Consider the following 115,343-nt stretch of genomic DNA (forward strand, 5'->3'; position numbering starts at 1 on the left):
GCTTTTGCAACCATTACCGAGTTTATCGATTTCGCCAAAGAGGCTTCCGATGCTGAAGTTATCATCGGTGGCGGTTACGACGACAGCCAAGGTTACTTCATTGAGCCGACCGTGATCCTGACCAGTAACCCGCATTTCCGCACCATGGAAGAAGAGATCTTCGGCCCGGTTATGACGATCTATGTCTATGAAGATGATAAGTATGAAGAAGCTCTTGAACTCTGCGACAAAACCTCGATCTACGCTCTGACCGGCGCGGTGTTTGCCACCCAGCGTGAAGCTGTGAGTCTCGCTATGACCAAGCTGGAAAATGCCGCAGGAAACTTCTACATTAACGACAAGCCGACCGGTGCTGTGGTCGGTCAACAACCTTTCGGTGGGGCACGGGCTTCCGGTACCAACGATAAGGCCGGTTCTTACCTGAACCTGGTTCGCTGGGTGTCGCCGCGCACCATCAAGGAAACCTTTGAGGCGCCGACTCACTTCGCCTACCCATTCATGGACGCTGAATAATATCAATCGGGGGCAGCTGAACTGCCCCCAATAACCAGTCATTGAGTTGGAGGACGCTATGTCCCTGTTTAACTTCCTTGTTTCAAAAACCATCATGCACGTGCCGGGGCCGATCGTTGGCTTTTTTGCCAGGGGTTATATTGCCGGAGATGATCTTTCTGCGGCAGTCAGAACCACGAAAGAGTTGAATGGCAAAGGCATGGTCGCAACCATCGATATCCTCGGCGAGTTCATCAAGACCAAAGAAGAAGCCAATTTCTTCAAGCAGCAGTGTCTGGATATTCTCAATGGAATCGACAAGGAAGACCTCGATGCCAACCTGTCGCTCAAACCGACCCAGCTGGGGCTGGAACTCGACAAAACTTTCGCCTTTGAAAATATTCGCGAGATCGTCGCCCTCGCAGCGAGCCTGAACAATTTTGTTCGTATCGACATGGAAGACCACTCATGCACTGACGATACCCTTGAGTTCTTCCGGACTCTCCGGGAGGAGTTCCCGGGACATGTTGGCGTAGTCGTTCAGTCTTACCTGCGCCGTACGATTGATGACATCGAGGATTTGAGTGACGGCCTGCTTAACTTCAGGCTCTGTAAGGGGATTTATAACGAGCCACGTGAGGTCGCTTACAAGGATATGGCGATCATCAATCGCAGCTTTGTGAAATGCCTTGAAAAAATGTTTGAGAAAAAGGCCTACGTTGGTATCGCCACTCATGATGAAAAGCTGGTTTTCGAATCGGAGCAACTGATCAGGGAGTTTGGGCTGACACGTGAGGAATACGAGTTCCAGATGCTGCTTGGCGTTGACCCCGAGTTGCGGGACCTTCTGGTTAAACGGGGGCATAAACTGCGGATATATGTTCCATACGGAAAATCATGGCTGCCCTATTCCAGACGCCGTCTCAAGGAGAATCCGAGCATCGCTCAGCATGCTTTGAGACAGATGCTCGGCATGAAGTCAAAATCTGTCTGAAGGCTGGAATGATTAGTATGATTCGAAGGAGGATGCCACTTGTTGGCATCCTCCTTTTCGTATAACCTCTTCATAGGGACTGTTCCCAAACGGGGGCTGTCCCTTATCGCGTGACGCTGTAATTTAAAAGCCGGGGACAGCCCCGTGAAAAACTGGGACAGTTCCCTGATATGACTCAACAAGCAACACTTAAAACCATATACCGCCTCTGGTGGCCGCTTGCCGTGACCTGGTTGATGATGGCGATCGAAGGGCCTTACCTGGCGGCGATTATCGCCCGCATGGGGGAGAGTGCCACGAACCTGGCGGCCTACGGGGTTGCTTATGCCTTCGGCTTGATCACGGAAGCACCGGTGATTATGCTTTTGAGTGCCTCAACGCGGTTGGCCAGAGGTCGCAGCGATTACCTGCGCTTGCGTTCATTCTCTGTGGCATTGTGTAGCCTGGTTACGTTGTTTCTACTGCTGTTGCTTGTCCCTTCTGTTTTTAACCCTTTAACGACCACTCTTCTTGGTTTGTCCACCGCTATAGCCACTCATGTGAATCAGGCTTTATGGTTACTTCTGCCGTGGCCGGCGGCGATCGGTATGCGTCGATTTTACCAGGGTGTACTGATCGCCCACCACCAACCGGGGAGGGTCGCTGTCGGCACTGCCGTCAGACTTATTAGTATGTCTTTAACGGCATACCTTCTCTGGTCTCTAAGTTTTTTGCCTGGTGCCAGCTTGGGCGCTTGTTCGTTAAGTGCCGGCGTGGTCGCCGAAGCCTTGGCGACCCGTTGGCTGGCCCGTCGTGCGATTACAACATCACTGAAGGAAACAGGTGATGCGGTTGTCATGTCATCCTACGCCGCCTTGAGTCGTTTCTATCTGCCCCTGGCCATGACCCCGTTGATCGGCCTGAGCGTTCATCCTGTGGTGACTTTTTTTCTCGGTCACAGTTATAAGCCGCTTGAGTCATTGGCGATCATGCCGGTGCTTTATGCTCTGACATTCCTGTTTCGTGCGCTCGGATTATCTTATCCAGAGGTGGCTATCGCCACTTTGAAGGATGGTCAGCAGAATCGCTTGGTGGTCAGAAAGTTTGCCATCTATCTCGCAATAGCTCTAGGCGGAGGGTTGTCCTTGATCGCCTTTACTCCACTGAATGTGGTCTGGTTTGCAACTCTTTCCGGGCTCTCCGCGGAGTTGGTGTCGTTGGCAATACCGCCGTTACAGATCATGGCGCTCTTCCCGGCCTTGACTGTTGCTATCGGTTATCAGCGCGCTATTTTGATTGATGCCGGAAGAACGCTTCCTGTGACATTGGCAACGGCTCTTGAGGCTGTGGGAATTTTTTCAATTCTGGCAGCGCTTGTACTATACTCAGCGCTGCCTGGAGTGACGTCTGCTGCACTTGCTTACCTGCTTGGTCGCCTTCTGGCTCTTCTTTACCTGTGCTGGCCCTGCGCCGGTGTCCAGGGGCGAAACGAACAAGTGATCACCTGATATTTTCTCACAGGGAGTTCTGATGTCTCAAGATAGTTCACGCTCCGGGGTCTGGCTGGTTCTGATGGCCGCCATGCTCTGGGGAACCACAGGAACCTCGCAGGCTTTCGCTCCTGCCGGTTTCGATCCGATGGTTATTGGAACCTTGCGTCTGGCGATCGGTGGCGCCTCGATGCTGTTGATTGTGCTACTGACCAGTGGCATGCCACAGCTGAAAAGCTGGCCCCTCAAGGCAACGCTTTCCGCGGCCCTGTTTACTGCGCTTTATCAAGCCTTCTTTTTTGCCGGTGTCGCTAAAACCGGAGTTGCCGTTGGGACTATTGTAGGTATCGGTAGTGCACCGGTTGCTGGTGGTATGCTTGGTTATTTCTTCAGGGGGGAGCGACCTGGAAGGAGTTGGTTTGTCGCAACGACTCTCGCGATTATCGGTTGCGTCGTTTTAACCCTTAGCAGCGGTGGTGATGTTGTTATTGATCTGATGGGTGTCGCCCTCGCTATCGGTGCCGGTGTTGCCTATGCAGCCTATACTCTGGTGATCAAGGGTTTGTTAGAAAAACACGACGCGAATGCTGTTATCGCGGTTGTCTTCTGTATTGGTGCCCTGTTCCTTGCTCCTCTGCTAATCGGCCGTGAAATGGCCTGGTTGGCGGCCCCTCGTAGTATTGCTGTCATTCTTCACCTTGGCCTGGTAACGGCCGCTCTGGCCTATTGGCTGTTTGCCCGTGGCTTGCAGCGAGTTCCGGTTGCGACTGCGGTGACCTTGACCCTGGCAGAGCCCTTGACCGCAGGTCTTTTGGGCCTGTTGGTCCTGGGCGAACAACTGAACCCGGTTTCCTTTGTTGGGATATCCCTGATTTTCTCCGGTTTGGCGGTCCTCACTCTGGGGGGACGCGCGACCCCGGAAGTCCCGGCGGAATTTGGAGGTTGACCGCATGGTCAATCAACGCAAGGCCTATCTCTACGCAATCATCACGGTTTTAATCTGGTCAACGGTCGCTTCAGCGTTCAAGATTTCCCTGCGGACATTGTCGCCTGCACACCTGTTGTTATACGCCAACCTGACTTCTGTCTTGCTGCTTGGAGTTATCTTGCTGTGCCGCCGCGAGCTGGGGATGGCCTTGCCGAAGAACCGTCAGGAGCTACTGCGTTCAGCGGCTTTGGGAATACTAAACCCCTTCCTTTATTACCTGATTCTGTTAAAAGCCTACGATCTGATCCCCGCCCAGGAAGCTCAACCACTTAACAGCATCTGGGCGATCACGCTCTCAATTCTCGCCGTACCATTACTCAAACAGAAGCTTTCTTTCCGTGAGATGCTTGCGATTCTGGTCAGCTTTTGTGGTGTTGTGGTGATTTCAACCCACGGCGATCCGTTTGGGATGAATTTTTCCGATCCCCTTGGGGTGGCTCTGGCCTTGGGGAGCACGATTGTCTGGGCGCTCTACTGGATTTTCAATGTCAGGGACAGTAGACCACCTCTGGCAGGCCTCTTTATGAACTTCCTCTGTGCACTGCCACTGACCCTGGTTTATTGCCTAGTTTTTACCGAAATGCAGAGGCCCGATCTGACAGGCTTCCTCGGGGCGGTCTATGTCGGCTGTTTCGAGATGGGAATATCTTTTGTGCTCTGGTTGCAGGCGCTTAAATACAGTGCCAGTACAGCGAAGATCAGTAGTATCGTTTTCATGTTACCTTTTTTCTCTCTACTCATGATTCATTTTCTTGTTGGCGAAGAGATTTTGCCGTCGACTTTTTATGGGTTAGTTTTGATTGTGGCGGGATTGGTTTTGCAGCAGATCGTAAAGAACAAAGCCGTTGATATTGAATAATACGGAGGAGGAATTTTTCTAGCGATGCAGTATACTTATCATTTTGTCGGTCATTCATGAGTTAAGAAAATGAAAATCACCGTTAAGCTCGTTGGCGCATTTTGTGTCGGAAGATTCAAAAAAAATGTTCAGGAATACCCTTCCGGTATTAAGGTTGTGGAGGTTATTGACCATCTCCAGTTACCTAAAAATGTTCTTGGCATTATTCTCATCAATGGTCTCCATGCCGGGGAGCAGGATGTCCTCGAGGATGGTGATACTCTGTCGCTACTTCCGTTGCTGGATGGTGGTTAAGAAGTCCTGTTCCTACGGCTTTTTTGCAATCACCTCCGGCTTTGTCCAATGTACTAAGGAGAGAGCCTGATGAAGCTTTTGACAACAGACCCTTCGGCAGAACCGTCCGGTGTCCTGTATCAGCGTTGTACCATAGACTTGAGGACAGGGTGTCAGCAGATGGAAGAGCTCCCCTGCCGCAACCTGGAAGATGTGCTCGGCGGCTTTGGCCGTTCCTTTCAAGACCTTGCTGAACGAAAGATTGAGACTGCTTACTGCGACGAGAACCCTTTAATCGTCAATACCGGTCTGCTGACCGGCAGTAGTGCCATGACCGGTTTGCGTACTTACTTCTCCGGTTACAGTCCGATCAAAGGCTCTAAGGTGGGGCTTCCTGCTGCAATTTGGTCGACCGGTAGCGGTAAGTTCGGCGCAAAGTTCAAATGGACCGGTCTCGATGAACTGATTTTCGAAAACCGTTCGGAACAGCCGGTCTATGTTGTGATTAAGGAGACCGAAGCTGGGCCGTCTGTTGAATTGAAGCCTGCCGGACATTTAATTGGTCTTTCAACCCATGACAAAATCATGGCTCTGCAGAAAGATTATCCTGACGCCCACTTTGCTGCTATTGGCCAAGCTGGGGAAAACTGGCAGAACAACTATATGGGCGCTATCGCTCTTTCCACAGAGAACCAGCTCAAAGAGCAGGAGGACAAGTGTCGATTCGCCGGGCGCGGTGGCATGGGCAGCCTGATGGGTTATAAGAACATCCTGGCCCTGGTGGCTCAAAGCAACGATAAGCTGAAACCCTTAACCGATGCGGTTAAAAAAGTTAATGTCAACGTTGTTAAGGGGGGAGGGTCGGCCCGGATTCAGCCGATAAGTCGTGGCGGCGGCGGCGGGACCTGGGCTGCCTACGATGTTCTGCAGGAATTCCACGCGGTGCCGGTCAATAATTTCCGTCCACAAGGAAATGCGCTTCCGGAGAAGTTGTTCCGTGAAAATGTTGAAAAAGAGTACGACATCAAGTCGCAGGCCTGCTATCGCTGTGGCATAACCTGTCACAACAATGTTTCCGAGAAGAATGCCGATGGCAGCAAGGGCGGGTTTTTGGCCAAGTTTGACTATGAGCCGCTCAACCTGCTCAGTACCAATGTCGGTGTTCACGATGCCGGTCAGGCTGCTCGACTGATCCAGCTAGGTGACAATTACGGCATGGATGCCATTTCTCTTGGCGTGACCATCTCTTACGTATTGTCCTACAACGAAAGGCATCCGCAGGCAACGATTCTCAACGGCGCGACCTTTGGTGATTATGAAAAGATTCGCGAGTTGATCATTCAGGCCGGAGAGGGGGCGCTGCCGGAGATCGGCCAGGGTTCCATGCGCCTGTCGCAAAGTCTCAACGAAACCAGCTACGCTTATCATGTTAAAGGCCTGGAGATCGCAGCGTACCAACCCGAAACCAATCCCGGTTACGCCTGGGCGATCGCCGGAGGGCACATGTCGATGGGGACCTACGGTCTGCTGACCCGTGAGGGCAAGTCGGATCTTGACTCCTGGGTGAAAGGGATCACCGAAGATAAACTGCACATTGTCGGCTTTGATATGATCGGCCTGTGTAAATTCTTCGACATTGCCAAGGGCATCGGTACACAGATGGTGGTCGATTGTCTGAAGAGTGAATTTGATCTGGACGTCAGTGTCGATAATATCCGTGCTGCAGTTCGTCGCGCTTTTCTGCGCGGCCTGGCTCTTGAGTTACGTCAGGGGTACACCAAAGCCGAGTTCTGCCTGCCGGCCGAGGTGTTTGAGAATCCGAACCAGAACATAAAGTTGCCTAACATCACCAGCCCTGAATTTATTGAAAAGCTTGAGAAACGGGTCTGGGAGATCTTTGAGCCGGAGCTTGAAGGGTTGCTGAACGCATAACCTGATAGATTGAGAGAAAACATCCTATGTGCCTGACTGGAAAGCAGCTGATTGGTTCAAGCTACGCGTCCCCGGGAGATCAGACCTTCCAGGCGGTTAACCCTGAAACGGGAGCGGCTCTGGAGCCACTCTTTTATGAAGGAACCTCTCAAGATGTGGATCGAGCGGCGGCTTTGGCTGAAAAAGATTTTGACACTTACAGGGCCACAGACAATAGAAAGCGCGGAGAATTTCTCGAGACCATCGCGACAGAGCTGTTGACCATTGAAAGAGTCCTGGTCGATCGCGCCATGCAGGAAACCGGTCTCCCTGAGGAACGCCTTGTCGGTGAACTTGGCCGGACTGTCAATCAGTTGAAACTTTTTGCCCAGTTGGTCAAAGAGGGCTCTTATGTGGAGGCGCGTATCGATCGTGCCTTCCCCGATCGATTACCTGTTCCCAAACCAGACATTCGTCAGATTCTTATCGCCTTGGGCCCGGTAGCGGTCTTCGGTGCCAGCAACTTCCCGCTTGCCTTTTCCGTCGCCGGTGGTGATACGGCCGCAGCGTTGGCCGCCGGGTGTCCGGTTGTGGTTAAAGGCCATCCTGCTCACCCGGGCACCTCCGAATTAGCCGGGCGGGCTATCAGGAGTGCTGTCATGAAGTGTGCGATGCCGGAAGGGACTTTCAGCCTGATTCAGGGCCGTAGCCTCGATCTCGGAGCAGTACTGGTCCAGCATTCTCATGTCAAGGCTGTGGCCTTTACCGGCTCACTTGCCGGCGGTCGAGCCCTTTTCGATCTGGCTGCATCGCGTCCGGAGCCGATTCCTGTTTATGCTGAGATGGGCAGTGTTAACCCCGTTTTTCTGTTGCCTCAGGCATTGCAGAAGCATAGTGACAGTTTGGTCAAGGATTTTGTGGAGTCGGTGACCCTCGGTGCCGGACAATTCTGCACCTCTCCGGGGCTCTTGTTTGCTATTAAGGGACCCGCTCTGGAGAACTTTGTCCAGAAAGCAGCAGAACTGCTGGCGAAAAAGCCTCCAGGTCTTATGTTGCATAGGGGGATCAAGGACAAATTTGAGCAGGGTATCGAACGATTGAAGGACATTCATGGCGTCGTAAGAGAAGGAGACACTTCTCAGGAGACAGGTTGTTTCGTCAGTGCTGTCCTGCTGCAAACCGATGCCAAGGTTTTCTTTGAAAACACGGGGATCGGTGAAGAGGTGTTTGGCCCCTCTGCCGTGGTCGTCGGGTGTGATTCAAAAGAAGAGATGATGACTGCCGCTCAAAATCTTCAGGGCCAATTGACTGCGACCGTTCACGGCCGGGATCTAGAGTTGGAAGATTACGCAGAGCTCTTTAGGGTGCTCGAGCGCAGGGTCGGCAGGGTTCTTGTGGGTGGCTTCCCGACCGGCGTTGAAGTATGTGATTCAATGAACCACGGAGGACCTTATCCGGCAACAACGGACAGTCGCTCCACCTCAGTCGGTACGGCTGCGATCAAGCGTTTTTTGCGCCCGGTCTGTTATCAGAATTTTCCCCAGGCAATGCTTCCTGAACCACTGAAGAACAAAAACGAGCATAATCTTTGGAGGTTGGTTGACGGCAGTTTAACCCGCGATGATGTCTAGTTACGGCAAGGGCAGTCTGACCAGCAGAAGCATGCGTTTCTACTCAGGGTTTTGATCCGCCTGCCCGGGTACAGGAGTGACTGTTTTTTTGTGGGTCAAAACCTTAAACAGACCGAGTAAACCAATCACCGTAAAGAACAAGCCGCGCCACTTGTCTGGTTCCTTGCCCTCACTTAACAAAATCACATCGTCGGCAATGTTCAGGTCGGTCTCTTTTGCCAGATCGATCAGTTTCTGTCGATTTCCCCGGGCAATCAGGCCCGCGACCAGCATACCGGTAATGTCCCTTTGGCCTTTAAATTCAGCGCCGTGTACGCGGCGGAATTCTCTCTTCTCAGGAAGCGTATCAGTAAAGAAGTGATAGTCCTGAAAGAGCTTCAATTGGTGCGGGTTTCGAGTTTCAACCATGACATGAATCTGCTCCTGGTCGGGATGAGCAACAAGCGGCACCAGCAGCGCTTCCATCTCCAGAGAGCCGGAAGTAGAGATCGCGCGGTCAAGATCCTGATAGCCCGCTTTAACATCCAGCCATTCACCCGGTGCGCCGATCTGTTCCAGTGTTTCAATACTGACCGGTTGCGGGTCTTGATTGTTAAACCAGAGGTTCAGGTCAGTTACGCCCAGAAATAATAAGACCAGGCAGACGGCAATCAAAGTGTAGCGAAAACGACGCATGAAGATATCCGTTGAGAAAGTAAAAGATTTAAAAAAAGAAAAGAGAGGGGCTGCCGGGGCAGCCCCTCTCTCTATTTAGCAGGTTGAAGCTTTTCTTGCAAGGATCAGGCTTCAGCCCCTTCCTCGACCATGGCGCCCTTCTTTTGAGTCATCAGGGAAACGATGATCAGAGTAAGAACACTGGCCGGGATGGAGATGGCTGCCGGGCTGTTGAAAGCAACGGGAGCATCTTGAGGCAACAGACCGTAACGGACCCACATGTCAGGAGAAACCAGGATCAGACCGAGAGAAGAAGTCAGACCGATAAAGATCGATGCTGCAACACCCTGGGCGGTCGCCTTCTTCCAGAACAGAATCATCAGGATCGCAGGCAGGTTAGCCGAAGCCGCAACGGCGAAGGCCCAACCGACCAGGAAGGAGACGTTCATGCCTTCGAAAATGATGCCGAGGTAGATGGCGATGCCACCAATGACCATCGCAGAGATCTTGCCTGCTTTGACCTTGCCCGCATCCGTCATGTTCATGCCGAGGAAGTTATCCATCAAGTCGTGGGCAACGGCTCCGGCTGAGGCGACGATCAGACCCGAAACTGTCCCGAGTACTGTTGCGAAGGCCAGTGATGAGATGACCGAGAAGAGTATGACTCCGAAGGAAAGGGCCAGCAGCGGTGCCGACATGTTGTTGTCGGTGATGTTGATGACGCCGTTGGTCATAGCACCCAGACCAAGATAGAGAGTCAATACGTAGAAGAAGCCGATCGCTGCGATAGCGACGATCGTCGACTTACGGGCTGCCGCCTGGCTCGGTACAGTGTAGTAACGAATCAGGATGTGTGGCAGGGCCGCGGTACCGCAGAAGAGCGCGATCATCAGTGAGATGAAGTTGAATTTGTCGAGGCCGCTGGCATTGTCAACTTTGAACTTCAGTCCTGGACGCAGGATACGGCTGCCTGGAGTCGGCTTCTGGTAGTAGATGGTGGTCGTGGTGTCGCCAACTTTGACGTACTTCTTGCCCCAGAGGACGACAGTGCTGTCTTTGAAGCGGTTCAGGAACTCAAGAGGACCAACGGCTCCAGTCTGAGCAATCTCTTTGCCGTCGACGGTGATTTCCTTGATGTGACCGACAGCGAAGAACTTGCCGTCTTCCTTAGGTGCACCATTGAACAGCTTGGTACCATCAGCCATTTTTGTAACGAAGAGGGCTTCAACCAGCTCATAGCCAGTGGCGGCTTCTTTGAGATGCCATACTGTTTCTGATCCGTCCTGAGAGAGCTTGACGAAACCTGCCTGGCCGAACTCAGAATCAAGGCCGGCAACGACATCGTAGCCAGCAACCTGGAGGCTACCGTCAGTAACAACGGCATTGAGCGTTTGGAACTTGTGGTATTCCTTGGTGTCGCCCTGGTTAGGGTCCGTACCAAGGCCACGGGTCAGGACGCTGATAACAACGATAGTGGAGCAGATCAGGAGCAGCGCGCCTTTGAAGAACTGAACGTAAGTGGTCGAAGCCATACCGGCGGTTGCGACGATGATGGTAACAACCACACCAACGATGCAGACACCAACCCAGTGCGGCATGCCGAGCAGAGGCTGAACCAGAACGCCGGCACCAACCATCTGTGGGATCAGGTAGAAGACAGAAACAGCCAGAGTCGAAATGGCCGCCATCAGCTGAATCGACTTGGAGTTGAACTTGGAGTCGAGAGCGTCGGTGAAGGTGTACTTGCCGAGGCGTTTCATTGGCTCTGCGACCAGGAAGAGAGCAACCATCCAGCCTGCGAGGTAACCGATGGAGTACATCCAGCCGTCGAAACCGGCAGTTGCGATCATGCCGCAAATGCCGAGAAAGGATGCTGCCGAGAGGTAGTCGCCGGCAAAAGCGATACCGTTGGTGAACCAGTGAATGTTGCCGCCTGCTGCGTAGTAGCCGTCAGCAGAAGAGGTGCGGCGGGCCAGGTAGAAAGAGAGCCCGAGAACAAAAAGAACAAAAAAGACAAACAGGCCGATGGCCAGAGGTGATTGTGTATATATCATGGTCTGAGTTCTCCCCTATTAATTCAGGCGCGCTTCAGCGGCTGTACAGAAGTGGTTGTAGATGACAGCGAGCACCAAAGCGAAGATGATCAGGAAGAAGCCGTAGAGTACCGCCAGAGTCTGACCAAAGTAGACTTTTTCCATCAGACCCGGGTTAACCGCGTTGATGACAACAAAGCCGAAGTAGGTCAGGGTGTAGACGATGAACATCGAGATGCCGATCTTGCTCTTGTACGCGGCAGCGTTGTCCTTGCCGAGTTTTACTGCTGGTCCGTGTCCCATAGATGTGACTCCTTTTCTCTCAGTGTTTTTTTTACGCCAGAAATGTTATGTGATAAATGTGAAACAATAAATTGCGGAAACACCTGTCGTGATGGCCCGCATATTAAATAAAATCCGTTATAACGCACGGAATTGATAGCTCAAAAGGGCCTTAAAACTGGGCGATCCCTGTTTTGTGAGCACTTTTTAAGGTACTTATTCGTGAAAAACAACCACATCATGGGGTGGTAAATTTTGCGACATGATACGTCGTTCTAAAAAGAAGTCAACAGAAAATTTTCAGTAAATCAGCTAATTAAAGGGCTTATAAGCATAAAGTATACGGAATAGCAGGAGATTTAACTTTTGTGAAAAAATAACCGATCGTGGGGATAGAAAGATGTTTTAACTGATAGGTTAAAAGGTCATCTATATGGTCGCGGACGTATTGAAGAGAGTTCTTTACCCTGCCGCCGGGGCGCGTTATAACGTCGATGAAAAGGGGCTTTAAATGAGGAGTCAGGTTAAAGGCAAATGGATCCAGGTATGATCGAATATAAAGTTGTAGAGTTAGCCGTGGTAACGGATGAATCGATTGAAGAAGTACTGAACGAACGCACAGCTGAGGGCTGGCAGTTTGACGGCATTCAGTTCGTCATTCGTGAAGCCAGCAAGAGGCCTTCGATGGCTTTTGTTCTCTTTACCCGTGAGTTGACCCGTTAGACTCGTTCAGTCATCCCAGGTTTCAACGTCCTTGTAAGAGATGGTGTGTTTTGGGTCCGATGAGGGGGAGGCTCCGCAACGTTGGCAAATCGCTTCCACCGGCTCATCTTCGAGCGTTTCCACTGTGCTGAGCTCCAACGGTTTGCCTCTGCAACTGCAGTACCACTTCCGGTAGTTGGTCATCACGACCTCCCTGGTTGGCTTTGTCAACATTAGACCTCCAGTATGGCAGGGAATCAGTGAGATGCAACAGAGCTTCAGGCCACATTCTCTTCAGAGCTTTTCTCCTTATCATTTTCAGCAATCGGCAGTAAGGAATCTAATGGTCTTGCGCCAGCAAGCCGAGAGAGCTATATTCCGAGATTCTCAACACATTATTTTTCAGGAGTTTTGTCATGATTACAGCGATCAGCCCGATTGATGGGCGGTATGCTTCAAAAGTAGAAGAATTGAGCGACTGTTTTTCCGAGTACGCGTTGGTTCGTAACAGAGTGAAGGTTGAGGTTCTGTGGTTGCTGGCGCTCTGTGCCGAGCCGAAAATCGCCGAGTGTCGTGCACTGACGATTGAGGAAGAGCAGTTTCTGCGCTCTATCATGACCAGGTTTAACCCTGAGGAAGCCGAGAAGGTCAAAGCGATCGAGAAGGTGACCAATCATGATGTCAAGGCGGTCGAGTATTACCTCAAGGAGCAGATCACGGGAACGTCTTTGGAAGGACTGTCAGAGTTCCTGCACTTCGCCTGTACCTCGGAGGATATCAACAACCTGTCGCACGCCATGATGCTTAAGGACGGTCTTCAGGTTCTTGAGCCGTTACAGGAACGCATCACCAGTGTACTGATCTCTCTGGCCAAGGACTTCAAGGCAGTGCCAATGCTGGCCCGTACCCATGGGCAGACCGCTTCGCCGACCACTATCGGTAAGGAGTTGGCAGTCTTTGTCGCTCGCCTGCGCAAGCAGGGTGCAAGCATTGCCGTCGTGGAGATCCTCGGCAAGCTCAACGGAGCGGTTGGAAATTTTAATGCTCATCTTTCTGCTTACCCGGATGTCGATTGGGTCGCTTTAAGTAAAAAGGTGATCGAAGGTGAACTTGGCCTGACTCAGAACCTCTTTACGACCCAGATCGAGCCTCACGACTACATGGCTGAACTTTTTGATGCCCTGTCTCGGTGGAATACCATTCTCGTCGACCTGAATCGTGATATCTGGACCTATATCTCCATGGCCTACTTCGGTCAGAAAACCATCGCCGGTGAAGTCGGTTCCTCGACCATGCCGCACAAGGTCAATCCGATTGATTTCGAAAACTCTGAAGGCAATTGCGGATTGGCTAACGCCATATTCGGTCATCTCTCGGCTAAACTGCCAATTTCTCGCCTGCAGCGTGACCTGACCGACTCGACGGTGATTCGCAACATGGGCGTCGGTTTTGGCTACAGCATGATTGCCTACCACTCGACCATCAAGGGTTTGAGCAAACTCAAGCTCAATGAACAGAATTTGGCGATTGACCTGGATAATGCCTGGGAAGTGATGGCTGAACCGATTCAGACGGTGATGCGTAAGGCTGGAATTGAGAAGCCCTATGAAAAACTCAAGGAGCTGACTCGTGGGCAGAAGATTACTGCTGAAACGATTCGTGTCTTTATCGAAGGGTTGGAGTTGGCTGAAGATGACAAGCAACGTCTGCTTGAGATGACTCCAGGAAGTTATGTGGGTATGGCGCCGGAAATTGTTGATCTGCTTGATTAACTGTTTCAGCTGTTCAGAAAACATAAAAGCGCAACAGCGGGTTAATCTGTTGCGCTTTTTCGTTGCTTTTGTAGCGCTTTAGAAACAAAGCAAAACCGACGGGTCGCGTCCCGTCCGACGCCATACTCTTTTGAAGCCCCAAAAGAGTATGCAGAAAATGGCTGCGCTGCGCTGGGCATGTTTTACTCGATGGATGCTGGCGGCAAAAATCAGAGGTGTTAATTTGTAGTTTTTTACACTTCCCCCGATCGCCCCGAGGCCCTTGTGGACCTCTATGACAGCGACAAGACGAAGACCATCTGTTGCTTATGCCAACCCCAGCTAGAAACACGACTGTTAGGCCCCCTGAAACGGGCCGGAATGAAACAACTTCTGTAAGTAGAAAGTTCAGGAACCTGGCAAAAGAATATGCCCTCCGCTAGGAGACGGCACTTTTGCTTACTTTTGTTGCCGGACAAAAGTATGGCGTTCGGCGGTACGCGAACCGCCGGTTTTGACTTTCTTTTTGCATAAGAAAAAAGCACAACACATTAACCCTCTGATGCGCTTTAATGTTCTGGATATTTGCTTTTTTAGTAGATCAAACCAGTTTTCTTCCTAACCTTCCGCAACGTCCTGCTCGCCGCATATCTCGCCTTATCCGCACCTTTAGCAAGAATCTCACGAACCCCGTCCGGGTTGGCCAGCAACTCCTTGCGATACTCAGTCTGAGGGGCAAAATAGTCTCGCACTGTTTCAAAGAGCTCTTGCTTTACGTCGCCGAAGCCGAGATTCCCAGCCTGGTAGCGCTGGCGCAATGCCTCGTCTTGCTCCTTGTCGAGGAAAAGACGGAAGATTTTATAGACGTTACAGGCATCAGGATCTTTTGGGTCTTCGACCGGGATGGGAGCTGTGACGATGCGCATGATCTGTTTGCGCAGCGCTTTATCTTCTGCAAAGAGATCGATGGTGTTGCCGTAACTCTTACTCATTTTCTGTCCATCAAGACCAGGTACGGTGGCGACATCATCGTCAATCTCAGGTTGTGGCAGGGTGAAGATCTCACCGTACTCGTTGTTGAACTTGATGGCGATGTCGCGGGCCACTTCAACATGCTGCTTCTGGTCTTTTCCGACTGGGACCGTCTCGCTCTGAAAGAGCAAGATGTCGGCAGTCATTAAGACTGGGTAGGCAAAGAGGCCATGGTTGGCCGCGATTCCCTTGACGATTTTATCCTTGTAGCTGTGGCAGCGTTCCAAAAGCCCCATAGGAGTGAAGTTGGAAAGAATCCATGCCAGTTCCTGAACCTCCGGAACATCAGACTGCACCCAGAAGGTGCTCTTTTCCGGATCCATGCCGAGAGCGAGAAAGTTGGCGGCCGCTTCGAGAGTGCCCTTGGCAAGTTGTTTGCCGTCACTGACCGAAGTCTGGGCATGGTAGTTGGCGATAAAACAGAAAAGTTCAGCCTCTTCCTGGTGGGCGATCATTTTCGACATCATGCCGAAATAATTGCCGAGGTGAAGGGAGCCGGAAGGCTGGATGCCGGATAGTACGCGCATTATCATTCTCCTTAGAGCGTGTCGGGACGGACGAAGTCACGTTCCTTGATTTTACATGGGCGCGAACTTACCAGAAAAGACCGCCGATTTCAATCTGTGAGGTTCCTGCATCGCAAGTCCGTTCACTTCCAGTTTCACTCTGGTGAGTCGGTCTTGTAGACAGCTTCAGGGCGAGTTCCAGGTTTACCCTCAGACATATTGGTGTAGAAGCGCTGGGTGGGATAGGCAAAGTCGATGTCGTCGTGCACGGCAAAAGCATCAAGGATGTTCTCCCAAAGCTCTTCTTCTGAGCCTCGACGTTTACGGGGGTCGCAGAGATAGCGGATCGTCAGCATGACACCGCAGTCCTTCACTGTTGTGTAAACCACCGGCGTCAGCTTTTTATAGAAAATCATGAACTTTTTTGCGGCTTCTCTTAGTCTGCGTGCGGCAGAGTCGCTGAGTGAATCGCCATGTTGATGGGCTATCTCATCAAGGATCTGCTTTGCCTTGCGCCAGTCACTTTCAAAAGTGACCAGAACCGGTATTTCATTCCAGATGTACTGGAACCCTTGGCTGTAATTGGCCAGAACTTCATTGAAAATCTTGCCATTTGGGATGTGGATAACGCGTCCGGTGCTCTGGTCGGAGTCAACCCAGTTGCCAATCTCCATCAGGCTGAACATAAAGATACGTTGGTCAATGACATCTCCACGATGGTCGCCAAGCTGGACTCGGTCGCCAACCTTGAAAGGCTGTCGCCAGAGGATGAAGGCCCACCCGGCGAGATTGACCAATGGAGTCTGCAGGGCAATGGCCAAACCTGCGGAGAGCAAGCCAAGATAAGTTGACACTGCCTGAAAGCCGGCAAACCAGATGCGGCCAATCACCAGAAAGGCAAGGGGGTAGGTGATGTAAGCGACACTTTTCCGGATGCGGTACTGTACCTGAACGTCGCGGCCACGCAGCAAAACAATGAGGCTGATACGACGGAACAGCCAGAAAACCACAAGGGCCAGAATCGTGTAAAAGATTTTGCTTTCAAGAAAATCGCCACTAAAAAGGCCATCGCTAAATGAAATGAGAGACTCCATGAATTGATACTCCCTAATTAAGGATTAAATTAATAATAACGGAAAGTTAACATCATGCAATGCGATGTATGTTTATAGGGTTTTAATCAAGTGGAAGGTAACAACAAGTTGCTAAGTCGAGTGGAACACGTGACCCTGATAAAACCAAAAGGGGCACCCTTGATCAGGGCGCCCCTTTTTAGCTGTCTCTTCACTCTGCTGAAAATTAAAAAACAATTTTGTAGACGTCATTGAAAGTTTTGACAAAGTGGACTTCTAGCCCCTCTTTGAGGTAATCGGGTAAATCTTCAAAGTCGTTGCGGTTGCCTTCCGGAAAGATCAGGACCTTCAGCCCGGCGCGTCTTGCGGCGATGGCTTTTTCCTTGAGCCCGCCGATGGGCAGAACGCGACCGGTGAGGGTAAGTTCTCCAGTCATGCCGAGTTTCTTTTTAACCCTTTTGCCCGTGATCATCGACACCAGCGCTGTGGCCATGGTAACGCCGGCCGATGGGCCGTCTTTCGGCGTGGCACCGGCCGGGACGTGAAGGTGGATGAAGTGCTGATCGAAGAAATCCGCATCACAACAATAATCATCCATGTGAGCCATAACATAGGAGTAGGCGATCTCTGAGCTCTCCACCATGACCTCGCCGAGTTGGCCGGTCTGTTTGAAGCCCTTGGCCTTGGCGCGCATCGCCGTGGCTTCGATCTGCAGGGTTGCGCCACCGAGGCTGGTCCAGGCCAGCCCGGTGACGACGCCGGGGATGCCTTCAAAGATTTCATCGGCGGTAAAGACCGGCTTCTCGAGATAGCTTTCAAGGTCTTGTCTGGTGATAGACACTTTTTCCAGTGACTCGTCTTCTGCGAAAGCCATGGCTGAGCGGCGCATGATCTTCTTGATTTGTTTCTCGAGGTTACGGACCCCCGATTCACGGGCGTAGCCATCGATAATCTGTCTGAGCGCGGTCTTCTGGATCGTCACCTGGCCCTTTTTCAGACCGTGGCTTTTCAGTGCTTTGGGTATCAGGTAGCGTTTGGCGATCTGGAGCTTCTCCTCGAGGATGTAGCCGGAGAGCCGAATCATTTCCATACGGTCGAGCAAAGGCCGCGGGATAGTGTCGAGTTGATTGGCCGTTGCGATGAATAGCACGTTGGAGAGATCAAAGGGGACGTCCATATAGTGATCGCGGAACGATCCGTTCTGCTCCGGATCAAGGACTTCGAGTAGGGCCGAGGCCGGGTCGCCCTGAAATGAAGCTCCGATTTTGTCGATCTCATCAAGCATGATGACCGGGTTGGAGGTGCCGACTGTCTTCATCGCCTGAATGAATTTTCCTGGCATGGCGCCGATGTAGGTTCTGCGATGACCTTTGATCTCAGCCTCATCACGCATGCCGCCCAATGAGAAGCGAAAAAACTCGCGCCCCAGGGCACCGGCAATGCTATGACCAATGGAGGTTTTTCCGACTCCGGGAGGCCCCACCAGGCAGAGGATGGAGCCGGCGATGTCGCCTTTCATCTTGCCAACGGCAATGAACTCCAGAATTCGTTCCTTGACATCTTCAAGGCCGTAATGATCACGGGCAAGAACTTTTCTGGCCTTGTCAATATTGTAAGAGTCCTTGCTGTAGACGCCCCAGGGGAGGATCGTTAACCAGTCAAGATAGTTTCGACTGACGTTATATTCGGGAGAGGAGGGTTCGATCAGTTGAAGCTTCTCCATCTCATCTTCAACAGCGCGCTCTGCTTCCTCGTTCAGCGTCAGCTTTTTGAGGCGTTCCTGGAATTTTTCAATTTCCGTGTCCTTGCCTTCTTTTTCCAGCCCCAGCTCATTCTTGATCGCCTTAAGCTGTTCGCGCAGGAAGAACTCACGTTGCTGGGCAGACACTTTATCTTCGATCTGCTTGGAGATCTTGGTCTGCAGCCGGGAGACTTCGAGCTCTTTCTTCAAAAGCACCAGGACCTTATCGATACGTTTGCGGACATCGATGGTGGCCAGAATCTCCTGCAGCTCCTGCCCATCGGCGCTGGTCAGGTTGGCTGCGAAGTCTGCCAGCCGGCCCGGATCGTCCATGCTTGAACGGTTGAGAAAGAGCTTGATCTCTTCGCTGTATAGTGGGTTGATCTGGACGAGTTCCTTTAAGGTGGAGAGGATCGCCATCGAGTATGCCCGCAGCTCAGCATTCCCGGACAGTTCCGTAGCAAAGTGATAGCGAACCCGGGCGAAGAGAGCGATGCCCTTTTCGTGAATATCTTCTATTTCGAATCTCTCGAGGCTGTTGACCAGGATATGAGCCGAGTTCTTTTCGCTGTGCAAGACCTTGACGATCTTGGCGGCAACACCGACCTTATGGAGGTTCTCGATGTCGTCCTCTTTATCTAGATCTCGGACCATGACCAGGCCAATGGTCTGTACCTGGTGCTCCATCGCCTGGTGCATAGCCGCCACCTGGGCCTGCCCGTTGAGAACCAGCGGAATCATGATGCCGGGAAACGCCGGGCGTGGGCGCAGTGGAATAATCGGCAGGGCGGTGGGCAAGATTTCTGACGCAACGACCAGCTCTCCTTCTTTGACGTGTTCTTCGATAAGCTCGGTCATCTGGTCGTGATCGATTTCGAAATCGGATACGGGATCGTCAAATTGGTCATTTTCGGGCATTCAGGAAACTCCTATGTGAAAGATTCTTCTGATAATCAAAATCTTGAGCAGTAATAACCACGGAGCACACGAAGAACTCGAAGGAAATAATCGAGATGCGAGGGGGGCCTCTGTGCTCTTCGTGTGCTCCGTGGTCACCGTTTTCTACTAATCTCTTCTCTGGAAAGCTAATCATTCCAGAGAGTATTGTCAACCTCGGGCCAGGGAGAAAGTGCTGGTTTGATTCGTTTGTTTGTGAACGGTCATTGCTGCTGTCATTTCTTCTTCTTTGTCTCCATGCAATCTTGTGAAATAATGGCCGACACTTTTAACTCTATGGAGACCGACCTCATGCCAAAACAGCCCAAGCGGCTTTTTCTGATTGATGGCTCAAGTTATATCTACCGCGCCTATTACGCGATTCGTCACCTCTCCAATTCACAGGGGATGGCGACCAACGCTATCTACGGTTTCACCAATATGCTGCTCAAGGTGATTCGAGAATCACAACCTGATCAGCTGGCTGTGATCTATGACAGCAAGGGGCCGACCTTCCGCAAGGATCTTTACCCGGAATACAAGGCGAACCGCTCGGCGATGCCGGAAGACCTGGTGCCGCAGATTCCGTATATCAAGCGGGTGGTTGAGGCCTTTAATATACCTGGAATCGAAAAGGCCGGCTACGAGGCAGACGATATCATCGCGACTCTGGCTAGCAAGTTCGCTGCCAAGGGAATAGAGGTGACCGTTGTAACCGGTGATAAGGACTTGATGCAGATCGTCAGTGATCATGTCTGTCTGCTCGATACCATGAAGGACCAGGTCTCCGGTCCGGCAGAAGTCTTTGAGCGCTTCGGTGGTGCCGATAAGGTTGTGGAAGTGCAGGCTCTGGCGGGAGACAGTTCTGATAATGTTCCCGGCGTTCCAGGGATCGGTGAGAAAACGGCGAAAGCTCTGATCGATGAATTCGGCGATGTCGAGACACTCTTGGCCAGTCTTGATCAGCTGAAAGGCAAGCGTCGGGAAAACCTGGAGAATTTTTCCGACCAGGCCCGTCTGTCGAAGCAGTTGGTGACTCTGATTACTGATCTCGATCTGGATGTCGATGATGACGCCTTTGTCATGGCAGAACCAAACCGGAAGGCCTTGACCGAACTCTTTAAAGAGTGTGAATTCAGCAAGTTATTGCAGGAATTCTCTGATGACTCACGTGCCAGTGCCAAGGAGGCTAGCTACCGGGCCGTTTTAAATGAAGGGGCTCTGGCGGAGATGGTTGCTGCTCTGGAGGCGTCGGAGCGTTTTGCGTTTGATACCGAGACCACCGGTTTGGATCCGTTGCGAGTCGATCTGGTCGGGCTCTCTTTCGCAGTGACTGCGGGGGAGGCGTGGTATGTGCCGGTCAGTCACCGTTATCTTGGCGTGCCGGAGCAGCTGCCTCTCGATAAGGTGCTTGCGGCCGTTGGCCCGCTGCTGGGCTCTGCCGAGCATTTAAAGATCGGCCAGAATCTGAAGTACGATATCCTGGTGATGGGGCGTGTAGGGGTCGCAGTGACGGAACCCCTCTTCGACACCATGCTGGCCAGCTACCTAGCCAATCCAGCGGCTCAGTCCCATGGCATGGACAGCCTTGCTACTGAGCTGCTTGATTATCGCACCATCCCTTACAGCGAAGTTGCCGGTAGCGGCAAGAAGAAGATCTGTTTCGATGAAGTAGAGGTCGAAAAGGCAACGGTCTACGCTGCAGAAGATGCCGACATCACTTTACGGCTCTACGAAAAACTTCTGCCGATGATTGCCGAGAAGGGGCAGCAGGAGCTTTTTGATGATGTTGAGATGGCACTGCTGCCGATCCTGGTCAAGATGGAGCAGACTGGGATTCGTATTGATGCTGAACTGTTGAATGGGCTTTCGGCAGACATGGAGAAGAAGCTTGCTGCACTCGAAATCGAGATTCATGGCTTGGCGGGGACTACTTTTAACATCGGCTCACCAAAACAGCTTGGTGAAGTTCTTTTTGAACGCCTCGGCTTGGCAAAGGGCAAGAAAACCAAGACCGGCTGGTCGACCGATGTCGAGGTGTTAAGCAAGCTGGCCGAGGAACATGAGATCGCCGCGAAAATCCTTGATTATCGTTCCCTGTCCAAGTTGAAGGGGACCTATACCGATGCCTTGCCAAAGCTGATTCATCCAGACACCGGGCGTATTCACAGTAGCTTCAACCAGGCGGTGACTGCCACGGGCAGGCTCTCTTCAAGTGACCCCAACTTGCAGAATATCCCGATTCGGACAGAAGAAGGCCGGCGTATCCGGGAAGGTTTTATCCCTTCTGAAGATTGCCTTTTGCTCGCTGCCGACTATTCACAGGTCGAGCTGCGAATCCTGGCCCACATGGCTGATGAGCCGGCACTCAAAGAGGCCTTTGCCCGCGGCGAAGATATCCACCGTCGTACAGCCAGCGAGGTTCTCGGCCTCTTCCCGGAAATGGTCACCGACGAGCAACGCCGTCAAGCCAAGGCGATCAACTTCGGCGTAATCTACGGGATGAGCGCCTTCGGTCTCGCCAAGCAGCTCGGTATCAGTCGCCGCGAAGCTCAGACCTTTATCGACACTTATTTTGAACGTTATCCCGGTATCAGAACGTTCATGGACTCCTGCATCGCGCAAGCACGCGAAAAGATGTACGTGACAACTTTGCTAGGACGGCGCTGTGCAATTCCGGAGATCAACAGCAAGAATGGTGCAGTACGCGGCTATGCCGAGCGTAACGCGATCAACTACCCGGTGCAGGGCTCAGCCGCCGACATCATCAAGGTTGCTATGGTGCGTATCGCTCATCGCATTGCCGAAGAAGGCTACAAAACGCGTATGCTGCTCCAGGTTCACGATGAACTGGTTTTTGATGTGCCCGTCGGTGAGCTGGAAAAGATTACGGCTCTCGTCACCGAAGAAATGGAAGGCGCGGTTGATGTCAGCGTGCCTCTTCTGGTAGAGGTCGGGCACGGGCACAACTGGCGCGAAGCTCACTAAACTTTAGTTGCGTACTTGACAAATATATGAATAAAAGTGATGCTTTCTGGCTTCTTGCATATTGATAATTGTGATTTATCACACATAAATAGGGAGGATGGATGATGAAGAACCTGTGTATTGTATTGAGTGCCTTGATAGCACTCACACTCTTTTCCGGGACGGCTTTTGGTCTAGGCCAGCCGAATGTAAATCTCGGCTTTACGAGTTTTCTCGATGGTGCTCCGCCAGCAGGTCCCGGGTTGTACCTGTCAGAATACCTGCAGTATTATACGGCAGATCATTTAAACAATGAAAAGGGCTCCAAGGCTCTTGATGTCGATATTGATGTCTGGGTTCTGATGAACCAGCTTATCTACCAGTCTGATAAAGAACTCATTTTTGGTGGTAAATGGGGGCTCAATGTCATGTTGCCCGTTGTTGGCCTTGATGTGGGGAGCAATCCCGCAGGTCTTGAAGACAATGGTACGGGTCTTGGTGACCTGCTCGTTGGTCCTTACCTTCAATGGGATCCGATCATGGGGGCTAGTGGTCCCTTAATGGTTAACCGCATTGAATTGCAAACTATTTTCCCGACAGGCAAGTATGATAATGATAAGGCACTCAACCCGGGCAGCAACCACTTTTCATTCAACCCTTACTGGGCTGCGACGGTTTTTCTCGGTCCCAAAGCGACTGTTTCCTGGCGACTACACTACCTCTGGAATGACGAAAACGATGATTTCGGACCTAACAGTGTTGATCTTGAACCGGGTGAAGCTGTTCACGCGAATTTCACTGCCGCCTATGAGGTGTTGCCGAAGCAACTTCGGCTTGGTATTAACGGTTATTGGTTCGACCAGATCAGCGATACCAAGGTGGGTGGCAATAAAGACAAGTCTCTAGAAGAAAAGGTTTTTGCCATCGGTCCCGGTGCTGTTTGGCATTTCTCCCAGGATACACATCTGTTTGTGAATGCATACTTTGAAACAGATGCAGAAAGTCGCCCGGAAGGTGAGCGTTACAATTTGCGCTTTGTTCACCATTTCTAGGCCCAGAACACTTCTGTTAATTATGAAAGGCCACCCTGAACCGGGTGGCCTTTTCTCTTGAGGGCAGTGTCACAAAGCGTTTTGTCGCTGTAGCCTTGCTATAAGGTTTTAAACGTGGCATGATGCCCGCCCTCTTGGAGAGTTACGGGACATTATTGATGGTAAAAGAGAACGATTACGTCGCCATATTCCACTCGATTCATCGGGTTCTCAAGGCTGAGAAAACCCTCAAGCAGGAGAAACAGGATTTTTTGCTGATTCCTGTGCCTCGACAGCTGACTTCTGATTGCGGGTTGGCTCTGCGCTTTTCGCCCGAGGTTAGAGATGGTCTGTTGTCAATCCTTGAAGAGTCAGACCTGTCTCCAGCGGAAATGTATCAACGCAGCGACGGTGCGTATTTAGACGTTTCCAGCCTGCTGTGACCCTCTGCAAACGAGACTTGCTCTGACCTGATTTCGCTTGACAAAGTCCGCGCAGTTTAACTAAAGTGCTCCCTTTGCTTTCCGGCAATAAACTGATAACTGTATGTTTGATAACCTGACAGAAAAATTTGATGCTGTATTCAAGCAGCTTCGCGGACGCGGTCGTCTGACTGAAGATAATATTCAGCAGGCAATGCGTGAGGTTCGCCTGGCCCTGTTGGAAGCAGACGTTAACTTCAAGGTGGTCAAAGACTTCGTGGCTGCTGTGCGTGAGCGTGCAGTTGGTCATGATGTTTTGCAAAGTTTGACCCCGGGTCAGCAGGTGGTCCAGATCGTTCGTGATGAACTGGGCTTGCTGATGGGTGGCAGTGAGGACAACCAGCTGGATCTGGCTTCCCGCCCGCCCGTTCCGATTATGCTTTGCGGTTTGCAGGGGGCGGGTAAAACCACCACCTGTGGCAAGTTGGCGCTCAAATTGCGCCAGGAAAAGCGTAACCCCTTGATGGTTCCTGCCGACGTTTATCGTCCGGCAGCGATTGAACAGCTTAAAACCCTCGGCCGCCAGATCGATATTCCGGTTTTCGACAGCAGTGCTGATCAGGATCCGGTTGAAATCTGCCGGTTGGCACGTGAGTTTGCCGACCGTCAGGGTTACGATACACTGATACTTGATACCGCCGGTCGTTTGCACGTTGACGACACCCTGATGCAGGAATTGGAGCGGATTCGCGACGACCTGCAACCGCAGGAGATCCTGCTCGTAGCGGACGCCATGACAGGGCAGGATGCGGTCAATGTGGCCAGCTCTTTTAATGAGCGCCTCGACCTGACCGGTGTTATCCTGACCAAGCTCGATGGCGATGCCCGCGGTGGTGCTGCGCTGTCGATTCGTGCCGTCACCGGTAAGCCGATCAAGTTTGTCGGTATGGGCGAAAAGCTCGATGCTCTGGAAACATTTCATCCCGAAAGGATGGCGCAACGGATTCTCGGTATGGGGGATGTGCTCTCCCTGATCGAAAAAGCCGAAGCGGCCATCGATAAGGATGACGCTGCCAATATGGAAAAACGTCTCCGTGAGGATGGGTTTACCCTGGAGACTTTCAAGGAACAGCTGCAGTCAATTAAAAAAATGGGCTCGATGGAATCAATGCTTTCTATGATTCCCGGAGCCGGCAAAGCTCTCAAGAAAATGAAGGGCATGCAGCTTCCTGATGACGAGATGAAAAAGATCGAGGCGATCATCGATTCGATGACTCGCAAGGAACGACAAAACCATAAGATCATCAATGGTTCCAGACGTTTGCGCATTGCTAATGGTAGCGGTACCCGCGTGCAGGATGTTAATCAACTGCTCAAGCGTTTTACCGAGGCCCAGAAGATGATGAAGAAGATGCAGAAGATGGGTCCCAAGGGCCTGCGCGGTATGATGGGTCCTGGTGGCATGCCCATGTAGAGTTTTACCCGGCCCGTATCGGGTTGCATGATAGCCAGACAGAGATATAACTAGGGGATACCCCCGATAATAAAGATGAGCGACAAGCTCAGGAGGAAAGAAGTCGATGGCAGTAAAAATCAGACTGGCCCGTGGCGGCGCCAAGAAGAAACCTTTTTATCAGATTGTTGTAGCAGACGAGCGGTTTCCCCGCGACGGTCGCTTTATCGAAAAGTTGGGGCAGTACGATCCGAAGCAGGATCCCCCAATGGTTAATATCGTTGAAGACAAAACCCTTGAGTGGTTGAACAAAGGTGCTCAGCCTACTGATACGGTTCGTCAACTGCTGCGTAAGCAGGGAATCTGGGCCAAGTACAAGCAGGCTTAAGATCCTGAGCTTTTGCGGCACCCGCAACAGGACTTCCCTGTTGTCTAAAGGATGGACGCCATGAAAGAGCTCATCGAATTCATCGCCAAAGCTCTGGTGGATAACCCTGAAGCGATCTCCATCAGTGAAGATGAAGACGTCGATGGAACAATTCTTGTGAAGTTGGCTGCGGCCCAGGAAGATATGGGACGCATCATTGGCAAGCAGGGGCGCACGGCTAAAGCCATGCGCACCCTCCTCAATGCCAAGGCCACTCGCGAGAACAAAAGGGCTGTTCTACAGATTCTCGAGTAAGGATGGCTTTGCCATCTCCTGGTGTTCTTTTGAGAGTGTATAGTGGATGATGGATGTCAAGCCTGAGGATCTCCTCGAAGTGGGAGTCGTAATCGGCATTCACGGCTTACGCGGGGATGTTAAGATTCGACCATTGCCGACCGGAGATCTGGCTTTGCCAGGTGCCCGTGAAGTTTATCTAAAGGACAGTCGCGACTTCCTTGTTGCTTACAAAACTGTCCGTTCTTCCAAACATAAACAGAATGTTCTGCTACGCCTTGCCGGGATGGAAAATCTGGCCGCAGCAGAATCTTTGGTTGGTGCCTCGATCTGGATGGCCAAGACAGACCTTCCTGAACTGGATGATGAGCAATACTATTGGTCCGATCTCGAGGGTCTGGAAGTGGTTGATCAGCAACAGGGCGTGCTCGGCCGCGTGGTTGGAATGTTTGCGACCGCGGCCCACGACATCCTCGAGGTTGATGGCCCTGCTGGTGAAATTCTGATTCCGGCGGTTGAGTCTTTTCTGGTGCGGGTCGACCGGGACGCCGAACAACTGCACGTTAACCTCCCCGAAGGGCTTGTCCCGGAGGCGGACCAATAAACTCCCCATGAAATTTGATATCCTGACGATCTTTCCCGACATGCTCGAAGGCCCGTTAACCGCGAGTATTCTTGGCAAGGCTGCTGATAAAGGCCTGATCGAGATCAATCTGCACAACTTGCGTGACTGGGCGGAAGGTAAGCACAAGGTGACCGACGACACCCCTTATGGAGGTGGTGACGGCATGGTTATGAAGGTTGAGCCGGTTGCTGCGGCGCTCTCTGAACTCAGAGAGAAGAGACCGGTCTCGAGGATTCTGCTCATGTCGCCTCAGGGGAAAACCTTTCAGCAGGCTGACGCGGAACGGTTCAGCCAGGAAGCTGGACTGGTTTTTGTTTGCGGTCGCTACGAAGGGTTTGATGAACGTATAAGGTCACTGGTTGACGAAGAAATCTCTCTGGGTGATTTCGTTCTGACCGGTGGAGAGCTGGCTGCTGCGACCATCCTTGATGCCACAGCGCGCCTGCTACCCGGTGTCCTTGGTGCTGCCGGTAGCGCCCAGGGAGACAGTTTCAGTGATGGACTTCTGGAGTATCCCCAATACACGCGGCCGGCTGAGTTCAAGGGTGTGCGCGTGCCGGAGGTTCTTGCCTCGGGCAATCATCAGTTGATTGCCAACTGGCGTCGACGTGAGCAATTACGACGCACCCTGGAGCGCCGGCCGGAACTTCTCGAATCAGCCCCTCTGAGCAAAGAGGACCTCCTGTACCTTGATGAGCTGCGTGCTGCATTGGAGCAGGAGCAGTGATCTTCAAGCCGATGGCCATCGCCCTAGTCCATCACCCTGTTCTCGATCGACGAGGGGATGTGGTCACCTCGGCCGTTACCAACCTCGATATCCATGATCTGGCCCGCCTGGCAACAACTTACAACCTTTCACGTTATTACCTGGTCACCCCGGCGGCAGAACAACAGTTGCTCGCCTCACGTATTATTGGCCACTGGCAGAAAGGTTCCGGCGCCAGCTATAACCCGGATCGCTGCCAGGCTCTCGACTGCCTGCAGGTCGTGAACAGCTTTGATGACGCTCTCGCAGACTGGCGTTCTCTGGTCGGCTCAGAAGGACTTGCGATGCTGACTGGCGCCAGACACCAGGAGGGCGTTGATTACCCCCAGGCTCAAAACCTTGCAGTAGAGAGGCCGTTGCTGCTGGTCTTTGGTACCGGGCACGGTCTGGCTCCAGAGCTCTATGCGCCGGAGCGTCCTTGCCTTGCACCGGTGCGGGCCGGGCAATACAATCACCTCTCGGTACGAACCGCTGCCGCCATCATGCTTGATCGATTGATCGGAGAGCAGGGGGCGGTCCTGCCGCTTGTTTAGAGTTCCTCGATACTTTCTCAAATATGCATTTTGGGCCCGATTAGATACACTGATATTGTTGAGAAGGGGAGGTTGCCATGATTCGATTTGTTTTTCTTTTTGCCCTTGCCATGAGCGTGTTGCTTTTACCCGCCACCGCGGCCGAGCTAGTGATCTCTGAAGATCTGCTTGTTGAGATACCTCTCAGCGAAGGTTGGGCTTTGCATCTGGAGCCGCCCGATGCTCTGGTTAAAGAGATGGCTGGTCATGTGGCCCACGAGCCTGCAGCGGCCAATGCTTCTGCCGCACAGATTGAGAAGGTGACTCGCAAGCGCATGGCGGCCAATGAAGCGTTCGTCTATCATGCGGCAAGCGGGGCTCACCTTGAGATAGATTTCAGCCCTCTCGAACAGGGTGCGTCGGCTCCGAGCACGAAGACCCTGCGGACCTCGGCGGAGTATGCTGCGCAGAGCCTTGAAGGTGAGGAAGATGTCAGCAATGTTGTCTGGGAGGTCCTGCCGGTCAAGATTCAAGGGGCGAGAGAAGCCTTCCAGCTTGTGGCAGATTACCAGCAGCATGATCTCCCTGTGAAGTTCGTCGGCACGATTGGTTATGTGGAGGGTTCTTGGTTTTTCCTTTATTTTACGGACCCTGGGCAGAGGCCTGAAGTCTTTGAACAGATGCAGGAAATGTTGGGAAAACTGGTCGTTCGCCATTCTGATCATTGAGTATTTCTGCCGTTCCACAGGCCGTGACTAGAAGATGTTTCTTATGACGTATTGGGCAGATTTGAAAAGATGACAATTGTTGCAGAAAATAATGACTTTTTGACTTGACTCTCTCACACCTCTTACGGTAAATATCCTGTTCGCTTTACATCAGGAGGCTAAAAACGATGAACGTTATTAATTACATCGGCATGGAAAATATGAGAAAAGATGTCCCTCAGTTCAAGGCGGGGGATACACTGCGTGTGCATGTTAAGATCACTGAAGGTGACAAACAGCGCATCCAGGTTTTTCAAGGTGTCTGCATCAAGCGTCACAACAATGGTGTCGGTTCTTCCTTCACCGTACGCAAAGTGTCCAACGGCATGGGTGTTGAGAGAGTCTTCCCTCTGCACGGACCTTGCGTTGACAGGGTTGAAGTGATGATGGTTGGCCGTGTACGTCGCGCCAAGCTCTACTACCTGCGCAATCTGCAGGGTAAAGCTGCACGTATCAAGGAAATCCGTCAGCGCTAAACTGCAAGACAAAGAGATTTGCAAGCCCCGGTTTTTAAAGCCGGGGCTTTCTTTTTGTCTTCTTCAACAACGGCCATGTTTAGTGGAAAGTTCTGTTAGCGTTGAGTGTTGATGAACTGCCTGAAGCAGCATTATATAGGTGAGTGTGGCAGCGGCAGGTTGCTTAGAACAGAAAAATAGCCACCAGGCATAATTGGTGGCCTTACGATTTGGTTATTGGCAAACCCCAATTTGCCCCTGTTTATACTCGGCATAGAGTCTGTAAACGGAAGATCTGCTGATATCGAAGATTTCACAAATGTCACGTTTGCTAAGCTCGTCAGTTTCAAAAAGCCTAACCATCTCAGAAATTTCATAAGCACTTAGCTTGGCTTTTATCCCGAACTTCACTCCCCGCGCAATCGCTTTCTCGCGACCCTCTTTTGACCGTTCTCTGATTATGCCCCTTTCAAATTCACCAATGGAAGCCAAAAGGTTGAATTGAAGTCTCCCATAAATTGTTGTTGTGTCGATTCCCTGGTCAAGAACAACAAGATCAACGTCCTTCTGCTCAAGCAATTGCACGATGTTAGAGAGATCAACAACTGACCGGGGCATGTCAGCGACGAGGTGGGTAGGACAGCTTTTCATAAGGGATAGAGCAAATGAAACTATCGTTTTCTACAAGAATTGTATTTTTTATAGTTGTTCTTTTCGTCACAGCATGTGGACCAACTCAGCAGCAGCAAACAGTAAAGATGGCTTCAGTAAAATGTCCTGAGTTACGACCTGAAATGTGTACCATGGATTACAACCCGGTCTGCGGCAATCTCGCTGATGGTTCATTTAGAACTTACTCAAATGGTTGTGGCGCTTGCTCCGACTCAAAAGTCACCAGCTACTCTCAAGGCGAATGTAGATGAGCTATATGTAGATGAGTCAGTCGGAGGGTTTCTAGGAGTCGTCCACATCAGCCGATTTTGACTCTCATTAGCCACTGCACAACTTTCAAGACTTCTCAAGTTTGACCAAATGTAATAATTCCGGTAAATTGCCGAGTGTGTCAGTTGCTTGATGAATGAGAAACGGAGGGGCCTGATTCTAATGTCATCGTATACCTACCATCCAACGGTTTGTTTCCAAAGCAAGCTAATCAAAATCCAAAAGCAAGACCCTCCAGGATTTTTACGAATCAACAAAGTCATTGAACGCCTGCTTCATAACCCCGATGATGCTGATGGTCGAATGCGTGGCACTCATCATAGCCGCTTCAAGAAGTATGTTGGACGTGGAGACTATCGGCTAATTTATGAGTGGTGTGCGATCTGTCGCAAAGCAAGTAAAAAGCTAGAAGACCGCTGTGAAAAGTGTGACGAGATAGACGATAATAGCGTCGTCTTCTTTGATGTTTTTCACAAGAATGAAGCCTGAAAAACGTAAAGGTCATACTCTCATAAACCACGCCCTTGAGACGTAAATAAGGGTGTGTCAGGAGCGAGGTATTTAGGACGATATTATGAGGATGACAATAATTTTCATATTGCTACTAACAGTCACAGCATGTGATTGGCTATCTGACGAGTTTGAAGTAATTACTCCGGATGATTTAAATAGGCTCAAATGTGAATGGCAAGATCCTAAAGCATCCCAGTGGTTTTATATTGGCTCTGAAGATGGATACCACAAATTTGTTCACAGTGACCTCCCTGGGGACAAGCTCTACGAAATAAAAACTTCAGAATTTACAATTGATAACCCTATGTATGTTTCAGGTAATAAAGTTAATTGGGTAATAATGCCTTGGGGTCCGACATACGAAGAATGTAAACAATAATGCCTCAACACCACGGTCCCGGAACGCAATTGTTGTTGTGTTAGTCGCAGGGGTTTTGAGGCCTGGATTCAGGGTGAGTGCTACTGCTTTGAAACGTTATTGAACTGGAGAGGATATGCGTAATTTACTGATTATTGAGCATGAAGACAGTGTCAGGGATGACCTTGGATTGTACACGAAGGAGTTAGGCTACAAACCTATTCTTATATCTGACCCTTTGCTCTGTAATGCAGTTAAGTCTGTAGGGCAACAATGTCATGCAAAGAAGTCTTGTGCTGAATTTTTGCTCATTGATAACGATTGCCCAGCTATTGATGGATTAAGCTTGATTGAACTCCAAGCAGAGAAAGGCTGCAAAGTAAATAAACAACGAAAAGCACTTATGGCTAGCACGTTAACAGATAAAGAATATAAAAAAGCAACCACCCTTAAGTGTCATGTGATTCCAAAACCGGAACTTATAAAGCTTTAGAAAACTGGTTGAAGGGTCTCGAACCTTCAACCGTATAGTCCAATTCACAACGCCTTTGATACATGAATTGATGTGTATCAGGACCAAGGTGCATAAGACACTAATTAACTGACTACCTGTGAGGCGATATCAAGCCTACCAGCGTGCAGTATCAATGTTAGAAGCATAAATCATGAATGATGATAAAATAATGTGGAGCCTTGTGGCAGTTTTAATGTTTTTGTTCTTCTGCCACGGTGGGCTACTTCTATATTTTTGCCGGTACCTAAGAACTCGCGGTGTGGTCGATGTCAGCTTTAAAGACACGATCATCATGTCAGTAAATGGGAACATAGAAGGTTTCTACAAAGCTTTTTATGCAACACACAGTCAAGAGTTTGGCAAAGCGAAAACAAAGGCATTGATCATCTGGCAAATCTCATCTCTTGCCTTAATTTTTGTTTTACCTGTTTTGCTGGTATTTGTGCTGTAAAGGTCATTTAACCATCAAACCAACGCAGACGAATAATGCGTCTGCGCTAAACTGAAAACAAAACCTGTAATTGCGATAGTGGCCGTAACCTAGCTTCGCCGCCGGTTATCATGAACGTTACGAAGTGTGTCGGTTCACGGCCCTGAGTCATGATTTCTGGTGTGCCAGGAGCGGGGTTTTTAAGACACCAGGTCCAAGATTCGAGATTGTCAAAACGAGAAAATCATGAACCGTCCGATTGCAATACTGCTGTTAGTCCTAATAATAGTTGGTATGTTGTTCAGCACATTCGCTCTTTTCCAGGGGAAGTTTGTTGAAGCACTTTTAGTATATCCTTTGCTGGTTTTTGCTTATATTCTTTCAAGACGAGGCAAAAACTAGTTTGTCAGTCGCACTCTCCTGACACACCCCTTGCTGGTTTCTCAGAAGTTATGCCAGCAACAATTCCTAGATTACCTTAGGACGTATGAGACTACTCATTCATCAACACAGAACGCTCACAGAGCCTGGTGGGAAACGTCTTATTCACATTTGACTCCTTGAATTGCCAGTAGAAATCCGTTAATACTGTTGGCCACATTTACAAGGTAAGGGCCAATGGTACTATTCCCCGAGTTAGAACAATCCACCCTTTTTTTTGAAGCCATGGCTCGACGTCAGGGCTATCAGGCCGTTGCCGGTATCGACGAGGCCGGTCGAGGTCCCTTGGCCGGGCCTGTGGTTGCAGCTGCAGTCATCCTCCCGGAACATTTCGAGCTCCCTGGCCTGAACGATTCCAAACAGATCTCTGAGAAAAAGCGCAACGAACTTTACCCCTTGATCCATGAGCAGGCCATTGCTGTAGGGATTGGTGTCAGTCGGGCTGATGAAGTCGACCAGATTAATATCCTGCAGGCGACCTTGAAGGGGATGAATCGTGCCGTCGCGCGACTCTCTGTCCCTCCTGATTTTCTCCTCGTAGATGGGATTACCCCTGTTCCGACCCTGATTGAACAGAAGACCCTGAAAAAGGGGGACTCACGTTCACTCTCTATTGCCGCGGCTTCAGTCGTTGCCAAGGTGGTGCGTGACCGGATCATGGTCGCCTACGATCGACTTTTCCCAGAGTACGGTTTTGCCGGGCATAAGGGCTACGGCAGTCAGAAACATCGTGATGCGGTCGCCAAATATGGTCCCTGTATCTGCCACCGGCGCTCCTTTGCCGGTGTCAAAGAGCATTGTGAGGGGCCATGACCCAGGAACGCTTAACTCTGGGACGGCAAGGCGAGGAGGCCGCTGCCCGATATCTGCAAAACCAGGGCATGAAGATTGTTGAACGTAATCTGCGCACTCCGGTCGGAGAAATTGACCTGGTGGTTAAAAGCAAACGCATCCTGGCTTTTGTCGAGGTGAAAACCCGTCGTGGTTCAGCCTTTGGCTCACCCGGCGAGGCGGTGGGGCCACGTAAGCAGCGGCAGATTGTGCAGACCGCCAAATGGTATTTAAACAACAAGCCGCACAAGGGCTTGCAGCCCCGCTTCGATGTGATTGCCATCACCGTGTCCGGCGAGTCTTTTCAGGTTGATTATATCCCCGACGCTTTTGAAGCCTGAACACATTCCTTCACCCTTTTCAGCCAGCCTCGTTCCGATTGCTTTTTCCCGTTCTCCCACATACAATATAACCCTTGTTGTTTCGCTGATATAACCAGAGGCCGAGGAGGTTCAAGGTGACAATGTTACTGCGTGAGTTGGGGATGATTCGGGTGGCGGCGGTTTCCCCGGCATTGAAGGTTGCCGACGTTGCTTTTAACCTGGCTGCGATTGAAGAGGCGACTCTGCAGGCCGCGGACCAAGGCGTGCAACTTCTGGTCTTCCCCGAACTTGCCATGACCGGTTATTCCTGCGGCGATCTCTTTTATCAGCAGAGCTTGTTGGAAAAGGTGCGCGAGGGACTTACAACGCTGACCACCTTAAGCGAACAAACCGGTATGATTCTCATCGTCGGCGCCCCGGTTCGTCAATCCGGACGGCTTTTCAACGCAGCAGTGGTTATGAGCCATGGCCGTATCTGCGGTGTGGTGCCGAAAACCTTTCTCCCTAACACGCAAGAATTTTATGAAGAGCGCTGGTTCTCCAGTGCCTTCGACCTGGTCGATGACCAGCTGGCGTGGCTGGACGAAGCTCCTCCCTTTGGGACCGACCTCCTCTTTGATGTCGATGGTATGCCTGACTGTCTCTTCGGGATCGAGGTTTGCGAGGATGCCTGGGTGGCCAACCCGCCGAGTGGAGCCATGGCCGCCGCCGGCGCAACGCTCCTGATTAATCTTTCCGCAAGCCCCGAAATTCTCGGTAAGTGTTCATACCGGCGAGCCCTGGTTGAGTCTCAGTCCGCACGCTGTCTGAGCGCCTATCTCTATGCGTCGGCGGGGCCGGGCGAATCCAGCACCGACCTGGTCTTCTCCGGCCATTCCCTGGTCGCTGAATATGGCCAGATTCTCGCTGAAACCGAACGCTTTCAATTTGCCTCGCAGATGGCTGTTGCTGATATTGATGTTCAGCGCCTGGTCCATGAGCGTTTGCGCAATAACAGTTACGCAGCCAGTATGACCGATCAGGACTTTCTGCTGGTGCCTGTCGAGGTGACCGAGCGTCAAGCTGATGATCTTATGCGACCGATCGCCAAGACGCCTTTTGTGCCGATTGATCTTGCCGAACGCCAGGGGCGCTGCGAAGAAATTTTTGCCATTCAGACGACAGGCCTGATGAAACGTCTGATGCACACCGGCAGCCAGAAGGTTGTTCTCGGAATCTCCGGTGGTTTGGATTCCACCTTGGCCTTGCTGGTTACGGTCAAGGCCTTCGATCGCTTGAAATGGTCACGCAACGATATTCTCGCGGTCACTATGCCTGGTTTTGGGACCACTGCCAGAACCAAAGGCAATGCCGAAACTCTTGCTGCAGAGCTTGGTGTCGATTTGCGTATGATCAGTATCGATGCAGCTGTTCATCAACATTTTGCAGATATCGGCCAGAACCCTGACAAACACGACATCACCTACGAGAATTCGCAGGCCCGTGAGCGCACCCAGATTCTCATGGATCTGGCCAATCAGGTCGGTGGCCTTGTGGTCGGTACGGGGGATTTGTCGGAACTGGCCCTTGGCTGGGCGACCTATAACGGCGACCACATGTCGATGTACGGGGTCAACGCCTCGGTACCGAAAACCCTGGTGCGTTACCTGATCGAATGGTGTGCTGAAGCCGAGTTCAGCGGCAAAACGGCAGAGGTGCTGCACGACGTCTGTGCCACGCCCGTGTCCCCGGAACTCCTGCCGCCCGATGAAGATGGAGCTATCAGCCAGAAAACCGAGGACCATGTCGGTCCATACGAACTACACGATTTTTTCCTTTTCCAGGTGGTCCGCAACCAGTTTGCACCACGCAAGATCCTCGATCTCGCTTGTCGTGCCTTTGCTGGAGACTACTCTCAGGCAGAGATTCTCAAATGGCTGAAGCTCTTCTATAGCCGCTTCTTTGCACAGCAGTTCAAACGCTCTTGTCTACCCGATGGACCGAAGGTCGGAAGCGTCTCATTGTCACCGCGTGGTGATTGGCGTATGCCGAGTGATGCCAGCGCTAACCTCTGGCTGGAAGAGCTGGATCAGATCGCTGCAGCTGCCGTAGAAAAGGATTTCTGAACGTATGATTGAAGAGCAGGGCGGGCCTCCAACAGGAACTCTCTATATTGTTGCCACGCCGATCGGCAACCTCGAGGATATGACCTATAGAGCCGTCAGGATTCTCGGCGAGGTCGACTTGGTCGCGGCAGAAGATACCAGGCACAGTCGTAAGCTGTTTGCCCATTTCGGTATAAAGAAGCCGTTGATTTCATATCACGATCACAACGAACGGCAGCGGCAGGAGATGCTGGTTGAGAGGTTGCAAAACGGGGAAAATATTGCTCTGATCAGCGATGCGGGAACGCCTTGTATTGCAGACCCCGGTTACCGCCTGATCGCTTCCTGTTACGATGCCGGAATCCGGGTCGTACCGATTCCCGGTCCCTCGGCAACGATTACGGCCTTGAGCGCCGCCGGGGTGGGCACTGATCGTTTCGCTTTTGAGGGTTACCTGCCGCAAAAAACCAAGGCCCGGAAAGATCTGTTCCGTCAATTGAATGGGGAACAGAGGACTCTGGTGTTTTATGAAGCACCACATCGATTGTCAGCCACCCTCTCTGACATGGTCGAAATCTTTGGTTCAGAACGTCAAATCGTTGTTGCACGCGAGTTGACCAAGCTGCACGAAGAGTTTTTCCGGGGGGATATTTCCGCCGCAGTGGCTCGATTTGAACGTGAGCCGGCTCGTGGTGAACTGGTTCTGATCCTTCCACCGAGCACTCAAGGACCGCAGATGAACGTGCGTGAGGCTTTGCGGCAATTGCTCAATGAAGGTGATTTGTCGCGACGTGATGCCGTTAAACTGATTGCCAAGGAATATGGCCTGCCGAGCAGCGATGTGTATCGCGAGAGTCTCAGCTTGGCCGAGGAAGAGGACATCTAATGGCTGAGCAGAAAAGAATTCTGCTGGTAGATGATCACAAGACTGTTTTTCGTCTGTTGGCGGCGATTGTTCGCATCAAGGGCTACGAGCTGATATACGCGGAGAGTGGCCAGCAGGGGATCGTTATGGCGCGCCAGGAGCTGCCAGATTTGATCCTGCTTGATGTCATGATGCCTGATATCGACGGTTTTAAAGTTTGTCAGTATCTCAAGGAAAACCCGGAGACAAAAGACATCCCGGTCATGTTTCTAACGGCAAGAGGTGCTGAGGGTGACCTGAAGACAGGACGTAAGGCCGGAGCTGATGGTTTTATGACCAAACCGTTTCAGACGAGAGAGGTTCTTAAACAGATAGAAAAACTTCTCGATGGCGAGCGCAGTTAGCCTGGCAGACTGTGTAAAGGCACAGTCCGGTTTTGTGAGATCGCGATTTAAACTTTACGAGACCCCACGTTTATTTCTCTTGAACTCTGCTGTATCTTACAAACCATCAAAGGGTGGCCGTGGCAGCGACCTGGAGATAAGCTGAAGATTTTCTGTGGCAGGTAAATCCGAGGCAACCTTCTTCAAAACCTCCTGAAAAAGAATATTTCGCCCCACAGCTCACTACCTCCAGAGCTGTGGGGCTCTTTTTTGCCAAGCACTGGCCAAATATGAACTTGACTTAATCCTGCGACTGTAGTAGCGTTCTTTTCACAAAATATATGACACTCTGTTACAACCCTTCTAAACTGGTTGTACAGAGATTTAGCCCCGGCCTTCCCCTCCAGGAACCGGGGCATTTTTTATGCCGGAAGCTGCCTGAATAAACGCAGTCACTTATCAAGGGCGGCTGATGTGTTTTCAGCGTCGAGCCTCAAATCCGTCAAGTCCTCCATCGAAGTCCTTCCAGCTCACAACGACATCAGTAACTCGAGCCGCAGGAGGACCTTGTCTGCACCATTCAATCGCCTGGTCGACAACAGCTTTCTCACCTTCAAAGACCGCTTCAACGGAACCGTCTGGACAATTCCTGACCCATCCGGTTAAAGCGAGCCGAACGGCGGTTTCCTTGGTTGATTGACGATAAAAAACGCCTTGTACGCGGCCATGAATCTTGAGCTCTGCGCGGACTTTTTTCATAGTGCGACCCCCACCAGCTGGGCGAAAGTCGTTTCATCAAGGACTTTAACGCCAAGCTTTTCCGCTTTAGTCAGTTTGCTGCCGGCATTTTCCCCGGCCAGCACGTAATCGGTTTTTTTGCTGACCGAGCCGGCGGCTCGGCCGCCGGCCTTTTCGACCAATTCTTCGGCTTCTTTGCGCGACCACCTCGACAGGGTGCCGGTGATAACGAAAGTCTTTCCGGTCAAGGGGCCGTCCTGTTGGATTACGGCTTCTGTCTGCGGTTTGACCCCGGCCTCTTGCAGCTTCTCCAGCAGGAGTATCTTCTCGGGGTTATTGAAATAATCGACGATCGATTCGGCGACCTTGTCACCGATCTCGTGAATGGCGATCAATTGTTCAGTGCTGCACTTTGCCAGTTCGTCCAAGGAGGCAAAACGCTTGGCCAGGATCTTGGCGGTGTTCTTGCCGACGTGACGAATGCCGAGCCCGAAGAGGAGCCTTGAAAGGGGCTGGGTCTTGCTGGCCTCAATGGAACGTAACAGCTTTTCCGCAAGAGTGTCGCCCATACGCTCCATGGCGAACATCGCCTCTTTGTCGATCAGGTACAGGTCGGCGAAGTCCTTGATCTTGTTGGCAGTGAGCAGCTGCGATAGTTGCTTTTCACCAAGGCTCTCTATGTCCATGGCGTCGCGTGAGACGAAATGCTTAAAGCTCTCAATGGCCTGGGCGGGGCAACGAGGATTGTTGCAGCGTGGTACGACTTCGCCCGGTTTTTTTTGCACATGGGCCTTGCATTCAGGGCATTCTGTCGGCAGGGGAATCTGACGCTCTTTGCCGGTGCGCTTTTCTGTAAGGACTTTGACAACATCAGGGATGACATCCCCGGCACGCTCGACAATGACATGGTCGCCCACGCGAATGTCGAGACGCTCGATTTCATCCCAGTTGTGCAGGCTGGCCCGGGAGACCGTAACGCCGCTGACGATGACCGGCTTCAGGTAGGCCACAGGGGTGATGGCGCCGGTGCGGCCGACCTGAAGGCCTATGTCTTCGACCAAAGTCTGTTCCTGGCGCGGTGGGAACTTCAGGGCAATCGCCCATCTTGGCGAACGACTGACCATGCCGAGCTCTTCCTGCAAAGCCGTGTCGTTAACCTTGACGACCACACCATCAATCTCGAAGGGCAGGCTGTCGCGTTGTTCCTGAAGTCTTCTGAAAGTGTCGACCACCTTATCGGCGCCCAGGGCAGGAATCGTGTGCTCCAGGTTCACGCGAAGGCCAAGTTTTTCCAGTAATTGCAGAGTTTCAATCTGGGTTGCAGTCACGATGCCCTGCATGCGGCCGACTCCGTAACAGAAGATTCGCAGCGGGCGCTGCGCGGTAATCTTTGCATCGAGTTGGCGCAGGCTGCCGGCTGCAGCATTGCGCGGGTTGGCAAAGGTCTTGTCTCCGGCTTCTTCCTGTGCCCTGTTCAGGGCCTGGAAGTCTGCCAGGTCGATATAGATCTCGCCACGTGCATCGAGGACGTCAGGATAGGGTGCTTTCAGCTTGTGTGGGATGTCGGCAATCGTCCTGACGTTTTCGGTGATATCCTCGCCCACAAAACCATCACCACGGGTGCTGGCTTTTATCAGCTGGCCCTTCTCATAAGTCAGCTCTATAGCCACACCGTCAAGCTTCATCTCGCAGGCGTATTCAAGCTCTTCGGAACGGGCCAGGAAGGTTTTGCGCAAGCTGGTGTCAAAGTCGTGAAACTCTTCGGCGTTCTTGGCATTTTTAAGAGAGAGCATCGGTACAACATGTGGTGAAGGAGCAAACTTTTGCGTGAGCGGTGCGCCGACCTTCTGACTCGGCGAGTCAGGTGTGATCAGGTCAGGAAACTGCGATTCAATCTCCTGTAGCTCGCGGAAAAGAGCGTCATATTCAGCATCGCTGATCTCCGGTTGATCCTGGTTGTAATAGAGCTGGTTGTGGCGTTTGATCTCTGTACAGAGATCGGTGTGGCGTTGTTGGGTGAAAAGGTCGATCATTGGTGTTGCTCCAACAGAAATGGTGAGGGGCTGCCAGTCTTAAATCGCTGCTTAAGGAGTTAATATAACAGATTTTTTCTTCATGCGGGAGAAGGGTTTTAAGTCTTTTTGTTTTGAATTCATTGGGCAAGGGTTCATGTAAATAAAACTTTAGCTGATTGTGTTTCTCTCGCGAGTCAGTTAATATCCTTTAAAGACGTATCCTTACGAAACAACAGGTGATTTAACCCGATGACCACAGATCAATGGCTGCACGTCCTGGGACTCTTAGTCCTCTTTGTCTTCTCGGCCTTTTTTTCCAGTTCTGAAACAGCGCTCATGTCGATGGACCGCTTACGGGTCAAGTACCTGGCAGAAAAGGCGCGCCCTAGTGCCAAGAGTCTGGAGACACTTCTTTCCAAGCCTGACGATTTGCTGAGCGCCATTCTGGTCGGCAACAACCTGGTCAACATCATGATCTCGGTTTTTGCAACAGCTCTTTTTCTCGATCTGTTCGGGAAGGGGGGCGAATTAATGACAATTCTTATTTTGACCCCGCTGTTGCTGATTTTCTCGGAAGTCTGCCCCAAGACGTACGCAGCGACTTACCCGGAGAAACTCTCTTTCCGAGTGCTGCACCCGATCCGTTTCTTCATGTGGATGTTACGTCCGGTGACTGCCGTGGTCAGCGGTGTTTCACGTATCTTGACTCACTTCCTCAGGGGAGAAGATCAGACCCCTTTGATCTCCGAAGATGAAATCCGGTCAATTATCGAGTTCGGTGAAGAATCGGGGGTTGTCGCTGAAGATCAACGCCGTATGCTGCACGGCATTTTTGACCTTTCGCAGAGTCGCGTACGCGACGTCATGGTGCCGCGCACAGAGGTTGTCGGCATCTCTGTTGATGCAGCTTTTAAGGACGTTGTGCAGTTGACTGCTCAGGCCCGACATTCGCGTTTCCCCGTCTACGATGGTGATCTGGATAACGTGGTGGGTGTTATTCATTCCAAAGATGTTCTGAGTTATCTCGAAAAGCCGGATCAGTTCTCATTGCGTGAACTGGCTCGACCTCCATACTTTGTCCCTGAAGCCAAGCCTATTGAAGCCCTGATGCAGGCCTTTCGTCGCAAGCACCTGCACCTTGCCATGGTTGTTGATGAGTATGGCGGGGTCGAGGGGATCTGCACTCTTGAAGATATTGTCGAAGAGATTGTCGGTGAGATCCATGATGAGTACGATGAGGAGGATATCCTTGTCAAACCTCTTGGCGTAAATCTTTATCTTGTGGATGGCAGCGCCGCAATCCGTTACATCAACAGGCGCTTCGGGTTAAGTCTCTCCGAAGAGCATGTCAACACCCTGGCGGGTTTCCTGCTCAACTCTCTGGGGAGTATCCCTGAGGTTGGTGCGCACTGTGAGGTCGATGGCGTTCTCTTTACCGTTCGCGAGGTTGAGGACCGGAGGATTGAGCAAATTGAGGTGCAGCTTCCTGGTCATAAAGACCAGAAAGGGCCGTGATGTTGTAAGGCTGTAAGGCCGGCCCTAAAGCCTTATCGCCTTTCTTGCCGTTTTATGGTTAAGACGTTTTCTTGAGGTTCGCTGCTATCTCATTGAAAAATATAACATTGTATCTAAACCTGTTTTCCGACACTTTGTGAAGGCTCTCGAAATCACCTGCACATAAGCTGTTTTCCAACCTCCGTAAAATGGCCTAACCCCTTAAAAAAATGAAATAAATTCTTGACAGGCCCCCGTATGGCGACTATATTTGCCCAGAAGGTGGTGAATAGTGTAATTTTAGGCCAAAGAGGGCCAAATGGGATTTCAGGGCGTTTATTACAATTCAATCGATGCAAAGGGGCGGGCCAGTATTCCAGCCAAGTTCCGCGAGCAGCTGAAAGAGAACAACCAGGAAGATATTCTGGTTGTCACTCAGGACCGTTGCGGTATCGTCGCCTACCCGCTCTCCGAATGGGAGGGCTTCCTCGAAAAATTCGCACAACTTCCGAACGACCAGTTTCGTGAAGACCTCTATTTTACAACCGTCACTCCCGCAACACATTGCACCTTTGATAAGCAGGGCCGAATCCAGTTGCCGCAATCCTTGCGAGAGTATTGCCAGTTGGATACGGACGGCGTGCGTGATGTTGTCATCGTCGGTGGCGCGCAAAAAATCCAGATCTGGAACAAGACACGATATATCGAAATGCTCGCCGAAGCTGAGCAGCGTCTGGCTGAGGATCGACAGAAGCGTTTCGACTTGGGGCTTTAGTTATGTCTTCGGGTGGGTTCAAGCATGTGTCGGTGATGGCCGAAGAGGTGATGCAATACCTTCAGCCACATAGCGGCGGTGTTTACCTGGACGGCACCCTTGGTGGTGCAGGTCATGCCCGGTTGATTCTCGAGGCGAGTTCTCCCGATGGTGTGTTGATTGGCATGGACCGAGATACGGAAGCTCTTGCTGCAGCGCAGAGAGAATTGGCTTCTTTTGGTGAACGAGTTGTTTTGCGACAGGGGAATTTCTCAGACATGTGTACGCAGCTCGACCAGTTGGAGATTGCTGCTGTTGATGGGATCCTGCTGGACCTGGGCGTTTCTTCCCATCAGATCGATAGCCCGGAGCGCGGGTTCTCTTTTCGCGAGGACGGGCCGCTTGATATGCGAATGAATCCGAAAGAGGGCGTCTCTGCCGCAACAGTGGTTGCAGAAACTGAGGCGGATGAATTGAAAAGGATCTTTCGTGATTATGGTGAAGAGCGTTGGGCCGGAAAGATCGCCCGGGCCATCGTCACAGATCGTGAGAAAACGCCCTTTGTAACAACCCTGCAGTTGGCGGACCTGATCAGTCGGGTCGTGCCGGCAGGCAGGGGGCCGCAGCGGATTCACCCGGCGACCCGGGTTTTTCAGGCGCTGCGTATTCATGTGAATGGCGAGCTTGATAACTTGCGTACTGCTCTGGATACCGTATGGCTGCGCTTGAAGACCGGTGGCCGCCTGGTCGTGATCAGCTTCCATTCTTTGGAAGATCGCATGGTCAAACAAGCCTTTCGCGCCCTGGCAACCGGGTGTGTCTGCCCGCCGCGTTTCGCTGTTTGCGCTTGTGGAGAACAACCGTCGGTTCGCGTACTGACCCGTAAAGCCGTGCGTGCCACAGAATCAGAAACAGAAAACAACCCTCGAGCGCGCAGTGCAGTTTTGCGGGCCATGGAAAAACTCCCGGCGAAAGGGGAATAATATGCCTGATGCTATAGCAAGAGCTTTACCGAAGATTAATGGATTTACTCTGCGTCGACCGAACCTGCTTCCGGTGCTCGGTTTTATTTCCCTTTTACTGATGGTCTCGTTGTTCTTCGTCTGGTCCCGTGTTCAGGTGACCAGCCTGGAATATGAGATGTCGCAACTGGAGAGCAAGTTACGCGGCCTGCGTCAGGAAGCGAGCAACCTCTCCCTGGAAGCCGCCAGCCTGAGAGATCCCGAACGGATTGAGCGGGTGGCACGAAAAGAACTGAACTTGCGCCTGCCTTCGTCCGAGCAGGTGATAACGGTGGATTGATGAAAGAGCTGGAGAAAGGCGTACGTATTCGTATCCGGTTGATCGGGGTGATCTTCACCATCGGTTTTGCCCTGGTGACGATGCGCGCCTTTGATCTCCAGGTCATTCAGGAAGAGCAGTGGCACGAGCGTGCCGACCGCCAGCATCAGAAAACGATTCCCCTGACGCCACAACGCGGGACGATCTTTGACAGTCAAGGTGAAGAGCTGGCCGTGAGCGTTGACGTCGATTCTATCTATGTCGAACCGCGCAAGCTGGAAGACCGTGCCGGCGCAACGAAACAGCTCGCAAAAGCTCTTGGCCTTCCCAAGTCAACGGTTAAGGCCAAACTCAAAGGTAACAGCAATTTTGTCTGGTTGAAGCGTCAGGTGACGCCCAGCCAGAGCGAAAAAATCAAGTCATTAAGCATCAAGGGCGTGGGCATGATCAAGGAACCGCGTCGTTTCTATCCCAACTCGAATATCGCGGCTCATCTTCTCGGTTTTACCGGGCTCGACCCGAAAGGGCTGGAAGGGCTGGAGCTCAAGTATGACAAGCAAATCCTTGGCCGGGGCGGCTACCTGGTCATGGAGCGCGACGCTCTGGGGCGCGGTCTCGGTTCAGGTTTGCCACAGGTTCAAGGCGCCACGCGAGGTAACGATCTCTACCTGACGGTTGATAAGAACCTGCAGTATATCGCCGAACGGGAGTTGGCCGACGGCCTGCGTAAGACCGGTGCCAAGGCTGGAACTGTTGTGATGATGGAGCCGGCAACAGGCAAAATCATGGCGATGGCCAGTTACCCGGAGTATAACCCCAACTCGTTCTTCCGCCACAAGCCTTCCCAATGGCGGAATCGTGCTGTCTGTGACAGCTATGAACCAGGCTCGACCTTTAAAGTGTTTCTCATGGCGGCCGCTCTCAACGAGGCCGTTGTCAGCACAAGTCAGAAGATCGATTGTGAAAATGGCAAGTATCGTGTCGGTGGCAGAAATATCCACGACCATAAGAAGTACCAGAAACTGACGCCTGCCGAGATCATCAAGTACAGCTCGAATATCGGCTCGGCGAAAATCGGTAAAATGCTCGAGAGGAAGGCTTTCTACAGTTATCTCAGGGATTTTGGTTTCGGTCAGCAGACGGGAATCGACTTGCCGGGCGAGGCTGTTGGTCTGTTGCGGGCGCCGAACAGGTGGTTCGAAGCTGACCTGGCAAACATTTCCTTTGGTCAGGGCGTCAGCGTTACACCGATCCAGTTGGCTACAGCCGTATCCACGATTGCTAACGGCGGCTACCTGATGGAGCCCTATGTTGTGGAACGTGTTGTCGACAGTCAGGGGCAGATAAGCCAACAGAATCGACCTCGCGTTGTGCGTAAGGTCATTGCCCGTGATGTCGCACAGACGGTAACGCGGATGATGGAGATGACTACGGAAGACGGTGGCACCGCAACCCATGCCAGGGTCCCTGGTTTCCGGGTTGCAGGGAAGACCGGCACCGCACAAAAGGTTGACGCCGTGACCGGCACCTACTCAGTCGATAAAAGGGTGGCTTCCTTTGTTGGCTTCCTGCCGGCAGAAGATCCAAAACTGGTGATGATTGTCTCCCTTGACGAACCTTATAAGGTGGTTTATGGCGGTCTGACGGCGGCTCCCGTTTTCTCGCGGATTGCAGCCCAGGCCATGCAATACCTCAAGGTGCAACCGAGTGACGCGATCACTGCCAAAGATACCTTGCCGTCATTAGATCAGATTTTTATTGAGGCAACGGCTCAAGGTCGGCAGTTGGAGCAGACCGTTGTCAATTCGGATATCTCCGGTGGGCCTCAGATGCCAAATTTTGACGGTTTGAGCTATCGCCAGGTCCTCGAGGTGATGGAAGAGAAACGGCTGAACGTCAGCTTCCGGGGGCGTGGTCGAGTTGTTGAACAATCGCCTGGTCCGGGCGTGACGATACCCTATGGATCCCCGGTGTGGGTGCGCTTGTCGCCACCCACCTAAGATACGTGCTTGAGACGGACTTTATGAAACTAGCGCAGATCCTGAAAAACTGTTCTTACCAGCAGGTGCATGGAGACATGGACCTTGAGGTGACAGGTATGCACTACGATTCTCGACAGATCGGGGAGGGAGAGGCCTTCTTTGCCCTGCGCGGGGTTGTGAGCGACGGACACGATTTTATCCCCAGCGCGATTGCCGGTGGTGCCGGGGTTGTCTTCTGTGAAGAACTTTTTGAAAGAACTGAGCAGGTCACGGTGGTGCTGGTTGATAATGCCCGGCAGGCCATGGCTTTGGCTGCCGCCGAGTTTTATGGCAATCCGACGGCAGATATGAAGGTCGTCGGTATTACCGGGACCAACGGTAAAACAACCATCACTTACCTGCTGGAAGAGATCCTCGCACAGGCGGATTTATCTCCTGCCGTGGTCGGCACCATCAATTACCGCTACGGAACAGATTTGCGAAATGCTACGCACACCACACCGGAAGCTCTTGACCTGATGAAGCAGGTCCGGGATTTCCACAATAACGGTGCCCGCTCGCTGGTCATGGAAACCTCCTCGCACGCTTTGGAGCAATGTCGTGCTGATGGTGTGCACTTTGATGTTGGGGTCTTTACCAACCTGACACCGGAACATCTTGATTATCACATCGACATGGAGAGCTACTTCAAGAGCAAATACCATCTCTTCAAGGAGTTGCTCCCCCGCGACAATGGCCGGGCCGTTATCAATATAGACGACAGCTATGGTCAACGGCTGGCAGCCATGCTTCCCGACGCTCTGACCTGTGGACGAGCCAGCAACGCCGATATTTATCCGGAAAGTCTGGAGATTTCGCTACAGGGCATCCGCGCCCGAGTGTCAACACCTTCGGGCGTCGTTGATGTCGCTAGTCCTTTGCTCGGTGATTACAACGCTGAGAACCTGCTTTGTGCCATCGGTGCGGCTGTCGCTCTTGGCCTGTCCCCGCAGGTGATTGCCTCCGGCCTGTCGGCCGCGACGGGTGTCCCTGGACGGCTGGAACAGGTAGAGAATGATCGAGGTGCAGTGATCCTGGTTGATTATGCCCATACCGGTGATGCTCTACGGCGTGTCATAGAAGCGATGCAGGCGCTGGCCCCAAAAAGAATTCTGACGATCTTTGGTTGTGGAGGTGATCGTGATCGCACCAAGCGTCCGATCATGGCTGAGGTTGCTGCCCGTGGCTCTAATATCGCGATCGCGACTTCGGATAACCCTCGCAACGAAGATCCTGCGCAGATTCTCAACGATGTGCGGGAGGGCCTGATCAAGGTCCACGCGCGCGAGTGGAGTACGGCGGAAGCGGCCAAGGGTGAGGGCAGGGGCTACGTTGTCATAGAAGACCGTCGTGCTGCCATTCAGTTCGCTGTAGATCTCCTGCAACCCGGAGACCTTCTCCTGGTCGCCGGTAAGGGCCATGAAGATTATCAGATACTCAAAAGCGGGCGTATTCACTTTGATGATCGGGAAGAGTTACGCAAGGCTCTGCAAGATGGAGGTCACCAATGATCCGCATGGACGTGCGCACCATTGCTGAAATCACCGGAGGCCATCTGATGCAGAATGGCGCGTCGGTAGAGCTGCAGGGTTTTTCAACAGACAGCCGCAATTTGCAGCCGGGTGAGTTGTTTATACCGCTTCGAGGCGATAACTTCGATGGCCATGATTACATGAACCAGGCGATTCAGAATGGAGCCGCCGCTTGTTTGAGTGAAGAGATGATCGGGGGCCTGCTGGTCCCGGTGATCAAGGTCAATAACACGCTCAAGGCACTGGGCGACCTGGCTGCAGCCATGCGACGTCAATTTGCCGGTCCGGTTGTCGGCATTACCGGCACTTCGGGGAAGACGACTTGCAAGGAGATGCTTGCAGCTATTCTGGAAAGTACGGGCCCCGGGCTGAAGTCGGCCGGCAACTTCAATAACCTGATCGGTGTCCCTCTGACCCTGTTTGAATTGCAGCCAGAGCATCGTTGGGCCGTTGTCGAGATGGGCATGAGTGAGCGAGGTGAAATCTCCCGGTTAGCAGAAATCGCCCGTCCGAATATTGGCATGATTACCAATGTCGGCGCCGGCCACCTGGAAAACTTCGATGGCATCTCCGGCGTTGCAAGGGCCAAGGGCGAACTCTTTATTGCCCTGCCGAGCGACGGCGTTGCCCTGATCAACGCAGACGACCCGGAAGTGCTCCAGTTACCGGTTGCTAATGGTGTGAGAAGGGTCCTGTTCGGTACTGTTAGCGAGGCCGACGTAAAAGCCGAAAACATTGCCGGGCATAATGGCTCAGTCAGCTTTGACCTGGTTATCGAAGGAAAGGTGAAGAAGGTTGTCTTGCCTCTGCCCGGTCGTCACAACGTTGCTAACGCTCTGGCTGCTGCTGCCGCTGCTTACGTCATTGGTGTTGGCTTGGAGCAGATTGTCAGTGGATTACAAGCTTTCAAACCTTGTCCGGGGCGTATGGAGCTTTTTGTCCTCACTGAAGATATCGTCGTCCTTGATGACAGTTACAACGCCAACCCTCTCTCAGTCCACGCAGCCCTGGATGCTTTGCACGATCTCGGTTCGGCTGGTCGGCGTATAGCCGTTCTGGGAGATATGCTTGAGTTGGGGCCAACTGGCCCGGAGCTGCACCACCATATCGGAGCGCTCGCTGCGGAGCGAGTTGACTGGCTCTTTACCTACGGTGCTCTGGCTGAAGAAATTGCCAGGGGCGCGGTTGAGAGTGGTTTTCCGCAAGAGAGGGTGTTTAGCGCTACAAGTCATGATGAACTCGCCGCGAGTCTTCTCGAAATATTGCACAGCGGCGATCGGGTTCTGGTCAAGGGGTCTCGGGGCATGCGCATGGAAAAGGTGATTGACGCATTGCGTATTGCTCGTCAAACAACGGCTGTAAACGGCAACGGAAGAGGATAAGACGTGCTTTATCATCTGCTCTATCCACTACATACCGAGTTCTCGGTTTTCTATGTTTTCCGGTTTATCACTTTCCGGACGATCTACGCCGCGATCACGGCTTTGGTCATCAGCTTTCTCCTCGGCCCGTGGCTGATCGAGAAGCTCTCGGCGCTGCAAATGGGCCAAAGCATCAGAAAACTGGGCCCGGAATCGCACTTCAAGAAGGAAGGAACGCCGACCATGGGCGGTGCCCTGATTCTTTTTGCGATTGTTCTGCCGACCCTGCTCTGGGCTGATTTAACCAATCTTTACGTGTGGCTGACGCTGCTGGTTACGGTTGGTTATGGCATCATAGGTTTCGTCGATGACTTGTTGAAAGTAAGACTGAAGAATAGTGACGGGCTCTCGCCGCGCAAGAAAATGTTCTGGCAGATGTTGATCGCCTTTGGCGTTGGTTTGGTCCTGATGACCTACCCGGGATTCCAGACGACCCTGGCGTTTCCCTTTTTCAAAGGCTTCAATCCCGATCTTGGCTGGTTTTACGTGCCCTTTGCCATGTTGGTGATTATCGGTGCCAGTAATGCTGTCAACCTGACTGACGGCCTCGATGGCCTGGCCATCGGGCCGGTTATCATCGCAGCTGGGACCTACCTGCTCTTCGCTTATGTCGCAGGTCATGCGACTTTGTCTGATTATTTGCAGATAACGGGCGTAACGGGGGCGGGCGAGCTTTCAGTACTCTGTGGGTCCATGATCGGCGCCGGACTTGGCTTCCTCTGGTTCAATACCTATCCGGCGCAGGTCTTTATGGGGGATGTCGGAAGTTTATCTCTTGGTGGTGCCATTGGAACGATTGCCGTGATTACCAAGCAGGAGATCGTGCTCGTGATTGTAGGGGGAATCTTTGTTATGGAAGCGCTATCGGTTATCGTACAGGTCGCGTCTTTCCGCCTCTACGGCAAACGAATTTTCCGTATGGCTCCGATCCACCATCATTTCGAACTGAAGGGTTGGCCGGAGCCGAAGATTATCGTGCGATTCTGGATTATTAGCATCATTCTGGCCCTGATTGGACTCTCAACGCTGAAGTTGAGGTAGGTGTTGTCTGTAATGAAGAGAGATTATCGGGATAAGCAAATTACCATTATCGGCGCCGGTTCAACCGGGCGCAGCCTGGCGAAGTTTTTTCTGGCTCAAGGGGCCAGGGTCGTCTTGTCCGATAATCGTAGTGCCGAGCTTCTGGATAATTTGGATGAACTGAAAAAGGCTGGCGTGCTGATGGATCTCGGTGGCCATACCCCGGAGCTTTTCATAACGGCTGATTTGATTGTGACAAGCCCCGGTGTGCCACTTGATATTCCGGTTCTCGATCTCTGCCGGCAAAATGGCATCCCGATCCTTGGCGAGGTAGAAATTGCCTGGCATCAGTTAACCGGAATCATGATTGGCATCACTGGAACCAATGGAAAATCCACAGTGACGACGCTGATCGGTGAAATGCTCGAGGCGTGGGGCGAAAATGCTTTTGTTGGCGGCAACCTCGGGACTCCGCTGATCGATGCAGTGGGACATGATTACCAATGGCAGGTTGTGGAGCTATCCTCCTTCCAACTGGAAACCATTGAAGACTTTCGCCCAGGCTACGCCATGCTGTTAAATATTTCGGAAGATCACCTCGATCGTTACCCGGATATGGCGAGTTACGTGGCGGCAAAAGCGAAAATTTTTGAAAACCTGGGTGAAGACGATGTAGCGATTCTGAACGCTGATGATCCCCAGGTGATGCAGGCCGCGTCGGCAACGGCAGCGAACAAGGTCTGTTTCAGTAGCCAGACTGTCCTGGAGTCGGGCATGAGTCTGAGTGACGACAAGATCATCTGGCGCTGGCAAGGCTCTGAGGTCATCTTTGCCGCCAATGAATTGAAACTTCGAGGCCAGCACAATCGGGAAAACGTTATGGCTGCGCTTATTCCTCTACTGATCGAAGGATGCCCGGCTGAGATCGCCTGGAGCGCTGCCAGGAACTTTGCCGGTCTCGCGCATCGGATGGAGTTTCTCGGCCAACTCAATGGTGCCAGCTGGTATGACGATTCCAAAGGCACCAACATCGGCAGCGTAGTGAAAAGCCTGGCCGGCCTGGAAAAGCCGGTGGTTCTGATCGCCGGCGGTAAAGATAAGCAGGGCGACTTGTCTACATTGGAGCCGATAATTCGTGACAAGGTTGATCACCTGGTTCTTATTGGTGCTGCAGCAGAGCGTATGGCACAAGCTTTTGATGGCTTGACGAAAATTCATCGTGCCTCCGATATGCATGAAGCTGTTGGCATCGCGGCACAAGTGAGCTGTCCTGTTGGATCAGTCCTTCTCTCACCAGGCTGTTCCAGTTTTGATATGTTTAAAAGCTTTGCAGAGCGTGGCCGGATCTTCGCCCGTGAGTTTCACGCCTTGAGTTGTGCAGGGGAAGCCAGCAATGGAAATTAGGCAAGGGACAGATCATTCGATTCTGGTGCTGGCGGTCTGTCTGACCTGCCTCGGAGTCGTGATGGTGTTTTCTTCCTCGTCAATCATGGCGGTACGTGAGTATAGCGACAGCCTGCATTTTCTTAAACGACAGGGCGCCTATGCCATCATCGGTTTTGGCGTCATGGCTCTCCTGATGCGCGTAAATTTGGATCTTTTGCGCAAAGCAGCGTGGCCGGTCCTTGGCTTGTGCGCGCTTCTGCTGATTGCTGTCTTGATTCCCGGCGTCGGCAAAAAAGTTGGCGGTGCGGCCCGTTGGATCAAGGTTGCCGGGTTCACTTTCCAGCCGGCGGAATTTGTCAAACTAGGCCTGGTCCTTTTTATGGCGCATTCCCTGGCCCGCAAACAGAGCAAGGTCAAGAGCTTCCGCATCGGTTTTCTGCCTTACATGGTGGTCCTCGCGGTTTTGATCGGCCTGTTGCTGGCCCAACCCGATCTCGGCAGCGCACTGACCCTGGCAATTGTAGCGGTCGCTATGTTGTTGGTGGCGGGGACCCGTTTAAGTTACCTCGCCGGTATCGGCTTGATCGCAATGCCGTTCTTGTACTTCATGGTGATGAACGTTGATTATCGTCGACGTCGGATTATGGCGTTTCTCAACCCCTGGGAAGACCCGAGTGACACCGGTTTCCAGATCATCCAGAGCTGGATCGCCTTCGGCAACGGCGGGGCCTTCGGTCAAGGTCTTGGCGAGAGCAAGCAGAAGCTCTTCTACCTGCCCGAGGCCCATACCGACTTCATCTTCTCTGTTATTGGCGAAGAGCTCGGTTTTATCGGGATCATCGTGATTGCCTCAATGTTCCTGCTCCTGATCCTGAGAGGTCTCAAGACATCGCTTAATGCGCCAAATGAATTCAGCTGTTTCCTGGCCTTCGGGGTCACCCTGCTGATCGGCATGCAGGCTTTTGTCAACATGGCGGTTGTCATGGGGATGGTGCCGACCAAGGGTCTGGCACTACCTTTCCTCTCTTACGGCGGGACCAGCCTGATAACGACGCTGGCAGCTATCGGCATATTGCTGAATGTTTCTAGAAGTCTCCCGGGAGAGTTGCGATGAAATTGTTGCTGGCCGGTGGAGGCACCGGTGGACATCTTTTCCCTGCGATCGCCCTGGCTGAGCAACTTAAAAGTGAAGAGCCGCAGAGTGAAGTGCTCTTCGTCGGCACCGAGAAAGGTCTGGAGGCGCGCATGCTGCCGGAACTGGGCTGGACCTTGAAGACGATTGAAATGAGCGGCTGGGCAGGGCTTGGAGTCCTCGCTCGGCTGAAAGTCCTTGGCAAACTGACTAAGAGTTTTTCCCAGTCACGCAAGATCCTGCGGGAGTTCAATCCGGACGTCATTGTTGGTGTTGGTGGTTACGCTTCAGTGCCGGCATTACTGGCAGCGAAAACTCTCGGCATTCCCTACCTGGTGCATGAGCAGAATGCATGGCCAGGTCTGGCAAACAGGCTTCTGGGTCATTGGGCGAAAAGAGTCTGCCTTTCTTTTGACGAGGCGGATCGTGCCTTTCATAGGAGCGCAACAGTGTTAACAGGCAACCCAGTTCGCTCTGCCATGGAAGAGTGTCCCAGTCTTCCGGAAGAGAAAATCTGTCTCCTTGTTTTTGGTGGCAGCCAGGGTGCTCGAGCGATTAACCGGGCGGTCGTGGCCGCTCTGCCGCACTTGTCCGAATGGCAGGACAAGTTGGAGATTGTTCACCAGTCCGGACAACTCGATTATGAGGAAACGGTTCGCGGATATAAAGAAAATGGCTGGCCAAATGTTGACGTCAAGCCTTTCATCAACGATATGGCCAAAGCGTACGCAAACTCGACGTTGATTGTCTGTCGAGCCGGAGCCACGACTCTCGCTGAGCTGACGGCTTGTGGACGTCCGGCAATCCTGGTGCCTTACCCGCACGCAGCAGCCGGACATCAATCTGGAAACGCTCAAGCCCTGGCAGCCAAGGGCGCCGCCATGGTGATGGAAGAAACAGACCTGACTGCTGAGCGTCTGGCTCAACTGGTCAGTGGTTTATTGCATGATCGTACCAGCCTCTTGTCGATGGCAGCGGCAGCAAAAGGATTGGCGCGACGTGGCGCAGCAGCAAGGTTGCTGCGGGAATGTCGAACCGTTCTCACAGAAAATATGTGAAGGGGAAATCATGTACGGCAAGATCCAAAAAATTCATTTTGTTGGCATAGGCGGCATCGGCATGAGCGGGATTGCCGAGGTTCTCATCAATCTTGGCTACCAGGTCTCAGGGTCCGACCTTAAAGAGAGTGACCTTACCCGCCGTCTGGCGAGTCTGGGTGGGACAATCGCTTATGGTCATCGCGCCGAGAATGTTGTTGAGGTCGATGTCGTCGTCACATCGACTGCTGTGAATTTGCAGAATCCTGAAGTTCAGGAAGCTAATCGTCGCAAGATCCCTGTCATCCCGAGGGCAGAAATGCTCGCGGAGTTGATGCGTATGAAGTACGGCATCGCGATTGCCGGAACCCATGGCAAGACGACCACGACCAGCATGGTGGCAACGGTGCTCTCCCATGGCAACATCGACCCGACCGTCGTGATCGGCGGTCGTCTGGATTCGATCGGTTCAAACGCCAAGTTGGGGCAGGGCGAGTTCCTGGTGGCAGAAGCTGATGAGTCGGATGGTTCTTTCCTGAAGTTATCGCCGACGATCGCGGTCGTGACCAATGTTGATGAGGATCATCTCGATTTCTACAGTGGCATTGATGAAATCCGCGCGACCTTCGTTGATTTTATCAACAAGGTGCCTTTCTACGGGCTGGCCGTGCTTTGTTTGGATGATGAGAACCTGCAGGGGATGATCCCTGACGTCAAGAAGCGCCTGGTCACATACGGCTTGACATCACAGGCAGATTTTATGGCGTCCGAGATTGAGCATGAGGGTGACCGGACCAGTTTCCTTGTTCAATACCGGGGAGAAGCTCTCGGTCGTGTGAGTATCCGCATGCCGGGCCGCCATAACGTGCTTAATGCCCTGGCGGCGGTTGCCGTGGCCATGGAGCTCGACATGCCCTTTGCCGCAATTGCCGAAGGTTTTCAGGATTTTGGCGGCGTTGGACGCAGGTTCGAGATCAAAGGTGAAGCACAGGGAATTATGGTGGTGGACGACTACGGTCATCATCCTGTGGAAATCAAGGCTACGCTCGGCGCTGCCCGTGGTGGTTGGAACCGGCGTCTGGTCGCAGTTTTTCAGCCACATCGTTACAGTCGCACCGAGGCGCTCTTTGATGATTTCCTGACGGCCTTTTACCAGGCGGATCATGTCGCCGTGATGGATGTCTATGCCGCAGGCGAAGATGTTCGTCCCGAGGTGACGGCAGAAAAGCTGGCCGAGGGGATCAGCGAGCATGGTCACAAGTCCTGTTGCTACACCGGTGATGTTGTCGCTACGGTCGAGCATTTACAGGCGGTTTTACAACCCGGAGACATTGTCATTACCCTCGGTGCCGGTAACGTCTGGCAAGTGGGTGCAGAACTGATGAAAATTTTGTAAAAACATGGGTGACGAGATGATGAATCGCACTGAACTGAAGAATAAAAAGATCGCTGTTTTGATGGGAGGTCTTTCTGCTGAGCGGGAGATCTCGTTAAAAACCGGTCAGGCTGTGTTAAGTGCGTTGCTGGAGAACGGTTGCGATGCGGTCGCGATCGATGCATGTCACGATTTACCAGCCCAGTTGCGTGAAGTTGGAACCGATGTGGCTTTTATCTGTCTGCACGGACGCTACGGTGAAGACGGTACGGTCCAGGGCCTTCTGGAAATGATGCAGATTCCCTACACCGGAAGTGGCGTCATGTCTTCGAGCATGGTGATGGACAAGGTTATCACCAAGCAGATCTTGCTTTACCACGAGATTTCTACCCCGGGGTTTGTTGCCTATCGTGCCGGTGATGATCGAAGCGAATTGTTTAAGCGTTGTCGCCACTTTCCTCTCGTGGTCAAGCCCGCCCGGGAAGGTTCAACCATCGGTATCAGTATCGTACATGATAGGGCGGAACTTGAAGCAGGTTTGGCAGAGGCTCTACAGCACGATGATCTGGTCCTGATAGAAGATTACATCCAGGGGGATGAAATCACAGTCAGCATCCTGAATAACGAGTCCTTGCCGATTATTCAGATTGTGCCGAAAAGTGGTTTTTACGATTACGAATCGAAATATACATCGGGTCACACCGAGTACCTGCTGCCGGCACCTCTGGAAGCTGTGCTGTACAACCGACTGCAGGAAACCTCTGTGGCGGCCTGTAAGGCGCTGGCCTGCCGGGGCGCCGCAAGGGTTGATTTCATGGTGCGAGAGCGCGAGTTTTTCTGCCTGGAAATCAACACCATCCCGGGGATGACAGCAACCAGTCTGCTGCCAAAGGCGGCGGCGGAAGCAGGCATCACCTTCAATGAACTGGTGATGCAAATTCTGCAAGACGCAGGATTGAACAAGTAAACGGACAGCTAATGCGTGATTTGAAGTCTCACAAGCAGAAGAAGTGTAAAGCCAACCGGCGCAAGCAGGAGAAACAGGCGCGCGACTGGAAGAAGTTATTCCATCGCACGCTGCGGGTCTGCATTGCTTCCGGAAGTGGTTTTCTGCTTGCGAGCGGGGCTTTGCTTACAGCCCAGATGCTTCTCGAATCAGGATATTTTGGCGTGAAGCAGGTTCGCGTTGAGCATCAGGTGAGGGTGAGTGAAGGTGATATCCTCGATGCTTCTGATATTGAAATCGGTGACAGCCTCTTTGATCTCGAGTTGCATATGATCGGACGCAAGATTGAAGAACATGCCTGGATCGCCAAGGCCGAAGTCGAACGGTCCTTTCCTGATCAGGTCGTTATCCGGGTGGTTGAGCGGGAGGCCCGGGCGATTATCGATCTTGATTATCTTTACTACGTGGATCGAGCTGGTGAAGTTTTCAAGATGCTGGATGCAGGTGATGATCTTGATTATCCGGTGATCACTGGGATTGACCGTCAATATCTACTCGATAACCCGGATAAGACCCAGGATTCTGTAAACCTGGCTCTGCAGCTTATGGACGCACTTGAGAGCAGGACACTCTTCAATCTCGATGATATCTCGGAAATCTGTTTTGAAGAGCAGGAAGGCCTTGTCATGCATACCCGCATCGGTGGTGTGCCAGTGCGTATGGGTAAGCAGGGCTTTGATACCAAGTTGAATCGACTGGAAAGCATTTATGACGATCTGGAGCCCAGGTTGATGGCTCTTAAGTATATTGATTTAAACGTGACCGACCGCGTTATCGTGAAGTTGGATGTGAAACGCACGGCCGGCAGAAGTTAGCTTTAAGGAACGGGAAGGGGAGGAAAATGAATAACAAACGAGAAAATCTGGTAGTCGGCCTGGACATCGGCACAACAAAGATTTGTGCCATCGTTGGCGCTATAACTGATGAGGGGCTTGATATCGTTGGCATCGGCACCAGTCCTTCAAGCGGTCTGCGCAAAGGCGTGGTCATTAACATCGAGAGTACGGTCAACGCAATCCGCAAGGCGTTGCAAGAAGCTGAACTGATGGCCGGTTGTGAGATAAAGTCGGTGTTCGCAGGAATTGCCGGTGGTCATATCAAGGGCATCAACTCCCAGGGTGTGATTGCCATCAAGAACCGTGAAGTCAGCAACGAAGATGTGCGGCGTGTTATCGATGCTGCCAAAGCTCTGGCGATACCGATGGACCGGGAAGTGATTCACATCCTGCCCCAGGAGTTCATTATTGATGATCAGGACGGTATCAAGGAGCCTCTCGGCATGAGTGGCGTGCGCCTTGAAGCCAGGGTTCATATCGTCACCGGCGCCGTCGCAAGCGCTCAGAATATCATCAAGAGCTGCAACAAGGCCGGTGTCGACGTCGGCGATATCGTCCTCGAGCAGCTGGCTTCCTCTGAGGCTGTTCTGACACCTGATGAAAAGGACCTCGGTGTGGCTCTTGTCGATATCGGTGGAGGCACGACGGATATCGCGATCTTTATTGATGGCGCCATCAAGCACACCTCGGTGCTCTCTCTGGGTGGTAATCATCTGACCAATGATATCGCTGTGGGCCTGAGAACGCCGACGGCAGAGGCAGAGAAGATTAAACAATCTTCGGGTTGTTGTCTCTCCTCAATGGTTGGCAAGGATGAAACGATTGAAGTTCCCTCGGTGGGTGGACGAGATCCAAGAATCCTGTCACGGCAGTTGCTTGCGGAGATCCTCGAGCCAAGGGTTGAAGAGATCTTTACCCTGGTCAACAGGGAGATCGTCAAAAGCGGTTATGAGGACCTGATCGCTTCCGGTGTCGTGATCACCGGTGGCTCAGCGATTCTTCCCGGTATGCCGGAGATTGCCGAACAGATTTTTGATCTGCCGGTACGACGCGGTCAGCCGACCGGTATTGGCGGGTTGACTGATGTTGTCAATTCACCAATTTACGCGACCGGCGTTGGCCTGGTGAAGTATGGCAGCCGCAATATGCAGACCCGCAATTTCGTTATCGGAGATGAAAACCTCTTCGATCGTGTCACTCGGCGGATGAAAGAGTGGTTCGGAGAATTTTTCTAAAAAATAGCTAAGTGATATAAGCCTGTAAGATAAACAGATTGTTGCCATGGAGAGGCGACGATCATAGCAATGGCGGAGGGAGTCATTATGTTTGAATTTGACGAAAGTGTAGACCAGGTAGCTAAGATTAAGGTCGTTGGTGTTGGTGGTGGCGGTAGCAACGCGGTCAATACGATGATTGCTGCCCAGATTGATGGTGTGGAGTTCATGGTTGCCAATACCGATGCCCAGGCATTGCGGGCCAACCTCTCTTCCATGCGTGTGCAGATTGGTCCGAAGCTGACCAAGGGTCTTGGCGCCGGCGCCAACCCGGAAGTCGGTCGCGAGGCCGCCGAGGAAGATCGTGCTCGAATTGCCGAGCTGCTGAAAGGCGCTGATATGGTCTTTATCGCCGCAGGCCTGGGTGGTGGAACCGGGACGGGTGCCGCTCCGGTTATCGCTGAAGTGGCCAAGGAACTCGGTGCCTTAACTGTCGCTGTTGTCACCAAGCCCTTTGCTTTCGAAGGTAAGCAACGTATGGGCAAGGCGGTACAGGGCGTCGAAGAACTCAAACAGATCGTTGATTCTTTGATCCTGATTCCCAATGATCGTTTAAGTGGTCTTGCCGGAAAGCAGATGGGGATCCTCGATGCCTTTAAACCTGCTGATGATGTACTGCGTCAGGCCGTACAGGGAATCTCTGATCTGATTACGACTCACGGCATGATCAATGTCGACTTTGCGGATGTGCAGTCGGCGATGAGCGAGCGCGGCATGGCCATGATGGGTATTGGCACGGCCACAGGCGAAAACCGCGCCTGCGAAGCCGCTCAGCAGGCGATCAGCAGTCCGTTGCTCGAAGAGATTGACATCTCAGGCGCCAAGGGTGTGCTGGTTAATGTCACTGGTTCTTCCAGCATGACCATGGCTGATTACGAGGAAGTCGCCAATATCATTCACGAAAAGGTTCACGAAGACGCCAACATCTTCATCGGCCTGGTCGTTAACGAGGATATGGGTGAAACCATCCAGGTGACGGCGATTGCGACCGGCTTCGGTTGCTCCTTCGATACCGGCAAACGGCCTAGCACTGAGCTGGGTCGACCGAACGTACAAACGCCAACCATGATTGACCGTGATATCCCGGCGTTCATCCGTAGAGAACAACAGGATAAGCCGCGCGCCAGTATGCGTATCGGATCCTACAATGAAGACGAGGAGTACGATATCCCGACGTTCCTGCGCAAACGCGTCGACTGAGAATAACTACATTTACCTGACGGGTTGACGTTAAAGACCCCGATGGCCAATTGCTGAAATTTAATTTCGTGCTTGTCAAAGGGTGAGCGGCCGTGCCGGTTCTCCGCCCGGCGTCTTATCGGTTTGCTCGTAACTCTGCGCTTGCCTGTAATGCACCTCCCTCAACTACGTTGGGCCGCCTTGTGCGGCCCATTTTTTTGTTCTATAACCTGAAACAGGTTTAACGCAAAGGCGAGAAGGGGTAGAGAAAGTCCGCAAAGAAAACCACTTCAAAAAGCGAGAATAGTCAGCCTTTGCGTTTTCCCCAGCTTTTCTTAGCGTCTTAGCGTCAAGACATTGGTTTGGTTTTGCTTTGTTTGCTTTGGAACTCTTACCTTGTGCCGCATTGAAACCAGCGGCTTTGCGTTTGACTTGCTATGTGGCTTACTGTAGAAGATGTGAATATCAACTAGGAGAAAACTGATGACTTTATCCAAAGATCTGCTTGAAATACTGGCCTGCCCGCAATGCAAGGGTGAAATTGTGCCCGATGACAACCATGAAAAACTCTACTGTCATGCCTGTAAACTGGCTTACCCGGTCCGTGATGGCATTCCGGTCATGCTGATCGACGAGGCTCTCCCCCTAGACTGAATTCATGTCTCTTGAAAAAACTCGACGCCAATAAAATCCAACGCATCATGATCCGCTCGGCTAACTGGCTCGGTGATGCCGTTATGACCGTTCCGGCCTTGATGGCTGTCAGGGAAACCTATCCTGATGCCCATATCGCTGTCGTAGCCAATCCCCTGGTTGCCCAGTTGCTTGAGAACCATCCCGGCTGTGATGAAATCATCGTCTATAATAAACGGGTTGAGCATGCCGGTGTCCTTGGCCTGTTGCGATTTACGGCCGATTTGCGCCGTCGTAAATTCGACTGCGCGATTCTCTTTCAATATGCCATTGAAGCCGGGATCATGGCATTCCTGGCCGGAATTCCCCGACGACTTGGCTTTACCACGGATGGCCGTCGTATCTTTTTGACCCACCCGGTACCCTTTGGCGAAGCTGAGAAGACGATTCACCAGACCGATGCTTTCCTGCGTATCGTTAATCACTATGGCATCAAGGCTGAAGAGAAAAGACAGCCCCTTGCACTGTTGGAGAGCGAGCGTCTCTGGGTGAAAGAGCAGTTACCCGAAGGCCCGGTCGTTACGATCAACCCCGGAGCCGCTTACGGCTCGGCAAAACGCTGGTATCCTGAGCGCTTTGCAGCCGTAGGTGATTTTCTTGCCAGAGAGTACGGCATGCATGTGGTGTTGATCGGCGGTCCAGGTGAAGTCGAGATCGGTAACGATATCGCCGCTGCTATACAGGCTCCGGTGCATAATTTTGTCGGCAAAACTTCGGTCAGGCAGATGATGACCCTGATCGATGTTGCTTCGCTGATGGTGACCAACGACTCCGGCCCGATGCACATCGCTGCTGGCTTCAATGTGCCGATCGTTGCAATCTTCGGCTCTACCAACCACACCACAACCTCACCTTTCAGTGACAGCTACCGCATCGTTCGTCACCAGGTCGAGTGTTCACCCTGTATGCTCAGGGAATGTCCGATTGATCACCGATGCATGGATCGCGTGACTGTTGATGATGTTGTCGGGGCCGTGCAGTCCTTTATGCCGGAAATTTTGCAAGCTAAAGAATAGCCCCTGGCTGGCTTTTCCTCTCTTTCCGTGCGGTCTTCTTCTAACCCTCAGTTGAAGATTGATATCTTGTTCCCCTTCACCGTAGAATGTGATTGATGTCACGTCACTTGATTGAAAAATATCGTCAGCGTCATGAGCAGGAAACAGGCGGCAAAGCCAACCCTTGGGGTGGGCGTCTGGCTGTTGCCCTGATCTATCCGAATACCTACCACCAGGGAATGAGCAACCTGGGGCTGCAGACAGTCTACCGGATGCTCAATGAACGTGATGATACGCTCTGTGAACGCTTCTTTCTCCCTGATCCTGAAGATATCGAAGAGCATCGCCGTACCGGTTTTCCCCTTGTGTCGATTGAATCCCAGCGCTCGCTCTCTGATTTTGATCTGATTGCCTTCTCAATCTCGTTCGAAAATGATTTCCTTAACCTGCCAACGATCTTCGAGCTCGGCCGTTTGCCGTTCTGGCGCGAGGAGCGCACTGAGCGTCATCCGCTGATCATCTGTGGCGGCGTCTGTGCATTTCTCAACCCTGAACCGCTGGCAGAGATCATGGACCTCTTCGTGGTTGGCGAGGCTGAAGTGACCCTGCCGCAACTCCTGAAGCAAATGCTCGATCCCGAGACGTCCGTGCGTAACGAACTCCTCGCTCGAATTTCTCAACAGGCGGGGATTTATCAGCCGGGCGGCTACGACGTTCGCTACCTGGCGAGCGGTGAACTTAAATCAATGACGCCGTTAGAAGGACTTCCGGAACAGGTCGCTCGCCAGTGGCAGGCGAACCTGGATGACAGTCAGAGTATGACCTGCGTAGCAACCCCGGATACGGAATTCGGCAGTATGCACCTGGTCGAAGTTTCACGCGGATGCCCCAAGGCCTGCCGTTTCTGTGCCGCCGGTTTTATATATCGACCGTTTCGGGAGCATTCAATGGATCACCTGCGTAAAGAGATTCTCGAAACAGGTGATGAAGTCGGTCGAGTCGGCCTCGTCGCTGCTGCAGTCTCCGATTATAATGATATTGCTGCTGTCGGGCGTGCCGTCCTCGAAAAGGGCGGTGAAGTGTCGGTGTCGAGTGTGCGCATTGATGCCATTACGCCGGAGCAGGTACAGGTCCTTGCCGATTCTGGCCACAAGACATTGGCCCTGGCTCCAGAGGCGGGAAGCCAGCGAATGCGTAATGTCATTAATAAAGGTATCGATGAGAAACAAATCCTTGCCGCGGTCAAGATGCTGGCCGAAGGCGGAATCCCGAACCTCAAACTCTACTTCATGATCGGCCTGCCCTCCGAGGTTGAGTCCGATGTGCTTGCGATTGCTGATCTTACTGTGAAAGTCCGGCAGATCTGGGAAGAGATCGGCAAACAAACCGGTCGACTGGGTCGTTTACACCTTTCCGTAAATCCCTTTGTGCCTAAACCCTGGACGCCACTGCAGTGGGCGCCGATGGAGAAGCGAAGCTTGCTTGAAAAGAAGTATCGAGTCTTGCAGAAACGTCTGCGCCCGGTTGCGAACGTTGAGTTGAACTTCGAATCTTTGCGCCACGCCGAGATCCAGGGCTTTTTTGCCCGCGGTGACAGACGCGTCGGCCAGACCCTGCCACTGCTCGCAGAAGGTTCCAATCTCAAAGCTGCCTGTCGACAAGCAGGTATCGACCCTGCTTTCTTCCTACATCGTGAGCGTGGTGCTGATGAGCTTTTCCCCTGGGACATTATTCAACAGGGGGTACAGCGCAGCCATCTGCGTAAGGAATACGAGCAGGCGTTGGCGGCGCAACCGGGGTATGTTTGTGCGCCTGGGTGCAGTCGTTGCGGAATGTCCTGCTGAGTTCCCTGCCTGTCGTTCCCCTGAACTCACAGCTTTGTCGCAGACGCTGTTCATAGTCAGGACTTCCACCAACCATTGTGTGGTTCAGTGGTTCTCATTGACAGCGACAAGGGCTTTTGTAAGGTAAGATTGTTTGAGACTTTTTTATCTTTAATCCTTCCCTTGCTTGGAGGAGCAGAAACATTCAATGAAAGAGTGCAACAATTTCGACATGCCGTGTCTTTTTGTTTGATCACCTTCATCGACCTGCCCATCAATCAGAAGTTTAGACTCTTTTTTGTCGGTGTCCTCTTCTGGTCCGTGGGCGCCTGCTGATATCAACCCGTTGCAAAGGAGAATATTCATGGCGGATGAAAACTTGTTGCTCGAGAAAGATGGACCCCTGGCAACGATTACTTTTAACAACCCCAAGGCTCTCAATGCCCTGACTGTAGCAACTTTCGAAGGTCTGGATCGATTGCTCGCTGAGCTGGAGAAGGACGCCGAAGTTCGTGTTCTTATCCTCACCGGTGCAGGTGAGAAAGCTTTTGTTGCCGGAGGAGATATCAGTCACCTTGGTACCCTGGATGCCGATAGCGCTCGCAAGTTCGCGTTGCTGGCACAGCGGGTTATTGATCGGCTGGAAGCTTTTCCCAAGCCGGTGATCGCTGCTATTAATGGTTATGCTCTCGGTGGCGGTTGCGAACTGGCCATGGGGTGTGACATCCGGATCGCTGCAGATTCGGCCAGGTTCGGGCAGCCTGAAGTCAAACTCGGCATAATCCCAGGCTTTGCCGGGACCCAACGCTTGTCCCGTCTTGTTGGCAAGGGGCGGGCCAAGGAGCTGATTTTTACAGGTGAGATGATTGATGCCGAAGAGGCTTGCCGGATCGGTTTGGTCAACCACGTTGTGGCGAAGGAGGGCTTGATGGAAGAGGCGCGTTCTCTGGCCATGAAGATGTGTGACAAAAGCTCTTCGGCCATCAGGCTCGCCAAGGAAGCGATTGACAATGGCATGGAGATGGATTTTGCCCGTGGCTCACGTTACGAGGCTGACCTCTTCGCTCTTTGCTTTACGACGGAAGACTGCAAGGAGGGTATCAGCGCTTTCATGGAGAAGCGGCCAGCTAAATTTTAAAGAGCAGAGAGAGCTCTTTAATCATTGTGCGTTGATGCGATAAGTCAGAAACGCAGTTAAGGGTCCTCAACCGGCACACTTGCTTTGTTGGACGGCTGGTGAGTTGATCGAAAAAGCGTCGGCGAAAGGATGAATTTACAACCTGATCACACTGGTAGTCCGAGGTTAAAAAAACACTCTCCCCGGAAATCCGAAGGGTGCGAAAATCGGTCTTGACTTATTTTCTGCGAGCCTGTAAAAAAGGCTCTCTGATCATGGCCGATCAGGCTGTCAGTGGGAACTTGTTAATTGTTTCTTTTAACAAAATCAAGCCCCGCGACCAAAAAATAAAGGCCGCCGGTTTGGCGGCTTGCTGGTTTTCGGCGGTGTAGCTCAGTTGGTTAGAGCATGCGGCTCATATCCGCAGTGTCCGGAGTTCGAATCTCTGCACCGCCACCACACTGACAGAACCCTCTTCCATCCCCGGAAGGGGGTTCTGCGTTTCAGGTGATGGTTCTATGTCTTTACAGAAACGCTTTCATAGGTCGCTTCTTAAGTCCGGTTGCATCCCTTCCGGCAGTCGCGTTCTTGTGGCTGTTTCCGGCGGTTTAGATTCGGTTGCTTTACTGACACTCCTTCATCAGCTGGCTGTTCCTCTGCAAATCCACCTGGAAGCAGCGCACCTTGATCACTCCTTGCGCCCTGAAAGCCGTGATGATGCACGCTTTGTTACAGAGTTGTGCACCGGTCTTGGTGTTCACTTAACCCAGGAACACCTGGATGTAGCCGAGATTGCCCGGCAAAGAAAGAGCAACCTTGAGGAGACCGCCAGGGATGTGCGTCGTGATTTTCTGCTAAAAACGGCTCAGGTGCGTGGCTGTCATCTGGTCGCTCTTGGCCACCACGCAGATGACCAGTCGGAAACCTTCCTCCTACGTCTTTTGCGCGGCAGTCGTGCCACAGGACTGGCTGGCATGAGGACAACCAACGGCTCTATTGTGCGGCCTCTGTTGCCTTTCTCTCGTCAGGAACTTCTGGACTATATCCAATCGGAAGACCTTGCCTGGCGTGAGGATCTGAGCAATCTTGATCAACGCTTCACGCGTAACCGTATCCGCCATCAATTGCTTCCTGCTCTGGCAGAATTTAATTCGAATATACGTACGCAGCTTGTTGGCCTTTGTGAACAGATGCAGCAGGATGAAATTTTCTGGTCTGATCTGGTTGCTCGTGAGCTTCCAAAGCATGGCCAATGGCTGGGCGATGAATATGTTTTGAATCGGAACGGTCTGCTTGCTTTACCTCAGGCCTTGACGGGTCGTCTGGTCCGGGCCGCTCTGGCAGAAGTGCGTGGTGATTTGCGTGGCATCACTGCAGCCCATACCGCTGATATCATGACGTTGCTCAGTGAAGGGGAGCCGCAGGGGGCCCTGGACCTGCCCGGTGCCTGGGTCGCACGTCGATATGATGTCCTCTTGTTGCGAAGTGAGGCCCCTGCAGCTGTCGACCCTTTTAGCTGTGAGCTCACATCTCCGGGAGATTACTGCTTGTCGGAGAACCGAATCTTGAGCGTCACGCAGGAAGAGTCTCCTCTTGGAGAGAGCCGTAGCGTTGTTGATTTCTCCGCACGATCATTATCGTTCCCGTTGCATGTCAGGAGTTGTGAGCCGGGAGATCGTTTTCGTCCTTCTGGGATGAAGGGAACAAAGAAACTGCAGGATCTCTTCGTTGATCTTAAGTTGACCCGCGAGGAACGCCAGAACGCCCTGGTGTTGGTCAAGAATAATGAGATCCTCTGGGTTGTCGGCATGCGCCGGTCTGAGGGGCAACGACCCCTGCCGAACGAGCAGAGTTTAAGGTTCGAAATTAAGACTAGAATAGACTCATAATCGACTTGTGAAAGGCGCACCGATATGATAATGTTTTCAGTGCTTTTAAAACGCCAAACACCATATATTTCAGGTGTTTTCAGACTTAGGGGGTAACGTGAATCAGTTTTACAAGAATTTGGCTCTTTGGCTGGTCATCTCGTTAGTGATGATCATGCTGTTCAATATGATGACCCAGCAGGGTCGCGACCTCAAACCTGTTCCATATACGACCTTCCTGGCTGCCCTGGAAGAGGGTGAGATCGCAGATGTGACTATTCAGGGTTCCAACCTTGAGGGAACCTACGCTGATGGCTCGGCATTCAAGACTTATGCTCCGGATGATCCCGATCTGATCAGTATGTTGCGCGCGCAGGGTGTCGCCATCGAAGCGGAGCCAGATGAAGGCAACAGCTTTTGGATGTCTCTTCTGGTCTCGTGGGGGCCTATCCTTCTCTTGATCGCCGTCTGGATCTTCTTTATGCGACAGATGCAGTCTGGTGGTGGCAAGGCTATGAGCTTTGGTAAGAGTCGCGCCAAGCTGCTTAGTGAGTCTTCAGCCAAGATCACCTTCAACGACGTGGCTGGAATTGATGAAGCTAAGGATGAACTTGAAGAAGTCGTCGCCTTCCTGAAGGACCCAAAAAAGTTCTCCCGCCTCGGTGGGCGCATTCCAAAAGGTGTCTTGTTGGTCGGTGCTCCTGGAACAGGTAAAACCCTACTGGGTAGAGCAATTGCCGGTGAAGCCGGTGTGCCGTTTTTCTCTATCTCTGGCTCGGACTTCGTCGAAATGTTTGTTGGCGTTGGTGCCAGCCGTGTGCGTGACCTTTTTGTGCAGGGGAAAAAAAATGCGCCCTGCATTATCTTCATCGATGAGATTGACGCTGTCGGTCGCCATCGTGGTGCCGGAATGGGTGGTGGTCATGATGAGCGGGAACAGACCCTCAACCAGCTGCTGGTTGAGATGGATGGATTTGAGTCGAACGAGGGCGTTATCCTGATCGCTGCCACCAACCGTCCTGACGTTCTTGACCCAGCTTTGCTACGTCCCGGGCGTTTTGATCGCCAGGTGGTTGTGCCGCGTCCTGATGTCCGAGGCCGGTTCAAAATTCTCCAGGTGCATGCACGTAAGGTTCCTTTGGGCGAGGATGTTGATCTCAACGTGATCGCCAAAGGCACACCAGGGTTCTCTGGAGCTGATTTGGAAAACCTGGTTAATGAGGCGGCGCTTTTGGCCGCACGAGCCAACAAGGACGAAGTCAATCGACAGGACCTTGAGAGTGCCAAGGACAAGGTCATGATGGGTGCTGAGCGGCGTTCCATGGTGATCACCGAGGAAGAAAAGAAAGTAACGGCTTACCACGAAGCAGGTCACGCCCTGGTGTCGATGTATACTCCGGGTGCCGATCCTGTTCACAAGGTTTCAATTATTCCACGAGGCCGGGCTATGGGGGTCACCATGTACTTGCCCGCAGAGGAAAAGTACAACGAGACCAAGGTAGGCTTGAATATTAAGATCCGCACCCTTCTCGGCGGGCGGGTAGCCGAGGAACTGATCTTCGAGAGTGTTACCAGTGGAGCTTCTAATGATCTGGAGCGAGCGACAGCGATTGCCCGCAAGATGGTTTGTGAATGGGGTATGAGCGACAAGCTTGGGCCGCTGGCTTACGGAGAAAAAGAGGGCGGAGAGGTGTTCCTCGGTCGTGATTACGGCCATGTCAAAAACTACAGTGAGGCAACCGCGTGCGCCATTGATGCTGAAATTCGACAGATTGTTGAAGAGAACTATAAGCAAACGCAAGAGATCCTTTCCAAATACAAAGCTGGCTTGATTGAGGTCTCAGAGGCATTGCTTGAGCGCGAGAATATGGATGGCAGCGAGATTAAGGCCATGCTCTTTGGTGAGGTGGAAGTGCCTGCTGAAGACGTTGGCGACACTCCTGTCGAGACAGCTGCTGTTGAGGAATGATTAAAGGGCTGGTCGCACATCATGGTACGCCGCAAACCTATCTTGCCGGACGAACCTTGCGCCTCGATCTACAGGCGCCTTGTATTGTTGGTGTCCTGAATGTGGCGCCTGACTCATTCTCGGATGGTGGTCTTTTTTGTTCGGTTAATGAGGCTCTTGAGCAGGCGCGTAGCATGGCCCGAGAGGGTGCTGCCCTGATAGACATCGGTGGCGAAAGTACCCGGCCCGGGGCTCCATCGGTCGACGAGGCTGAAGAGCTTGACCGGGTGCTGCCGGTGATTGAAGCCTTGACCCGGGAACTGGATCTGCCGCTCTCCATTGATACGAGCAAGAGTACGGTTGCTGCTGCTGCTGTCGCCTCCGGGGTCGAGTTTGTTAACGACATCAGTGGCTTGTCTTATGATCCAAAAATGGCCGATGTTGTCGCAGCCTCCGGGGCAGGTTTGATCGTGATGCATACCCGTGGCAAGCCTGAAACCATGCAACAGAACACCGATTATGAGGATCTGGTCGCTGAGGTCGTCGCTTCACTACAGAAAAGCATCCGCTGCGCCGAACAGGCTGGCGTGGCGCTTGATAAGATTGCCATAGATCCCGGGATCGGCTTTGGTAAAGATACCGCTGGCAATCTTGAACTTTTGCGGCAGACCGCAACCCTGGCGGAGCTGGGGCGACCGATACTCCTGGGGACCTCACGAAAGAGTTTTATCGGCCAGGTCCTTGAGCAAAAGGTTCCGTCGGATCGTTTGATTGGAACTATGGCCACTCTTGCCCTCGGTTACGCAGGTGGCGCCCGCATATTTCGGGTCCATGATGTTGCTGCTGCACGTCAGACGGTCTTGATGGCTCAGGCTGTATGTGACGGAGCGGAGTGGGCAGCGAGCAAGACTTCCTTATTGTAGACAGGGGATGTACTGAATGTTTGAGATGTTGACAAATTTCCGATGGCTTCTGGATTTGTTCGACATCTTTCTGGTCGCCTTTATTATTTATCGGATTTTGCTTCTTATTCAAGGCACCAGGGCCGTGCAGATGTTGGTTGGCCTCGCTGTGCTTTTGATGGTCTACGTTGCTTCACAGGTTGGCGGCCTCTACACCCTCAACTGGATTCTTAATAATTTCCTCTCCTCGATCATTCTGGTGATCGTTGTCCTTTTTCAACACGATATCCGTCGCGCCCTGATTCATGTAGGTCGAAACCCGTTCTTTGCCGACCTCTCTTTTCGTGAAGAAACCCGCGTTATCGATGAGTTATGCAGGAGCTGTGTTGCTCTTGCGCAGAGGCAACTTGGGGCCCTGATCGTCATCGAGCGCGAAACAGGTCTTAATGACTTTCTCGATGTCGGTGTTGAGCTGGATGCCAAGCCGTCCAGTGAGTTGATCCATTCGATCTTCAATACCGCTTCGCCCATTCACGATGGCGCTGTTATCATTCAGCGAGGCCGGATTACGCGGGCGGGTTGTTTCTTGCCTCTGACCCAGAACCTCGATGTCAGTCCGCGTTACGGCACACGTCATCGTGCCGCGATCGGCTTGACGGAGTTGGTTGACGCTGTCGTCATTGTTGTTTCAGAGGAAACCGGGTTTATTTCAGTGGCTGTGGGCGGCAAGATAACCCGTGACCTGGAAGTGACTACCTTGAAAAAAGTTCTTAAACGTCTGCTTGAACCGCGACGTAAACGCGGTGTGAAGAGCTGAGCATGGTCGAAAAAATTTTTGAAAACTGGTTGTTGAAATTTATCTCTTTGGCTTTCGCCGTGGTCCTGTGGTTCTTTGTCATGGGAGAAAGCCGCATGGAAGTTAACCATATCGTGCCGCTCGAATACGAAAATCTCCCCCAAGGTTTGATGATTGCGAGTGAGGTCCCGACCTCTGTTGCCATCCGCATTAGCGGGCCGCGTGCCATGCAAGTGAATCTTAGCCCGGGAGATATCAGTCTTGCTGTCGACTTGACAGGACTTTCCGCAGGAGTGACTTCTTTCAAACGTCTTGAGGAAAGTCTTAATATCCCAAGTGGTTTGAAAATCACCCGGATTTCTCCGTCTTATGTTGATGTCAAGCTTGATCGGGTGCGTGAACGTGAAGTTCCAGTTCGGGTCGTGATGACCGGCGAACCGGCCGTCGGATTTATGGTTAAATCCTCTAAAGCCATACCCGGGAAAGTGGCTGTAGCCGGTGCTGAAAGCGAGCTTAAAGGTGTGTCAGAGGTCGTTACCGAAGGGATCGACCTGACCAACGTCCAGGAGAGTTTCTCCCAGGCCGTGGCTATCAGCTATATTGGCAACTACACCGACCTGAAGGAAACCAAGACCGTTGAGGTTCAGGTGGTACTGCAGCCTGATCCTGACTATGTGCCACCGCAACCTGAAGTGGAAACAACAGAAGAAACCAAGCTAGAGGGGGAAACACCAAAATAATGGCAAAACAATTGTTTGGAACTGACGGGGTGCGTGGCGTCGCCAACATTCACCCGATAACGACTGAAATGGCTATGCAGCTTGGTCGCGCAGCCGCTTACGTCTTTAAACACGCAGATCGACGTAGCAGAATTGTGATTGGCAAAGATACGCGTCTGTCCGGTTACATGATAGAGAACGCACTTGCCGCAGGAATATGTTCCATGGGTGTTGATGTTCTTTTGGTCGGTCCTTTGCCGACCCCGGCCATTGCTTTTATTACTGCATCTATGCGTGCCGATGCTGGTGTGGTTATCTCCGCGTCGCACAATCCTTATCAGGATAACGGTATCAAGTTCTTTGCACGAGACGGTTTTAAGCTTCCAGATGAATTGGAACTGCAGATAGAAGATCTGATTTTTTCGGATCGGATCGATTCATTGCGCCCAACAGCAGAGGAAGTAGGCAAGGCTTTTCGCGTTGACGACGCCGTGGGCCGTTATATCGTCTTTCTGAAGCACACTTTTCCCAGGGAGCTTGATCTGACTGGGCTTAAAATTGTGTTGGATTGTGGGCATGGTGCCGCTTATCGCGTGGCTCCTGCTGTCCTTGAAGAGTTGGGTGCTGAAGTGTTCGCTTATGGCGTCAGTCCGAATGGCACCAATATTAACGATGGTTGTGGCTCCACATACCCCGAAGTTATCTCTGCTGCTGTGCGTGAACATGGTGCTGATCTGGGGATTGCTCTTGATGGTGATGCCGACCGTTGCATTTTTGTTGACGAGAATGGCGAAGAAGTAGATGGCGATCATATTATGGCAATTTGCGGAATCGACATGATCAAACGCAATAAGCTGCCGCAGAACACGGTGGTCGGCACTGTTATGTCGAATATGGGGCTGGATATTGCCCTGCGAAAGGCCGGCGGCCGAGTGATTAAAACCGATGTAGGTGATCGTTACGTGGTGGAAGAGATGCGTCGCAGCGGTTATCGTTTCGGTGGTGAACAGTCCGGCCACATGATTTTCCTGGATCACAATACGACCGGCGACGGCATGATCTCAGCGTTGCAGGTCCTGGCTATTCTGCAAAAAAGCGATAAGCCGCTTTCCGAGTTGGCTTCGGTGATGACGGCCTTACCTCAAGTGCTGGTTAACGTTCGTGTGCGTGAGCGGCGCGCCATTAAGGAACTCCCTGAAGTTGAAGCGTTAATCTCAGCTGTAGAGAAACGTCTGGGCGATACCGGGCGGGTCCTTATCCGCTATTCGGGTACCGAGCCCTTGATGAGAATTATGCTTGAGGGGCAGGACCAGACTGAAATTACCGGGATGGCTAATGAAATAGCTTCACTTGTTGAAGGGACGATCGGCGAAGGAACAGCAGGAGTTTAATATGGCCAAGTTGGGTGTTAACGTCGATCATATAGCAACAATCCGGCAAGCCAGAGGCGGTACGGAACCGGATCCTGTTACAGCGGCTGCAATGGCTGAGTTGGCCGGTGCCGATGGTATAACCGTTCATTTACGCGAGGACCGCCGGCACATTCAGGACCGCGATGTCATGTTGCTGCGTCGCACCCTACAGACCCATCTGAACCTTGAGATGGCATCGACCGATGAAATGGTCGCGATCGCCATGAAAGTCGTCCCCGATTACGTGACCCTGGTTCCGGAAAAACGCCAGGAGCTTACTACCGAAGGCGGCCTCGACGTTGTGAAACACAAGGACAAATTGTCTCGGCATATTGATCTTTTACATCAGGCCGGTATCACCGTAAGCCTTTTTGTGGATCCCGATCTTGAACAATTGAAAGCTTCGACCCGGGTTAAGGCGGATTTTATAGAGATACATACTGGAAGCTACTGTGATGCCAAGGGCAAAGAGCAGGTGGCGGAGTTGACCAAGATTGAAGAAGCGATCAAGGCGGGGAAAAAGCTGGGTCTTGGCGTGAATGCCGGACATGGGCTTAACTATCAGAATATCCGGCCAGTGCTGGCACTGGGTGGGGTAGAAGAATACAATATTGGTCATAGCATTATATCGCGAGCTGTCCTGGTCGGTCTTGACCGGGCTGTGCGGGAAATGTCAGAACTGGTACGTGGAAGCTGATTATGCCGATTGTCGGTTTGGGTACAGACCTGGCCAGGGTCGAACGATTCCGAAGGTTTGTTGTCGAAAATAAGACCGCCCTTTTGGGGCGGCTTTTTACCCAGGGCGAACGTGACTATGCTTTTGCCAAAAAAGATCCTGCCCCTCACCTGGCGGGACGATTTGCGGCCAAGGAGTCATGCCTGAAAGCCTTTGGCTTGGGTTGGCGAGAGGGGATCAGTTGGCACGATATGGAGGTTGTCCCCGATGAACTGGGCCGTCCCGATCTGCAACTCTCCGGGCGCGCTGCCGAGATTGCAAACGCAAAGCAGGTTGGAGTGGTACACTTATCTTATAGCCACGACGGAGACTATGCTGTTGCCACTGTAATTCTGGAACGTCTATGAAAGTCCTGACTGCTGTGCAAATGCAGGCGGTTGACCGCCAGACAATTGATGAGATCGGGATTCCCGGTGTCGTGTTGATGGAGAATGCCGGCCGTGGTGTCGCCGAGGAAATTGAGCAGCGCTTTGCCTCTGCAGATTCACCTCGTGCACTGATCATGGCAGGTAAAGGCAATAATGGTGGTGATGGCTACGTGATTGCCAGGCACCTTCTGGACTATGGATGGACAGTGCACGTTCTGGCTTTGGCAGAGCGTGATGCCATCAAGGGGGATGCTGCCGTTCATCTGAGGGCTTTGGAGAATTGTAAAGGCCAGGTCACCTTTGTTGCGGATGGCGAGGCTCTGATGGAAGCGCTCGTTGACGTCGGTGATTTGACGGTTTTGGTTGATGCTCTGTTCGGCACCGGGCTTACGAAGCCGGTACAAGGGGTTAACCTGAAGGCTATCGAATGGCTTAATCAACAGTCGTCTCCAGTTGTTGCGGTTGACATCCCCTCTGGTATAGACGCTTCGACTGGCCGGGTTATGGGGACCGCCGTAAATGCAACCTTAACAGTCTCATTTGCCTTTCCCAAAATAGGCCAGGTCAGCTATCCGGGAGCCGGTCTGGCCGGTGAGTTAGTGGTTACGAATATCGGTATCCCGACGCAAGTCTCCGGGCAAGTCTCGACTGATTATTTGCTGGTCGACGCTGATGAAGCCCGACGTTTGTTGCCGGTGCGCAATCCTGATGGTCATAAGGGGACCTTTGGCCATCTTATGGTTGTGGCTGGCTCAACGGGCAAATGTGGAGCCGCAGTGATGGCGGCAGAATCTGGCTTGCGAGCGGGGGCTGGGTTGGTGACGCTGGCTTGTCCGCAAAGTGTCCAACCGGGCATTGCTTCGCGACTTACAGAAGTGATGACTGCTCCCTTGTCAGATTTTCGAGGAGAAGCCAACCTCAATGCTCTTGGTCATTTGCTCTCCCTGACCGAAGGGAAGCAAGCTCTTGCCCTAGGCCCAGGGCTCGGTCTTGGTAAAGAGACGGGTGATTTGGTCCGTCATCTGATAGAAGATTCTGAACTGCCAATAGTGGTTGATGCTGATGCACTGGCTGCACTGTGTGGTCATCTCAATATTATTGAAGGACAGCTTGATCGTCAGATGGTACTGACCCCTCACCCAGGCGAGATGGCGAGATTGACGGGGTTTTCGGTCACGGAAATTCAAGCGGATCGTTTCCGCGTTGCCCGTGATTTTGCGATGCAAAAAGGGGTGGTTCTCGTCCTCAAGGGGGCGCGTACTTTGATCGTTTCACCGGATGGACAGGTGCGCATCAACACCACCGGACATGCAGGTCTGGCGAGCGGTGGCATGGGCGATGTACTGACCGGCCTGATCGGTAGCCTTATAGCTCAAGGGCTGACGGCCTTTGATGCCGCAACGCTTGGCGTTTATCTACATGGTTTCGCTGCTGACAGGCTGCAATCCAGCTTTGGTGATGCCGGATTGCTGGCGACTGATGTTATGCGTGAAATCCCTGCTGCAAGGCAGGCTTTGGCAAAGGAGGCTTAAATGCTGACAGCTGGCGATATCATGACAACACAAATATATACTGTACATCGGGATTCCGAAATCAAGGCTCTGGCTAAAATTTTTGTTGAACGCAAGGTCAACGCTTTGCCGGTTGTTGATGATGACGGCCTGCTGGTTGGCATGGTGACCCAGACGGACCTTGTTGAACAGGACAAGCCCCTACATATCCCTACAGTCATCTCTCTCTTTGATTGGGTTATCTATCTGGAGAGCCCGAAAAAGTTTTCAGAGGCCGTTCGTAAGGTGACTGCACGGAAAGTTGGTGAAATCTGCACTTCCGATGTAGTGACCTGTTCGCCAGAAACTCCGGTCTCCGAGGTTGCCAGCTTGATGGTCGATAACAAGGTTCACCTGGTGCCGGTTCTTACAGAAGACCAGCTCGTTGGTGTTGTGGCGCGTCTCGACGTTATTCGGAGTATGGGGTCGTAAGGTTTGCAGGTTTTGGAAACGACAACTTCAGGTCCTGAAGAGACCCGTAGCCTGGGAAAATGCTTTGGAGATCTCGCTCTTGCCGGTTTGGTTGTTCTTTTAAACGGCGATCTTGGCGCTGGCAAGACCTGCTTTGCCCAGGGTGTTGCGATGGGCCTCGAAGTCTCTGCAGAAACCCCGGTAACCAGTCCAACTTATACTTTGCTTAATATTCATCTGGGCCGTCTTGCCCTGTATCATTTTGACCTTTATCGGCTCTCACAGGTCGATGATCTGGCAGACCTCGGTTATGACGAGTTTGCCGAGGGAGAGGGCCTGACTCTTGTTGAATGGGCTGATCGTATGACGGATGTACTTTCTGCATCCCTCTCTGTTAGCATCGAACGTGTTGATGAAGACATACGTCAATTCTACTTCGAAGCGTTTGATGACCGCGGTAGAGAAATCTTGGATAAAATGTCAAGACACTGTCTTTCTTAAGGAATACCCGCATGATGCTCCGTGAAAACCTTTGACGGCCAAGTCGAATACTGTTATTAAAAACAATCAACCCCTCAAGGGGCTATCTCAGCAGGTATGAACTTCTGAAAAGTTCATGCCAGGAAGGATCAACCACCGATGGCACTAGTGGTTCAAAAATATGGTGGTACTTCAGTAGGGAGTATCGAAAAGATACAGAATGTAGCTCGACGGGTTGCACGCACTTACGATGAAGGTAACGATATGGTCGTTGTCGTCTCGGCGATGGCTGGTGAGACCAATAAACTGGTCGCCCTGGCAGAAGAGATGTGCGAGTTTCCAAGTGAACGGGAGTATGATGTTCTGGTCGCTGCCGGCGAGCAGGTCTCGATCTCTCTGCTGTCGATGGCACTGCAGTCAATGGGCTATAAAGCGAAGAGTTATCTGGGCTGGCAGGTGCCGATTTACACCGACAGCTCTTCTACAAAAGCGCGTATCGAGGAGATTCAGGATACCAGCATGCGTGAAGACTTGCACAATGGCACCATTGTTATTGTCGCAGGCTTCCAGGGGATTGATCGTGATAACAATATCACGACCTTGGGACGTGGTGGCTCCGACACGTCTGCCGTGGCTGTTGCCGCAGCTCTTAAGGCTGATGTCTGCGAGATTCTGACGGATGTTGACGGAGTCTACACCACTGACCCGCGCATCGTGCCAGAGGCCTCCAAGATGGAAAAGGTTTCCTACGATGAAATGCTGGAGATGGCTTCTCTTGGATCGAAGATCTTGCAGATTCGTTCCGTTGAATTCGCCAAAAAATATAATGTCGTCGTCCATGTACGTTCCAGCCTGAATGGCAATCAAGGGACTCTGGTGATGAAGGAGGATGCAGATATGGAAACGGTCCTGGTTTCAGGTGTTACTTACAATAAAGATGAAGCAAAAATTTCTGTGTTGCGCGTTCCCGACATGCCTGGCATCGCTGCACAGATTTTCTCTCCTCTTTCGGCAGCGAATATCACAGTCGACATGATTATTCAGAATGTTTCCCATGAAGGGTCGACTGATCTGACCTTTACCGTGCCGCGTTCTGACTTCAAAAAAGCTCTGAAGATTGTTGAGGATACGGCTGTCAAGATTGGAGCTGCCGGAGTTCAAAGTAACGAAAACATTGCCAAGGTGTCGATCGTTGGTGTTGGCATGCGCTCGCATTCAGGTATTGCCAGCCAGATGTTTGAAACACTCTCTAAAGAAGGTGTGAATATTCAGATGATCTCAACCAGTGAGATCAAGGTGTCTTGTGTTATTGATGACAAGTACACCGAGCTTGCCGTACGCGTTCTGCATGCGGCTTTCGGGCTGGATAAAGGTCAGGTTTCCGAAGAGTAGAGTTTGTATAGCGCTGTATCAGTAATCAGGAGTGGATGAATGAGTAGAGTTTTTCTGTACGACACAACGCTGCGTGACGGAACGCAGGCTGAAGATGTTTCTTTTCTTGTAGCTGACAAGATTCGCATTGCACAGAAGCTTGACGAACTCGGCATTGACTATATTGAGGGCGGTTGGCCTGGTTCCAACCCGAAGGATATCGCTTTTTTTAAGGACGTAAAAAAAATCACCCTCAATCATGCCAAGGTTGCGGCTTTTGGTTCGACTCGTCGGGCCAAAACAACCCCTGATAAAGACAACAACATCCAGACGCTGATACAGGCAGAGCCTGATACTGTTACGATTTTTGGTAAGACCTGGGATTTCCATGTGCGCGAAGCCTTGCGTATCGGCCTCGAGGAAAACCTCGAGTTGATCTACGATTCTTTGGCTTACCTGAAAAAGAATGTTCCGGAGGTCATTTATGACGCTGAACACTTCTTTGATGGTTACAAGGCCAACCCTGAATACGCGATAAAAACACTCGAGGCCGCGCAGCAGGCAGGTGTCGACTGTATTGTCATGTGCGACACCAACGGCGGCTCTCTGCCTTACGAAGTGTCGAGCATTATCAAGCAGGTAAAGAAGAGTATCAAGACACCGCTCGGCATTCATGCCCATAATGACAGTGAGTGTGCTGTTGCGAACTCCCTTGTTGCTGTTGAGCAAGGTGCTGTTCATGTTCAGGGTACAATTAATGGCTTTGGTGAGCGTTGCGGTAACGCCAACCTCTGCTCGATTATTCCTGCCTTGAGACTAAAGATGGGTCACGACTGCGTTTCGGATGAGCAGATGCAGAATCTACGTATTACTTCACGCTATATCTACGAACTTGCCAACCTGGTGCCCAACAAACACCAACCTTACGTCGGTAACTCTGCTTTTGCTCACAAAGGGGGGGTGCACGTTTCGGCAATTCAACGTCATCCTGAAACTTACGAACATATGCGCCCGGAGAAAATCGGCAATATGACCCGGATCCTGGTTTCAGACCTGTCCGGTCGTTCAAATATTCTGGCCAAGGCTGAGCAGTTTAATATTAATCTGGACAGCAAAGACCCTGTCACTCTGGAAATTCTTGAAGATATTAAAAAACTTGAGAATCAGGGCTTTCAATTTGAGGGCGCGGAGGCATCGTTTGAACTGCTGATGAGACGTGCCATGGGAGAGCTGCGTAACTTCTTCTCGGTTATTGGCTTCAGGGTTATCGACACGAAACGGCATGAAGATGAGATGCCGACCTCGGAAGCGACAATCCAGATCAAGGTTGGTGGTCGTATTGAGCATACGGCTGCCGAAGGCAACGGACCCGTTAATGCTCTTGATCATGCCCTTCGCAAGGCTCTTGAACAGTTTTACCCGCAGTTGAAAGAGACTAAACTCCTCGATTATAAGGTGCGTGTGCTACCCGCAGGAAAGGGGACTGCCTCAGTGACGCGTGTCCTGATCGAATCAGGCGACAAAAACTCTCGTTGGGGAACGGTTGGTGTCAGCAACAATATTATAGAGGCCTCTTATCACGCACTGGTCGATGCTCTGCAGTATAAGCTGATGCGCGATTATGCAGGCTAGGCTTTTTCCTCAGGCGCCGCCAGCACTCTTTGTGTCGGCGGTGTTTGTTTTTCTTTTCCTGCTTTTGAGCCGGGAGTCTTCCATTGTGGATGATTTTCCGGCTTTTTTGCCTTTATCTGACAATTATTTTTATGTTGAGTTGTCAGGAAAGATCGATGTCCCAGGAGTGTATCAAATTAATGACGGTTTGCTTTCTGCCGGCGTCATTGATTTGACGAATGAAGATGTAGAGGATATTTTATTGAGACCTCTTGAATGGGCCAGCCCTCTTCAAAAGGGTGAAAATATTGAAATCATAGAAAAAGAACAGAAAATCAGTTCTTTTAGACGAGATTGGATGCCCGCCAGTCATCGCGTGTCTATGGGAGTTCCCCTGCACCCCGATCGCATGAGTTTCGATGATTGGCAGTTTTTGCCAGGCATTGGTGAAGTTTTGGCGCGACGGTTGGAATTAGACCGTCAGGAAAATGGCGAATTTGTGAGTTTGGAAGGCCTTCTCAGGGTCAAGGGCGTTGGTTTGAAAAGTATCGAAAGGTGGCGCATCTTTTTTTGTGACATGTAAGTCCTCGTTTTATAGCCTTATTTTTTACAGCAGCTGGCGGCTTTTTTGTCTCTGTCGTGATTAAATTTTAATTGGCACGTCTTGTGTAATGTCTACTTAGTAAATACAGCAAGTAAATATGACGTATTTATAATTGATTACATGAGGAGGCAATACCGATGAAATGTCCCAAGTGCAAAGGCCGTATGTACGCCGAGAAGTATTACGATTTTGTTCGTGCTTTTGACGCATGGAAGTGCTGTTCATGTGGTGAGGTGGTCGATCCTACAATTCTTGCCAATCGAGCTCGTAATCATAACGTGTTCCTCGGTTGAGTTGAGTACGTTTCAAGATATTAAGCCCGGGGCGAATGCTCCGGGCTTTTCTTTTGCCAAATATCCGGCCGTTTTGCATCTCAAGCCATGAGCCTTACTGTGAGATGTCGAAGGTTGCAGGATGGGTGTGGCTGAATCGTTTGGCAGACATCTTCAGGCTACTGATGAAGAGGCTTGTTGTTTGTAGTCGTAATAATCTCTTATCTATTTTACAATAGCTCCCAAATGTCATAACTGTGAAGTCTTCGTTATCGACACTCTTTCTTTGCAGTATTAATGAAAGGATCGTCTCTATGTCAACTCATGATAGTGATGCACCCGTATCAACCGCAACTGATTCAGAGGGTGTTAAAGCAGTAAGAATTCGTCGTTTGATTGAACGTAAAATGGTTGAGAGTTGGCAGAATAAGCCACATTTTTCTGTGACCGTTGCCGTTGATATGACGGATATCATTCGTTTTCGTAAAGATCTCGGCATTACGATCAATGACTTCATTATGGCCGCTTCTTCCGCAGCGCTCAAAGAACACCCCTGGGTGAACAGCCACTGGATCGACGGTGAAGCTGTTGAGCAAGAGGAGATAAACCTGGCTGTGGCCGTTGCAACCGAAGGTGGCCTCTTCTATCCGGTTATTCAAAATGTTGAAAAACTTTCCCTGAAGCAACTTGGCGAGTCTGCCAAGGCCCTTGCAGAAAAGGCACATCTTGGCCAGCTATCTGATGAAGATCAGGAGGGTGGGACCTTTACGATCAGCAATATGGGGATGTTGGGTGTCGAGTCCTTTGTCGCAATTATTACACCGCCTCAGGCGGCTGTCCTCGCTGTTGGTACTGTCAAAGGTGAAGTTGTGGTTGATGAACATGAAGAGTTGGTGGTGGCGCCCATGGTGCGTGTCACCCTCTCCGCCGATCATCGAATTCTTGATGGCGCTGATGCTGCCGAGTTCCTCGATTCACTGAAAAGTTACCTTGAGGCTCCAGTGACTCTGATTGCCGGAACCTGCTTCGACGAGGCGTGACCCAGTAATGACTTTCGTTGCACCCTCTCTCAGACCTGATTTCGTCAATGACGTCCCTCTCGCTTCTCACGAAGAGCTGGAACATCAGGCCTCCTTTTTCGATGGTGCGTTCCTAACCAGGCACTTGCTGGATGTCATGCCGGGGATGGTCCTCGTACTCAACAACTATCGTCAAATCATATTTACAAACCGAGCATTCTATCATCTTTCCGGAAGGCCTGAGACTGAAAGCCTGGTTGGCCTGCTGGTAGGTGATGTCCTGCAGTGCCATGTGGCGCTCGACAAAGACGCCGTTTGTGGTACGACGGATTCTTGTGAGACCTGCGGGGCTTTGGTTGCAATGCTTTCCGGTTTGTCCGGTGTGGATAGTGTCCAAGAGTGTACTCTCACTCAGCGTGATGGGATTGTCGCTCAGCACTTGACACTGCGAGTCTGGTCAGCTCCACTTTGTTTTGGTGGTGAAGAGTTTGTTGTGCTGGCTGGCACCGATGTGAGTCACGAACGTCGACGTTTGGCTTTAGAACGTACTTTTTTTCACGATATTCTCAACCTCGTTGCCAGCATTCAAGGCTTTGCAGAACTTATGGAGATTGATGAGAGTGTAGATCCTATGATGGTGAGTCGCCGTATTCAGTCGGCATCGCAAAAGGTTATCGAGGAGATTGATGCCCAGCGCGTGTTGTTGGCGGTAGAGAAGGGTGAACTGAAGGTGGACAACCATGTCCTGACTAGCCTGGATGTGTTGAAAGATGTGATTGAGCTTTACGAAGGGCAGGAAATTTCCCGTAAGCGTATCCTGAAAGTCGGCGATAACGTGACCAGGGCGTCATTTGTCAGTGATGCCACTCTGCTGCGCCGTATCCTTGGTAATATGGTGAAAAATGCACTGGAGGCGTCTCCCGAAGGCTATACGGTGACTCTGGGTGTTGATAAAAGCGCTGCCGGCTTCAACTTCTGGGTTCATAACGCAACAGTTATTTCGGCCTCCTACCATCAGCGTATTTTCCAACGTGATTTTTCCACAAAAGGTTCAGGTCGAGGTCTTGGAACCTATAGTATGAAACTTCTTGGACGCTTCCTCTCCGGTGATGTGAGTTTTGAGTCCTCTCCTGAAAGCGGAACACGGTTTACCTTAAGCTTGCCAGATGTTTGCCCTGAAACGTGCTGAAAGCTTCGCGTCATCGGGAAAGTTTATTGTCAGAACAGCCCAATTTCAAGGCAACAAAAAGGCGAAGCATTAAGCTTCGCCTTTTTGTTGCTTAAGGTTTAAAGGTTAGGGTTTAGTCTTCACAGCGAACCGTGAGAACAGGGATCTTAGACCGCCTGACGACTCGTTCAGCAGTGCTGCCGACGATCACATGCTCGATTCCGGTGCGACCATGGGTTCCCATAACGATTAGATCGGCATTCACCTTGCCTCCCATCTCCAGAATGACTTTGAATGGGGCGCCAACGACGGCATGAGTTACGGTGCTCAACCCTTCCGTTTGTTCCCTGCAGAACTTCTCCAGCTCCTTGACGGCTTGAACCTCAACTTCTTTTTCAAGAACCAGAAAGGCCTCTCTGGGGATCATGACGCGTTGGTGCTCATCCAGTTCGTTTATGACGTGCAGGACATGTAATTTAGCGTCAGTAAGGTGCGCAAGGGTTACAGCATAGTCAGCTGCCTGCTGCGATGAATCGGAAAAATCCGTTGCGAAGAGAATGTTTTTGATGTTTCGTGTCATGTTAATCCTCTTTGTTTATGACGGAGCAATGGCAGAGCCAAACTCTTTCTTGTTTTTTGCGATTTGCATGAAGATTACCAGGCCTACCAAAACGAGGCCAATTCCATCTGACACCAAAGTCGGCCAGTAAAGGAACAGCGTGCCGACGGCTAAAAGTAACCACTCCGGAATGGTGGTGCGCCTGAACCAGAACATCATGGTGGTTGCCGAGAAAGCAATCGTGCCCAGGAATGCGGACCAGAAAGAAGAAATTGTCTGCCATCCCGTCGCAGGATCAACGGCTTCAATAATAGTTTCGCCTGGGTTGACCATGCCGCCAGCGAAGGTTTTGACCTCAGTTACGTTGCCACCACGTTCGGCTTTGATATCGATAATTTCGTCACCAACCATGATCCTGACCACTGTGTCGCCAGCTACAATAGTGCCTCCCTCTCTAACCTCAACAGAGAGCACCGATGCGAAGGGCAAGTCATCGGCGAGTGTTGGGACCTTGACGTTTGCCGTGTGAGGCTGGAACAGGATTGCCGGAGTGAACGCAAAGAGAATCGGCATGACATATAGCAGCTTGGCGAACTTGAAGCTGGTCCAGCCGGTTTTCCAAGGATCAGATCCGGCAATTGCAGCTCCTGCATAGGCTGCGACGCAGACTGGCGGAGTAATGTTCGAATCCTGGCTGAACCAGTAAACGATCATGTGTGCGCAGAGCAAGGGGACGCCCATTTCCATCAGTGGCGGCACTGCCAACACTGCAGTGATCAGGTAGGCTGCTGTGACCGGAACTCCCATACCAAGCACCAGCGAAGCAAGGGCGACCAGAAAGATTGCCGCAAGCAGATTACCACTGGCCAGCGAGATGATGATGTCGGAGAACTTGAGGCCGATTCCGGTTAAGGAAATGGTTCCGACGATAATGCCGATGACGCCGAGTGTCGCACCGATGATCAGGGTGTTGTTGGCGCCGGTCAGGATTGCCTCCCAGATACCTTTCAGATCCATCAAAATGTCTTTACGGAAAGCACTGACCAGCAGACACCAGATTGTTGCTGACAAAGTAACGAAAAATTGGATTTTAAATCCGAACAATGTTTGAAACGGAAGCTCGATATAACCGAGAGCAACAATCATAATAAACAGGATCGCAACAGGTACAAAAATCAACCTGTCCCTGAACGAGACTTCCCTGTCCTGCCTTACCCAGCTTACGACAATACATGAGAGTGCAGACCAGAAAGCAGCCATCCCGGGGGATTTTCCTATGACCATTAGGATCGTGATGATGATTAATGGAAGGGAGTAATACCACTGTTTTTTCAAGACGTCCTTCCAGTGCGGAAATTCATCGTCGTCAATCCCCTTGATTCCTTGTTTCTTGGCTTCGAAGTGAATCATGCAGAAGACCGAGAAGAAGTAGAGCAGGGCAGGGAAGATGGCGATCATCATGATGTAGGCATATGATGTTTCGGTCAGCTCGGCCATCAGGAAGCCGCCGGCGCCCATAACCGGAGGCAGGAACATGCCGCCGATTGACGCAGATGGCTCGATGGCTCCGGCAACGTGGGGCCTGAAGCCGGCCCGTTTCATCAGCGGTATGGTAAAGGCTCCTGTGGAAACTGTATTGGCGATAGCGCTGCCGGAAACCGAACCAAAGAAAGCAGAGGCAATAACGGCAACCTTTGCCGGCCCACCGGTGCTGCGACCGGCCAATGCCAGGGGAAAGTCTATGAAGAACTTGCCCGCGCCCGATTTGTGCAGAAAGGCACCGAAGAAGATAAACAGAATGACGTAGGTTGCCAAAACGTTGGCCATGACCCCGAACACCCCGTTGGTTGTCAGATAAAGTGCGGTACACAGACGCTCAATGCCGAAGCCACGATGGGCGATAATTTCCGGAAAAATGGGCCCGAGATAACCGTAGATAAACATGCCGAGGCCAACAAAAGTCATCGACCAGCCAAGAACTCGTCGGCAGACCTCAAGTGAAAGGACGATCCCGACGATGCTGATCATGGCATCGAGATGAGTCTCTGCGCCAGCCCGGTAATTGAGAACTTCAAATTCATGGATCCAGTAGTAGACGACGCCCGCCGCTGTCAAAGCGTAAAGGATGTCAGAAAGAGTTGGATTGTTTGGCCATTTCTTCATGAGGCTGCTGTCGATAAAGGTTGCGCTTGCTCCAATGACGGCACCACCCAACAGAATAGCGCCTATCAAGCCCATATTGACACTTACTAACTCAGCATGGAATGCATCAATCGATTCAAAAAAAACAAGCCCTGCAATCGCGGCAGAAATGATGCTGCCTATGACTAAAGAAAGCGGAATGCGCATTCTCGTCGTGCCTGCGGGGTAAAGCAGGAAGACCAACACATAGGTAACAAAAACATAGACCCCGCGGTGATACTGGGTCCCAACAGCGGCTAAACCCGCCGTGTAAAAATAGAATAGAACCATGCCACCGCCGAGCACTGCAACCAGCCATTTAAAGATGCCGGTTGGTGAACGGTAGGACTTGGAATCCTTTTCCATTAATTTTTTTAATTTTTCCTGCTCTGCGGGAGAGAGGTCTTTTAAATCTTCCTGGAGTTCTATAGCCATTCTGCGTACCTGCCTGGTTAGAGATGTGTGTCGCTTCTGATTTTGTAGAAAGTGTCACAGAGTGCAGAAGCGGGGCCGAATGGCCCCGCTTCGCGAACTAAAAGAAATATTTGAACCTTATTGACCCATTTGATCCGCAGTCAACGTGAGCCCTTGCTCTTTCCAGTACTTCTGTGCGCCGGCATGTACCGGAGTCACGATACCTGTAAGGGCGCCTTTAACCGACATAGCTTTGGCTGTGCTCTTAACTTTGACCATGTAGGAGAGACCTTCTTTGGTGTAGATGTTTGCCAGGGCATTGTAGACATGCTCAGGGGCAACGTCTTTGTTGGCAACCCAAAGAGCGGAATCCTGGAATGACATAACATCATAATCAACGCCACTGTAAGTGCCTGCGGGAATAGTAATCGGTGCGTAGAAAGGGTACGCCTCAAAGGCACCACCTTTTTCGCCTGTTTCCCAAGTAGAAAGGATCTTGATCTTGTTGCTGGCTGCAGCCTGAATAACTGAGCTGTTGGGGAATCCGGCAAAAACCCACATGGCGTCGATCAGGCCATCGCCGATCGCTGCAGCAGCTTTGCTGTAGCCGATGTACTCAACATTCATGTTGTCCCACAGACCAATGGCACCAAAAAAGCGCTGTGCGGCAGCAGCTGCACCTGAGCCAGCGCCGCCAACAGCGATGCGCTTGCCTTTGAGGTCAGCAATCGAGTTGATGCCACTCTTCTCGAGAACGATCAGGTGAGCAGGAGCACCATAGAGGAAAGCCATAGCATGGATGTTGGGATACTTGTTGGTGTCGTTCGTCAGGCGGCCATTGCGGGCCAGGTAGGTGTCGCCAGAGTATGAGATGCCAAAATCAATTTCACCTGAGTTGACGCGACGAGCGTTCTCAACGGAACCGGCAGAAGCCATGTTGGACACTTCAACATTGTCCAGCATTTTAGAGAGACGGGAAGCAATACCGTTTGAGAAGTACTGGAAGGTGCCGCCTTCGGGACCACCGCCGAAGCCGAGACGGGTTTTTTCTGCGAAGCCCGTGGTGGGCAGTGCAAATGCTGCGACCAGTGCGATTGCACTGACCAAAGAGAGTAGACGCTTTGCTTTTTTCATGCTGTTTTACCTCCTATAATGGGGTTAGTGAAACAAGGGCGAATGCCACTTTCAATTGATGTTTACTAAACATCTTAACGCAAGGAAGATGCCATTCTTAAAAAACTGTTTGCAACTTGTACATTCAAGCACAAAAAGGCCATTTTGCAAGGACTTGTGTGCTTTTGGTTGTGTTTATTGCCTGTCCCGATGTGGCTAATCTTGACCTTATGTGGCGGATATTGGCCAGACGGAGGTGCTGCTGAAATATGTGTTAAAACGTTTTTTTGTATTTGCTTGTTTGTGTGTGAAAAAAAATGGTGGGGACGGTTCAGTTTGTTGTCAGGGTGAGCTCTCGAGCTTTATCTTCCTGCCTATGAGCGCTAAAGATTAAAATATTGTGTATTAGGACTTTAACGATTGAGATGTGTAATATTTTAAGGAGTTGAGACGCTTGATCTGCTTGACTGTTGATCTTGTGGTTGGTATTGGTCAGGGACGTTTCAAGTTTGCAGGGTACTCTAGGTTGTCTTTGATTCTAAATGCTGGATAGGGTTCATTCATGAAGAAGGTTGTTCACGCACCGGCAAAGATTAACCTGTGCCTGTATGTTACGGGTCGCCGCGAAGATGGTTACCACGACCTGGCGACACTGATGCAGAGGGTTGCTATCCAGGATCGTCTGGAAATTGCCATCTCCAGCGGGACTGAGATAACAGTTTGCTGTCCACGGCTAGTTCTCTCTCCAGGGGTTGAAAATATCGCTGCGCGAGCTGCACGTCTTTTCCTCTCCTATATAGGAGAGGAGTGCAGTGTAGCAGTACGGATTGATAAAAAGATTCCTGCAGCGGCCGGGATGGGTGGCGGTTCCTCAAACGCTGCATCGGTTCTCTTGGCACTGAACGACATGTTGGATGTGAACCTCTCGCAGAGCGAAATGATAAGTATCGGTGTGACGATCGGAGCAGACGTTCCCTTTTTTCTTTGTGATCAGTCTTCCGCCTGGGCCACTGGCGTTGGCGAGAGGTTGCAACCCTGGCCCGGAATGCCGCCAACTACGTTTGTTTTGGTGAATCCTGGTATAGAAGTTTCGACAGCATGGGTTTTCAAAACTTTGGGGTTGACATGCTCTCGGCCAATCGCTAAAATCCCGAGGTTTCCCGTGAGAACAAGCGGCTTAGTACGTCTGCTGCATAATGATCTCGAAGTTGTCACCTGCCAACGTCATCCTGTGATCACGACGATCAAAGAACGTTTGCTTGCTGGCGGTGCTGCCGGGGCGCTCATGTCCGGTAGCGGGGCGACAGTTTTTGGCGTTTTTGACGATCAAGACCAGGCGGGAAAAGTTGCCAAAGTTCTGTCAACGGAAACAGATTGGTGGGTGCAGGTCGTCAACCCACTGTAGGACCGAGTAAAAAATAGGGGCGTCGCCAAGCGGTAAGGCACTGGATTTTGATTCCAGCATTCACAGGTTCGATCCCTGTCGCCCCTGCCACTCGCAAGATTGCTACCTCCGGATGTTTGAGGAGGTCGCTTACATTGATAATGGGTTGAGACACGGGCCATGCATTGACATGGCCTGAAGTTTCCAGAGAAACAGGTGATGATGTGTTTAAAGAACTGAAGATCTTTACCGGTAATGCAAATCCAGCCCTTGCGCAGGAAATTTGTCGTCACCTCTCCGTGCCTTTAGCCCAGGCAACCGTCAAGTCTTTCTCCGACGGCGAAATTATGGTTGAAATTAACGAAAACGTCCGAGGTCGAGACGTTTTTGTCGTTCAATCGACCTGTCAGCCTGCGAATCATAACCTGATGGAGCTGTTGGTTATGATTGATGCCCTGAAACGAGCGTCGGCTGCCCGCATTACAGCAGTTATTCCTTACTTCGGTTATGCTCGACAGGATCGCAAGGTTGCTCCGCGGACACCGATCACCAGCAAACTGGTCGCAGACCTGATTACTACCGCGGGTGCGCAACGGGTTCTCTGCGTCGATTTGCACGCGGGCCAGATCCAGGGCTTTTTCAACATCCCGGTTGATCATCTCTATGCGGCCCCTGCTGTTCTTGAAGACGTCAAGGCCCGCTTTACCGAAGAACTTGTGGTTGTTTCTCCAGATGCGGGTGGTACCGAGCGAGCAAGGGCGTTCGCTAAAAGGTTGAATGCCGGTCTTGCGATTATAGACAAGCGTCGCAGCGCCGCCAACGTCTCGGAAGTCATGCATATCATCGGTGATGTCGATGGCCGGACCTGTATCATCGTTGATGACATGATCGATACGGCCGGCACCCTTTGTCAGGCAGCTGCGGCACTCAAGGCCCATGGCGCTGGAGATGTGTATGCTACGGCAACCCATGCGGTCCTCTCCGGGCCTGCCCTGGAACGGATCAACGAAAGCGATCTAAAGGAAGTTCTGGTCTGTAACACAATTCCTACCGATGAAAAGGTCAAGAATTGTTCACGACTCAGGACGATCTCTGTCGCAAATATTTTGGCGGAAGCTATCCGTCGTATTCACGGTGATGAATCTGTTAGCTCACTTTTCGTGTAGTTGTGACAGAAACCAATAAAGAAACTAAATTAAGAAGTTCAAGGATGGAGGAATAGATAAATGGCCAAATCGGTACTGAATGTAGAAACGCGAGTTCGCATAGGTAAGGGCGGCTCTCGCAAGGTCCGTCAGGACGGCCTGGTGCCTGCAGTAGTTTATGGAAAAGGCGTTGAGGCCCTTAACCTTCGTCTTGACCCGAAAGCTCTGCAGAAGGCAGTTGCCACCGAAGCTGGCTGGAATACCCTGATTACCCTCAAGGGAGATGGCCCATTTGATGGCCTGGTTGTTATCCTTAAGGATATGCAGATTGATGCGATCCGTCGAAATCCCATGCACATTGATTTTCTGGCGATCGATCTGAAGAAAACTTTGGCCGTCATGGTTCCCGTGCAGCCTGTTGGAAAATCTCAGGGCGAAATTGAAGGTGGTACCTTGCAGTTGGTTCGTCATGAGGTCGAAGTTTACTGCCTGCCGACCAATATCCCGACTTCCATCGAGGTTGATGTCACCGCCTTGAATATCGGTGATGTTGTCCATATTGATGAACTTTCTCTTCCTGAAGGTGTTGAGTCACAGCACGATGTCAACTTCACGGTGCTGACTGTTGTTGGTCGCATGGCTGAAGAAGTCGAGGTTGATGAAGAGGCAGAAGAGGGCGTAGAGACAGAAGATGTCTCTGAAGAGGCTGCTGACGCAGAGTAGGCGAGGCGCTTTTGAAGTTGATCGTCGGGTTGGGCAACCCTGGTATTGAATATGCCGAAACTCGCCACAATATTGGCTTTATGGTTGCCAACTGTCTGGCAGACAGAGCCGGCATCGCGCTGAAACGTAAAGGTTATCAAGGTCTTTATGGTGTGGGGCGAATGGTTGGCGAAGAGGTGACGATCCTGTTGCCGCAAACATTCATGAATCGCAGTGGCGTAAGCGTTGCCCCTGCTTGTCAATCCCTCGGTGTTGAGCCGGGGGATTTGATTGTGGTTCACGACGAAATTGACCTGGCTTTTGGCTCCCTTCGGGTCAAGGTTGGTGGTGGCCATGGCGGGCATAACGGCCTGCGTAGTATTGGCTCTGCTCTCGGCGAGTCGGGTTACAATAGATTGCGCATGGGTGTTGGAAGACCTCCGGGAGGCGGTGACGTCTCAGGGCATGTCTTGAGCCGATTCAATGCCGCAGAGCGTAAACAGCTCGGAACATATATAGATGTAGCGACTGAAGCCCTTGAGATGTTTTTGCGTGAAGGGGCTCAGCAAGCTATGAATAGTTATAACAATCGTGAAATATTAACCTGAGCGTAACTACTTAACTCAGCACAAAGATTAAGAGAGGAACTAAAAAAATGGAACTGCAGATGTTTGCACCAATTCTCGGTGTGGTCGGCTTTGTGATTGCTATTATCCTGTACAACGTGGTCAAGGCTGAACCTGTTGGCAACGACAGAATGAAAGAGATCGGCGACGATATTTATAACGGTGCAATGGCTTTTCTTGGCCGTGAATACCGCGTGCTGGCGATCTTTATTGCCATCGTCTTTTGTTTGATTGCTGTGGGCATGAACATCCAGACGGCTTTGGCCTTCCTTGGTGGTGCTCTTTGCTCGATGACATGCGGCTTCATTGGTATGAAGGCAGCGACTCGCGCTAACGTGAGAACGACCGAAGCTGCTCGCGCATCGGGTCAGGCTAAGGCTCTAGAGGTCTCCTTTAACGGCGGTGCCGTCATGGGTCTCGCCGTGGCTTCCCTTGGTCTGGTTGGCGTCGGCATTGCTTACATCATGTTTGGTGGCGATCCTGCAACAGCCAAATATATCAATGGTTTCGCCATGGGTGCTTCCTCCATTGCACTTTTTGCTCGTGTTGGTGGCGGCATCTACACCAAGGCTGCTGATGTCGGTTCAGACCTGGTCGGCAAGGTCGAAGCTGGTATTCCTGAAGACGATCCACGTAACCCCGGCGTTATTGCTGACAATGTCGGTGATTGCGTTGGCGATACTGCCGGTATGGGTGCTGATATTTTCGAATCCTATGTCGGTTCGATTATCGCAACCATCGCGATTGCCGCAGCGGCAAGCCCTGCATTGCTTCTCAAGCTCGGTACCGTCTCCAGTGGTTTGAATACGCAGTCAGCGGCAATGCTGCTGCCTCTCGGTCTGGCGATGATCGGTTTGGTCTTCTCCTTCATCGGCATCGGTTCGATGAAAGTTCTCAAGTCGATGGACCCGGCCAAGGCCCTTCATTATACAACGTTTGTTGCCGCTGGTGGCTTCCTGATTGCTGCTTTCTTCTTTATTAGTCACCTTGGTTTGACCACAGGTGTCTTCTGGGCCATCCTCGCTGGTACCCTGGCAGGCATCGCAATTGGTCAGGTTACTGAATACTATACTGCTCATGCACCTGTTCTGCGCATTGCCGAGGCCAGCAAAACCGGTCCGGCGACCAACATCATTCATGGCCTTGCGGTCGGTCTTGAGTCTACTGCAATTCCGATCCTGATTATCTGCTCTTCTATTTTTGTCGCCAATCATTTTGCCGGACTTTACGGTATTGGCATCGCGGCTGTCGGTATGTTGGCCACCGTCGGTGTGACTATGACGGTCGACGCTTACGGCCCGATTGCTGACAATGCTGGCGGAATCTCTGAAATGGCCGGTCTCGGTCCTGACGTTCGTGAGATCACCGATGGTCTTGATGCCATCGGTAATACCACTGCAGCTATCGGCAAGGGCTTTGCCATCGGTTCTGCCGCATTGACAGCTCTTGCGCTCTTCTCTGCTTATGCCACGACCGTTGGCCTCAAAACAATCAACCTGATTGACCCCAAGGTTGTTATCGGCCTATTTATCGGTGGTGCTCTACCGTTCTTTATCGGTGCGCTGACCATGACCAGTGTTGGTCGTGCTGCTGGCGCGATGGTCGATGAAATTCGTCGCCAGTTCCGTGAAATCCCTGGCCTTCTTGAAGGCAAAGAAGGGGTTAAACCTGATTCGCAGAAATGTATCGACATCTCGGCGAAAGCTGCGCTGCGTGAAATGATCCTGCCTGGTGTGGTTGCCGTTGTTGCTCCAGTATTGGTCGGCTTCGTGCTTGGTAAAGAATCGCTCGGCGGCATGCTCGCTGGTGCCACTCTTGCTGGTGTACTTCTGGCGCTGATGATGTCCAATGGCGGTGGCGCATGGGACAACGCCAAAAAGTATATTGAACAAGGTAAAGTTGAAGGTGAGAAGAAGGGCGGCACTGCTCATGAGGCAGCTGTTATCGGCGACACCGTTGGCGACCCCTTCAAAGATACGTCTGGTCCTGCCATGAACATCCTTATCAAGCTGATGAGTGTTGTCGCACTGGTTATTGCTCCTCTGCTGGCCTAGGTCCAAAAGACATAACACGACTGTAACGATAGCCGGGGCTTCTGCTCCGGCTATCGTTATTTACATGGATAAAGAAAATTATGGGATTCAAATGCGGTATCGTTGGTCTGCCTAATGTCGGTAAGTCAACCATCTTCAACGCGATAACATCTGCCGGTGCTGAGGCAGCTAATTACCCCTTCTGTACCATTGAACCAAATGTCGGCATCGTCACAGTTCCAGACCCCCGTCTTGATGTTCTCTCTGATATCGTCAATCCACAGAATGTCCTGCCAACAGCCATGGAGTTTGTCGATATCGCAGGATTGGTGAAAGGGGCGAGTCGCGGTGAAGGCTTGGGTAACCAGTTCCTTGGACACATTCGTCAGGTTGACGCCATTGCCCATATTGTGCGCTGTTTTGAAGATGAGAATGTCGTGCATGTTGATGGCAGTATTGATCCTTTGCGTGATGTTGAAGTGATACAAACGGAACTTAACCTGACTGATTTGGATGCCGTTGAGAAGCGCATCAACCGCGTCGGCAAGCAGGCAAAGAGTGGCGACAAAAAGATGCAGGAAGAAATGGCTATTCTGGAGAAGGTGCAAAAATGTCTCGACAGTGGACAGCCTGCCCGCAATGCTGACCTGAATGCTGAACAATGGGCCCCACTGGGTGAACTCTGCCTGATAACCGCAAAGCCGGTTCTCTATGTGGCCAATGTCTCAGAAGATGATCTTGCCGGTGAGCACCCATTCGTTGATCGTCTCAAGGAGCATGCTGCCAATGAAGGAGCTGAAATCGTCATTATCTGCGGCAAAATAGAGTCAGAGATTGCTGAATTGGCAGAGGATGAGAAAGCAGAATTTCTCGGTGAGCTCGGTCTCGATGAGTCTGGCCTTGATCGGATGATTCATGCTGGATACCGCTTGCTGGGTTTGATCACTTACTTCACTGCAGGGGTCAAAGAAGTGCGTGCGTGGACTGTTAGTGAAGGTGCTCGCGCTCCTCAAGCTGCTGGAGTGATCCATACTGACTTTGAGAAGGGCTTTATTCGCGCGGAAGTGATTGGCTACGGAGATTTTATCTCTTCAAAAGGTGAAGCAGGTGCTAAGGAAAAAGGGCTGATGCGACTTGAAGGCAAGGACTATCTTGTCAAAGACGGCGATGTCATGCACTTCCGTTTTAATGTCTAAACAAACGGTGGACAGAGACTGGATCCAGAGACAGGATTCACCGACAACCCCTGTCGTCTGTTTTAATAAAAATCCGTTGCCTCGTGGTGCGGGGTGTGGTAGAAAACAAAGTTCTTTAGAAGGAAGCATGCAGGATGTTTCCGCTCCTTGCTCCGCCTGGCGGGGCTAATAACTCAAGAGGAGGTTTTATGCGAACCTACGAATCAATCTTCATCGTACACCCGGAAGTTATCGGGGACGATCAGACTGCCCTCATCGACAAGTACAAAACGATCTTGTCTGATCAGGGAGCTGACGTTCTCAAGGTAGAAAACTGGGGAACCCGGACACTGGCCTATCAGGTCAAGAAGCAGTCTAAAGGCTGTTACGTTCTGGTGATCTTTGACGCCGAGCCGACTGTTATTGCCGAGTTCGAGCGCCGCATGCGCATCGACGAAAAGGTAATCAAGTTCCAGACCATCATTCTGGAAGGTGGTTACGAGGCGCCTCCTGTTGTTGAGGCTGCACCCGAAGAAGCCCCCGCAGAAGATGCTGAGGCGACCGAAAGTGCCACCGAAGCCCCAGTAGAAGCTGAAGCTGCTACTGAGGAATCAACAGAAAAATCCTAACATTCGAATCAATCTTAAGATGATGAAGAAGGAGATATAATCATGGCATATGAAGGAAATCGCAGCGGTGGACCTCGTCGGCGTTATGGCCGTCGCAAAGTTTGTCGTTTCTGTGCCGATAAGAAAGCAACAATCGACTACAAAGATATCCGCTCACTGCGTTACTTTATTTCCGAGCGTGGCAAGATTACTCCACGGCGGATTTCTGGTACCTGTTCGGATCATCAGAGAAAATTGACAGAAGCAATCAAGCGCGCGCGTAATATCGCGTTGCTGCCTTTCACCGCAAGCCACTCTCTCGAGAGAGGTTCATCGCAGCGCTAGCGCGATGATGATGCAGCGAGGACTTTACGTTGTTCTCGGCACGATAGCCGGGTATGCGTTGTTTGGAACCTTTGCCGCTCTGGGTTTTGCTGCTGTTGCAGTGAACCTCTTCACGCCTCTTCCGGCAGCTTTTGTTGGTATGCGTGTTGGCTCAGCAGCCGCAGGAGTGACAGTTGCATTGACTGCACTCCTGGTACTGCTGACAGCCGATTCAGCTTCGTCCGCCATGTACCTGGTTCAGTTTGGTATTCCGGGCGTTGCGTTACCCTGGTTGTTAAACCGAGGGTTCGCTTGGGATAAGTCTGCAGTCGCTGTTTTGTGGGCCATGGTCGCGGCGAGTGTTTGCGGATTGCTGGTTGTCTCAGCTGTCTCCGGTCAGTCGCCCTTGGTAACAGTCAGTGATCTGATCGGCAAGGAAATTGTCCAGACCACGACGATCATGCAGGATATGTTTGCTGACGCAGACCTTCCTGCAGCCCAGAAGCGCGAGGTAGGGCTGGCGATAGAGAATATGGCCAGCTTCCTGGAGAAAGCTTATCCGGGGATTTCGATCACCGTCAGCGGCCTTATGGTCGTCGGCCTGATCTTTATGCTGTCGCTGCTGGCACGAGGTCGTTATACTGTTCCGGGTAGAGCCTTCCCCGAGTGGAAGTCTCCTGAATGGCTGGTCTGGATACTGATAACTGCTGGTTTCCTGGTTGCATTTGTTGAAGGGATAGCTGGAACCTTTGCCCTGAACCTGCTGGTGATTCTCTTGCCGGTTTACTTTCTGCAAGGTCTGGCTGTTATTGATTGTTTTTTTCGCCGCAAAGCTTTTTCGCCGATGATAAGGACTGTCGGCTACCTGCTGGTCACGTTGGTTAATCCGTTACCGATGGTTGTCACTGGAATTGGCGTATTTGACTTGTGGGCTGATTTTCGCAAACCAAAAGAACCTGAATCATAAAGATTTTGGGAGGATAAAAAGATGGATGTCATTCTGACTGAAAATGTTAAAAATCTCGGGACCATTGGTGAAGTGGTTAAGGTCAAGCCTGGCTATGGTCGTAATTTCCTGGTTCCTCAGGGGCTGGCTGTTGAAGCGAGTGAGGCTAAGCTCAAAGAACTTGAGCATCACAAGCGCCAGTTGAATCGCAAGGCTGAGAAGCTGAGCCAGGAAGCTGCTGACGTCAAGGCACGGATTGAGGCTGTTGAGTGTACTTTTGTGCACAAAGCAAGCGAAGAAGGCAAGCTGTTCGGCTCGGTCACCTCTATGGAAATCGCTGAAAGTCTCTCTTCCCAGGGTATTGAAATCGATCGTCGCAAGATCCTGCTTGAGCAGCCGATTAAAGAACTTGGTGAGCACGCGATTGATATCAAGCTGAATGCTGGTGTTAATGCTATCGTTAAGATTAATGTTATCAGTGAAGATGCTCAGCCGGTTTCTACAGACGTTCCTGCAGAGACTCCTGTAGACGCTTAAGAACAAAAGCTGTAACTGACTTCAGGGGCTTGCTCTCGTGCAGGCCCCTCTTTTCCCTTGAGGGCGAACGTGCAAGACCGCGCTGAACATCGCCTGCCACCCCAGAACCTGGAAGCAGAAATGTCTGTTCTGGGGGGGATCCTATTGGAGAACGAGGCCCTGAGCAGGGCATTGGAATCTCTGCGTCCAGAAGACTTCTATCGAGCCTCCCACGGTAAAATCTTTAATGGGTTGATCGCTCTGTATGAGCGCAATGAACCCGCTGACCTGGTCACCTTGACCGACATCCTGAAGACGCAGGATGCTCTCGAGGAAGTTGGCGGCAGCTCCTACCTGGCAACGCTCGTCGATTATGTGCCGACCGCGGCCAACATCTCCTATTACTGTAAAATTGTAAAAGAGAAGGCCATCGCTCGAGAATTAATCAAGGTTGCGACCGAAATTGCCAGCAGAGGTTATGAGGGCGGTGAAGTTGAGACCTCCCTTGATTGGGCTGAAGGCGAGATCTTCAAGATCGCCAATATGAAGACCAAGCAGTCTTATTATGCGACCAAGGATATCGTTAAGGACACGATCAAGACGATTGAAGGGCTGTACAGCCGAAAAGAGCTGATTACAGGTGTCCCGACCGGTTTCAAAGATCTCGACAATATGACTTCAGGTATGCAGGGTGGTGATCTGGTTATTGTTGCCGCGCGACCCTCTATGGGAAAAACGGCTTTCTGTCTCAACCTCGTTGAATACGCGTCCATGCATTCCAGTAAACCCGTTACTTCACTGGTCTTTTCGTTGGAGATGAGCAAGGAACAGCTCGTCCAGCGTCTGCTTTGTTCGGTCGCTCGTATTGAAGCCGGACGGGTTCGAACCGGCAAACTGGCTCAGTCTGAATTTCCTACCCTGGTCAATGCGGCCGGGATTATCGCTGAGGCTCCGATCTATATCGATGATACCCCCTCTATCAGCGTTTTGGAAGTTCGTGCAAAGTCTCGTCGCCTTAAAGCGGAAAACAATCTTGGCCTGATCGTCGTTGATTATTTGCAGTTGATGACCGGTAAAACCACTGAAAACCGTCAGCAGGAGATCTCAGAGATCTCACGTTCTCTGAAAGCTCTGGCCAAAGAGCTCGATGTGCCGGTCATCGCCTTGTCTCAGCTAAATCGTTCTCTTGAGAGTCGCACAGACAAGCGACCTATTCTTTCTGATTTACGTGAGTCGGGTGCGATTGAGCAGGATGCCGACGTCATAATGTTCCTCTATCGTGAGACGGTATATTGCGACGCCTGTAAAAAGCGCGACAACAGCTGTGGAGAGAATCACGAGCGCAGCGCCGAGGTGATCATCGGTAAACAGAGAAACGGGCCACTTGGAGTCGAACAGTTGACTTTTCTTGGCGAGTTCACGCGTTTTGAGAGCAGATCGGAACGTAGTGATGACTATGCAGCTTGAAGCCGGCCTGAAATGGCCGGCTTTTTTGTTGGGTGCTTGCTCCTGATGTTTTTAAGGAAGTCGTAGTCCCAATGTCTCCAGTTTGACTTCGAGTTCCTTCGCTTCTCTTGATTTCTTGCCGTCCTTTAAGCTGACCCAGCCATGTTCTTTTAGCCACTCTTTTGCCGCAGGTTGGTCCTGTGCAATCAGCAACCTCATAAGTTCCGTCTCTGGTCCGGAAAGTCGCATAGCGTTCAACCTGTAGTCTCTGAAGGCCTCCCAGACAAAAGGAACCCAGCGGGCGACGATTTCTTCTCCGATCACTGTTGCATATTGACGGATTTCGGTTTGCGCATGGCTGTCCATACGCAGCATGAGAAAGTGCAGGAGGTTGTGCAGGTCAATCGACCAGTAGGCTTCTGTGTAAGTCGAGAGGGGGAGGTCTTTGCGGGCTTGCTCGCGAGCCACTCCCGATTCAATCCGCGATTGGTATAAATCTCTTGCGGATTGGTGAAATTTCGCCTCGCTGATAGTCAACTCCTTGCCCAGGTCGAGATCAAGGAAGCCTTCGCTGCCCTGCTTATTCAGAGTCGTCTGGAGGCGCCATTCTCCGGGCAAAGTCCCCTGTTGGTCGGAGATTGCCTCAGAGTAACGTGTGCTGTACTCATTGACTGATGCGGTACGATGACGTATCCACTGACGCCAGCAGTCCATCGGCACACGGATATGCAGCTTTAGCTTGCACATCTCGAAAGGGGTTGTGTGTGCGTTGCGCAGCAGATATCGAATCAAACCACGGTCTTCATGGACCTGTTTTGTGCCCGCTCCGTAGGACACTCTTGCCGCCTGCACGATTGCGGCATCATCGCCCATATAATCGATGATCCTTACGTGACCATGATCCAGGACCGGAAAGCTTTTCCCCAGAATCTCGTCGAGAACTGCCACTCTGGCGCGCTTGATATTGGTTTCTTGCATTTCATCTCCCTTTCGTGTGTGCCATCCAAACCCGTCGCGCCGGGCAGCCCTGTACAATCGCTCAAGGCACTAGGGTGCTAGGTGTTGTTGCGTTGATAATGGATATGATTGAACCCTGAATATTCTGAGATGCTAAGAACTCTCCAGTCATCAAGATCGAAAGGCGGGAAATGGATGTCGCCCGCTGCATTTTCTTCGACCCAGGAAATATGTAGATCGGATGCAATCGGTAAGGATTTTTTGTAGAGCTCTGCTCCGCCGATCACGAAGATCGGCTGCCCATGACGGGCGGCCTCAGCAAGGCCTTCGATAAAGCTGCTGCAGACTTGTACGCCTGTTATGGTTAATGGTGCGCGACTCAAAACAATATTGTGGCGCCCCTGGAGTGGCCGGCCTATCGACTGATGGGTTTTGTGGCCCATGATGACCGTTTTGCCGAGGGTCCTGCGTTTGAATAGCTGTAAATCCTCGGGAAGATGCCAGGGCAAGCCCTGCAGGGTGCCAATGACCCGTTCGCTGGTCATGGCGACAATAATCGATACGGTCGGTAAGCTTTTAGTGCTTTGGTTGCGAATTGGCTGTTGCATAGCCATTAAGATAGCATTGCATGGACCGGAGATAAAGTAGAGAAGGAAACCAAAACGGCGCACAATGACTGAGCGCCGTTTTGACGTTTTGACTTGTTGAATGATACGGCTAGTTACGTTTCGCCGTGATATTGAGAGTCTGGATCTTCTTGCGCAGAGTGTTGCGGTTGATTCCGAGGACTTCTGCGGCCTTTACCTGGTTGCCGCGCGTTTTTTCCAGAACGATGTTGATCAAAGGGCGTTCCATCTGGTGCAGCACCATTTCGTAAAGATTGTCCATGTCCTGCAGGTCGATTTGCGCGAGAGAGCTCTGCAGCTTCTGTGTGATCAATGCCTCCAGCGATGTGCCATTGCCGCTGGAACCTTGTGCTGACGTCAGGTCTGGAAAGTCTGCGGCGTTGAGAAGCGCATCGGGCGAGAGCAGGGAGGCTCTCTGGATGGCGTTCTCAAGCTCGCGAACGTTGCCTGGCCAATCATAGCTGCAAAGCAGGTCCATCGCTTCTTTCGCAAAGCCGTTTGCCGGAGACGCATATTCCTGATGGGCTTTGGCCAGGAAATAGTCTGCCAGGTTTGGGATATCTTCGCGGCGATCACGTAGTGCGGGGAGCTCAAGTGGAACCACATTCAGGCGGTAGTAGAGGTCTTCACGAAACTCTTTCTGCTGCACTTTGCTCTTAAGGTCCTGATTGGTCGCTGCAACAATGCGGGTGTTGATTTGAATTGTTGTGTTGCCTCCGGTGCGGGTCACTTCTTTTTCCTGCAGGACTCTTAACAGTTTGGCTTGCAACTCCAGAGGCATGTCACCGATTTCGTCAAGGAAGATGGTGCCGTCATTGGCCTGTTCGAATTTGCCGATCTTCCTTTCGGTTGCGCCGGTAAAGGCGCCTCTTTCATGGCCGAAAAGTTCGCTTTCAAGGAGCTCTCCAGGGATCGCGGCGCAGTTGAGTGCGATGAAAGGTTTACCAAGGCGGGGGCTGTTGAAATGAATTGCCCTGGCGATCAATTCCTTACCGGTACCACTTTCACCGTAAATGAGAACCGTTATGTCTGATGGCGCAATTTTGCCGAGGGTTTTGTAAATTTTCTGCATTGGCTGGCTCTGACCGATAATCGTCCTCTCCAGCTGGTAATGATCTTTGATCTCCTGCTTAAGCACAGACACTTCGGCAGAGATCTTTGACGCCTTCTGCGCCTTGAAGATGATGGCATCCAGTGCGTCAAGGTCAAAAGGCTTGGTCAGATAATCGTAGGCGCCGCGTTTCATTGCTTCCACGGCATTCTTCATGGAAGATTCTGCAGTCATGATAACGATCAGCGCTTGGGGACACTCTTCCTGGAACTTGCTTAAAAGCTCTAATCCGGTGATGCCTGGCATTTTTATATCAAGGACCGCCAGGTCATAACTCTGCTTTCTGCTCATCAGCAATGCTTCTTTGCCGTCTTTGGCCAGATCAACTTGGTAGCCCTGTTTGGTTAGGGATTTGGAAAGCACCCAACGGATACTCTCTTCGTCATCCGCAACCAGAATTCGTTTGATCGACATGTGTGACACTCCTTGAAAAAGAACTCGCTAACGGCGTAGCGGTAAAGAAACAATCATAGTGGTCCCCTCATCAGGGGTGCTCTCAATTTTAAGCAGGCCATTGTGGTCTTCAATAATTTTTTGCGAAATAGCCAGCCCCAGGCCACTACCTTTGATCTTGGTGGTGAAGTAAGGAGTGAAGATGCGCTCCATTTCCTCGACAGCAATTCCGCAGCCGGTATCGCGGATCGTGATGTCCACCATAGGTGATGAGCGTCGGCCCGGGCCGGTCATATGGTAGCTCGAGGCGATTCTCGTTTCGATCGTAACCTCGCCATCATGGGCTATAGCCTCACGCGCATTCTTTATAAGGTTCAGGAAGAGCCGGGTCAGCAGGCTTTCGTCTCCTCGGACCGGCGGAATGCTGGGGTCGAACCTTAAGGTAAACTTTGTGTTCTGGTTACGGGCTGCTTCTCGTTGCAATAAAACTATATCGTCAAGAATTTTGGCCAGGTCGACTTCAGCAAATTCGGGTGTGCGTGGATTACCCAGCTCCATGAGTTCCTCAATGATGAAATTAATACGATCCACTTCTTTGACCATGATTTGCGTGTAGTCCAGCAGAGAGTTTTCTTTCGGCAGCTCCATGGCAAGAAGCTGGGCGGCGCCCTTAATGCCTCCCAGCGGGTTTTTTATCTCGTGTGCCAGTCCAGCGGCCAGGGTCCCCAGGATCGACAGGCGGTCAGCCCGCCGGAGAGTCCCTTCCAACTCCTTGATGCGGGACAGATCACGGATGATCATAACCGCCCCGTCCTGGTTGCCGCGATTGGTATAGATCGGAGCTGCGTAGGCATTGACCGGCAGCGGGGATGCATTGGCCCTGTGCAGGTAGAGACCTTCGTCGTCGGTGATGGAGCGACTTTCGTTGAGGGCCACTTTGACCAGATATAGGAGTGTCTCCTGATCTTTGAAAAGGGCTTCGTAGTGCTGGCCGGCCATTTGTCTGGAAGAACGCTCCATGAGCGCTTCTGCGGCCGGATTGAAGAGTGTGATGCAGCCTTCCTGATCAAAGGCAATGACCGCACGGTCTATGTTCTCCAGAATCCTGCTGTAGAGAGTAGAGCCGGTATCAGGTAAAGGTTCACGGCTAATCATCTTTGGGCATCACTCCCTAGTGAAGAGGTGAAGAAATTATCGAGCAGGGTGCTCATCTCGTTAATTGTTCGTGTCTGGTTGATACCGGAGCGAAAGCCCGCCGAGTTCTCCATCCCTCGGACATACCAGCAGAGGTGCTTGCGCATATGTCCCAGTGTTTTTTGCGGGCCGAATGTTTCCAGGCAAAGCCCCAAATGCTCTTTGGCGACGGCAAAACGCTCTTCTGTGCTCGGCTGGCTTCCCGGCTTGTCTGCGAGCAACTCAAGGGCCTGTTGAATGATCCAGGGGTTGCCATATCCGCCTCGACCGACCATGACCGCATCACATCCAGTCTGCTCAAACATGGTTTTAATACACTCTGCAGAAAAGAGGTCTCCGCTGCCAATAACCGGTACCGAGACAGCCTTTTTTAACGCTTTTATCTGCGTCCAGTCGGCGGATCCACCGAACATCTGAGAGCGTGTGCGTGGGTGCAGAGTGATGGCATCTACGCCTTCTTCAACGGCGATACGGGCAATCTCGGTAAAGTTGACAGAATCGTGGTCCCAGCCAGACCTGATTTTGACTGTCAGCGGTCGTGTTGTTGCGCGACGCACCGCAGCGACGATGTGTGCGACCTTCTCCGGTTCACGTAGAAGGGCGCTGCCTGCTCCAGAGCGGATAACCTTACGTACTGGGCAACCGAGATTGAGATCGATCAGCTCACCATATTCTTCTACCTGCTCGGTCGCTTCAGCGAGTCTTTCCGGAGTGTCTCCAAAGAGTTGCACGGCCAGGGGGTGCTCTTCCGGAGAGGAGTGGAGGAGCTTGCGAGTGGCTTTCCCGCTATAGAATAGGCCATTAGCGCTGATCATTTCAGAATAGACCAGTGCGGCGCCATGGCGTTTCATGATGAGCCTGTAAGGCAGGTCAGAGATGCCCGCCATAGGCGCAGAAAAGATGGGGTTCTTGAGTTTAAGGGAGCCGATATACATGAGTTTATGCCTATTTTTTGGGCATTTTAGCATGGCGAAGTGGTAATGCAAAAGATAAATGTCACCGTATGGAAAAAAGAAATCGCATACTGTATACAAAATCGGCTTGACACTTCAGGGGTGACTTGTTAGAACGTTATTTGGAAATGATAAAGGGTAAAGTATCACAAGCATGATTTACTCTTTGTCGTCTCTAATTATTCTTCCCGCCGCATTAATCTTCCTCTGGTGCGGGTTCAATGCACCAAATATCGATTTGTTGGCGGGATGATTTGTCATTTGACAGTTAGTTGTTAGGTAAACAAGGGACAGTTTTACTCTGGTGGGCCTTCTAACCCGCCACCATATCATTTCCCAAAGGAGAGAGAATTATGTCTACACTGAAAAAAGTTCTGAGTCAGAAAATTGATGCACATCGCCCCCGGATCACCAAGCTGGTCAAGCAATGCGGCGATGTCAAACTGGGTGATGTTACCATCGCTCAGGCTATCGGTGGCGCTCGTGGCGTCAAGTGCCTGGTTACCGATATCTCTTATCTCGACCCCTTCGAAGGTATCCGCTTCCGTGGCTTGACCATTCCTGAGACCTTTGATGCTCTGCCAAAAGTTCCCGGTAGTGAATATCCTTTCGTCGAAGGCTTCTGGTACATGCTTTTGACCGGTGATGTTCCGACCATGGATCAGACCCTTGAGGTTGTAGAAGACTGGAAGAAGCGTGCAGAAGTTCCTCAGTACGTTTATGACGTTCTGAATGCCCTCCCTGATGATGCTCATCCTATGGCCATGTTCTCCAGCGCCGTTCTCGCCATGCAGCGCGACTCTGTGTTCGCTAAGAACTACCGTGAAGGTAAGTTCAACAAGATGACCTGCTGGGAAGACATGTACGAAGATTGTAACAACATGATGGCCAAGCTTGGTCCGATCGGCGCATACATCTACAACAAGAAGTATCGCAACAACGATCAGATTGCTGCTGATCCGAACCTCGACATGGGCGGCAACTTCGCTCACATGATCGGCCAGAGTGATGATTACAAGGATGTGTCCCGTATGTATTTCATCCTCCACTCTGATCATGAGTCCGGCAACGTTTCTGCCCATACGACTCACCTGGTTGCTTCGGCCTTGTCCGACGCATACTACGCATACAGCGCTGGCCTTGGCGGCTTAGCTGGTCCTCTGCACGGTCTGGCAAACGAGGAAGTTCTTCGTTGGACCCAGAACTTCATGGAAGAGCTCGGTGGTGAAGTTCCGACCGAAGAGAAGCTCAAAGAAGCTCTCTGGGCGACTCTGAACAGCGGTCAGGTTATCCCGGGTTACGGCCACGCCGTTCTCCGCAAGACCGACCCACGATACACTTCTCAGCGTGAGTTCTGCATGAAGACAGAAGGTCTCAAAGACTACCCATTGTTCCAGTTGGTCCGGATGATCTTTGAAGTTGCTCCTGGTGTCCTCACCGAGCACGGTAAAGCCAAAAACCCTTGGCCAAATGTCGACGCACAGTCCGGCGTTATCCAGTGGTACTACGGTGTTACCCAGTACGAGTTCTACACCGTTCTGTTCGGAATCGGCCGTGCACTTGGCTGCCTCGCCAACATCACTTGGGACCGCGCTCTCGGCTACGGTATCGAGCGTCCTAAGTCGGTTACGACTGCAATGCTGGAAGAAGCTGCTGGCATCTAGTCCGCAAGCTCATATGCAAGATCATAAGGGGTGCCTTTCGAGGCGCCCCTTTTTTTATGCTGCTCGCTAACTAAAGCCACAAAAGTTAGACAATAGAGGTTGCTTGTTTTTTTTCTCTCCCTTGTCGAGCTGTTCCCCTTAAAAACGACTTTATTTTGAAAGGTCATTTCCCCAACTGAACTCTAAACATTGTCTGTAAAATTCTTTGCGCTAATGATTGACCTGATATTTAACGTGTTTTGGCTGACTGTTAACCCTCTGTGTGGCCATCAAATTGTGAATCCCGATCTCTCTTTATGGTTTTTATTCGACATCACATGAAGGGTTAAAATGGGATTCCTCTCATCATTCTAGTTCGTTACGTTCGTGGAAGGTTTTCCTGTTGTTGCTGGCTCGCGTAAACATTAGAGGCGGCACATTGTTTGCAGTTGTTAATGTCCTGAACTGTTTGACTTTAAACCGGGGGGTTATGAGTATCTCAGGACTGCACAAGAGGTTTGTTTATCTCATCTTTGCCCTATCAGGTTGCTGTGCTCTGATCTATGAAATTCTCTGGTCAAAGTATCTCTCGCTAACCTTCGGCAACACCATGATTGCAGTCAGCGTGGTTGCAGCGACCTTCATGGCAGGCCTGGCGCTCGGTAGTTTTCTCCTTGGTCGTTATTCCGATCGAGATGCGAACCTGCTTAAAACATATGCCCTGCTTGAAATCGGAATTGCTTTAACGGCGCTGCTTTTCGTGCCGACCCTGAGTGTCGTCGAGCATCTTTACGCCTATTGGGTACAACTCCTGCCTAACTTCCCTTGGTTAACTACCTCTCTTCACATTTTCTTCTCCGCCATGCTTCTGCTGCCACCGAGCATCTGTATGGGGGGAACTTTTCCCCTTATGTGCCGATTTTTCGCCCGACGAAAATCGGGAGCTCAGATTGGGAGGCTCTACGCGCTCAACACATTAGGTGCGACCTTAGGGACCTTCTCGGCCGGGTATATACTGATTCCGACCCTTGGACTTTCACGCACTGGTTTTTTGGCAATCTTCGGCAATCTCGTTATTGCTGGTATCTGTTTTGCTCTGTCGAAAAGGTATGGTGCTGTAGATGCTGATGGTCATGCAGATGAGATAAAAGTTTCTCAGCACCTGGATTTAGCCAAACACCGGCCAATCCTGATTGCTGTTGCCTTGATCGGTTTCTTGAGCCTTGGCTACGAGATTCTCTGGACCCGGGTATTGTTGCTGTTCCTTGGCAATACGAGTTATGCCTTCTCGCTGATGCTGAGTGTCTATCTGGTTTGCGTCGCTACCGGTGGTTACCTTTATGCTTGCCTCAGCAATCCGCAGGTGAACGAGAAAAAAGTCTTTCTGGTCCTCAGTTTGATGATGAGTGGGTCTGTCCTTTTGGCAGCTCCCTTCTATGACAGATTGGCACATCTGTTTCAGTTTGCTCATGAAGTCTCGGGTGAGAACTGGTGGTTCCTTACGCTGCTCTCGTTTGTGATAGTTCTCTTCGTCATTGGCCTGCCGACAATCCTCTCTGGTGCCTTACTGCCTGCCGCAGTGGCCATCATAGACCCAGGCAAAAAGCACACTGGCCAAGGGGTCGGAATGGTGGTTCTTCACAATACCACAGGTGCTGTTTTGGGAAGTCTTGTCGCTGGCTTTGTCATGGTTCCAGCATTTGGCTTATTGAACAGTTTTAAATACTTGGCGGTCGTTAATCTGGTTATGGTGTTCATCCTTGCCTTGCATTTTCGTCAAAGGGGGGTGTCGCTTCGAATGGTTCCGTCTGTCGCTATCGCTGGGATCCTCCTTGTCTTCGTACCAATGTCGTGGGACGCAAAATTGATCAATAGTGGAGTCTACTGCTACGCTTCGAAATACACCAAGATGGGTGGCATGGAGAGGGTCCTCTCCGAGGAAAGAATCCTTGAGGTTATTGAAGGCCGCGATTGCACTGTAGCGGTTCATGAAAGCGTAGACGGCGACTTTCGCTTCTTCTCAGTGAACGGCAAAACCGATGGCGGCACAGGGGGGGATATGTCCACCCAGTTTCTGATCGGGCAAATCCCCCTGATGTTGCACCAGGCACCGAAAGATGTACTGGTTATTGGTCTCGGCACAGGACTGACACTGAATGGGATGAGCTCTCACCCGGTGGAAAATATCAATTGCGTTGAAATTTCGCCTGAGGTGGTTAAAGCAGAAAAATACTTCAAAGAGTTCAACGGCAATGCGCTTGCTGAACCGAACGTCAATCTGTTTGTCACTGATGGACGGAATTTATTGTTTACCCATACTAAAAAGTACGATGTCATCGTCTCCGAGCCCTCTAATCCCTGGCAGAGCGGCAACAGTAACCTGTTTACGGATGACTTTTATCAGATCGCTGTCGATCGACTAAAAGAAGGAGGGTTGTTCTGTCAATGGATCGGTCTCTATGACATTACTGTCGACAACCTGCAGATTGTCAGCCAGACGTTTCTGCATAATTTCCCTCGCGCTCTCGTATTCAAGTCGGGGTCCGATCTGATCCTGATCGGTTCATCGTCCCCGCTCAAAATCGACTATCAGCGAATGAAAAATCGTTTCTCCAACAAGAAAATTGCCGAGATTATGGGCAGTATAAACCTTCGGTCACCGGGGGACTTGATTGCCAAACATTATCTTTTTGATGAGGCTACCCTGGCGTCGCTCGCCGGCAACGCCATACTTAATACCGACGATCTGCCGACACTTGAATATTCGGCACACCACAATATTGGCGATAACACTCTCGGTGCCTTTCAGATGGATAATATGGCGGCTATCAACGAAACCATTCCTTCAAAGACCATGCTTCCTGTGCGCAATCTTGGTTCCCAAAAGCAGGCTGTAGCACAGGCCTTAAGAGAGCTTGGGGCCGGATACGCTATGGTCGGTTCAAATGCTATTGCAAAACATTTCATGGCTAAGGCTGCGTCAATCGACTAGCTCAAATAAGCACTTCTTCTTCGTTAGAAGAATGTCAGCTCCTGAGGACAATATAAAACTTTCCCGGTGAACCGCATAAAGTTTACAGAAAATAGAATTTTGACGGACAATAGCCAAGGCTGTTTTTCTTCCGTTTAGCCCCACAGCTCGGTCAGAGTATAAGGTGAACCTTCCATCGTCCAGAATTCGCCATTGACATAACGGAAGCCCCTCTCCAGCTTTTCTAGTTCTGCCATCTCCTGATTGCTGAGCTTAAGGTTTGCTGCATCAAGGTTTTCAGCAAGACGATCCGGGTTGGTCGATTTAGGTATTACCGAAGTGCCACGTTGAATGGCCCACTTGAGTAGAACTTGTGCCGCCTTGCAGCCATGAGCCTGGGCGATATTCACGACTTTCGAATTCTCAAGTAAGCTGGGTTCGTTTGCAGCCTTCATGGCTTCAGGCCGGTCCCCTGAGCCAAGTGGCGAATAAGCCGTCAGGTAAATATTGTGCTTCTTGCAATAGTTCAGCATCTCCTCCTGTTGCAGGTAGGGATGCAACTCGATCTGGTTAACCTCCGGTCTGATTTTTGCGCTGTTTAGCTCTTCGATTTTCTTGATGCTGAAGTTGGAGACACCGATGTGCTTGGTCAGTCCATTCTCAACGCAATCTTCCATGCCTGCCCAGGTTTCATTTAATGGCATTTCTGCCAAGCTGAAAAATTCATCGGCTTTTCTCGGAAAAATAACTTCTGGCCGTGTGGCCACCGGCCAGTGAATCAGATAAAGGTCGAGATAGTCCAGGCGCAGATCGGCGAGAGTTGTTTTCAGGGCGATTGAAACCTCTTCTCTTGCGTGAGCATTGTTCCAGAGTTTTGATGTGATCCATAGCTCGTCGCGTTTAACCAGCCCGGTTTGCATAACCTCTTCAAGTGCTTTGCCGATTTCTGCTTCGTTACCGTATATTGCGGCGCAATCGATATGCCGGTAACCGATCCTGACCGCTTCCTGAACAGCTTTGCCAACGGCCCCTGGCTCTGCTTTCCATGTGCCCAGGCCGAGGATCGGCATCTTATCATTATTGTTGAATGTCAGTGATTGCATGGTCGGAAACTCCTCTCGTCTGAGTCGCTTAAGATGGGTTTTTTGTGTCTGTGAGGACAACTGTATCAGGATTTCCTGTGCGTGCCAGAGGCATCCACTTTGTTCTGTCTCTCTTTCGCTGACGTGACACTTAATTGTCTGAACAGACGAAAAGTGAGTATACTGTCAAAATTATCCAATCAAAACTAAGGTCTTGCCCTGATGAGTCCCTTTAACCTTTACAATAATTTTCCTCTTCTGCGCTTTGATCAACCCTGGTCATTAGAAAAGTTTGCCGGCAAAGGTGAGCTCAACAAGCAAGTAACCTTTGACGAACTCTTGCTGGAGAAGGTTGGTCATGGCGAAATTGGGCCTTGTCTATATATCAACAGCACTCCCCGTTGCCTGGTCGCGACAGTCAGGGAATCTCGTATGTCCAACTTTGAAGCAGCACAACAGGTTTTAGCTGCTCAAGGGTGGCCGGTCGTCGTGCGTTGTACCGGTGGATCCTGTGTGCCGCAGGGCCCCGGTGTTATCAACCTTGCCGTGATTCATCCCAAGGTTAAAGGCTGGCATCTCGAAGATGGCTATCAGCTGCTCTGTGCTCTCCTGCGAGAGTTTCTCGCAGGATATGACCTCGATGCAACCACCGGTGAAGTCCCGGGTTCTTTTTGTGACGGCAACTACAATTTACAAGTCGCCGGTCAGAAACTGGTGGGGACGGCTCAGCGCTGGGCTGGCGGTAGCCGGGAGAGCGCCGCGGTGCTTGCTCATGCCTGCCTGATGGTCGACATGGACCTGGTGGAAGCGACGGGAAAAATCAACTCCCTTTATAGCCTCTGCGATAATCCGCAACAGTTCTTGCCGCAAGCGTGTACAACCCTGCGCGATTGTTTGGGGCCCATGACCTCGCAAACGACAGAGGCCTTTGTGGTGGAAGTTGAGCAACGCCTGCTGTTGATGGCTAAAGAATTCTTTAACATCTCAAGTTAACCGGTCTCTCCTTAATTCCATAGGCCTTCTTCGCCTTCCTTGCCTCGATACAACCTATCGTCTCAACAAAATACCATATACCGCATAGGATAAAGATATACAGGCATGGTTTATTATTAGCTTGCCATCAGCCTGTGAGACGACTATAGTCGGCGTCTTTTGCCCGCTTTCCTGTTCTGATCCAACCCTTTGAGGAAAATTGATGTTCGAGTTTCTCGTTAGAAAAAGTACGTCCTGTAAAGATGACCTCCTTTCCGGATTGACCGTTGCCTTGGCCTTGGTTCCAGAAGCTGTTGCTTTCTCCTTTGTTGCCGGTGTCGACCCTCTGGTCGGACTTTATGCCGCATTTATGGTCGGCCTGATCACCGCTGCCATCGGTGGTCGTCCAGGAATGATCTCCGGCGCTACGGGGGCGCTGGCCGTAGTGATGGTCGATTTGGTCGCAGAGCATGGCATTGAATATCTCTTTGCCACGGTGGTGCTGATGGGTATTATTCAGGTTGGCGCCGGAGTCTTGCGCCTCGGTAAATTTATTCGTTTGATTCCCCACCCGGTCATGCTCGGTTTCGTCAATGGCCTGGCGATTATCATCTTTCTCGCTCAACTCAACCAGTTTAAGATTGCCGATGCCGGCGGCGTCATGCAGTGGATGTCTGGTTCTTCGCTCTACCTGATGCTCGGCTTGGTGCTGTTAACAATGGCCGTGATTTATTTCCTGCCTAAGTTGACCATGGCTTTCCCCTCAGCACTGGCGGCAATCCTGGTGGTGACCGCACTGGTCCATGGTCTCAATCTTGACACCAAAACTGTTGGCGATCTTGCCTCGGTGGCCGGTGGGTTACCCTCCTTTCATATCCCGATGGTGTCTCCCGGCTGGGACAGTTTCATGATTATCCTTCCCTACGCCGTGATCCTTGCCGCAATCGGCTTGATCGAGTCGTTGATGACCCTCACACTGATCGACGAGGTGACCGAGACACGTGGTCGTGGAAATAAAGAGTGTATTGGACAGGGCGTTGCCAACATGGTCACCGGCTTCTTCGGCGGCATGGGCGGCTGTGCAATGATCGGCCAGAGCATCATCAATATCAACTCAGGTGGTCGTGGCCGTCTCTCTGGCATTACTGCGGCACTTTCTCTCCTCTGCTTCATCGTCTTTGCTTCGAGTCTGATTGAGATGATTCCCGTGGCCGCGCTGATCGGCGTCATGTTTATGGTGGTGGTTGGTACCTTCGCCTGGTCGAGTCTGCGTATCCTGCACAAGATTCCCCTCAGCGACGCCCTTGTCCTGGTGCTGGTTTCGGCCGTGACTGTCTTTACCGATCTGGCGATTGCGGTCGCAGTTGGTGTAATCGTTTCGGCGTTGGTGTTCGCCTGGCAGAACGCCCGGCGTATCTACTCGGACATTTCCACCGACGAAGAGGGCACGAAAACCTACCGGCTCAATGGACCGCTCTTCTTCGGTTCGGTTCGTTCCTTTCACGACCAGTTCACACCGGGTGAAGATCCCGATGAGGTTGTTATTGATTTCCGTGGCTCACGGGTCTGTGATCACTCTGGGTTGGAGGCTGTGAGCAGCCTCACGGAACGATACCTGAGCCAGGGTAAGAAACTTCGTCTCAAACACCTCAGCGCCGAGTGTCGCTCGTTGCTGGAAAATGCCGGTAGCATGATTGAAGTGAACGTGATCGAAGATCCGCGCTACCGTGTGGCTGTAGATGAGTTAGCGTAAGCTACAAAGCTTTTCCATGATCGACACACAAAAACAAAGGGCAGCCGATTGGCTGCCCTTTGTCGTGATATCTACCTTCAGCTCAACCGCAAGATTCACTGGTAAAATTCTCCATTGATTTCACCGCCTCTTTGCCTTCATCGCAGTAGCAATGCGGCGCACGTGATGCTTTGCGTTGGTCATTCTCAACCTGAACATCGAAATCAACCAGCACGGGAAGATGATCTGAAAAGGGAATCTGAGGGACACGAAAATCTTTGACCGTAATCCCTTTGCTGTGGAGGACAAAGTCCAGGTGCCGTCGTGGATTATTGCTGGGGTAAGTTGGTAAATTATCAACGTTGGCGTTTTGCAGCCCTGTTGCTGCGAGGAACAGGTCTATCTCTTTGTCCCCCCAGAGCATGTTGAAATCTCCTGCGACCACGCAGGGCCGTTTGGTCTGCTTGACCAGATCGTAAAGTGCGTTCAACTGCTGATGCCGAACCTTCCCGCCCAAAGCCAGGTGGACCAGATAAACCACCATATGTTCGAGCTCCAGCTCGATCACCAGTCGTTTCATGCCGTGTTTGAAGAAGTGGAAAGTCTCGTTGCGGATGCGATCGCGGGCTAGAAACGCGTTACCCTGTTTCCTGACTACGGGCACATGTCTCCAGAAGGAGCTTTGACCGTACTTGATCGAATGCGAGTGATAATGCCCCAGAGATTCAGCCATCAGTTCTGCCTGATTCTTCCAGCCCGTACGATATGAACCGTGATCGACCTCGATCAGACCGACAAGGTCAGGCTCCAGTTCCTGCAGAAAAGTCGTGATTTTTGCCAGGTTCTTGCGTGAAGAACGCAAGTGATTATGCATCCTGGGACCGGTTCCGTAGCGCATATTGTAAAGTAAGAATCTCATAGCGACCTCTGATTTTATTAAAGCACTATCGCGGCATAACTCAAGCAGCCAGATTGAGATTGATGCTTTTCGCTTTGCGTCAGAATCCGTGCGGCAAAGAGCTGTTGATGTTAATATCTCCCTGAATATTGTGAAGAGACGCCCCAGACTTTTCCCTTGAAGGGAACAATGACTCCATTGACCCAGGTCGAGAAAGTAGTGAAGCAGCGCAAGATCGTTCATGTCGATATGGACGCTTTTTATGCCGCCGTTGAACAACGGGACAATCCGCAGCTGCGCGGCAAGCCGGTGATTGTCGGTGGCGACCCAGGCTCCCGGGGAGTGGTGGCGACCTGTTCCTACGAAGCGCGCCAGTTCGGCATTCACTCGGCCATGTCGTCCGTGCGGGCTTATCGGCTTTGTCCGCAGGCGGTTTTTGTCAGGCCGCGTTTCGAGGCTTACCGTAACGTATCCATACAGATCCGTGAACTGTTTCACGAGTACACCGACCTGGTCGAGCCCCTTTCCCTCGATGAAGCCTTCCTCGATGTCACCGAGAACAAGCCGGGCATCGAGTTCGCAACCCAGGTGGCGCGCGAGATCCTGTCCGAGATCCGTAAGCGCACGGAACTGACTGCCTCTGCCGGAGTCTCCTACAACAAGTTCCTCGCCAAGGTGGCCTCCGATATCAACAAGCCGGCCGGACTGACTGTGGTGACTCCTGAACAGGCGGAAGCTTTTATTGCCGAACTGCCAGTCCGGCGCTTTCATGGAGTAGGTCGAGTCACAGAAAAACGCATGCTGGCCCGCGGCATTGCTTCAGGGGCTGATCTTCGTAAGCTTTCAGAAGAGGAACTGCAACGACTGTTCGGCAGCTCCGGGCCTTATTTCTACAATATTGCCCGCGGCATAGATAACCGTGAAGTGGTGCCAAACCGTCTTCGTAAATCGATCGGCAAGGAAACCACCCTGGATGAGGACTGTGTCGACAAGGGTGAGATGATGATCATCCTCGATAAGTTGGCAAAGCAGGTTTCAGCGCTTTTAATCTCGCGCAAGACGAGTGGTTTGACACTGACGCTGAAAGTTCGTTATGACGACTTTCAAAGTGTCACCCGTAGTCATACCCAGACAGAACCGATTGACGATGCGGGGGTCATGCTTGACCTGGCCGATGCCCTGTTGGGTAAAACCGAAGCCGGGCCGCGCCCGGTGCGCCTTCTTGGACTGACAGTATCAAACCTGACTACGGATATTCTGCTCGATGAATCGGCTCAGATGGAGTTGCCGTTTCCGTGACGATTGAAACCTTTCAAGGCTTCATTTGGGATGGGGTGGATGGAAAACACAGCTGCTCGGGCACGGTGACTACATCGTGCGCGGTGATTTGAACAGCCCTTGCCAGAAGCTGAACCAACGACCATGTGACGCTTGCAGTTGACTACTGTTTGCAGCATTAAGCATGTTGGCCAGCAGGTAACGGCGGGTTGTTTCCTTTTCCATGGTTTTGTTGCTGTTGTCAAAACTCATACGGACTCCAACGGATTATTAATTTATTCTCAAACTGTCCTTTATCTAACCATACTTTCTGGTGATTACAAGTCGTGATAACAGAGAGTTGTTAAACGTTAAAGGCTTCTTTTGTTTTGAACTTTTGTTGATAAAAGATAAGTTAAAACAGGGGTTTGTTGATTTTTCCTAGGTAGGATTGATTGTTCAAGTGGTGTCGAGCTTTTACAGGTTTTTGCTAAGGATGGAAGGTAGTTAAGTGCCCGCAGGCAGAATGTTGGTTTTTTGGCCTTTTGAAGTTGTTTTTTCTTTCATATACATCTGGATTTGAAGCGGTATCATGTAATTGAAGGTTGAGTCTCGGCTTCAAATTGAATATAAGGAACCAGGTATGAGCTACGTTTATTTAAATGGAGAATTCGTCAAAAGCGATGAGGCGGTGGTCTCTGTTTTTGATCAGGGGCTTTTGTACGGTGACGGGATATATGAAAGCTTCCGTTCCGTTGGCAATCACCTCTATCAATTCCCTAAACACTACCAGAGGCTGCTGCAATCTGCCGAGGCTCTTTGCTATCCGATGACTTTCTCGCAGGAAGAGTTGGAAAAGATCCTGATGGCGTTGAAAGAGAAGAACGGTTTGAACGATGCTTATTTCCGCATAACCATTACTCGTGGAAAGGGGCAGGTGGGCTTCCAGCGTGATATGGGCAAGGTTTTGACCTGTCTGATCATTGCCCGGGAGTTCGAGCCTTTTGATGCAGCGCATTATGCAGAGGGGATTCAGCTTCGCCTGGCCGAAACGCGCCGTAACGCTCCTGAAGCGATTAACCCCAAGATCAAGTCGATCAGTAACCTCAACAGCCTGCTGGGCAAACTCGAAGCCAAGACTTACGGGGCTTTTGAGGTGATCATGCTGAACAACAAGGATCACATCTGCGAGGGCGCTTCGTCGAATATCTTCTGGGTCAAGGGCCAGTGGGTGTTCACTCCTGATGCTTCTACCGGACTTCTGGAAGGGGTGACCCGTTCGACCATTATCCGGCTCTGTGAGGAGGTGTTGAACTTAAGGGTCGTGACTGGTGAATTCAAAATGCAGGACTTGAAGTATGCGGATGAGGTTTTCATTACGTCAACCTCGCTGGAGGTGATGCCTGTGGTCAAGGTGGATGATTTTACGATTAACCAGGGTTTGGTGGGGTCTACGGCCTGGCATTTGCGAGAGGCTTTACATCTGGATATGGGGAAAGTTGCCTAGCTTTTGAGAGGTTGAAGGGTAAAGGTTTTAACCGAGCGCGTCCCTCCAGTCCCCAGTCTCAGACCCTAATAATCTTCTTCAAATTCTTCTTCACCTCAGATGCCACCATCGGCATCAACCGACCCTTCTCTTTTAAAATTCGGGTAAACATCAAGCCTTTGTTGAGGGGCGGGCGGGGGCGCTTGTCGCGTTCGACGAGTTGCAGGGCGTTTTCCGGGCAGGAGCCGATGCAGGCGCCGCAGCCGAGGCAGACTTTTTGGTCCACGCGGGTTGTTTGTTCTGCTTTGATCGGGTCGATGCAGGCGGCATTGCAAACCTTGATGCACTTGCCGCAAAGTGTACAGGCTTCTTCGTCAACCTTTGCCAGGAAGGGGGTCTTGGCTACGCCATCGGGGAAGCCAGATTGGACTCCGGCCATCAGCTCGCAACAGCATGAGCAGCAGTTGCAGATGAATGATGGCTGTTCGCGGATATTATCGGTGATGTGGGTCAAATTGTGGCTTCGAGCCTTGTCCAGGATCGCGAGCAGTTCTTCTGTACTCTTCTCTTCCATGAAGCCGCGTCGCACCAGGAACTGGGCGCCCTTGCCGAGGGCGATGCAAATCTCTTCCATCGGCGCGTCTTTGGCGCAGGTCTCGCCGAGATGTTCTTTCTGGTGGCGGCAGAAGCAGATCCCCGCTGCGCCGAACTCGGCTTCCTGCAGGATTTTTCGGGCGTCTTCCCACCGGGTGACTTTTGAAGTGAGCGGGATCTTGTCTTCGTAGGCCAGGGCGCGGGTCAATTGCGTGGCCGAACCGAAGAACTCTTCGGCCTGGCCCGGCCGCACCTCGTGCAGGTATTCACGCATCAGCTTGGCGACTTCGGCCATCGGGATGTCGGTACGCCTTTTCATAAAGGTGAATTCGAAGAACCCGATCAACCCGGGCATCAGCATCCAGTAGGTGGTGTCTTCGCACGGCGTGTCTACGACCAAGCCTTTGTCTGCCATCTGTTCGAGTTTTGGCAGCAGCTCTTTCACATCAATCCTGGTGCGAGCGGCCAACTCTTCACTGGTGGTTTCCGAAAGGGGGAAGCAGGATGCGATGAATGCTTCTTCTTCGCTGAAGAGCAGGGCGAGGATCTCGCGTAGCTTTTCATTGTCGACCAGGCCGACTGGGTAACGGTTGAGTCGGTCGATAAGAGGAACCAGATGTGATTTGCCGGATATCAGATGACCCATTTGGATGCCTCTTTTTCTGTTTAATGGATAACGCAAAGGCATTTTAGCATAAGCTGGAAGCAATGAAACGAGCATGTTTTACGGATATTTGAGTGGTTCAAGGTCTGTTCTTACGGAAAAGTTGCAAAAAAGTCGTTATCTCCTTCACAGCAAGCCTTTGATATGTTAGTCAAGTGCAAACTTTTTCGGTACAAAATAGGAGGAAATATGTCTGAAACTGCAAGTGAAAAGATGGTCAAGGTTCATTATACGGGTTCCCTCGACGACGGGTCGGTTTTTGATTCTTCGCGCGAGCGTGAGCCTTTCGAGTTCGTGGTCGGTACAGGTCAGGTTATCAATGGCTTTGATAAGGCCGTGGTCGATATGGCTGTTGGGGATGTCAAGACCGTGAAAATTCCTTCCGAAGAGGCTTATGGCCCGTTCGTTGAAGAACGTGTCTTCGAAGTTGGCCATGATCAGTTCGCCGAGGGCGTTAAGCTCGAAGTTGGCATGCAGCTGCAGTCTGAGGGTGGTGAAGGTCAGCCTCCGATGGTTGCAACGGTGACCGAGGTAACAGAAGAGAAAGTTGTTCTCGATGCCAACCATCCCTTGGCTGGTAAGGATCTGACCTTCGAGATCGAGTTGATGGAAGTTGCTTAAAAAGTTTCTGTGGAAATTGTATTAGCAAGGGCCGGATGATTTGATCATCTGGCCCTTTGTTTTTATAACCTTTAAGGAACGTTTAACGCAGAGACGCTAAGACGCAGAGGGAAGGCAATTTCTCAAGCTTAATGACCAGTCACTAGTCGATAGGCACTGATTTCTGCTCTTCCTTCGCTTTCCTCTCCTTGCGTTTACGCAGTTTAGCCGTCGTTCCGAAGAATAATCCGCAGACGGTCAATGTCCAGACCGTGATGAGGAGAATCGTTTCAGATGTGGTTTGCATGGTGAGGCTCCTTTGCTGATTGGCCCTGATCATAGTATGATTTTCGTATGCGGGCTTTGACGTCTGTCAAGTTTTCACCGCTATAAAGTTATTCTACTCGATAGCGGGAGTGTGCTGCCACTATGCAAGAGATCTTACCTTACATCGCTCTCTCCATGGGCGTGGCCTGGGCCAGCGGAATTAATCTCTACGCGGCGATTCTCGTCCTCGGCCTGCTCGGGCTTTCGGGCAATGTGCCGCTGCCTGAAACTTTGCAGGTCCTCCAGAATCCAATTGTCATTGGTGTTGCCGGGTTCATGTATTGTGTCGAGTTTTTTGCCGACAAGATTCAAGGCGTTGATAGCGCCTGGGATACCCTCCATACGTTTATCCGAATTCCGGCCGGTGCTGTTCTGGCTGCAACCGCTGTTGGTGATGTTGATCCGGCCATTGCTATTTCGGCTGCGCTGGTCGGTGGTGGGTTGACGGCGGGAACGCATCTGGCCAAGACCAGTACGCGTCTTCTGGTGAATACTTCACCGGAGCCTTTCAGTAATATTGGTGCATCACTGGTAGAAGATACGGTTGTTGTCGGCGGTCTCTTGACAGCCCTTTATTATCCTTTTTTGTTTCTTCTCCTGCTCGTGGCCTTTGTGGCGTTGATGATCTGGCTTCTGCCGATTCTCATACGGGCGCTTAAAGGGATCTTTGATTCTTT

110 protein-coding genes and 2 tRNA genes (2 of these 112 cut by a window edge) are annotated in these 115,343 nt (G+C 51.6%); 89 read left to right on the forward strand and 23 right to left on the reverse strand.

All coding sequences use genetic code 11. The annotated features are described in order from the left end of the window. The 8 genes from pruA to P9J64_07005 form a co-directional block, all read left to right on the forward strand. Positions 1–513, forward strand: the 3' portion of a protein-coding gene (pruA, locus tag P9J64_06970) for an L-glutamate gamma-semialdehyde dehydrogenase (protein MDG5468063.1). Its footprint begins 1,131 nt before the window's first position; only the last 513 of its 1,644 coding nucleotides appear in the window; its start codon lies off the left edge, out of view; the stop codon is at positions 511–513. A gap of 58 nt (positions 514–571) precedes the next feature. Beyond that, positions 572–1,486: a proline dehydrogenase family protein gene (locus tag P9J64_06975; protein MDG5468064.1), complete on the forward strand. Its 915-nt coding sequence runs from the start codon at positions 572–574 to the stop codon at positions 1,484–1,486. A 170-nt stretch (positions 1,487–1,656) separates the two neighbouring features. Further along, on the forward strand, positions 1,657–2,973 hold the full coding sequence (locus tag P9J64_06980) for a hypothetical protein (protein ID MDG5468065.1): 1,317 nt from the start codon (positions 1,657–1,659) through the stop codon (positions 2,971–2,973). Between the two features lie 22 nt (positions 2,974–2,995). Beyond that, positions 2,996–3,901, forward strand: a complete 906-nt coding sequence (locus tag P9J64_06985) for an EamA family transporter (GenBank protein MDG5468066.1) — start codon at positions 2,996–2,998, stop codon at positions 3,899–3,901. Between the two features lie 4 nt (positions 3,902–3,905). Further along, positions 3,906–4,802 carry a DMT family transporter gene (locus P9J64_06990; protein ID MDG5468067.1) on the forward strand — a complete coding sequence of 299 codons (897 nt, stop codon included), beginning with the start codon at positions 3,906–3,908 and terminating at the stop codon, positions 4,800–4,802. Positions 4,803–4,871: 69 nt separating this feature from the next. After that, a complete protein-coding gene (locus tag P9J64_06995; GenBank protein ID MDG5468068.1) occupies positions 4,872–5,096 on the forward strand; it encodes a MoaD/ThiS family protein in 225 nt (74 codons plus the stop codon). A gap of 69 nt (positions 5,097–5,165) precedes the next feature. Continuing rightward, positions 5,166–7,007: an aldehyde ferredoxin oxidoreductase C-terminal domain-containing protein gene (locus P9J64_07000; GenBank protein MDG5468069.1), complete on the forward strand. Its 1,842-nt coding sequence runs from the start codon at positions 5,166–5,168 to the stop codon at positions 7,005–7,007. Positions 7,008–7,033: 26 nt separating this feature from the next. Beyond that, a complete protein-coding gene (locus P9J64_07005) occupies positions 7,034–8,617 on the forward strand; it encodes an aldehyde dehydrogenase (NADP(+)) (GenBank protein MDG5468070.1) in 1,584 nt (527 codons plus the stop codon). 39 nt (positions 8,618–8,656) lie between these two features. Here P9J64_07005 and P9J64_07010 read toward each other — a convergent pair whose 3' ends face one another. From P9J64_07010 to P9J64_07020, 3 genes are all read right to left on the reverse strand, one after another. Beyond that, entirely contained in the window at positions 8,657–9,292 is a 636-nt protein-coding gene (locus P9J64_07010) for a hypothetical protein (GenBank protein MDG5468071.1), read from the reverse strand. 104 nt (positions 9,293–9,396) lie between these two features. Beyond that, positions 9,397–11,325, reverse strand: a complete 1,929-nt coding sequence (locus tag P9J64_07015; protein ID MDG5468072.1) for a cation acetate symporter — start codon at positions 11,323–11,325, stop codon at positions 9,397–9,399. An 18-nt stretch (positions 11,326–11,343) separates the two neighbouring features. Then, the gene (locus P9J64_07020; GenBank protein ID MDG5468073.1) at positions 11,344–11,607 is read right to left on the reverse strand and encodes a DUF485 domain-containing protein; all 264 of its coding nucleotides are present in this window, start codon (positions 11,605–11,607) and stop codon (positions 11,344–11,346) included. Positions 11,608–12,132: 525 nt separating this feature from the next. On the opposite strand from P9J64_07020, the gene P9J64_07025 reads away from it, so the two are divergent. Next, the gene (locus tag P9J64_07025; protein MDG5468074.1) at positions 12,133–12,309 is read left to right on the forward strand and encodes a DUF4177 domain-containing protein; all 177 of its coding nucleotides are present in this window, start codon (positions 12,133–12,135) and stop codon (positions 12,307–12,309) included. A 6-nt stretch (positions 12,310–12,315) separates the two neighbouring features. On the opposite strand, the gene P9J64_07030 is transcribed toward P9J64_07025, so the two are convergent. Then, complete coding sequence (locus P9J64_07030) at positions 12,316–12,522, reverse strand: hypothetical protein (protein MDG5468075.1); 207 nt, start codon at positions 12,520–12,522, stop codon at positions 12,316–12,318. A gap of 182 nt (positions 12,523–12,704) precedes the next feature. Between P9J64_07030 and purB the strand changes: the two genes are divergently transcribed. Then, on the forward strand, positions 12,705–14,060 hold the full coding sequence (gene purB, locus P9J64_07035; protein ID MDG5468076.1) for an adenylosuccinate lyase: 1,356 nt from the start codon (positions 12,705–12,707) through the stop codon (positions 14,058–14,060). 572 nt (positions 14,061–14,632) lie between these two features. On the opposite strand, the gene trpS is transcribed toward purB, so the two are convergent. The 3 genes from trpS to lon all read right to left on the reverse strand — a co-directional run bounded on the left by trpS (position 14,633) and on the right by lon (position 19,249). Then, complete coding sequence (gene trpS, locus P9J64_07040; GenBank protein ID MDG5468077.1) at positions 14,633–15,598, reverse strand: tryptophan--tRNA ligase; 966 nt, start codon at positions 15,596–15,598, stop codon at positions 14,633–14,635. Positions 15,599–15,732: 134 nt separating this feature from the next. Then, positions 15,733–16,671, reverse strand: coding sequence for a mechanosensitive ion channel family protein (locus tag P9J64_07045; protein MDG5468078.1), 939 nt, complete (start codon positions 16,669–16,671; stop codon positions 15,733–15,735). Between the two features lie 205 nt (positions 16,672–16,876). Then, positions 16,877–19,249 (reverse strand): endopeptidase La, encoded by a 2,373-nt coding sequence (lon, locus tag P9J64_07050; GenBank protein ID MDG5468079.1) that lies wholly within the window; start codon positions 19,247–19,249, stop codon positions 16,877–16,879. Between the two features lie 390 nt (positions 19,250–19,639). On the opposite strand from lon, the gene polA reads away from it, so the two are divergent. From polA to rplS, 11 genes are all read left to right on the forward strand, one after another. After that, on the forward strand, positions 19,640–22,315 hold the full coding sequence (polA, locus tag P9J64_07055; protein MDG5468080.1) for a DNA polymerase I: 2,676 nt from the start codon (positions 19,640–19,642) through the stop codon (positions 22,313–22,315). Positions 22,316–22,416: 101 nt separating this feature from the next. Then, on the forward strand, positions 22,417–23,346 hold the full coding sequence (locus P9J64_07060; GenBank protein MDG5468081.1) for a transporter: 930 nt from the start codon (positions 22,417–22,419) through the stop codon (positions 23,344–23,346). 119 nt (positions 23,347–23,465) lie between these two features. After that, positions 23,466–23,768: a DUF3343 domain-containing protein gene (locus tag P9J64_07065; protein MDG5468082.1), complete on the forward strand. Its 303-nt coding sequence runs from the start codon at positions 23,466–23,468 to the stop codon at positions 23,766–23,768. 103 nt (positions 23,769–23,871) lie between these two features. After that, entirely contained in the window at positions 23,872–25,221 is a 1,350-nt protein-coding gene (gene ffh, locus P9J64_07070) for a signal recognition particle protein (protein ID MDG5468083.1), read from the forward strand. Between the two features lie 106 nt (positions 25,222–25,327). After that, complete coding sequence (gene rpsP / locus P9J64_07075) at positions 25,328–25,588, forward strand: 30S ribosomal protein S16 (GenBank protein MDG5468084.1); 261 nt, start codon at positions 25,328–25,330, stop codon at positions 25,586–25,588. Positions 25,589–25,648: 60 nt separating this feature from the next. Beyond that, the gene (locus P9J64_07080; GenBank protein ID MDG5468085.1) at positions 25,649–25,882 is read left to right on the forward strand and encodes a KH domain-containing protein; all 234 of its coding nucleotides are present in this window, start codon (positions 25,649–25,651) and stop codon (positions 25,880–25,882) included. 46 nt (positions 25,883–25,928) lie between these two features. Beyond that, positions 25,929–26,465, forward strand: coding sequence for a ribosome maturation factor RimM (rimM, locus tag P9J64_07085; GenBank protein MDG5468086.1), 537 nt, complete (start codon positions 25,929–25,931; stop codon positions 26,463–26,465). Positions 26,466–26,472: 7 nt separating this feature from the next. Next, positions 26,473–27,213, forward strand: a complete 741-nt coding sequence (gene trmD / locus P9J64_07090; GenBank protein ID MDG5468087.1) for a tRNA (guanosine(37)-N1)-methyltransferase TrmD — start codon at positions 26,473–26,475, stop codon at positions 27,211–27,213. Next, the gene (locus P9J64_07095) at positions 27,210–27,785 is read left to right on the forward strand and encodes an RNA methyltransferase (GenBank protein MDG5468088.1); all 576 of its coding nucleotides are present in this window, start codon (positions 27,210–27,212) and stop codon (positions 27,783–27,785) included. Before trmD ends, P9J64_07095 begins: the two co-directional genes overlap by 4 nt. Positions 27,786–27,862: 77 nt before the next feature. After that, complete coding sequence (locus tag P9J64_07100; protein MDG5468089.1) at positions 27,863–28,492, forward strand: hypothetical protein; 630 nt, start codon at positions 27,863–27,865, stop codon at positions 28,490–28,492. A 167-nt stretch (positions 28,493–28,659) separates the two neighbouring features. Further along, positions 28,660–29,007, forward strand: coding sequence for a 50S ribosomal protein L19 (gene rplS / locus P9J64_07105; protein ID MDG5468090.1), 348 nt, complete (start codon positions 28,660–28,662; stop codon positions 29,005–29,007). A 213-nt stretch (positions 29,008–29,220) separates the two neighbouring features. Here the strand turns inward: rplS and P9J64_07110 are convergent, their stop codons facing one another. After that, positions 29,221–29,604, reverse strand: coding sequence for a recombinase family protein (locus P9J64_07110; GenBank protein ID MDG5468091.1), 384 nt, complete (start codon positions 29,602–29,604; stop codon positions 29,221–29,223). Positions 29,605–29,780: 176 nt separating this feature from the next. Between P9J64_07110 and P9J64_07115 the strand changes: the two genes are divergently transcribed. The 10 genes from P9J64_07115 to P9J64_07160 all read left to right on the forward strand — a co-directional run bounded on the left by P9J64_07115 (position 29,781) and on the right by P9J64_07160 (position 36,691). Continuing rightward, positions 29,781–29,909, forward strand: a complete 129-nt coding sequence (locus tag P9J64_07115; GenBank protein MDG5468092.1) for a hypothetical protein — start codon at positions 29,781–29,783, stop codon at positions 29,907–29,909. Positions 29,910–30,090: 181 nt separating this feature from the next. Continuing rightward, positions 30,091–30,417, forward strand: a complete 327-nt coding sequence (locus P9J64_07120) for a toxin (GenBank protein MDG5468093.1) — start codon at positions 30,091–30,093, stop codon at positions 30,415–30,417. A gap of 85 nt (positions 30,418–30,502) precedes the next feature. Further along, on the forward strand, positions 30,503–30,820 hold the full coding sequence (locus P9J64_07125; protein ID MDG5468094.1) for a hypothetical protein: 318 nt from the start codon (positions 30,503–30,505) through the stop codon (positions 30,818–30,820). 115 nt (positions 30,821–30,935) lie between these two features. Then, on the forward strand, positions 30,936–31,292 hold the full coding sequence (locus P9J64_07130; GenBank protein MDG5468095.1) for a hypothetical protein: 357 nt from the start codon (positions 30,936–30,938) through the stop codon (positions 31,290–31,292). 172 nt (positions 31,293–31,464) lie between these two features. Next, entirely contained in the window at positions 31,465–31,764 is a 300-nt protein-coding gene (locus tag P9J64_07135) for a hypothetical protein (GenBank protein MDG5468096.1), read from the forward strand. Between the two features lie 597 nt (positions 31,765–32,361). Continuing rightward, on the forward strand, positions 32,362–32,997 hold the full coding sequence (locus P9J64_07140) for a ribonuclease HII (protein ID MDG5468097.1): 636 nt from the start codon (positions 32,362–32,364) through the stop codon (positions 32,995–32,997). Further along, positions 32,994–33,356, forward strand: a complete 363-nt coding sequence (locus P9J64_07145) for a YraN family protein (GenBank protein MDG5468098.1) — start codon at positions 32,994–32,996, stop codon at positions 33,354–33,356. Before P9J64_07140 ends, P9J64_07145 begins: the two co-directional genes overlap by 4 nt. A 122-nt stretch (positions 33,357–33,478) precedes the next feature. Next, on the forward strand, positions 33,479–35,443 hold the full coding sequence (locus P9J64_07150; protein ID MDG5468099.1) for an NAD(+) synthase: 1,965 nt from the start codon (positions 33,479–33,481) through the stop codon (positions 35,441–35,443). A 4-nt stretch (positions 35,444–35,447) separates the two neighbouring features. Beyond that, positions 35,448–36,308: a 16S rRNA (cytidine(1402)-2'-O)-methyltransferase gene (gene rsmI / locus P9J64_07155; protein ID MDG5468100.1), complete on the forward strand. Its 861-nt coding sequence runs from the start codon at positions 35,448–35,450 to the stop codon at positions 36,306–36,308. Beyond that, on the forward strand, positions 36,308–36,691 hold the full coding sequence (locus P9J64_07160) for a response regulator (GenBank protein MDG5468101.1): 384 nt from the start codon (positions 36,308–36,310) through the stop codon (positions 36,689–36,691). The genes rsmI and P9J64_07160 overlap by 1 nt, the downstream gene beginning before the upstream one ends. A 459-nt stretch (positions 36,692–37,150) precedes the next feature. Here the strand turns inward: P9J64_07160 and P9J64_07165 are convergent, their stop codons facing one another. Both P9J64_07165 and ligA read right to left on the reverse strand, forming a co-directional pair. Beyond that, positions 37,151–37,429, reverse strand: a complete 279-nt coding sequence (locus P9J64_07165) for an acylphosphatase (protein MDG5468102.1) — start codon at positions 37,427–37,429, stop codon at positions 37,151–37,153. After that, the gene (gene ligA / locus P9J64_07170) at positions 37,426–39,441 is read right to left on the reverse strand and encodes an NAD-dependent DNA ligase LigA (GenBank protein ID MDG5468103.1); all 2,016 of its coding nucleotides are present in this window, start codon (positions 39,439–39,441) and stop codon (positions 37,426–37,428) included. The genes P9J64_07165 and ligA overlap by 4 nt, the downstream gene beginning before the upstream one ends. A gap of 231 nt (positions 39,442–39,672) precedes the next feature. Between ligA and P9J64_07175 the strand changes: the two genes are divergently transcribed. From P9J64_07175 to P9J64_07360, 38 genes are all read left to right on the forward strand, one after another. After that, on the forward strand, positions 39,673–40,938 hold the full coding sequence (locus P9J64_07175) for a CNNM domain-containing protein (GenBank protein ID MDG5468104.1): 1,266 nt from the start codon (positions 39,673–39,675) through the stop codon (positions 40,936–40,938). 298 nt (positions 40,939–41,236) lie between these two features. After that, positions 41,237–41,692: a division/cell wall cluster transcriptional repressor MraZ gene (locus P9J64_07180; GenBank protein MDG5468105.1), complete on the forward strand. Its 456-nt coding sequence runs from the start codon at positions 41,237–41,239 to the stop codon at positions 41,690–41,692. 2 nt (positions 41,693–41,694) lie between these two features. Beyond that, complete coding sequence (gene rsmH / locus P9J64_07185; GenBank protein ID MDG5468106.1) at positions 41,695–42,654, forward strand: 16S rRNA (cytosine(1402)-N(4))-methyltransferase RsmH; 960 nt, start codon at positions 41,695–41,697, stop codon at positions 42,652–42,654. A 1-nt stretch (position 42,655) separates the two neighbouring features. Continuing rightward, positions 42,656–42,973 carry a cell division protein FtsL gene (gene ftsL / locus P9J64_07190; GenBank protein MDG5468107.1) on the forward strand — a complete coding sequence of 106 codons (318 nt, stop codon included), beginning with the start codon at positions 42,656–42,658 and terminating at the stop codon, positions 42,971–42,973. Beyond that, a complete protein-coding gene (locus P9J64_07195; GenBank protein MDG5468108.1) occupies positions 42,973–44,952 on the forward strand; it encodes a penicillin-binding protein in 1,980 nt (659 codons plus the stop codon). The genes ftsL and P9J64_07195 overlap by 1 nt, the downstream gene beginning before the upstream one ends. Before the next feature lie 23 nt (positions 44,953–44,975). Then, complete coding sequence (locus tag P9J64_07200) at positions 44,976–46,484, forward strand: UDP-N-acetylmuramoyl-L-alanyl-D-glutamate--2,6-diaminopimelate ligase (GenBank protein ID MDG5468109.1); 1,509 nt, start codon at positions 44,976–44,978, stop codon at positions 46,482–46,484. Then, positions 46,481–47,887 (forward strand): UDP-N-acetylmuramoyl-tripeptide--D-alanyl-D-alanine ligase, encoded by a 1,407-nt coding sequence (gene murF / locus P9J64_07205; GenBank protein MDG5468110.1) that lies wholly within the window; start codon positions 46,481–46,483, stop codon positions 47,885–47,887. Before P9J64_07200 ends, murF begins: the two co-directional genes overlap by 4 nt. Before the next feature lie 3 nt (positions 47,888–47,890). Continuing rightward, a complete protein-coding gene (gene mraY / locus P9J64_07210) occupies positions 47,891–48,967 on the forward strand; it encodes a phospho-N-acetylmuramoyl-pentapeptide-transferase (GenBank protein MDG5468111.1) in 1,077 nt (358 codons plus the stop codon). A 12-nt stretch (positions 48,968–48,979) separates the two neighbouring features. Further along, positions 48,980–50,350 carry a UDP-N-acetylmuramoyl-L-alanine--D-glutamate ligase gene (gene murD / locus P9J64_07215; GenBank protein MDG5468112.1) on the forward strand — a complete coding sequence of 457 codons (1,371 nt, stop codon included), beginning with the start codon at positions 48,980–48,982 and terminating at the stop codon, positions 50,348–50,350. Continuing rightward, on the forward strand, positions 50,340–51,446 hold the full coding sequence (gene ftsW, locus P9J64_07220; GenBank protein MDG5468113.1) for a putative lipid II flippase FtsW: 1,107 nt from the start codon (positions 50,340–50,342) through the stop codon (positions 51,444–51,446). Before murD ends, ftsW begins: the two co-directional genes overlap by 11 nt. After that, positions 51,443–52,522, forward strand: coding sequence for an undecaprenyldiphospho-muramoylpentapeptide beta-N-acetylglucosaminyltransferase (gene murG, locus P9J64_07225; GenBank protein MDG5468114.1), 1,080 nt, complete (start codon positions 51,443–51,445; stop codon positions 52,520–52,522). The genes ftsW and murG overlap by 4 nt, the downstream gene beginning before the upstream one ends. 10 nt (positions 52,523–52,532) lie before the next feature. Beyond that, positions 52,533–53,897, forward strand: a complete 1,365-nt coding sequence (gene murC / locus P9J64_07230) for a UDP-N-acetylmuramate--L-alanine ligase (GenBank protein ID MDG5468115.1) — start codon at positions 52,533–52,535, stop codon at positions 53,895–53,897. 19 nt (positions 53,898–53,916) lie between these two features. After that, positions 53,917–54,843, forward strand: coding sequence for a D-alanine--D-alanine ligase (locus tag P9J64_07235; GenBank protein ID MDG5468116.1), 927 nt, complete (start codon positions 53,917–53,919; stop codon positions 54,841–54,843). A gap of 11 nt (positions 54,844–54,854) precedes the next feature. Further along, positions 54,855–55,697, forward strand: a complete 843-nt coding sequence (locus P9J64_07240; protein ID MDG5468117.1) for an FtsQ-type POTRA domain-containing protein — start codon at positions 54,855–54,857, stop codon at positions 55,695–55,697. Positions 55,698–55,723: 26 nt separating this feature from the next. Next, entirely contained in the window at positions 55,724–56,953 is a 1,230-nt protein-coding gene (ftsA, locus tag P9J64_07245; GenBank protein ID MDG5468118.1) for a cell division protein FtsA, read from the forward strand. 87 nt (positions 56,954–57,040) lie between these two features. Further along, entirely contained in the window at positions 57,041–58,192 is a 1,152-nt protein-coding gene (gene ftsZ, locus P9J64_07250) for a cell division protein FtsZ (protein MDG5468119.1), read from the forward strand. A gap of 462 nt (positions 58,193–58,654) precedes the next feature. Then, positions 58,655–58,825, forward strand: coding sequence for a Trm112 family protein (locus P9J64_07255; protein ID MDG5468120.1), 171 nt, complete (start codon positions 58,655–58,657; stop codon positions 58,823–58,825). Positions 58,826–58,836: 11 nt separating this feature from the next. Continuing rightward, complete coding sequence (gene waaF / locus P9J64_07260) at positions 58,837–59,880, forward strand: lipopolysaccharide heptosyltransferase II (GenBank protein ID MDG5468121.1); 1,044 nt, start codon at positions 58,837–58,839, stop codon at positions 59,878–59,880. 95 nt (positions 59,881–59,975) lie between these two features. Beyond that, a complete protein-coding gene (locus P9J64_07265) occupies positions 59,976–61,703 on the forward strand; it encodes a radical SAM protein (protein ID MDG5468122.1) in 1,728 nt (575 codons plus the stop codon). Positions 61,704–62,046: 343 nt separating this feature from the next. Continuing rightward, positions 62,047–62,820: an enoyl-CoA hydratase-related protein gene (locus tag P9J64_07270; protein MDG5468123.1), complete on the forward strand. Its 774-nt coding sequence runs from the start codon at positions 62,047–62,049 to the stop codon at positions 62,818–62,820. Between the two features lie 361 nt (positions 62,821–63,181). Continuing rightward, positions 63,182–63,258: transfer RNA gene (locus P9J64_07275), tRNA-Met, on the forward strand. A gap of 59 nt (positions 63,259–63,317) precedes the next feature. Next, a complete protein-coding gene (gene tilS / locus P9J64_07280; GenBank protein ID MDG5468124.1) occupies positions 63,318–64,688 on the forward strand; it encodes a tRNA lysidine(34) synthetase TilS in 1,371 nt (456 codons plus the stop codon). A gap of 97 nt (positions 64,689–64,785) precedes the next feature. Further along, complete coding sequence (ftsH, locus tag P9J64_07285) at positions 64,786–66,636, forward strand: ATP-dependent zinc metalloprotease FtsH (protein MDG5468125.1); 1,851 nt, start codon at positions 64,786–64,788, stop codon at positions 66,634–66,636. Then, complete coding sequence (gene folP / locus P9J64_07290; protein MDG5468126.1) at positions 66,633–67,538, forward strand: dihydropteroate synthase; 906 nt, start codon at positions 66,633–66,635, stop codon at positions 67,536–67,538. The genes ftsH and folP overlap by 4 nt, the downstream gene beginning before the upstream one ends. 25 nt (positions 67,539–67,563) lie before the next feature. Beyond that, positions 67,564–68,334 (forward strand): diadenylate cyclase CdaA, encoded by a 771-nt coding sequence (cdaA, locus tag P9J64_07295; GenBank protein MDG5468127.1) that lies wholly within the window; start codon positions 67,564–67,566, stop codon positions 68,332–68,334. Positions 68,335–68,336: 2 nt separating this feature from the next. Continuing rightward, positions 68,337–69,053, forward strand: coding sequence for a CdaR family protein (locus P9J64_07300; GenBank protein MDG5468128.1), 717 nt, complete (start codon positions 68,337–68,339; stop codon positions 69,051–69,053). Further along, positions 69,053–70,423 carry a phosphoglucosamine mutase gene (glmM, locus tag P9J64_07305; protein MDG5468129.1) on the forward strand — a complete coding sequence of 457 codons (1,371 nt, stop codon included), beginning with the start codon at positions 69,053–69,055 and terminating at the stop codon, positions 70,421–70,423. Before P9J64_07300 ends, glmM begins: the two co-directional genes overlap by 1 nt. Position 70,424: 1 nt before the next feature. After that, complete coding sequence (locus P9J64_07310) at positions 70,425–71,141, forward strand: pyridoxine 5'-phosphate synthase (protein MDG5468130.1); 717 nt, start codon at positions 70,425–70,427, stop codon at positions 71,139–71,141. Between the two features lie 2 nt (positions 71,142–71,143). Then, the gene (gene acpS / locus P9J64_07315) at positions 71,144–71,527 is read left to right on the forward strand and encodes a holo-ACP synthase (GenBank protein MDG5468131.1); all 384 of its coding nucleotides are present in this window, start codon (positions 71,144–71,146) and stop codon (positions 71,525–71,527) included. Next, positions 71,524–73,080, forward strand: coding sequence for an NAD(P)H-hydrate dehydratase (locus P9J64_07320; protein MDG5468132.1), 1,557 nt, complete (start codon positions 71,524–71,526; stop codon positions 73,078–73,080). Before acpS ends, P9J64_07320 begins: the two co-directional genes overlap by 4 nt. Further along, positions 73,081–73,530, forward strand: a complete 450-nt coding sequence (locus P9J64_07325) for a CBS domain-containing protein (GenBank protein MDG5468133.1) — start codon at positions 73,081–73,083, stop codon at positions 73,528–73,530. 12 nt (positions 73,531–73,542) lie between these two features. Then, on the forward strand, positions 73,543–74,010 hold the full coding sequence (gene tsaE / locus P9J64_07330; protein ID MDG5468134.1) for a tRNA (adenosine(37)-N6)-threonylcarbamoyltransferase complex ATPase subunit type 1 TsaE: 468 nt from the start codon (positions 73,543–73,545) through the stop codon (positions 74,008–74,010). Between the two features lie 138 nt (positions 74,011–74,148). Continuing rightward, positions 74,149–75,381: an aspartate kinase gene (locus P9J64_07335; protein ID MDG5468135.1), complete on the forward strand. Its 1,233-nt coding sequence runs from the start codon at positions 74,149–74,151 to the stop codon at positions 75,379–75,381. Positions 75,382–75,420: 39 nt separating this feature from the next. Further along, positions 75,421–76,992: a citramalate synthase gene (gene cimA, locus P9J64_07340; GenBank protein MDG5468136.1), complete on the forward strand. Its 1,572-nt coding sequence runs from the start codon at positions 75,421–75,423 to the stop codon at positions 76,990–76,992. Then, positions 76,982–77,554, forward strand: a complete 573-nt coding sequence (locus P9J64_07345; protein MDG5468137.1) for a helix-hairpin-helix domain-containing protein — start codon at positions 76,982–76,984, stop codon at positions 77,552–77,554. Before cimA ends, P9J64_07345 begins: the two co-directional genes overlap by 11 nt. A 158-nt stretch (positions 77,555–77,712) precedes the next feature. Further along, a complete protein-coding gene (locus P9J64_07350; protein ID MDG5468138.1) occupies positions 77,713–77,868 on the forward strand; it encodes a hypothetical protein in 156 nt (51 codons plus the stop codon). 293 nt (positions 77,869–78,161) lie between these two features. Then, complete coding sequence (locus tag P9J64_07355; protein MDG5468139.1) at positions 78,162–78,887, forward strand: 2-oxo acid dehydrogenase subunit E2; 726 nt, start codon at positions 78,162–78,164, stop codon at positions 78,885–78,887. A gap of 7 nt (positions 78,888–78,894) precedes the next feature. Then, complete coding sequence (locus P9J64_07360; GenBank protein ID MDG5468140.1) at positions 78,895–80,055, forward strand: PAS domain-containing sensor histidine kinase; 1,161 nt, start codon at positions 78,895–78,897, stop codon at positions 80,053–80,055. A 112-nt stretch (positions 80,056–80,167) separates the two neighbouring features. On the opposite strand, the gene P9J64_07365 is transcribed toward P9J64_07360, so the two are convergent. From P9J64_07365 to P9J64_07375, 3 genes are all read right to left on the reverse strand, one after another. Beyond that, positions 80,168–80,614 carry a universal stress protein gene (locus P9J64_07365; GenBank protein ID MDG5468141.1) on the reverse strand — a complete coding sequence of 149 codons (447 nt, stop codon included), beginning with the start codon at positions 80,612–80,614 and terminating at the stop codon, positions 80,168–80,170. A 15-nt stretch (positions 80,615–80,629) separates the two neighbouring features. Beyond that, a complete protein-coding gene (locus P9J64_07370) occupies positions 80,630–83,209 on the reverse strand; it encodes a TRAP transporter fused permease subunit (GenBank protein ID MDG5468142.1) in 2,580 nt (859 codons plus the stop codon). A 117-nt stretch (positions 83,210–83,326) separates the two neighbouring features. Next, positions 83,327–84,322, reverse strand: a complete 996-nt coding sequence (locus tag P9J64_07375; protein ID MDG5468143.1) for a TAXI family TRAP transporter solute-binding subunit — start codon at positions 84,320–84,322, stop codon at positions 83,327–83,329. 541 nt (positions 84,323–84,863) lie between these two features. On the opposite strand from P9J64_07375, the gene ispE reads away from it, so the two are divergent. From ispE to dnaB, 12 genes are all read left to right on the forward strand, one after another. Beyond that, positions 84,864–85,706 carry a 4-(cytidine 5'-diphospho)-2-C-methyl-D-erythritol kinase gene (gene ispE / locus P9J64_07380; GenBank protein ID MDG5468144.1) on the forward strand — a complete coding sequence of 281 codons (843 nt, stop codon included), beginning with the start codon at positions 84,864–84,866 and terminating at the stop codon, positions 85,704–85,706. A gap of 15 nt (positions 85,707–85,721) precedes the next feature. After that, positions 85,722–85,796, forward strand: a tRNA-Gln gene (locus P9J64_07385). A 113-nt stretch (positions 85,797–85,909) separates the two neighbouring features. After that, positions 85,910–86,851: a ribose-phosphate pyrophosphokinase gene (locus P9J64_07390; GenBank protein MDG5468145.1), complete on the forward strand. Its 942-nt coding sequence runs from the start codon at positions 85,910–85,912 to the stop codon at positions 86,849–86,851. 60 nt (positions 86,852–86,911) lie between these two features. After that, entirely contained in the window at positions 86,912–87,553 is a 642-nt protein-coding gene (locus tag P9J64_07395; protein MDG5468146.1) for a 50S ribosomal protein L25, read from the forward strand. Between the two features lie 11 nt (positions 87,554–87,564). Continuing rightward, on the forward strand, positions 87,565–88,140 hold the full coding sequence (gene pth, locus P9J64_07400; GenBank protein ID MDG5468147.1) for an aminoacyl-tRNA hydrolase: 576 nt from the start codon (positions 87,565–87,567) through the stop codon (positions 88,138–88,140). A gap of 47 nt (positions 88,141–88,187) precedes the next feature. Continuing rightward, a complete protein-coding gene (locus tag P9J64_07405; GenBank protein ID MDG5468148.1) occupies positions 88,188–90,212 on the forward strand; it encodes a sodium-translocating pyrophosphatase in 2,025 nt (674 codons plus the stop codon). Positions 90,213–90,292: 80 nt separating this feature from the next. Next, positions 90,293–91,387 carry a redox-regulated ATPase YchF gene (gene ychF / locus P9J64_07410; protein MDG5468149.1) on the forward strand — a complete coding sequence of 365 codons (1,095 nt, stop codon included), beginning with the start codon at positions 90,293–90,295 and terminating at the stop codon, positions 91,385–91,387. A 188-nt stretch (positions 91,388–91,575) separates the two neighbouring features. Beyond that, on the forward strand, positions 91,576–91,995 hold the full coding sequence (gene rpsF / locus P9J64_07415; GenBank protein MDG5468150.1) for a 30S ribosomal protein S6: 420 nt from the start codon (positions 91,576–91,578) through the stop codon (positions 91,993–91,995). Positions 91,996–92,037: 42 nt separating this feature from the next. After that, the gene (rpsR, locus tag P9J64_07420; protein MDG5468151.1) at positions 92,038–92,319 is read left to right on the forward strand and encodes a 30S ribosomal protein S18; all 282 of its coding nucleotides are present in this window, start codon (positions 92,038–92,040) and stop codon (positions 92,317–92,319) included. A gap of 4 nt (positions 92,320–92,323) precedes the next feature. After that, a complete protein-coding gene (locus tag P9J64_07425; GenBank protein MDG5468152.1) occupies positions 92,324–93,265 on the forward strand; it encodes a DUF2232 domain-containing protein in 942 nt (313 codons plus the stop codon). A gap of 21 nt (positions 93,266–93,286) precedes the next feature. Beyond that, entirely contained in the window at positions 93,287–93,781 is a 495-nt protein-coding gene (gene rplI, locus P9J64_07430; protein ID MDG5468153.1) for a 50S ribosomal protein L9, read from the forward strand. Between the two features lie 69 nt (positions 93,782–93,850). Beyond that, complete coding sequence (dnaB, locus tag P9J64_07435; protein ID MDG5468154.1) at positions 93,851–95,227, forward strand: replicative DNA helicase; 1,377 nt, start codon at positions 93,851–93,853, stop codon at positions 95,225–95,227. Between the two features lie 51 nt (positions 95,228–95,278). Here the strand turns inward: dnaB and thyX are convergent, their stop codons facing one another. From thyX to dusB, 5 genes are all read right to left on the reverse strand, one after another. Beyond that, the gene (gene thyX / locus P9J64_07440; protein MDG5468155.1) at positions 95,279–96,184 is read right to left on the reverse strand and encodes an FAD-dependent thymidylate synthase; all 906 of its coding nucleotides are present in this window, start codon (positions 96,182–96,184) and stop codon (positions 95,279–95,281) included. A 77-nt stretch (positions 96,185–96,261) separates the two neighbouring features. Continuing rightward, positions 96,262–96,777, reverse strand: a complete 516-nt coding sequence (locus tag P9J64_07445; protein ID MDG5468156.1) for a dihydrofolate reductase — start codon at positions 96,775–96,777, stop codon at positions 96,262–96,264. Between the two features lie 103 nt (positions 96,778–96,880). Then, positions 96,881–98,314 carry a sigma-54 dependent transcriptional regulator gene (locus P9J64_07450; GenBank protein ID MDG5468157.1) on the reverse strand — a complete coding sequence of 478 codons (1,434 nt, stop codon included), beginning with the start codon at positions 98,312–98,314 and terminating at the stop codon, positions 96,881–96,883. A 27-nt stretch (positions 98,315–98,341) separates the two neighbouring features. Next, on the reverse strand, positions 98,342–99,448 hold the full coding sequence (locus P9J64_07455) for an ATP-binding protein (GenBank protein MDG5468158.1): 1,107 nt from the start codon (positions 99,446–99,448) through the stop codon (positions 98,342–98,344). After that, a complete protein-coding gene (dusB, locus tag P9J64_07460) occupies positions 99,445–100,422 on the reverse strand; it encodes a tRNA dihydrouridine synthase DusB (GenBank protein ID MDG5468159.1) in 978 nt (325 codons plus the stop codon). Before dusB ends, P9J64_07455 begins: the two co-directional genes overlap by 4 nt. 371 nt (positions 100,423–100,793) lie before the next feature. On the opposite strand from dusB, the gene P9J64_07465 reads away from it, so the two are divergent. Together P9J64_07465 and P9J64_07470 are read left to right on the forward strand one after the other, a co-directional pair. After that, on the forward strand, positions 100,794–102,104 hold the full coding sequence (locus P9J64_07465) for a citrate (Si)-synthase (protein MDG5468160.1): 1,311 nt from the start codon (positions 100,794–100,796) through the stop codon (positions 102,102–102,104). 469 nt (positions 102,105–102,573) lie between these two features. After that, positions 102,574–105,075 (forward strand): fused MFS/spermidine synthase, encoded by a 2,502-nt coding sequence (locus P9J64_07470; GenBank protein MDG5468161.1) that lies wholly within the window; start codon positions 102,574–102,576, stop codon positions 105,073–105,075. Between the two features lie 134 nt (positions 105,076–105,209). Here P9J64_07470 and P9J64_07475 read toward each other — a convergent pair whose 3' ends face one another. Further along, entirely contained in the window at positions 105,210–106,157 is a 948-nt protein-coding gene (locus P9J64_07475) for an aldo/keto reductase (GenBank protein MDG5468162.1), read from the reverse strand. Positions 106,158–106,358: 201 nt separating this feature from the next. Between P9J64_07475 and P9J64_07480 the strand changes: the two genes are divergently transcribed. Continuing rightward, the gene (locus tag P9J64_07480) at positions 106,359–107,129 is read left to right on the forward strand and encodes a protein ligase (GenBank protein MDG5468163.1); all 771 of its coding nucleotides are present in this window, start codon (positions 106,359–106,361) and stop codon (positions 107,127–107,129) included. Positions 107,130–107,331: 202 nt separating this feature from the next. Then, on the forward strand, positions 107,332–108,861 hold the full coding sequence (locus tag P9J64_07485) for a SulP family inorganic anion transporter (GenBank protein ID MDG5468164.1): 1,530 nt from the start codon (positions 107,332–107,334) through the stop codon (positions 108,859–108,861). An 82-nt stretch (positions 108,862–108,943) separates the two neighbouring features. Here the strand turns inward: P9J64_07485 and P9J64_07490 are convergent, their stop codons facing one another. Further along, complete coding sequence (locus P9J64_07490; GenBank protein ID MDG5468165.1) at positions 108,944–109,759, reverse strand: endonuclease/exonuclease/phosphatase family protein; 816 nt, start codon at positions 109,757–109,759, stop codon at positions 108,944–108,946. A 168-nt stretch (positions 109,760–109,927) separates the two neighbouring features. Here P9J64_07490 and dinB point away from each other — a divergent pair, with 168 nt between their 5' ends. Beyond that, positions 109,928–111,037: a DNA polymerase IV gene (dinB, locus tag P9J64_07495; protein MDG5468166.1), complete on the forward strand. Its 1,110-nt coding sequence runs from the start codon at positions 109,928–109,930 to the stop codon at positions 111,035–111,037. A 69-nt stretch (positions 111,038–111,106) separates the two neighbouring features. Here the strand turns inward: dinB and P9J64_07500 are convergent, their stop codons facing one another. Next, entirely contained in the window at positions 111,107–111,268 is a 162-nt protein-coding gene (locus P9J64_07500; protein ID MDG5468167.1) for a hypothetical protein, read from the reverse strand. A 370-nt stretch (positions 111,269–111,638) separates the two neighbouring features. Between P9J64_07500 and P9J64_07505 the strand changes: the two genes are divergently transcribed. Next, positions 111,639–112,502 (forward strand): aminotransferase class IV, encoded by an 864-nt coding sequence (locus P9J64_07505; GenBank protein MDG5468168.1) that lies wholly within the window; start codon positions 111,639–111,641, stop codon positions 112,500–112,502. Between the two features lie 58 nt (positions 112,503–112,560). Here P9J64_07505 and P9J64_07510 read toward each other — a convergent pair whose 3' ends face one another. Next, positions 112,561–113,721: a 4Fe-4S binding protein gene (locus P9J64_07510; GenBank protein ID MDG5468169.1), complete on the reverse strand. Its 1,161-nt coding sequence runs from the start codon at positions 113,719–113,721 to the stop codon at positions 112,561–112,563. Positions 113,722–113,928: 207 nt separating this feature from the next. Between P9J64_07510 and P9J64_07515 the strand changes: the two genes are divergently transcribed. Continuing rightward, entirely contained in the window at positions 113,929–114,360 is a 432-nt protein-coding gene (locus P9J64_07515; protein MDG5468170.1) for a peptidylprolyl isomerase, read from the forward strand. Positions 114,361–114,502: 142 nt separating this feature from the next. On the opposite strand, the gene P9J64_07520 is transcribed toward P9J64_07515, so the two are convergent. Next, a complete protein-coding gene (locus tag P9J64_07520; protein MDG5468171.1) occupies positions 114,503–114,646 on the reverse strand; it encodes a hypothetical protein in 144 nt (47 codons plus the stop codon). 122 nt (positions 114,647–114,768) lie between these two features. Between P9J64_07520 and P9J64_07525 the strand changes: the two genes are divergently transcribed. Continuing rightward, positions 114,769–115,343, forward strand: the 5' portion of a protein-coding gene (locus P9J64_07525; protein ID MDG5468172.1) for a DUF4126 domain-containing protein. The gene runs 49 nt beyond the window's last position; the window shows 575 of its 624 coding nt (coding positions 1–575); the start codon lies at positions 114,769–114,771; its stop codon lies beyond the right edge, outside the window.

It is taken from the genome of Deltaproteobacteria bacterium IMCC39524 (genome assembly GCA_029667085.1).
GTDB lineage: Bacteria > Desulfobacterota > Desulfuromonadia > Desulfuromonadales > BM103 > M0040.

Coding starts and splice junctions, on each gene's coding strand:
- P9J64_06975 (MDG5468064.1), top strand. CDS start 572: ATGTCCCTGTTTAACTTCCTTGTTTCAAAAACCATCATGCACGTGCCG.
- P9J64_06980 (MDG5468065.1), top strand. CDS start 1,657: ATGACTCAACAAGCAACACTTAAAACCATATACCGCCTCTGGTGGCCG.
- P9J64_06985 (MDG5468066.1), top strand. CDS start 2,996: ATGTCTCAAGATAGTTCACGCTCCGGGGTCTGGCTGGTTCTGATGGCC.
- P9J64_06990 (MDG5468067.1), top strand. CDS start 3,906: ATGGTCAATCAACGCAAGGCCTATCTCTACGCAATCATCACGGTTTTA.
- P9J64_06995 (MDG5468068.1), top strand. CDS start 4,872: ATGAAAATCACCGTTAAGCTCGTTGGCGCATTTTGTGTCGGAAGATTC.
- P9J64_07000 (MDG5468069.1), top strand. CDS start 5,166: ATGAAGCTTTTGACAACAGACCCTTCGGCAGAACCGTCCGGTGTCCTG.
- P9J64_07005 (MDG5468070.1), top strand. CDS start 7,034: ATGTGCCTGACTGGAAAGCAGCTGATTGGTTCAAGCTACGCGTCCCCG.
- P9J64_07010 (MDG5468071.1), bottom strand. CDS start 9,292: ATGCGTCGTTTTCGCTACACTTTGATTGCCGTCTGCCTGGTCTTATTA.
- P9J64_07015 (MDG5468072.1), bottom strand. CDS start 11,325: ATGATATATACACAATCACCTCTGGCCATCGGCCTGTTTGTCTTTTTT.
- P9J64_07020 (MDG5468073.1), bottom strand. CDS start 11,607: ATGGGACACGGACCAGCAGTAAAACTCGGCAAGGACAACGCTGCCGCG.
- P9J64_07025 (MDG5468074.1), top strand. CDS start 12,133: ATGATCGAATATAAAGTTGTAGAGTTAGCCGTGGTAACGGATGAATCG.
- P9J64_07030 (MDG5468075.1), bottom strand. CDS start 12,522: ATGTTGACAAAGCCAACCAGGGAGGTCGTGATGACCAACTACCGGAAG.
- purB (MDG5468076.1), top strand. CDS start 12,705: ATGATTACAGCGATCAGCCCGATTGATGGGCGGTATGCTTCAAAAGTA.
- trpS (MDG5468077.1), bottom strand. CDS start 15,598: ATGCGCGTACTATCCGGCATCCAGCCTTCCGGCTCCCTTCACCTCGGC.
- P9J64_07045 (MDG5468078.1), bottom strand. CDS start 16,671: ATGGAGTCTCTCATTTCATTTAGCGATGGCCTTTTTAGTGGCGATTTT.
- lon (MDG5468079.1), bottom strand. CDS start 19,249: ATGACCGAGCTTATCGAAGAACACGTCAAAGAAGGAGAGCTGGTCGTT.
- polA (MDG5468080.1), top strand. CDS start 19,640: ATGCCAAAACAGCCCAAGCGGCTTTTTCTGATTGATGGCTCAAGTTAT.
- P9J64_07060 (MDG5468081.1), top strand. CDS start 22,417: ATGATGAAGAACCTGTGTATTGTATTGAGTGCCTTGATAGCACTCACA.
- P9J64_07065 (MDG5468082.1), top strand. CDS start 23,466: ATGATGCCCGCCCTCTTGGAGAGTTACGGGACATTATTGATGGTAAAA.
- ffh (MDG5468083.1), top strand. CDS start 23,872: ATGTTTGATAACCTGACAGAAAAATTTGATGCTGTATTCAAGCAGCTT.
- rpsP (MDG5468084.1), top strand. CDS start 25,328: ATGGCAGTAAAAATCAGACTGGCCCGTGGCGGCGCCAAGAAGAAACCT.
- P9J64_07080 (MDG5468085.1), top strand. CDS start 25,649: ATGAAAGAGCTCATCGAATTCATCGCCAAAGCTCTGGTGGATAACCCT.
- rimM (MDG5468086.1), top strand. CDS start 25,929: ATGATGGATGTCAAGCCTGAGGATCTCCTCGAAGTGGGAGTCGTAATC.
- trmD (MDG5468087.1), top strand. CDS start 26,473: ATGAAATTTGATATCCTGACGATCTTTCCCGACATGCTCGAAGGCCCG.
- P9J64_07100 (MDG5468089.1), top strand. CDS start 27,863: ATGATTCGATTTGTTTTTCTTTTTGCCCTTGCCATGAGCGTGTTGCTT.
- rplS (MDG5468090.1), top strand. CDS start 28,660: ATGAACGTTATTAATTACATCGGCATGGAAAATATGAGAAAAGATGTC.
- P9J64_07110 (MDG5468091.1), bottom strand. CDS start 29,604: ATGCCCCGGTCAGTTGTTGATCTCTCTAACATCGTGCAATTGCTTGAG.
- P9J64_07115 (MDG5468092.1), top strand. CDS start 29,781: ATGTGTACCATGGATTACAACCCGGTCTGCGGCAATCTCGCTGATGGT.
- P9J64_07120 (MDG5468093.1), top strand. CDS start 30,091: ATGTCATCGTATACCTACCATCCAACGGTTTGTTTCCAAAGCAAGCTA.
- P9J64_07125 (MDG5468094.1), top strand. CDS start 30,503: ATGAGGATGACAATAATTTTCATATTGCTACTAACAGTCACAGCATGT.
- P9J64_07130 (MDG5468095.1), top strand. CDS start 30,936: ATGCGTAATTTACTGATTATTGAGCATGAAGACAGTGTCAGGGATGAC.
- P9J64_07135 (MDG5468096.1), top strand. CDS start 31,465: ATGAATGATGATAAAATAATGTGGAGCCTTGTGGCAGTTTTAATGTTT.
- P9J64_07140 (MDG5468097.1), top strand. CDS start 32,362: ATGGTACTATTCCCCGAGTTAGAACAATCCACCCTTTTTTTTGAAGCC.
- P9J64_07145 (MDG5468098.1), top strand. CDS start 32,994: ATGACCCAGGAACGCTTAACTCTGGGACGGCAAGGCGAGGAGGCCGCT.
- P9J64_07150 (MDG5468099.1), top strand. CDS start 33,479: ATGTTACTGCGTGAGTTGGGGATGATTCGGGTGGCGGCGGTTTCCCCG.
- rsmI (MDG5468100.1), top strand. CDS start 35,448: ATGATTGAAGAGCAGGGCGGGCCTCCAACAGGAACTCTCTATATTGTT.
- P9J64_07160 (MDG5468101.1), top strand. CDS start 36,308: ATGGCTGAGCAGAAAAGAATTCTGCTGGTAGATGATCACAAGACTGTT.
- P9J64_07165 (MDG5468102.1), bottom strand. CDS start 37,429: ATGAAAAAAGTCCGCGCAGAGCTCAAGATTCATGGCCGCGTACAAGGC.
- ligA (MDG5468103.1), bottom strand. CDS start 39,441: ATGATCGACCTTTTCACCCAACAACGCCACACCGATCTCTGTACAGAG.
- P9J64_07175 (MDG5468104.1), top strand. CDS start 39,673: ATGACCACAGATCAATGGCTGCACGTCCTGGGACTCTTAGTCCTCTTT.
- P9J64_07180 (MDG5468105.1), top strand. CDS start 41,237: ATGGGATTTCAGGGCGTTTATTACAATTCAATCGATGCAAAGGGGCGG.
- rsmH (MDG5468106.1), top strand. CDS start 41,695: ATGTCTTCGGGTGGGTTCAAGCATGTGTCGGTGATGGCCGAAGAGGTG.
- ftsL (MDG5468107.1), top strand. CDS start 42,656: ATGCCTGATGCTATAGCAAGAGCTTTACCGAAGATTAATGGATTTACT.
- P9J64_07195 (MDG5468108.1), top strand. CDS start 42,973: ATGAAAGAGCTGGAGAAAGGCGTACGTATTCGTATCCGGTTGATCGGG.
- P9J64_07200 (MDG5468109.1), top strand. CDS start 44,976: ATGAAACTAGCGCAGATCCTGAAAAACTGTTCTTACCAGCAGGTGCAT.
- murF (MDG5468110.1), top strand. CDS start 46,481: ATGATCCGCATGGACGTGCGCACCATTGCTGAAATCACCGGAGGCCAT.
- murD (MDG5468112.1), top strand. CDS start 48,980: ATGAAGAGAGATTATCGGGATAAGCAAATTACCATTATCGGCGCCGGT.
- ftsW (MDG5468113.1), top strand. CDS start 50,340: ATGGAAATTAGGCAAGGGACAGATCATTCGATTCTGGTGCTGGCGGTC.
- murG (MDG5468114.1), top strand. CDS start 51,443: ATGAAATTGTTGCTGGCCGGTGGAGGCACCGGTGGACATCTTTTCCCT.
- murC (MDG5468115.1), top strand. CDS start 52,533: ATGTACGGCAAGATCCAAAAAATTCATTTTGTTGGCATAGGCGGCATC.
- P9J64_07235 (MDG5468116.1), top strand. CDS start 53,917: ATGAATCGCACTGAACTGAAGAATAAAAAGATCGCTGTTTTGATGGGA.
- P9J64_07240 (MDG5468117.1), top strand. CDS start 54,855: ATGCGTGATTTGAAGTCTCACAAGCAGAAGAAGTGTAAAGCCAACCGG.
- ftsA (MDG5468118.1), top strand. CDS start 55,724: ATGAATAACAAACGAGAAAATCTGGTAGTCGGCCTGGACATCGGCACA.
- ftsZ (MDG5468119.1), top strand. CDS start 57,041: ATGTTTGAATTTGACGAAAGTGTAGACCAGGTAGCTAAGATTAAGGTC.
- P9J64_07255 (MDG5468120.1), top strand. CDS start 58,655: ATGACTTTATCCAAAGATCTGCTTGAAATACTGGCCTGCCCGCAATGC.
- P9J64_07265 (MDG5468122.1), top strand. CDS start 59,976: ATGTCACGTCACTTGATTGAAAAATATCGTCAGCGTCATGAGCAGGAA.
- P9J64_07270 (MDG5468123.1), top strand. CDS start 62,047: ATGGCGGATGAAAACTTGTTGCTCGAGAAAGATGGACCCCTGGCAACG.
- tilS (MDG5468124.1), top strand. CDS start 63,318: ATGTCTTTACAGAAACGCTTTCATAGGTCGCTTCTTAAGTCCGGTTGC.
- folP (MDG5468126.1), top strand. CDS start 66,633: ATGATTAAAGGGCTGGTCGCACATCATGGTACGCCGCAAACCTATCTT.
- cdaA (MDG5468127.1), top strand. CDS start 67,564: ATGTTGACAAATTTCCGATGGCTTCTGGATTTGTTCGACATCTTTCTG.
- P9J64_07300 (MDG5468128.1), top strand. CDS start 68,337: ATGGTCGAAAAAATTTTTGAAAACTGGTTGTTGAAATTTATCTCTTTG.
- glmM (MDG5468129.1), top strand. CDS start 69,053: ATGGCAAAACAATTGTTTGGAACTGACGGGGTGCGTGGCGTCGCCAAC.
- P9J64_07310 (MDG5468130.1), top strand. CDS start 70,425: ATGGCCAAGTTGGGTGTTAACGTCGATCATATAGCAACAATCCGGCAA.
- acpS (MDG5468131.1), top strand. CDS start 71,144: ATGCCGATTGTCGGTTTGGGTACAGACCTGGCCAGGGTCGAACGATTC.
- P9J64_07320 (MDG5468132.1), top strand. CDS start 71,524: ATGAAAGTCCTGACTGCTGTGCAAATGCAGGCGGTTGACCGCCAGACA.
- P9J64_07325 (MDG5468133.1), top strand. CDS start 73,081: ATGCTGACAGCTGGCGATATCATGACAACACAAATATATACTGTACAT.
- P9J64_07335 (MDG5468135.1), top strand. CDS start 74,149: ATGGCACTAGTGGTTCAAAAATATGGTGGTACTTCAGTAGGGAGTATC.
- cimA (MDG5468136.1), top strand. CDS start 75,421: ATGAGTAGAGTTTTTCTGTACGACACAACGCTGCGTGACGGAACGCAG.
- P9J64_07345 (MDG5468137.1), top strand. CDS start 76,982: ATGCAGGCTAGGCTTTTTCCTCAGGCGCCGCCAGCACTCTTTGTGTCG.
- P9J64_07350 (MDG5468138.1), top strand. CDS start 77,713: ATGAAATGTCCCAAGTGCAAAGGCCGTATGTACGCCGAGAAGTATTAC.
- P9J64_07355 (MDG5468139.1), top strand. CDS start 78,162: ATGTCAACTCATGATAGTGATGCACCCGTATCAACCGCAACTGATTCA.
- P9J64_07360 (MDG5468140.1), top strand. CDS start 78,895: ATGACTTTCGTTGCACCCTCTCTCAGACCTGATTTCGTCAATGACGTC.
- P9J64_07365 (MDG5468141.1), bottom strand. CDS start 80,614: ATGACACGAAACATCAAAAACATTCTCTTCGCAACGGATTTTTCCGAT.
- P9J64_07370 (MDG5468142.1), bottom strand. CDS start 83,209: ATGGCTATAGAACTCCAGGAAGATTTAAAAGACCTCTCTCCCGCAGAG.
- P9J64_07375 (MDG5468143.1), bottom strand. CDS start 84,322: ATGAAAAAAGCAAAGCGTCTACTCTCTTTGGTCAGTGCAATCGCACTG.
- ispE (MDG5468144.1), top strand. CDS start 84,864: ATGAAGAAGGTTGTTCACGCACCGGCAAAGATTAACCTGTGCCTGTAT.
- P9J64_07395 (MDG5468146.1), top strand. CDS start 86,912: ATGGCCAAATCGGTACTGAATGTAGAAACGCGAGTTCGCATAGGTAAG.
- P9J64_07405 (MDG5468148.1), top strand. CDS start 88,188: ATGGAACTGCAGATGTTTGCACCAATTCTCGGTGTGGTCGGCTTTGTG.
- ychF (MDG5468149.1), top strand. CDS start 90,293: ATGGGATTCAAATGCGGTATCGTTGGTCTGCCTAATGTCGGTAAGTCA.
- rpsF (MDG5468150.1), top strand. CDS start 91,576: ATGCGAACCTACGAATCAATCTTCATCGTACACCCGGAAGTTATCGGG.
- rpsR (MDG5468151.1), top strand. CDS start 92,038: ATGGCATATGAAGGAAATCGCAGCGGTGGACCTCGTCGGCGTTATGGC.
- P9J64_07425 (MDG5468152.1), top strand. CDS start 92,324: ATGATGATGCAGCGAGGACTTTACGTTGTTCTCGGCACGATAGCCGGG.
- rplI (MDG5468153.1), top strand. CDS start 93,287: ATGGATGTCATTCTGACTGAAAATGTTAAAAATCTCGGGACCATTGGT.
- thyX (MDG5468155.1), bottom strand. CDS start 96,184: ATGCAAGAAACCAATATCAAGCGCGCCAGAGTGGCAGTTCTCGACGAG.
- P9J64_07445 (MDG5468156.1), bottom strand. CDS start 96,777: ATGGCTATGCAACAGCCAATTCGCAACCAAAGCACTAAAAGCTTACCG.
- P9J64_07450 (MDG5468157.1), bottom strand. CDS start 98,314: ATGTCGATCAAACGAATTCTGGTTGCGGATGACGAAGAGAGTATCCGT.
- P9J64_07455 (MDG5468158.1), bottom strand. CDS start 99,448: ATGATTAGCCGTGAACCTTTACCTGATACCGGCTCTACTCTCTACAGC.
- dusB (MDG5468159.1), bottom strand. CDS start 100,422: ATGTATATCGGCTCCCTTAAACTCAAGAACCCCATCTTTTCTGCGCCT.
- P9J64_07465 (MDG5468160.1), top strand. CDS start 100,794: ATGTCTACACTGAAAAAAGTTCTGAGTCAGAAAATTGATGCACATCGC.
- P9J64_07470 (MDG5468161.1), top strand. CDS start 102,574: ATGAGTATCTCAGGACTGCACAAGAGGTTTGTTTATCTCATCTTTGCC.
- P9J64_07475 (MDG5468162.1), bottom strand. CDS start 106,157: ATGCAATCACTGACATTCAACAATAATGATAAGATGCCGATCCTCGGC.
- P9J64_07480 (MDG5468163.1), top strand. CDS start 106,359: ATGAGTCCCTTTAACCTTTACAATAATTTTCCTCTTCTGCGCTTTGAT.
- P9J64_07485 (MDG5468164.1), top strand. CDS start 107,332: ATGTTCGAGTTTCTCGTTAGAAAAAGTACGTCCTGTAAAGATGACCTC.
- P9J64_07490 (MDG5468165.1), bottom strand. CDS start 109,759: ATGAGATTCTTACTTTACAATATGCGCTACGGAACCGGTCCCAGGATG.
- dinB (MDG5468166.1), top strand. CDS start 109,928: ATGACTCCATTGACCCAGGTCGAGAAAGTAGTGAAGCAGCGCAAGATC.
- P9J64_07500 (MDG5468167.1), bottom strand. CDS start 111,268: ATGAGTTTTGACAACAGCAACAAAACCATGGAAAAGGAAACAACCCGC.
- P9J64_07505 (MDG5468168.1), top strand. CDS start 111,639: ATGAGCTACGTTTATTTAAATGGAGAATTCGTCAAAAGCGATGAGGCG.
- P9J64_07510 (MDG5468169.1), bottom strand. CDS start 113,721: ATGGGTCATCTGATATCCGGCAAATCACATCTGGTTCCTCTTATCGAC.
- P9J64_07515 (MDG5468170.1), top strand. CDS start 113,929: ATGTCTGAAACTGCAAGTGAAAAGATGGTCAAGGTTCATTATACGGGT.
- P9J64_07520 (MDG5468171.1), bottom strand. CDS start 114,646: ATGCAAACCACATCTGAAACGATTCTCCTCATCACGGTCTGGACATTG.